General features: G+C 66.3%; 91 protein-coding genes, 1 tRNA gene and 1 pseudogene (1 of these 93 cut by a window edge). 52 read left to right on the plus strand and 41 right to left on the minus strand.

Annotated features, from left to right (window positions below):
• From AB0L82_RS07905 to AB0L82_RS07915, 3 genes are all read right to left on the minus strand, one after another.
• Positions 1 to 489 carry the 5' portion of a hypothetical protein gene (locus AB0L82_RS07905; protein WP_364632523.1) on the minus strand. 138 nt of this gene lie to the left of the window's left edge, so only the first 489 of its 627 coding nucleotides appear in the window; it begins with the start codon at positions 487 to 489; its stop codon lies off the left edge, out of view.
• Between the two features lie 86 nt (positions 490 to 575).
• Positions 576 to 1,364 carry a SigB/SigF/SigG family RNA polymerase sigma factor gene (locus tag AB0L82_RS07910; protein ID WP_364632839.1) on the minus strand — a complete coding sequence of 263 codons (789 nt, stop codon included), beginning with the start codon at positions 1,362 to 1,364 and terminating at the stop codon, positions 576 to 578.
• Between the two features lie 233 nt (positions 1,365 to 1,597).
• Positions 1,598 to 2,020, minus strand: a complete 423-nt coding sequence (locus tag AB0L82_RS07915; protein WP_364632525.1) for an anti-sigma factor — start codon at positions 2,018 to 2,020, stop codon at positions 1,598 to 1,600.
• Positions 2,021 to 2,373: 353 nt separating this feature from the next.
• On the opposite strand from AB0L82_RS07915, the gene rpe reads away from it, so the two are divergent.
• Positions 2,374 to 3,039, plus strand: a complete 666-nt coding sequence (gene rpe / locus AB0L82_RS07920) for a ribulose-phosphate 3-epimerase (protein ID WP_364632841.1) — start codon at positions 2,374 to 2,376, stop codon at positions 3,037 to 3,039.
• On the opposite strand, the gene AB0L82_RS07925 is transcribed toward rpe, so the two are convergent.
• Complete coding sequence (locus AB0L82_RS07925) at positions 3,025 to 3,336, minus strand: hypothetical protein (protein WP_364632527.1); 312 nt, start codon at positions 3,334 to 3,336, stop codon at positions 3,025 to 3,027. The two genes, rpe and AB0L82_RS07925, sit on opposite strands and share 15 nt — an antisense overlap.
• Positions 3,337 to 3,916: 580 nt before the next feature.
• On the opposite strand from AB0L82_RS07925, the gene AB0L82_RS07930 reads away from it, so the two are divergent.
• The 4 genes from AB0L82_RS07930 to AB0L82_RS07945 all read left to right on the plus strand — a co-directional run bounded on the left by AB0L82_RS07930 (position 3,917) and on the right by AB0L82_RS07945 (position 7,059).
• Positions 3,917 to 4,543, plus strand: coding sequence for a riboflavin synthase (locus tag AB0L82_RS07930; protein WP_364632529.1), 627 nt, complete (start codon positions 3,917 to 3,919; stop codon positions 4,541 to 4,543).
• Between the two features lie 85 nt (positions 4,544 to 4,628).
• Positions 4,629 to 5,888, plus strand: coding sequence for a bifunctional 3,4-dihydroxy-2-butanone-4-phosphate synthase/GTP cyclohydrolase II (locus AB0L82_RS07935; RefSeq protein WP_364632531.1), 1,260 nt, complete (start codon positions 4,629 to 4,631; stop codon positions 5,886 to 5,888).
• Positions 5,889 to 5,925: 37 nt separating this feature from the next.
• The gene (gene ribH / locus AB0L82_RS07940; protein ID WP_364632533.1) at positions 5,926 to 6,405 is read left to right on the plus strand and encodes a 6,7-dimethyl-8-ribityllumazine synthase; all 480 of its coding nucleotides are present in this window, start codon (positions 5,926 to 5,928) and stop codon (positions 6,403 to 6,405) included.
• Positions 6,406 to 6,531: 126 nt separating this feature from the next.
• Entirely contained in the window at positions 6,532 to 7,059 is a 528-nt protein-coding gene (locus tag AB0L82_RS07945; protein WP_364632535.1) for a PH domain-containing protein, read from the plus strand.
• Here AB0L82_RS07945 and aztA read toward each other — a convergent pair whose 3' ends face one another.
• Positions 7,060 to 7,752: a zinc ABC transporter ATP-binding protein AztA gene (gene aztA / locus AB0L82_RS07950; RefSeq protein ID WP_364632537.1), complete on the minus strand. Its 693-nt coding sequence runs from the start codon at positions 7,750 to 7,752 to the stop codon at positions 7,060 to 7,062.
• A 51-nt stretch (positions 7,753 to 7,803) separates the two neighbouring features.
• On the opposite strand from aztA, the gene aztB reads away from it, so the two are divergent.
• From aztB to aztD, 3 genes are read left to right on the plus strand one after another with little or no spacing between them, the layout of a single operon-like run.
• On the plus strand, positions 7,804 to 9,837 hold the full coding sequence (gene aztB, locus AB0L82_RS07955) for a zinc ABC transporter permease AztB (RefSeq protein ID WP_364632539.1): 2,034 nt from the start codon (positions 7,804 to 7,806) through the stop codon (positions 9,835 to 9,837).
• Positions 9,834 to 10,748: a metal ABC transporter substrate-binding protein gene (locus AB0L82_RS07960; RefSeq protein ID WP_364632541.1), complete on the plus strand. Its 915-nt coding sequence runs from the start codon at positions 9,834 to 9,836 to the stop codon at positions 10,746 to 10,748. The genes aztB and AB0L82_RS07960 overlap by 4 nt, the downstream gene beginning before the upstream one ends.
• Positions 10,749 to 10,791: 43 nt before the next feature.
• The gene (aztD, locus tag AB0L82_RS07965; protein WP_364632543.1) at positions 10,792 to 11,955 is read left to right on the plus strand and encodes a zinc metallochaperone AztD; all 1,164 of its coding nucleotides are present in this window, start codon (positions 10,792 to 10,794) and stop codon (positions 11,953 to 11,955) included.
• 64 nt (positions 11,956 to 12,019) lie between these two features.
• On the opposite strand, the gene AB0L82_RS07970 is transcribed toward aztD, so the two are convergent.
• Entirely contained in the window at positions 12,020 to 13,984 is a 1,965-nt protein-coding gene (locus AB0L82_RS07970; RefSeq protein WP_364632545.1) for a gamma-glutamyltransferase family protein, read from the minus strand.
• Positions 13,985 to 14,213: 229 nt separating this feature from the next.
• Here AB0L82_RS07970 and AB0L82_RS07975 point away from each other — a divergent pair, with 229 nt between their 5' ends.
• Both AB0L82_RS07975 and AB0L82_RS07980 read left to right on the plus strand, forming a co-directional pair.
• Positions 14,214 to 15,683 (plus strand): amino acid permease, encoded by a 1,470-nt coding sequence (locus AB0L82_RS07975; RefSeq protein WP_364632547.1) that lies wholly within the window; start codon positions 14,214 to 14,216, stop codon positions 15,681 to 15,683.
• Positions 15,684 to 16,095: 412 nt separating this feature from the next.
• A complete protein-coding gene (locus tag AB0L82_RS07980) occupies positions 16,096 to 16,422 on the plus strand; it encodes a hypothetical protein (protein ID WP_364632549.1) in 327 nt (108 codons plus the stop codon).
• Between the two features lie 55 nt (positions 16,423 to 16,477).
• On the opposite strand, the gene AB0L82_RS07985 is transcribed toward AB0L82_RS07980, so the two are convergent.
• Positions 16,478 to 18,142, minus strand: a complete 1,665-nt coding sequence (locus AB0L82_RS07985) for an FAD-binding dehydrogenase (RefSeq protein WP_364632551.1) — start codon at positions 18,140 to 18,142, stop codon at positions 16,478 to 16,480.
• An 80-nt stretch (positions 18,143 to 18,222) separates the two neighbouring features.
• Between AB0L82_RS07985 and AB0L82_RS07990 the strand changes: the two genes are divergently transcribed.
• The gene (locus AB0L82_RS07990) at positions 18,223 to 19,473 is read left to right on the plus strand and encodes a crosslink repair DNA glycosylase YcaQ family protein (protein WP_364632553.1); all 1,251 of its coding nucleotides are present in this window, start codon (positions 18,223 to 18,225) and stop codon (positions 19,471 to 19,473) included.
• A 70-nt stretch (positions 19,474 to 19,543) separates the two neighbouring features.
• Here AB0L82_RS07990 and AB0L82_RS07995 read toward each other — a convergent pair whose 3' ends face one another.
• Entirely contained in the window at positions 19,544 to 19,876 is a 333-nt protein-coding gene (locus AB0L82_RS07995; RefSeq protein ID WP_364632555.1) for a hypothetical protein, read from the minus strand.
• 117 nt (positions 19,877 to 19,993) lie between these two features.
• The gene (locus tag AB0L82_RS08000) at positions 19,994 to 20,203 is read right to left on the minus strand and encodes a hypothetical protein (protein WP_364632557.1); all 210 of its coding nucleotides are present in this window, start codon (positions 20,201 to 20,203) and stop codon (positions 19,994 to 19,996) included.
• A gap of 187 nt (positions 20,204 to 20,390) precedes the next feature.
• Between AB0L82_RS08000 and uvrC the strand changes: the two genes are divergently transcribed.
• The 8 genes from uvrC (at position 20,391) to AB0L82_RS08040 (ending at position 29,566) form a co-directional block, all read left to right on the plus strand.
• The gene (gene uvrC, locus AB0L82_RS08005; protein WP_364632559.1) at positions 20,391 to 22,391 is read left to right on the plus strand and encodes an excinuclease ABC subunit UvrC; all 2,001 of its coding nucleotides are present in this window, start codon (positions 20,391 to 20,393) and stop codon (positions 22,389 to 22,391) included.
• A gap of 171 nt (positions 22,392 to 22,562) precedes the next feature.
• Positions 22,563 to 23,513, plus strand: a complete 951-nt coding sequence (gene rapZ, locus AB0L82_RS08010) for an RNase adapter RapZ (protein WP_364632561.1) — start codon at positions 22,563 to 22,565, stop codon at positions 23,511 to 23,513.
• A complete protein-coding gene (gene yvcK, locus AB0L82_RS08015; RefSeq protein WP_364632563.1) occupies positions 23,510 to 24,580 on the plus strand; it encodes a uridine diphosphate-N-acetylglucosamine-binding protein YvcK in 1,071 nt (356 codons plus the stop codon). Before rapZ ends, yvcK begins: the two co-directional genes overlap by 4 nt.
• Positions 24,571 to 25,554 (plus strand): DNA-binding protein WhiA, encoded by a 984-nt coding sequence (gene whiA / locus AB0L82_RS08020; protein ID WP_364632565.1) that lies wholly within the window; start codon positions 24,571 to 24,573, stop codon positions 25,552 to 25,554. The genes yvcK and whiA overlap by 10 nt, the downstream gene beginning before the upstream one ends.
• Before the next feature lie 227 nt (positions 25,555 to 25,781).
• Positions 25,782 to 26,798 (plus strand): type I glyceraldehyde-3-phosphate dehydrogenase, encoded by a 1,017-nt coding sequence (gap, locus tag AB0L82_RS08025; RefSeq protein ID WP_364632567.1) that lies wholly within the window; start codon positions 25,782 to 25,784, stop codon positions 26,796 to 26,798.
• Positions 26,799 to 26,803: 5 nt separating this feature from the next.
• On the plus strand, positions 26,804 to 28,018 hold the full coding sequence (locus AB0L82_RS08030; RefSeq protein ID WP_364632569.1) for a phosphoglycerate kinase: 1,215 nt from the start codon (positions 26,804 to 26,806) through the stop codon (positions 28,016 to 28,018).
• A gap of 3 nt (positions 28,019 to 28,021) precedes the next feature.
• On the plus strand, positions 28,022 to 28,807 hold the full coding sequence (gene tpiA / locus AB0L82_RS08035; protein ID WP_364632571.1) for a triose-phosphate isomerase: 786 nt from the start codon (positions 28,022 to 28,024) through the stop codon (positions 28,805 to 28,807).
• 495 nt (positions 28,808 to 29,302) lie between these two features.
• Complete coding sequence (locus AB0L82_RS08040) at positions 29,303 to 29,566, plus strand: hypothetical protein (protein WP_364632573.1); 264 nt, start codon at positions 29,303 to 29,305, stop codon at positions 29,564 to 29,566.
• Between the two features lie 3 nt (positions 29,567 to 29,569).
• On the opposite strand, the gene AB0L82_RS08045 is transcribed toward AB0L82_RS08040, so the two are convergent.
• The 4 genes from AB0L82_RS08045 to AB0L82_RS08060 form a co-directional block, all read right to left on the minus strand.
• Positions 29,570 to 30,184, minus strand: coding sequence for an isoprenylcysteine carboxylmethyltransferase family protein (locus tag AB0L82_RS08045; RefSeq protein WP_364632575.1), 615 nt, complete (start codon positions 30,182 to 30,184; stop codon positions 29,570 to 29,572).
• An 85-nt stretch (positions 30,185 to 30,269) separates the two neighbouring features.
• Entirely contained in the window at positions 30,270 to 30,647 is a 378-nt protein-coding gene (locus AB0L82_RS08050) for a hypothetical protein (RefSeq protein WP_364632577.1), read from the minus strand.
• A 141-nt stretch (positions 30,648 to 30,788) separates the two neighbouring features.
• Positions 30,789 to 31,382: a DUF4291 domain-containing protein gene (locus AB0L82_RS08055; protein WP_364632579.1), complete on the minus strand. Its 594-nt coding sequence runs from the start codon at positions 31,380 to 31,382 to the stop codon at positions 30,789 to 30,791.
• A complete protein-coding gene (locus tag AB0L82_RS08060) occupies positions 31,375 to 32,220 on the minus strand; it encodes a TIGR02452 family protein (protein WP_364632581.1) in 846 nt (281 codons plus the stop codon). The genes AB0L82_RS08055 and AB0L82_RS08060 overlap by 8 nt, the downstream gene beginning before the upstream one ends.
• A 133-nt stretch (positions 32,221 to 32,353) precedes the next feature.
• On the opposite strand from AB0L82_RS08060, the gene AB0L82_RS08065 reads away from it, so the two are divergent.
• The 8 genes from AB0L82_RS08065 to AB0L82_RS08100 all read left to right on the plus strand — a co-directional run bounded on the left by AB0L82_RS08065 (position 32,354) and on the right by AB0L82_RS08100 (position 38,894).
• Positions 32,354 to 32,842, plus strand: coding sequence for a hypothetical protein (locus AB0L82_RS08065; RefSeq protein ID WP_364632583.1), 489 nt, complete (start codon positions 32,354 to 32,356; stop codon positions 32,840 to 32,842).
• A gap of 4 nt (positions 32,843 to 32,846) precedes the next feature.
• Positions 32,847 to 34,058: a histidine kinase gene (locus tag AB0L82_RS08070; protein WP_364632585.1), complete on the plus strand. Its 1,212-nt coding sequence runs from the start codon at positions 32,847 to 32,849 to the stop codon at positions 34,056 to 34,058.
• Positions 34,025 to 34,681: a response regulator transcription factor gene (locus AB0L82_RS08075; RefSeq protein ID WP_364632587.1), complete on the plus strand. Its 657-nt coding sequence runs from the start codon at positions 34,025 to 34,027 to the stop codon at positions 34,679 to 34,681. The genes AB0L82_RS08070 and AB0L82_RS08075 overlap by 34 nt, the downstream gene beginning before the upstream one ends.
• 102 nt (positions 34,682 to 34,783) lie before the next feature.
• Positions 34,784 to 35,146 (plus strand): ACT domain-containing protein, encoded by a 363-nt coding sequence (locus AB0L82_RS08080; RefSeq protein ID WP_364632589.1) that lies wholly within the window; start codon positions 34,784 to 34,786, stop codon positions 35,144 to 35,146.
• A 253-nt stretch (positions 35,147 to 35,399) separates the two neighbouring features.
• Positions 35,400 to 35,771, plus strand: a complete 372-nt coding sequence (locus AB0L82_RS08085; RefSeq protein WP_364632591.1) for a BlaI/MecI/CopY family transcriptional regulator — start codon at positions 35,400 to 35,402, stop codon at positions 35,769 to 35,771.
• A 175-nt stretch (positions 35,772 to 35,946) separates the two neighbouring features.
• The gene (locus AB0L82_RS08090) at positions 35,947 to 36,372 is read left to right on the plus strand and encodes a hypothetical protein (RefSeq protein WP_364632593.1); all 426 of its coding nucleotides are present in this window, start codon (positions 35,947 to 35,949) and stop codon (positions 36,370 to 36,372) included.
• Positions 36,373 to 36,471: 99 nt separating this feature from the next.
• A complete protein-coding gene (locus tag AB0L82_RS08095) occupies positions 36,472 to 37,596 on the plus strand; it encodes a PLP-dependent cysteine synthase family protein (protein ID WP_364632595.1) in 1,125 nt (374 codons plus the stop codon).
• A 47-nt stretch (positions 37,597 to 37,643) separates the two neighbouring features.
• Positions 37,644 to 38,894: an MFS transporter gene (locus AB0L82_RS08100; RefSeq protein WP_364632842.1), complete on the plus strand. Its 1,251-nt coding sequence runs from the start codon at positions 37,644 to 37,646 to the stop codon at positions 38,892 to 38,894.
• Here the strand turns inward: AB0L82_RS08100 and AB0L82_RS08105 are convergent.
• The 5 genes from AB0L82_RS08105 to AB0L82_RS08125 form a co-directional block, all read right to left on the minus strand.
• Positions 38,803 to 39,765: a M56 family metallopeptidase gene (locus AB0L82_RS08105; RefSeq protein WP_364632597.1), complete on the minus strand. Its 963-nt coding sequence runs from the start codon at positions 39,763 to 39,765 to the stop codon at positions 38,803 to 38,805. The two genes, AB0L82_RS08100 and AB0L82_RS08105, sit on opposite strands and share 92 nt — an antisense overlap.
• A gap of 288 nt (positions 39,766 to 40,053) precedes the next feature.
• The gene (locus AB0L82_RS08110; RefSeq protein ID WP_364632599.1) at positions 40,054 to 42,267 is read right to left on the minus strand and encodes a thiamine pyrophosphate-dependent enzyme; all 2,214 of its coding nucleotides are present in this window, start codon (positions 42,265 to 42,267) and stop codon (positions 40,054 to 40,056) included.
• Between the two features lie 139 nt (positions 42,268 to 42,406).
• Positions 42,407 to 42,961: a 3'-5' exonuclease gene (locus AB0L82_RS08115; RefSeq protein ID WP_364632601.1), complete on the minus strand. Its 555-nt coding sequence runs from the start codon at positions 42,959 to 42,961 to the stop codon at positions 42,407 to 42,409.
• Positions 42,962 to 43,019: 58 nt separating this feature from the next.
• Entirely contained in the window at positions 43,020 to 43,802 is a 783-nt protein-coding gene (locus AB0L82_RS08120) for an META domain-containing protein (RefSeq protein WP_364632603.1), read from the minus strand.
• Between the two features lie 18 nt (positions 43,803 to 43,820).
• The gene (locus AB0L82_RS08125; protein WP_364632605.1) at positions 43,821 to 45,227 is read right to left on the minus strand and encodes a lipase family protein; all 1,407 of its coding nucleotides are present in this window, start codon (positions 45,225 to 45,227) and stop codon (positions 43,821 to 43,823) included.
• 167 nt (positions 45,228 to 45,394) lie between these two features.
• On the opposite strand from AB0L82_RS08125, the gene AB0L82_RS08130 reads away from it, so the two are divergent.
• The 3 genes from AB0L82_RS08130 to AB0L82_RS08140 all read left to right on the plus strand — a co-directional run bounded on the left by AB0L82_RS08130 (position 45,395) and on the right by AB0L82_RS08140 (position 47,999).
• Entirely contained in the window at positions 45,395 to 46,027 is a 633-nt protein-coding gene (locus tag AB0L82_RS08130; protein ID WP_364632607.1) for a TetR/AcrR family transcriptional regulator, read from the plus strand.
• A gap of 85 nt (positions 46,028 to 46,112) precedes the next feature.
• Complete coding sequence (locus AB0L82_RS08135) at positions 46,113 to 47,732, plus strand: MFS transporter (protein ID WP_364632609.1); 1,620 nt, start codon at positions 46,113 to 46,115, stop codon at positions 47,730 to 47,732.
• Between the two features lie 193 nt (positions 47,733 to 47,925).
• Positions 47,926 to 47,999, plus strand: a tRNA-Met gene (locus tag AB0L82_RS08140).
• A 22-nt stretch (positions 48,000 to 48,021) separates the two neighbouring features.
• Here the strand turns inward: AB0L82_RS08140 and AB0L82_RS08145 are convergent.
• Positions 48,022 to 48,630 (minus strand): NAD(P)H-binding protein, encoded by a 609-nt coding sequence (locus AB0L82_RS08145; RefSeq protein WP_364632611.1) that lies wholly within the window; start codon positions 48,628 to 48,630, stop codon positions 48,022 to 48,024.
• 386 nt (positions 48,631 to 49,016) lie between these two features.
• Between AB0L82_RS08145 and AB0L82_RS08150 the strand changes: the two genes are divergently transcribed.
• The 10 genes from AB0L82_RS08150 to AB0L82_RS08195 all read left to right on the plus strand — a co-directional run bounded on the left by AB0L82_RS08150 (position 49,017) and on the right by AB0L82_RS08195 (position 55,794).
• Positions 49,017 to 49,403 carry a hypothetical protein gene (locus tag AB0L82_RS08150; protein ID WP_364632613.1) on the plus strand — a complete coding sequence of 129 codons (387 nt, stop codon included), beginning with the start codon at positions 49,017 to 49,019 and terminating at the stop codon, positions 49,401 to 49,403.
• A gap of 55 nt (positions 49,404 to 49,458) precedes the next feature.
• Entirely contained in the window at positions 49,459 to 49,692 is a 234-nt protein-coding gene (secG, locus tag AB0L82_RS08155) for a preprotein translocase subunit SecG (protein ID WP_067564549.1), read from the plus strand.
• Between the two features lie 79 nt (positions 49,693 to 49,771).
• Positions 49,772 to 50,458 carry a DUF1361 domain-containing protein gene (locus AB0L82_RS08160; protein ID WP_364632616.1) on the plus strand — a complete coding sequence of 229 codons (687 nt, stop codon included), beginning with the start codon at positions 49,772 to 49,774 and terminating at the stop codon, positions 50,456 to 50,458.
• Positions 50,459 to 50,581: 123 nt separating this feature from the next.
• Positions 50,582 to 51,307, plus strand: coding sequence for a response regulator transcription factor (locus AB0L82_RS08165; protein ID WP_364632618.1), 726 nt, complete (start codon positions 50,582 to 50,584; stop codon positions 51,305 to 51,307).
• On the plus strand, positions 51,307 to 52,095 hold the full coding sequence (locus tag AB0L82_RS08170; RefSeq protein ID WP_364632620.1) for an ATP-binding protein: 789 nt from the start codon (positions 51,307 to 51,309) through the stop codon (positions 52,093 to 52,095). Before AB0L82_RS08165 ends, AB0L82_RS08170 begins: the two co-directional genes overlap by 1 nt.
• 148 nt (positions 52,096 to 52,243) lie before the next feature.
• Positions 52,244 to 52,753 carry a diaminobutyrate acetyltransferase gene (ectA, locus tag AB0L82_RS08175; RefSeq protein WP_364632844.1) on the plus strand — a complete coding sequence of 170 codons (510 nt, stop codon included), beginning with the start codon at positions 52,244 to 52,246 and terminating at the stop codon, positions 52,751 to 52,753.
• Positions 52,753 to 54,024: a diaminobutyrate--2-oxoglutarate transaminase gene (gene ectB, locus AB0L82_RS08180; RefSeq protein ID WP_364632846.1), complete on the plus strand. Its 1,272-nt coding sequence runs from the start codon at positions 52,753 to 52,755 to the stop codon at positions 54,022 to 54,024. Before ectA ends, ectB begins: the two co-directional genes overlap by 1 nt.
• Position 54,025: 1 nt before the next feature.
• Positions 54,026 to 54,415 (plus strand): ectoine synthase, encoded by a 390-nt coding sequence (locus AB0L82_RS08185; protein ID WP_364632622.1) that lies wholly within the window; start codon positions 54,026 to 54,028, stop codon positions 54,413 to 54,415.
• Positions 54,416 to 54,438: 23 nt separating this feature from the next.
• Positions 54,439 to 55,317: an ectoine hydroxylase gene (gene thpD, locus AB0L82_RS08190; protein ID WP_364632624.1), complete on the plus strand. Its 879-nt coding sequence runs from the start codon at positions 54,439 to 54,441 to the stop codon at positions 55,315 to 55,317.
• A 96-nt stretch (positions 55,318 to 55,413) separates the two neighbouring features.
• A complete protein-coding gene (locus AB0L82_RS08195; RefSeq protein ID WP_364632626.1) occupies positions 55,414 to 55,794 on the plus strand; it encodes a hypothetical protein in 381 nt (126 codons plus the stop codon).
• 156 nt (positions 55,795 to 55,950) lie between these two features.
• On the opposite strand, the gene fadD8 is transcribed toward AB0L82_RS08195, so the two are convergent.
• Genes fadD8 through AB0L82_RS08210 form a run of 3 tightly spaced genes read right to left on the minus strand, consistent with a single transcriptional unit; the run spans position 55,951 to position 59,668 of the window.
• Positions 55,951 to 57,558: a fatty-acid--CoA ligase FadD8 gene (fadD8, locus tag AB0L82_RS08200; protein ID WP_364632628.1), complete on the minus strand. Its 1,608-nt coding sequence runs from the start codon at positions 57,556 to 57,558 to the stop codon at positions 55,951 to 55,953.
• A 23-nt stretch (positions 57,559 to 57,581) separates the two neighbouring features.
• Complete coding sequence (locus tag AB0L82_RS08205) at positions 57,582 to 58,775, minus strand: beta-ketoacyl synthase N-terminal-like domain-containing protein (protein WP_364632630.1); 1,194 nt, start codon at positions 58,773 to 58,775, stop codon at positions 57,582 to 57,584.
• A gap of 44 nt (positions 58,776 to 58,819) precedes the next feature.
• Positions 58,820 to 59,668 (minus strand): SDR family NAD(P)-dependent oxidoreductase, encoded by an 849-nt coding sequence (locus AB0L82_RS08210; protein WP_364632632.1) that lies wholly within the window; start codon positions 59,666 to 59,668, stop codon positions 58,820 to 58,822.
• A 54-nt stretch (positions 59,669 to 59,722) separates the two neighbouring features.
• On the opposite strand from AB0L82_RS08210, the gene AB0L82_RS08215 reads away from it, so the two are divergent.
• The gene (locus tag AB0L82_RS08215; RefSeq protein ID WP_364632634.1) at positions 59,723 to 60,706 is read left to right on the plus strand and encodes an alpha/beta hydrolase; all 984 of its coding nucleotides are present in this window, start codon (positions 59,723 to 59,725) and stop codon (positions 60,704 to 60,706) included.
• Positions 60,707 to 60,847: 141 nt separating this feature from the next.
• Entirely contained in the window at positions 60,848 to 61,396 is a 549-nt protein-coding gene (locus tag AB0L82_RS08220; protein ID WP_364632636.1) for an HD domain-containing protein, read from the plus strand.
• 47 nt (positions 61,397 to 61,443) lie between these two features.
• Here the strand turns inward: AB0L82_RS08220 and AB0L82_RS08225 are convergent, their stop codons facing one another.
• Entirely contained in the window at positions 61,444 to 62,115 is a 672-nt protein-coding gene (locus AB0L82_RS08225) for a class I SAM-dependent methyltransferase (protein WP_364632638.1), read from the minus strand.
• A gap of 73 nt (positions 62,116 to 62,188) precedes the next feature.
• Between AB0L82_RS08225 and AB0L82_RS08230 the strand changes: the two genes are divergently transcribed.
• Complete coding sequence (locus AB0L82_RS08230; RefSeq protein ID WP_364632640.1) at positions 62,189 to 63,091, plus strand: AraC family transcriptional regulator; 903 nt, start codon at positions 62,189 to 62,191, stop codon at positions 63,089 to 63,091.
• A gap of 3 nt (positions 63,092 to 63,094) precedes the next feature.
• Here the strand turns inward: AB0L82_RS08230 and AB0L82_RS08235 are convergent, their stop codons facing one another.
• Positions 63,095 to 64,240 carry a VCBS repeat-containing protein gene (locus AB0L82_RS08235; protein ID WP_364632642.1) on the minus strand — a complete coding sequence of 382 codons (1,146 nt, stop codon included), beginning with the start codon at positions 64,238 to 64,240 and terminating at the stop codon, positions 63,095 to 63,097.
• Positions 64,241 to 64,394: 154 nt separating this feature from the next.
• Positions 64,395 to 65,555 carry an alpha-hydroxy-acid oxidizing protein gene (locus AB0L82_RS08240; RefSeq protein ID WP_364632644.1) on the minus strand — a complete coding sequence of 387 codons (1,161 nt, stop codon included), beginning with the start codon at positions 65,553 to 65,555 and terminating at the stop codon, positions 64,395 to 64,397.
• A gap of 125 nt (positions 65,556 to 65,680) precedes the next feature.
• Between AB0L82_RS08240 and AB0L82_RS08245 the strand changes: the two genes are divergently transcribed.
• The 3 genes from AB0L82_RS08245 (at position 65,681) to AB0L82_RS08255 (ending at position 68,129) form a co-directional block, all read left to right on the plus strand.
• Positions 65,681 to 66,691 (plus strand): Lrp/AsnC family transcriptional regulator, encoded by a 1,011-nt coding sequence (locus AB0L82_RS08245; protein ID WP_364632646.1) that lies wholly within the window; start codon positions 65,681 to 65,683, stop codon positions 66,689 to 66,691.
• A gap of 235 nt (positions 66,692 to 66,926) precedes the next feature.
• On the plus strand, positions 66,927 to 67,586 hold the full coding sequence (locus AB0L82_RS08250) for an RraA family protein (protein WP_364632648.1): 660 nt from the start codon (positions 66,927 to 66,929) through the stop codon (positions 67,584 to 67,586).
• Between the two features lie 99 nt (positions 67,587 to 67,685).
• The gene (locus AB0L82_RS08255; protein WP_364632650.1) at positions 67,686 to 68,129 is read left to right on the plus strand and encodes a hypothetical protein; all 444 of its coding nucleotides are present in this window, start codon (positions 67,686 to 67,688) and stop codon (positions 68,127 to 68,129) included.
• A gap of 49 nt (positions 68,130 to 68,178) precedes the next feature.
• On the opposite strand, the gene AB0L82_RS08260 is transcribed toward AB0L82_RS08255, so the two are convergent.
• From AB0L82_RS08260 to AB0L82_RS08270, 3 genes are read right to left on the minus strand one after another with little or no spacing between them, the layout of a single operon-like run.
• Entirely contained in the window at positions 68,179 to 68,832 is a 654-nt protein-coding gene (locus AB0L82_RS08260) for a L,D-transpeptidase family protein (RefSeq protein WP_364632652.1), read from the minus strand.
• A 31-nt stretch (positions 68,833 to 68,863) separates the two neighbouring features.
• Positions 68,864 to 69,337 carry an NUDIX domain-containing protein gene (locus tag AB0L82_RS08265; protein ID WP_364632654.1) on the minus strand — a complete coding sequence of 158 codons (474 nt, stop codon included), beginning with the start codon at positions 69,335 to 69,337 and terminating at the stop codon, positions 68,864 to 68,866.
• Between the two features lie 13 nt (positions 69,338 to 69,350).
• The gene (locus AB0L82_RS08270; protein WP_364632656.1) at positions 69,351 to 70,520 is read right to left on the minus strand and encodes a glycosyltransferase; all 1,170 of its coding nucleotides are present in this window, start codon (positions 70,518 to 70,520) and stop codon (positions 69,351 to 69,353) included.
• Between the two features lie 61 nt (positions 70,521 to 70,581).
• On the opposite strand from AB0L82_RS08270, the gene AB0L82_RS08275 reads away from it, so the two are divergent.
• The gene (locus AB0L82_RS08275) at positions 70,582 to 71,220 is read left to right on the plus strand and encodes a helix-turn-helix domain-containing protein (protein WP_364632658.1); all 639 of its coding nucleotides are present in this window, start codon (positions 70,582 to 70,584) and stop codon (positions 71,218 to 71,220) included.
• On the opposite strand, the gene AB0L82_RS08280 is transcribed toward AB0L82_RS08275, so the two are convergent.
• Both AB0L82_RS08280 and AB0L82_RS08285 read right to left on the minus strand, forming a co-directional pair.
• On the minus strand, positions 71,214 to 71,633 hold the full coding sequence (locus AB0L82_RS08280; protein WP_364632660.1) for a tautomerase family protein: 420 nt from the start codon (positions 71,631 to 71,633) through the stop codon (positions 71,214 to 71,216). The two genes, AB0L82_RS08275 and AB0L82_RS08280, sit on opposite strands and share 7 nt — an antisense overlap.
• A gap of 28 nt (positions 71,634 to 71,661) precedes the next feature.
• Positions 71,662 to 72,363, minus strand: a complete 702-nt coding sequence (locus tag AB0L82_RS08285) for an SDR family oxidoreductase (RefSeq protein WP_364632662.1) — start codon at positions 72,361 to 72,363, stop codon at positions 71,662 to 71,664.
• 375 nt (positions 72,364 to 72,738) lie between these two features.
• On the opposite strand from AB0L82_RS08285, the gene AB0L82_RS08290 reads away from it, so the two are divergent.
• On the plus strand, positions 72,739 to 73,419 hold the full coding sequence (locus tag AB0L82_RS08290) for a PadR family transcriptional regulator (protein ID WP_364632664.1): 681 nt from the start codon (positions 72,739 to 72,741) through the stop codon (positions 73,417 to 73,419).
• A gap of 273 nt (positions 73,420 to 73,692) precedes the next feature.
• Here AB0L82_RS08290 and AB0L82_RS08295 read toward each other — a convergent pair whose 3' ends face one another.
• The 6 genes from AB0L82_RS08295 to tkt all read right to left on the minus strand — a co-directional run bounded on the left by AB0L82_RS08295 (position 73,693) and on the right by tkt (position 81,193).
• Positions 73,693 to 74,505, minus strand: coding sequence for a type II CAAX endopeptidase family protein (locus AB0L82_RS08295; protein WP_364632666.1), 813 nt, complete (start codon positions 74,503 to 74,505; stop codon positions 73,693 to 73,695).
• A 203-nt stretch (positions 74,506 to 74,708) separates the two neighbouring features.
• Positions 74,709 to 75,443, minus strand: a complete 735-nt coding sequence (pgl, locus tag AB0L82_RS08300; protein ID WP_364632668.1) for a 6-phosphogluconolactonase — start codon at positions 75,441 to 75,443, stop codon at positions 74,709 to 74,711.
• Entirely contained in the window at positions 75,436 to 76,344 is a 909-nt protein-coding gene (gene opcA, locus AB0L82_RS08305) for a glucose-6-phosphate dehydrogenase assembly protein OpcA (protein ID WP_364632848.1), read from the minus strand. Before opcA ends, pgl begins: the two co-directional genes overlap by 8 nt.
• A complete protein-coding gene (zwf, locus tag AB0L82_RS08310) occupies positions 76,341 to 77,912 on the minus strand; it encodes a glucose-6-phosphate dehydrogenase (protein WP_364632850.1) in 1,572 nt (523 codons plus the stop codon). Before zwf ends, opcA begins: the two co-directional genes overlap by 4 nt.
• Positions 77,909 to 79,042, minus strand: coding sequence for a transaldolase (tal, locus tag AB0L82_RS08315; protein WP_364632670.1), 1,134 nt, complete (start codon positions 79,040 to 79,042; stop codon positions 77,909 to 77,911). The genes zwf and tal overlap by 4 nt, the downstream gene beginning before the upstream one ends.
• 6 nt (positions 79,043 to 79,048) lie before the next feature.
• The gene (gene tkt / locus AB0L82_RS08320; RefSeq protein ID WP_364632672.1) at positions 79,049 to 81,193 is read right to left on the minus strand and encodes a transketolase; all 2,145 of its coding nucleotides are present in this window, start codon (positions 81,191 to 81,193) and stop codon (positions 79,049 to 79,051) included.
• Between the two features lie 440 nt (positions 81,194 to 81,633).
• On the opposite strand from tkt, the gene AB0L82_RS08325 reads away from it, so the two are divergent.
• Complete coding sequence (locus AB0L82_RS08325; protein WP_364632852.1) at positions 81,634 to 82,572, plus strand: heme o synthase; 939 nt, start codon at positions 81,634 to 81,636, stop codon at positions 82,570 to 82,572.
• Positions 82,573 to 82,629: 57 nt separating this feature from the next.
• Here the strand turns inward: AB0L82_RS08325 and AB0L82_RS08330 are convergent, their stop codons facing one another.
• Positions 82,630 to 83,199 (minus strand): hypothetical protein, encoded by a 570-nt coding sequence (locus tag AB0L82_RS08330; RefSeq protein WP_364632674.1) that lies wholly within the window; start codon positions 83,197 to 83,199, stop codon positions 82,630 to 82,632.
• 131 nt (positions 83,200 to 83,330) lie between these two features.
• The gene (locus AB0L82_RS08335) at positions 83,331 to 84,023 is read right to left on the minus strand and encodes an LppP/LprE family lipoprotein (RefSeq protein ID WP_364632675.1); all 693 of its coding nucleotides are present in this window, start codon (positions 84,021 to 84,023) and stop codon (positions 83,331 to 83,333) included.
• 399 nt (positions 84,024 to 84,422) lie between these two features.
• Between AB0L82_RS08335 and AB0L82_RS08340 the strand changes: the two genes are divergently transcribed.
• Entirely contained in the window at positions 84,423 to 84,725 is a 303-nt protein-coding gene (locus AB0L82_RS08340) for a hypothetical protein (protein WP_364632677.1), read from the plus strand.
• Here AB0L82_RS08340 and AB0L82_RS08345 read toward each other — a convergent pair whose 3' ends face one another.
• Entirely contained in the window at positions 84,726 to 85,436 is a 711-nt protein-coding gene (locus AB0L82_RS08345) for a MerR family transcriptional regulator (protein WP_364632679.1), read from the minus strand.
• A 62-nt stretch (positions 85,437 to 85,498) separates the two neighbouring features.
• Here AB0L82_RS08345 and AB0L82_RS08350 point away from each other — a divergent pair, with 62 nt between their 5' ends.
• Both AB0L82_RS08350 and AB0L82_RS08355 read left to right on the plus strand, forming a co-directional pair.
• Positions 85,499 to 85,963 carry a DUF6194 family protein gene (locus AB0L82_RS08350; RefSeq protein WP_364632681.1) on the plus strand — a complete coding sequence of 155 codons (465 nt, stop codon included), beginning with the start codon at positions 85,499 to 85,501 and terminating at the stop codon, positions 85,961 to 85,963.
• A gap of 82 nt (positions 85,964 to 86,045) precedes the next feature.
• Positions 86,046 to 86,555 (plus strand): HD domain-containing protein, encoded by a 510-nt coding sequence (locus tag AB0L82_RS08355; RefSeq protein ID WP_364632683.1) that lies wholly within the window; start codon positions 86,046 to 86,048, stop codon positions 86,553 to 86,555.
• Between the two features lie 35 nt (positions 86,556 to 86,590).
• On the opposite strand, the gene AB0L82_RS08360 is transcribed toward AB0L82_RS08355, so the two are convergent.
• Both AB0L82_RS08360 and AB0L82_RS08365 read right to left on the minus strand, forming a co-directional pair.
• Entirely contained in the window at positions 86,591 to 87,043 is a 453-nt protein-coding gene (locus tag AB0L82_RS08360; protein ID WP_364632684.1) for a flavodoxin domain-containing protein, read from the minus strand.
• Between the two features lie 62 nt (positions 87,044 to 87,105).
• Positions 87,106 to 87,657: pseudogene (locus AB0L82_RS08365) on the minus strand (hypothetical protein); the annotation flags it as partial.

Here is an 87,657-nt window from a genome sequence, read left to right on the forward strand (position 1 = left end):
ATCGGAATCCGGTATCAGCTCGATGGTTTCGCCATTCACCTCGAGGAATCGCTGCGGCCGCCCACTGCCGTACCGAACCACCGAGTTGATGGTCAGATCCGCGATATGGAAGCAGCACCACCATTGCGGCTGGGTGCGGGTGCGCCGGGTGATGGTGCGCGCCGCCGACACCGTATGCCGCAGTTCGGCCAGCGCCCGGAACCGATCGGCGGGTGTGAAATCGCCCGGATCATCGGATCCGGGGCACAGCACCGGCGACTGATCATCGGGATATCGGTATCCGGGATCCACCTCACCGCGCCACCGCATTTCGGCCATGCGCGTGGTGATCGGCAGCCCATGCCATTCCTCATCGCACCAGGGGTGCGGGCAGCGCGGGAAATCCGGATCGCCGTAGTCGTAGCCGGTGCGTGGTTCGCCGTCGGCCAGCTGTTCGTTCACGAGCTGGTCGATCTGATTCACGATGTGCTGATCGCGGTACTGCGTCATGGTCCCGCCAGGTTGCGGTGCGTGCCGAGTGGCCTCGATCGTTCCACCGGCGGCGGGCGCAGGCAAGCCCATTGCTTGCCCGGCACTCACTCGCGGGCGGACTGCTCCCGCAGGCGCGCAAGGGTTTTCGCGAGGATTCGGGACACATGCATTTGTGAGATCCCCATCTGCTGGGCGATCTGGGTCTGGGTCATGGATTCGAAGAACCGCATGGTGAGGATGCGCCGCTCGCGTTCGGGCAGTCCGGCGAGCAGCGGCCGGATGGCCACGTACTCCTCGACCCGATCGAATTGGGATTCCTCCTCGCCGAGGGTGTCCAGCAGTGATGCCTCGGTATCGCGACCGACCGAGACCGCGTCGATGGAGCTGGGCTGGTAGGCGTTTCCGGCGATGACGGCCTGGGTCACCTCATCCGGATCGATGCCGAGTTGGGCGGCGATCTCCTTGGCGGTGGGGGAGCGGCCGAGCTGCTGGGAGAGCGCGTCGATGGCCGCGCCGATGCGCAGGTGAGTTTCCTTGACCCGCCGTGGAACTCGCATGGCCCAGGTGTTGTCACGGAAGTATCTGCGGACCTCGCCCATGATGGTGGGCACCGCGAAGGACAGGAAGTTGGAGCCGCGCCCGATATCGAATCGGTCCACCGCGTGCACCAGGCCGACCCGGGCGACCTGGGTGAGATCGTCGAAGGGTTCACCGCGTCCGCTGAATTTGCGGGCGATGTGATCGGCGAGCGGTATGCACCGGTTGATCAGCTGGCCGCGTAGTGCGGCGCGGCGCGCGGAATCCGGTTCGGTGGCGGCCAATTGCTCGAACAGCGCTGCCACATCGTCGTATCCGGAGCCGCTGCGCGCGACTTCCTCGGCGACCTCTTCGATTTCCTCGGCGTCGACCGCGTCATCGCTCTCGGCCGCTTCGTTGTTCTCGGCGTCGTCCTCGGTGCCGGTCGACGCGTCCTGCGCGGCGGCGGCAGCCGAGGCAGCGTCCGCGGCCGTGGTGTCCTGCGGGGATTTCGTTGCGGCGGCAGCGGTTTCGGCGGCGCTGTGCTCGGAATCGGGCGAATCGGGCTGCGACGCGTCTGGCGAGGCGAACACCATGTCCTCGTCGGTCACTACGCCTTCCCTCGGACCCGCCGGAACTCCACCGTCGTCGGGTATCCGGAGATTGCCGGATCGTATGCGCCCTGGCTGGCCGTCACCTCATCGGCCAGGGTGCGCAGTACGTGCCAGCCGAAGCTGTGCTGATTCGGCAACCCTTCCGAGCCTGCGATTCCGCTGACCCGAATCACCAAATCGCTGTCACCCACGGTGAACACGCACTGCAGTGTCGACCCGGGTACGGCCAGTGCGATGACCGTGGAGGCGGCCTCGTCCACGGCGAGCCGGATGTCGGCTACCTCGTCCAGGGTGAATTCACTGAGTAGCACCAGGGTTTCGGCGAGTCCGCGCACGATGGGCAACTGGGAGACGGACGCGGCGACACCGATCTCGACCGGTGTGGCGCGGACCCCTTTTTCCGCCGAAATGTTGATCACCTGCACTAGGCTACCCATTTCCGCGCCCCGCAATCAGCGCAATGGCCGCGATCCACCACCCGGATCCGTGCTCACCCCGCTCGATCGAGTTCGCCGGCGGGCTGCCACGGGTAGCCGCTCGGTGCTGACGAACGGTCTGGTCACCCTCAGCCGCGATCGGCGGCCGGGTTCGCTGGGCGAGTGCCGATCTCCGCCGGTGCGATAGCTGGGCGGCCGGGCGAGTCGAACGGCGTCGAGAGGTGGTCGGGGTCGCGGCTCAGCGGGGTCCGCGGTGTCGTGGTTTCGGGTGTGCGGCGACCGTTAGACTGCCGCGTGTGTGCACCCCTTCCTCTCCTTTCACGCGGCCCGCGCCCATGATCGCGCCGTCCATCCTGTCCGCCGATTTCGCGCGCCTCGGGGATGAGGTGAAGGCCATCGCGGGAGCCGATTGGGTGCACGTGGATGTGATGGACAACCACTTCGTGCCGAACCTGACGCTGGGTCTGCCGGTGGTGCAGAGTCTGTTGAAGGCCACCGACATTCCGCTGGACTGCCATTTGATGATCGAGGATCCGGAGCGCTGGGCGCCGGGCTATGCGGAGGCGGGCGCGTACAACGTCACCTTCCACGCCGAGGCGACCGATAATCCGATCGCCGTTGCCCGCGATATCCGCGCGGCCGGTGCGAAGGCCGGGCTGTCGGTGAAGCCCGGCACCCCGATCGAGCCGTATCTGGAGATCCTGCGCGATTTCGACACCCTGCTGGTGATGAGCGTCGAACCCGGCTTCGGAGGTCAGTCCTTCATCGCCGAGGTGCTGGAGAAGGCTCGCATCGTGCGCCGCCTGGTCGATTCCGGTGAGCTGCGCCTGGTGGTGGAGATCGACGGCGGCATCAATATGGACACCATCGAGCAGGCGGCCGAAGCCGGAATCGACTGTTTCGTAGCGGGTTCGGCCGTCTACAACACCGCCGATCCGGCCGCGACGGTGGAAGCCTTGCGGCAGAAGGTGATTGCGGTGGAGGCGTCAGCGGCCCAGTAGGGCCTCGACCACCGCTTCCAGCGGCGGCACCGAGCTGACCGTCTCGGGCGGCTGAATCCAGGTGCGATAGCCCGTCCGCTCGTCGTCGGCGGACGGCAGCACCACCTGGGCTCCGGCACACGCGACGGTGGCGTACATCCGGAACAGTGCCGCGCCGACCGGGGTGCTCAGCGTCTCCGGCCGGGCCGGACCGGTGATGAAGGTCCAGCGCCGCGCGCGGGGATGATGCACGACCGGCCCGGCCAGTTCGGCCTGGGTGAGTCGTGCGAGCACGCGTTCGCCTAGTTCGGCGGGCATGGTGACGGCGCCGTAACGGCTGCCTATCTCCAGAAGAATGTGTCGTGACGTGGGATCTATCGATGCCGGGAGATGAAATTCGCGCCGGTACTGCACGCAACGAACTTCGAGGGTGGTATCGAGAAGCGTGGTCACGCTGCACTCCCAATTGTGTTGTAGTCCACCTGGATCCGACCCGCGCGGGGTCCAACCTTCCTTCGGTTCGACGTGGCGAAGATTCACCCGCGCCGGACACCGGCGGCGGATGCGGGACTGTTCTGCGCTGAACTGCTCGCGAGATGTAAAACTGAGCGAAGTTGAACTGTAGGAATCAGCTGCATAACAATCTTGCGACCATTTCTTCGGATGCGCAAGATTCTGGTGTAAGCGAGTCGGAATTGGGTACGACGCGCCGACGATCTCGGGACGCGGCTGTCTGAAGTGTGATGTTCCCGCGAGTGAGGCGCTCTGCCTCCTACGACCGCCTGTCGTTAGGCTGGTGTCGAACGCCCGCTCATCGGGGAATATCACCGATGGTCCGGGCTGTTGGCGCAAGCGAAGGGCCGGATGCACGGTCCGAGGCGACTGGGAGAGGTTGGGCATGTTCACAGGCATCGTTGAGGAGCTGGGCGAGATCGTCGCCACCGAGCAGCTGGCCGATGCGGCCCGGCTCACCATTCGGGGCCCGCTGGTGACCTCCGATGCCGGACACGGTGATTCGATCGCGGTCAACGGCGTCTGCCTCACGGTGGTGGACCAGCAGGTCGAGGGCGACACCTTCACCGTCGACGTGATGGCCGAGACCCTCAATCGCTCCAGCATCGGCGGCCTCGCCAACGGCGCTCGGGTCAATCTGGAACGCGCCGCCGCGGTGAACAGCCGCCTCGGCGGACATATCGTGCAGGGCCATGTCGACGGCACCGGCACCGTGCTCTCCCGCACCCCGTCCGAGAACTGGGAGGTGGTGCGAATCTCGTTGCCCGACAGCATCGCTCGCTATGTCGTGGAGAAGGGCTCCATCACCGTCGACGGCATCTCGCTCACCGTGTCGGGCCTCGGCCTGGCCGATGAGGTCGCCGCGGACGGCAGCAAGGACTGGTTCGAGGTCTCGCTCATCCCGACCACCCGCGAACTCACCACGCTCGGCACCGCTCCGGTGGGCGCCACGGTGAACCTGGAGGTGGACATCATCGCTAAGTACGTGGAGAGGCTCGTTCAGCGCGGCTAGCGCAAGACGAAGCCGGAGGCGGCGCAAAACGGACGCTGGCCTACTGTAGGTAGCGGCACCTAATTCGAGATGGAGCACAACAGACGTGACCAGGTTCGACACCATCGAGCGCGCAGTCGCCGACATCGCAGCCGGTAAGGCCGTTGTCGTCGTCGACGACGAGGGCCGGGAGAACGAGGGCGACCTCATCTTCGCGGCGGAGAAGGCGACACCCGAGCTCGTGGCCTTCATGATCCGCTACACCTCCGGTTACATCTGTGTACCTCTCACGGGTGAAGACTGCGACCGCTTGGGCCTGCCGCCCATGTACGCGGTCAATCAAGACAAGCACGGCACCGCGTACACCGTGTCCGTGGATGCCCGCGAAGGCATCAGCACCGGTATCTCCGCCGCCGATCGTGCGGCGACCATGCGGGTGCTGGCCGATCCGCTGGCCAAGTCCGACGACCTGACCCGCCCGGGCCACGTGGTTCCCTTGCGCGCCAAGGACGGTGGCGTGCTGCGCCGCGCCGGCCACACCGAGGCCGCGGTCGACCTATCCCGGATGGCCGGGCTCAGCCCCGCCGGCGTCATCTGCGAGATCGTCAGCCAGAAGAACGAAGGCGATATGGCGCGCACCGAGGAGCTGCGCGTCTTCGCCGACGAACACGATCTGGCGCTCATCTGCATCGCCGACATGATCGCCTGGCGACGCAAGAACGAGAAGCACGTCCGGCGTGTCGCCGAGGCCCGCATCCCCACCTCGTTCGGTGACTTCAAGGCCATCGGCTACGAGAGCGAATACGACGAGTCCGAGCATGTCGCCCTGGTCATGGGCGATATCGCCGGCGCGGACGGCAAGGGTGAGGACGTGCTGGTGCGCGTGCACTCCGAATGCCTCACCGGCGATGTCTTCGGTTCGCTGCGCTGCGACTGCGGTCCACAGCTGAACGCGGCACTGCAGCTGGTGGCCGATGAGGGCCGCGGGGTGGTGCTGTACATGCGCGGGCACGAGGGCCGCGGTATCGGCCTCATGCACAAGTTGCAGGCGTACCAGGTGCAGGATGAGCAGCAGCTGGACACCTATGACGCCAATATCGCCATCGGCCAGCCCGCCGACGCCCGCGATTACGGTACGGGCGCACAGATTCTGGTGGATCTGGGCATCACCTCGATGCGGCTGCTCACCAATAATCCGGATAAGCGCGCCGGGATCGAGGGCTACGGCCTGAGCATCACCGAACGCGTGCAGATGCCGGTGCGAGCCAATTCGCACAATCTGCACTACCTGCGCACCAAGCGGGATCGCATGGGCCACGACCTGGTCGGCCTGGACGATCTCGACCTGGGCGAAACCGCGAACTGACCGACTGTTCCCGAGCACTGAGAAGGGCGGAAAACCGATGAGCGGCACGGGCGTACCCACGTTCGAGCTCGCCGATGCCAAGGATCTCAAACTTGGCATCGTGGCGTCGCGCTGGCACACCACCATCTGCGATGCGCTGGTCGCCAACGCGGAGCAGACCGCGCGGGACGCGGGGGTCTCCGATATCACCGTGGTCCGCGTCGCGGGCGCGATGGAACTGCCGGTGGTGGCGCAGGCGCTGGCCCGCAGCCATGACGCCGTGGTCGCTCTGGGCGTGGTAATCCGTGGTGAGACACCGCATTTCGAGTACGTATGCGATTCGGTCACCGCCGGGCTGACCCGGGTCTCGCTCGATGAGAGCGTCCCGGTCACCAATGGCGTGCTGACGGTGAACACCGAACAGCAGGCCCTGGATCGCGCCGGGCTGCCCGGTTCGTTCGAGAACAAGGGTGAGCAGGCGTCCGCCGCCGCCCTGGATGCCGCGCTCACCCTGCGCGAACTCTCGCAGACAGTCTGAGTCATGCCAGTCGTCCGGATCTGGAAGCGGGACGGCGGAGCGGAAGAACCGCCCCGCCGGACCGAACCGTCCGCGACACCGGCGACTCCACCGTCGGCACCCGAATCGAAGGCCGGTGAAACCGAAGTGTCTGGCACCGAAACCGCTGGCGCGCAGTCGAAATCGACCGCGGACGCCGAGGAGACCGAGAACCCCGCGCCATCGGGCGGCGAATGGGATCTCGAGGTGCGCCCGCAGCACGCCATCATGACCGCGCGCATCGTCGCGGCGGTGCTGGCGCTCATCTTCATCGTCGCGGGCATTCTGCTGCGCCGGGGATCGACGGGCGTGAATTTCCGCCTCGCCGATCAATTGGGCCTCGCGGTCTTCGGTCTGCTGCTGGGCGGTGCGGTCCTGCTGCTCACCCGGCCCCGCGTGCGAGTCGGCAAGCGCGGCGTCTCGGTGCGGAATATCCTGGGCGACAATGAGTTCGGCTGGCAGGATATTCGCGGCATCTCCTTCGCGGATAAGAAGTCCTGGGCCCGGCTGGAATTGGTGCACGACGAATACGTGCCCATGATGGCCATTCGCACCAATGACAAACTGCGCGCGGCCGGTGCGATGGATCGTTTCCGTGAACTGGGCGCGAAATACACTGCCGCGAACACCAACTGACTAATTCCGCCCGGTGGCGCGGGCATTCAGGACAGCACGCGGCAGGCCGATATCGGCCACCGTGCCGTCGCGAAGCAGTACGCAGTGATCGGCGTCGAGTGCCTCGGCTCGGTCGTGCGTGGCGTGCACGACCGTGACACCGGCGGCCGCCGTCTCCCGTAGCGTCCGCGAGATCTCCTGCTGCGCTTCGATATCCAATCCCGTCGTGGGTTCATCGAGCAGCAGCAGGTCCGACTCCTGAGCCAGAGCCCGGGCGAGCAGCGCGCGCTGCCGCTGCCCGCCGGAGAGATCGGTCAGGCGGCGATCCGCGAGACCGGCGATCCCCATGCGATCCATACAGTCGCGCACCACCGCTCGATCATCGCGCGTGAGTCGCCGCCACGGACCCCGATGCGCCCAGCGGCCCATGGCGACCGTGTCGCGCACGGTGATCGGCAGCGTCGCGGGGATGCCGCTGTGCTGGACGACCAGTGCGGGCCGCCGTGCGCCGGTGCGCGCGATAGTGCCTGCGGCCGGGCTGATTACGCCCGCCAGCACGCCGAGCAGGGTCGACTTGCCCGACCCGTTCGGGCCCACCAGCGCCGTCACCCGCCCCGCCGGAATCTCGGCGGTGATCTCGCGCAGCACCGTGCGCGATCGGTATCCGGCGGTCAGCGTGTCGAGCCGCACGGCCGGGGTGGATGAACTGTGCACTGCGTCACCTAACTTGTATTGAAAATCGTTTTCATAATAGCGTGCCGTCCCATGGAGTGGCTGATCGCCCCGTTGGAGGTTTCATTCGTACAGCGCGCGCTGTGGGGTGGACTGCTCGTCTCGGCTGTCTGCGCGGTGGCGGGGACCTGGGTTGTGGTGCGCGGCATGGCCTTTCTGGGCGAGGCGATGGCGCACGGGCTGCTGCCCGGCGTGGCCGTCGCCTCACTGCTGGGCGGAAATCTGGTGCTGGGCGCGGCTTTCAGCGCCGGAGCCATGGCGGCGGGGGTGACCGCGCTGGGGCGGAGTCCGCGATTCGCCGCGGATACCGCGATCGGGCTGTTGTTCGCGGGCATGCTCTCGATCGGGGTGCTCATCGTTTCGCGGTCGCAGTCCTTCGCCGTGGATGTGACCGGGCTGCTGTTCGGTGATGTGCTCGCGATCCGTGCTCGAGATATCGCATATCTGGCTGTGGCACTCGGTGTTTCGCTGACCGTCGCGGTACTCGGTCACCGCGCGTTCGTGGCCCTGGCCTTCGATCCGCGCACCGCGCATACGCTCGGGCTGCGACCCCGCTGGGCGCAGGCGGCGTTGCTCGGACTGCTGACGCTCGCGATCGTCGCGTCTTTTCACGTCGTGGGAACGCTGCTGGTTTTCGGACTGCTCATCGCACCGCCCGCGGCGGCCACCTATTGGTCGCATCGCATTCCGGTGATCATGGTGCTGGCCGCTCTCTTCGGCGGATTCGCCACCGTCGCCGGACTATTGGTCTCCTGGCATGCGGGGACCGCGGCCGGGGCGACCATCTCCGCGCTCGCGGTCGCGCTCTTCTTCGGCTCGGCGGTCGCGGCGCGATTGCGTGCGCCGGTAGTGGCACGGATGACGCGACTTCGGGGGAGGGTGCCCGTTCCGAGCGCGAATTTCGTTGTGCTGCTCACGGTTCTGGCCGCGGTGCTGCCTTTGGCCGGATGTGGTGCGGATGCCGAGGAACCTGCGCCTGCCGAGCCGCCACACGGGTATGTGGCGGGGGCCGAGGAAACCGATTCGCCTCAGTCGCGATTGGTGGTGGCCGACGCCGAGGGTGCGATTCGGGTGGTCGATCTGATCACCGGGCAGATCTCCGACGCAGGGCGGGTACCCGGCACGGTGCGGCTGGCCGGTGACGATCGCTTCGGCTATCCGGTCACCGCCGATGCCACCCGGGTGGTGGACGGCGGCGGCTGGACCGTCGATCACGGTGACCATATGCACTACTACCGCACCACGATTCGCGATATCGGCGGCGTGGCACACGGCGGCGTGACCGGCGTGAACAGCGACAAGATGGTCACCGCCATGGTCCTGGGTTCCGGGATGGCGGCGCGGACGCTGCTACTGGACCGGGCGGCACTGGATACCGGCACCGTCACCGAGCGCGGAATCGTCGACGGCGTCGCGGTCCCGTACGCGGAGCACCTCGTCGCGGTAACCGGCTCAGGGAGTCCGGAAGTTCGCGCACGCGACGGCGGCGTTGTCACTCCGCTCACCGAACAGTGCCTCGAACCGCGCTCACCGGTCGTGACCCGTCGCGGCGTCGTATTCGGTTGTGCGGATGGGGCTTTGCTCATCGCGGCGGACGACGGCCGGTTCGCCGCGACCAAGATCGCCTATCCGACCCCGGTGCCCGCGGCCGAACGCGCGACCGAATTCACCCATCGCGCGACCAGCACCACGCTCGCCGCGCGGGCCGGTGATCGCGGTGCCTGGGTGCTCGATATCGATGCCCGCGGTTGGCGATTCGTCGAGACGGGTCCGCTGCTCGCCGTCACCACGGCGGGGTCGGGCAGCTCACTGCTCGCCCTGACTCGTGACGGTGTCCTGCATGCCCACGACATCGCGACGGGTGCGGAAACCGCACGGGCGCAGGTACTCACCGAACCCGTCTCCGGTGCTGTCCGCCCGGTGATCGAGATCGATACCAACCGCGCCTACCTCAACGACGCGACCGGACGCGCGGTCCATGAGATCGACTACCGCGACAATCTGCGCCGCGCCCGCACCTTCCCCCTCGATATCGCCCCCGCGCACATGGTGGAGACCGGCCGATGAGATCCCTGTTCCGCCTCTGCGCCGTCAGCCTGGCCGCCCTCGCGGCGCTACTGCTGGTCTCCGGTTGCTCGTCCTCCGATACCGCCAAGGTTCAAATCGTCGTCACCACAAACATTCTCGGCGATATGACCAAGGCCATCGCCGGTGCTGCCGCCGAGGTCCTGGTGCTCATGCCCGCCGGTGCGGATCCCCACCAGTTCGCCATCTCCGCCCAGCAGGCGGCTCGAATCGAGCGGGCCACACTCCTGGTCCACAACGGGCTCGGGCTGGAGACCGGCGTACAGCGTCAGGTGACCGCGGCCCAAGACTCCGGTGTCCCAACACTTTCCGTGGGCGAACGGGTCGACCCGATCACCTACCGCAACAGCGACCGGCCCGATCCGCACTTCTGGACCGATCCGGCCCGCGCTCGCCGCGCCGCCGAGGTGATCAGCGCCCGCATGCTAGCGATTCCCGGCATCGACGTCGAGGCGGTGCGCGGTAACAGCGCCCGCTACCTGACCGAGCTCTCGGCTCTCGACACCTGGATGACCGAGCGCTTCGCCACCCTGGCACCGGAGCAGCGCCGACTGGTCACCAATCACCATGTATTCGGCTATCTGGCACAGCGTTTCGACTTCCGGGTGATCGGCGCGATCGTCCCCAGCGGTACCGCGCTGGCTTCCCCGAGCGCCTCGGACCTGGCCGAACTTGCCACCGCGGTACGCGATTCCGGGGTACCCACGATATTCGCCGACTCCTCCCAGCCGGACCGTCTGGCTCGGGTCCTGGCCGAACAGGCGGGCGTACACGTGAAAGTCGCCGCCCTGCACACCGAATCGCTGACCGCGCCGGGCGGGGGAGCGGCGACCTACCTGGAAATGATGCGCGCCAATACCGAGTCCATTGTCACCGGACTGACCCCGCGGTGACCCCTATGCGTTGCGCAACAACCGAAGATGATGAGGAGCAATAATGTCGACCCGCACCAGAGTCGCCTCCGCGACCGCGCTCACCGGCCTCTTGGCATCGGTGGTCGCCCTGAGCGGCTGTAGCGCCGACAGCAAGGACGATCGGCTCGTGATCGCCGAACCGCTCGCGGTGACGTATGACGGCGGTATCTACCTGTTGAACGGCCGAACCCTCACGGTGGCAAAGGATCTCCCGCTGGCGGGGTTCAACCGTGTCAATCCGGCCGGTAATGACACCCACATCATGGTGTCCACCAAGGAGGGCTTCCAGGCACTCGATGCGGTGCGCGGCGAGTTCACCGATATCAAGTTCCCCGGGGCCAAACCCGGCCACGTGGTGCGGCACGCCGATCGCACCGTGCTGTTCACCGACGGCACCGGCGAGGTCACCATCTTCGATCCGCGCGAGCTCGACCACGGTCAGCCCGAGGCCGAGGTCTACAAGACCGCGGCGCCGCATCACGGCGTCGCCGTCGAACTCGCGAACGGGCAGCTGATCACCACCCTCGGCACCGAGGAAAAGCGCACCGGGATAGTGGTTCTCGACAAGGAGCGCCGGGAGATCGCGCGCAATGAGGACTGCCCCGGTGTGCACGGCGAATCCACCGTCGCGGGCGAAGCGGTCGTCATCGGCTGCCAGACCGGCGCACTGGTCTACCGCGACGGCGTCATCACCAAGGTCACCAGCCCGACGCCGTACGGCCGCATCGGCAATCAGGCGGGCAGCGCCGCCTCACCGATCGCCCTCGGCGACTACAAGCAGGACAAGAACGCCGAACTGGAACGCCCACAACAGATTTCCCTGATCGACTCGCGTAACGGAAGCATCCGCCTGGTCCCGATCGGCACCAGCTACACCTTCCGCTCATTGGCCCGGGGCGCACAGGGCGAGGCCCTGATCCTGGGCACCGACGGCCGCATCCACGTCGTGGACCCGGTGGCGGGCACCGAAACCCGCAGCTTCCCGGTCCTGCGGGCCTGGGAGGAGCCCCTGGAATGGCAGCAGGCCCGCCCGTCGATCTTCGTGCGCGGCGCGAATGTCTTCGTCAGCGATCCCGCCACCAAACAGATTCACCGCATCGACCTGGCAGCGGGCACCATCGCCGCCTCGGTAACCCTGGACCACGCGCCCAACGAACTGAGCGGCGTGGTGGCCCAAGCACACTGATCGCCAGCCGCCGTACCGTGGCGTTGTGCCGCGGTGGCGATCGAGTGTCGACGCGGGGCGTGGATCAGTTGGGGTCGCCCAGCACCGCGCCTTCACGGCGCGGGTCCGCACCTCCCACCCAGCCGTTCCCATCGCGCACCAATGCGGACAGGCCGCTGGACTGCGGCAGCACCGAAACCTGGTGTCCCAGTTGGCGTAATTGCTGCACGAGCGCGTCGTGGTCACCATTGTCGGCGGCATTGACGGCCGGATGTTCACCGCCCACATTGGTGGTGGGGGAGTTGGCCGCGCCGAATGCCACCATGGACACCGCTTGCTGGGGGTTCAGGCCCCAATCCAGCATGGCCACCAGGGTTTTCACGACGAACTGAATGATGACCGCACCGCCGGGGGATCCGGTGACGTACGTCAGTTGGCCACGGGATCCGTCGGCGGCGCGGTCGAAGACCAGCGTCGGGGCCATGGAACTGCGCGGCCGCTTCCCCGCGTCGATCCGATTCGCTACGGGCAGGCCATCTTTGCCGAGCGGTTCGGCGGCGAAATCGGTGAGCTGATTGTTCAGCACGAACCCGTCCACGATATGGAAGGAGCCGAACGCCGATTCCACCGTCGTGGTCATGGATGCGGCATTGCCGTACTCGTCCACGATGGAGATGTGGCTGGTGCCGTGTTCGGGCTGCGGTGCGGCGGTGCCCAGCGGCACCGGCCCGAAATCACCGGGCTGTGCGGTGCCCATGCTGTGAGTGCGGTCGATGAGCCCGGCGCGCTGCTTGAGATAGTCCGGATTCAACAGCGCCTGCGGTGAATTGCCCGGCATCGGAATGAAATCCGAGTCCGCGATGTACTTGTCGCGATCGGCGTAGGCGAGCCGCTCCGCCTCGGAGATGATGTGCACCGCCTCGGCGGTGGGCTTGCCGCCATTGCGGGCGGTGTCATTGTCGCCGGTGGTGTCCGTCGGCTTCATGGACGCCAGATCGAAGTTCGACAGAATGCCCAGCGTCGCCTCGACGGTGATCCCGCCCGAGGAGGGATTGGGCATACCGCAGACCTCGTGCGTGCGATACGGCGCGCATACCACGGTGCGCTTCTTCGGCTGGTACGCGGCCAGATCGGCGAGCGTGGTCAGACCCGGCGTGCGTCCGCCGGAGGTGGTGTTGATGGCGTCGACGATGTCCTTGGCGATGGCCCCGGTGTACAGCGCGTCCGCGCCGTCGGTGGCAATCGCGTTGAGCGTCTTGGACATCGCGGGATTGGTGAGCGTCGTCCCGGCGGTCTTCGGGCTGCCGTCGGGCTGCAGGAAGTACGCGCTCGCGTTCGCATCGCGCTTGAGATCCGCTGCGCTGTCGGCGATTTGGCCTGCCATGCGCGGACTGATCTGGAAACCCTGATCCGCCAGGGCGATCGCCGGGGCGAACAGATCACGCCAGGTTTGCTTACCGTGTTCGCGCTGCGCCAGCTCCAGCATGCGCAGTGCGCCCGGGGTGCCGATGGAGCGGCCGCTGGCCCGCGCATTGGGTTGCGGTGTGGTGCGGTCGGTATCGCTTATCCAGCGCAAATAGTCCTGTGTCGCGCCCGCCGGCGCGGTTTCCCGGCCGTCGTAGGCGTCTATCTGCTTACTCGCGGCGTCGTAGTAGAGCAGGAACGCGCCGCCGCCGAGTCCGGACGCCTGCGGTTCCACCAGTCCGAGCACGGTCTGCGCCACGATGAGCGCGTCCGCGGCCGTTCCGCCGTCGTGCAGCACCTTGCAGGCCGCCGCGGTGGCGATGGGATTGGCGGTGGAGACCGCGAAGGTCTTGGTGTGCACCGGTTTCATACCGGTGCGATACCCGGTGGCGATCTCCGGGTGCAGGCTCAGATTCGTGCTGGTGGGGCCGCTACCCGCACTGGCACTGATGGGTGTGCCGTTGGGGGAGGTCTCACACACACCCAGTTTCGAGTCCGAATCGGACGAACAGGCCGTGGCCGCTCCGAGTAGCAGCAGCAGGGCGGCCGCGGCGCCGCTCCAGGTATGCCGTCGCATGCGCCTCATGGTCGGACTCTAGCGCCGGGGCGCGATGTCGACAGGATTTTGCGTTGCTCGGGCGATATGCCGACTATCGGCGTCGCGCTGGTTATCAGCACTGGGAAGCCGGTCATATCGGCTGAAGTGCCCTGACCATGAGTAACTCACCCAGCTCGGAGCGGCGATGTGGTTCTCAGTTATTTGCAAGGTACTGTCGGACCGCCTCAACACACGATTGCGGAGGGTTAACCGGCATATGACCGAGATCCGGACACAGGCCACAAATCTGACTGCCGAGGACAGCGGCTATCACAAGGCGCTCAAACCTCGTCAGTTGCAGATGATCGCCATCGGCGGCGCCATCGGCACCGGCCTGTTCCTCGGTGCGGGCGGTCGCCTGCACAGCGCGGGCCCGTCGCTGTTCGTGGTGTACCTGGTCTGCGGAGTTTTCGTCTTCTTCATCCTGCGCGCCCTGGGCGAGCTGGTCCTGCATCGCCCCTCCTCGGGATCATTCGTCTCCTACGCCCGCGAATTCTTCGGTGAGCGAGCCGCGTTCGTCGCGGGCTGGATGTACTTCCTGAACTGGTCCATGACCGGCATCGTCGACACCACCGCGGTGGCCACCTATCTGCACTACTGGGGCCCGTTCGAGCCTGTGGCGCAATGGATTCTGGCCCTGGGCGCACTGATCATCGTGCTCGGCATCAACCTCGCCTCGGTGAAGTGGTTCGGCGAGATGGAGTTCTGGGCCGCCATGATCAAGGTGCTGGCCCTGGTCACCTTCCTGGTGGTGGGCACCGTCTTCCTGGCCGGGCGCTTCGATGTCGACGGCGCGGCCACCGGATTCCGGATGGTCAGCGATGCGGGCGGCTGGTTCCCGACCGGCGTGCTGCCGCTCATCACCGTCACTTCGGGTGTCGTATTCGCCTACGCCGCAGTCGAAATGGTCGGCATCGCGGCGGGCGAGACGGAGAATCCGGCCAAGATCATGCCGCGCGCCATCAACTCGGTGATCGTGCGTATCGCGGTGTTCTACTGCGGTTCGGTCATCCTGCTGGCACTGCTGCTGCCGTACACCGCCTACAAGGCCGGCGAGAGCCCGTTCGTCACCTTCTTCAGCAAAGTCGGTGTGGCGCATATGGGTTCGATCATGAACTTCGTGGTGCTCACCGCGGCGCTGTCCTCGCTGAACGCCGGTCTCTACTCGACCGGGCGCATTCTGCGATCGATGGCCATGAACGGCAGCGCGCCCAAGTTCACCGCGCGCATGTCCAGTGCCGGTGTGCCCTACGGCGGCATCCTGCTCACCAGCACCATCGCACTGTTCGGCATCTGGCTGAACTACATCGTCCCCGAGGACGCCTTCGAGATCGTGCTGAATGTCGCCTCGCTGGGCATTCTGGCCTCCTGGGCCACCATCGTGCTGTGCCAGCTCAAGCTCTGGTACTGGTCGCGCGACGGCCGCGCCGAGCGTCCCGCCTTCCGTATGATCGGCGCGCCCTACACCGGTATCGCCACGCTGGTGTTCCTGTTCGCGGTGCTGGTGCTGATGGCCTTCGACCGGCCGGTGGGCACCTGGACCGTGGCCAGCCTGGTGATCATCGTGCCCGCCTTGATGATCGGGTGGAAGTTCGCCGCACCTCGGGTGCTGGCCATCGCGCAGGAGCGGGCCGGATACACCGGGGAATTCCCGGTGATTCCGCCGATTCCGATGGACGACAAGTAGTTTCCGGCTTCCGGCGCTATACTGGAAAATCGCTGGGGGACCTGCGCTTACAACGGCCGCACACATAATTCGTGTGCGGCCGTTATGTGTTCGATATCACTGTTCGCCGTGCGTGCTATGCGCTGTGGCCATGGTCATAACTTCCCGAACTCGATTGTCTCGCAGCAAAACATTTGGTTAGCGTCAGGTTCTGCGCGTTCGCAGGGGGCGCGCAACCAGGGGTTACTCGATGAGGAGTGCTGTGAGTTCGACTTCGGCTGTGGTCGACGAGGTGGACATCTCGCCGACGGGTGCCGGGAACAGTGTTCCTGCCACGATTTTCGAGCGATTGACACAGGTTCTACGAATTATTCGCCGTAATAGTTCCGAGATCGAGTTGCCCGCACAGGTGCGGGAAACTCGGAACGCGGCTTTGTTCGCAGCGGGATTCGCTTTTCTGCACGTGCTGCTGGCGGCGACCGATGGATTCGGCGAGATGCTCGGCAGCGCCGGGCACTTCTGCGCCGCCTGGATAACCGGCGGTGTGGCACTGTTTTTCGGCCTGCGCTCGCAATGGGTCTGGATCGCCGCGCTGGGAGTGGCCAGCCTGCAGGCGTTCTTCGGGGTCTTCACCCTGGTATCGGCCGAAATGCCCACGGGGGTCGGGCCTTTCACCGTGCTGTTCGGCGTGATGGCGTCCGGTGTGGTACTGGCGCTGCTGCTGCGCCGGGACTGCTATCGGTGGTTCGTGGCGGCCTGAGACGGAATTGCCGCCCACGCATCAGCATGGGCGGCAAGGACTTCCGGTCGGTGCGCTATTTCAGGCTGCGGCCCAGGGCTTGTCCGGCGGCGCGGCCGGAGAAGATGCAGCCGCCCAGGAAGGTGCCTTCCAGAGCGTTGTACCCGTGTACGCCACCGCCACCGAATCCGGCGACCTCACCCGCGGCGTAGAGCCCCGGGAAAGCCGTGCCGTCCGGCCGCATGACCTGTGAGTCGAGGTTTGTCTGCAAGCCGCCCAGCGTCTTTCGGGTCAGGATGTTCAGCCGCACCGCGATGAGCGGGCCGTGCGCGGGATCGAGGATCTTGTGCGGGGTGGCGACGCGGCCCAGTTTGTCGCCGAGGTAGCGGCGGGCATTGCCGATGGCCATGAGCTGGCCGTCCTTGCTGAACTTGTGCTCGGCGTCGCGATCGCGGGCCACGATCTGGCGTTCGATATCGGCCGCGTCCAGATGCGGTCCGCGGGCGATCTTGTTCATGCCCGCGATGAGCTCCGAGAGAGTATCGGCGACAACGAAGTCCACGCCGTGCTGCTTGAAGGCTTCCACCGGACCGGGCGCGCCTTTGGCCACCCGGCTCTTGAGCGTGAGCTTGAGATCCTTACCGGTGATATCGGGATTCTGCTCCGAACCCGAGAGCGCGAACTCCTTCTCGATGATCGACTGATCCAGGATGAACCAGGAGTAGTCGTAGCCGGTCGAGAGGATCTGCTTCATGGTGGCATTGGTGTCGAAACCCGGGAAACACGGTGCGGGCATACGCTTTCCATTGGCATCGAACCACAGCGACGACGGACCCGGGATGATGCGAATGGCGTGATCGGGCCAGATCGGATCCCAGTTGTGAATGCCTTCGGTGTAGTGCCACATGCGATCCCGGTTCACGATGCGCCCGCCCGCGGCCTCGGTGATGCCGAGCATGCGCCCGTCCACATGCGCCGGCACACCCGAGATCATGTGCTCGGGGCAGGGGCCCAGGCGATCCACCGGCCAGTTGGCGCGAATCAGATCGTGATTGTGGCCGATACCGCCGGAGGTGACGATCACGGCCTTGGCGGCGAGTTCGAAGTCGCCCACCACATTTCGCGATGAGGCCACACCGCGCGCTTCGTCCGAGGGCTCCAGCACACTGCCGCGAATGCCGGTGACCGCGTCATCGGCGACCACCAATTCGTCCACGCGATGGCGGAAGGCGAAGCCGACCTGTCCGCGCTGTTCGGCGGCCAGCACCGGTTCCAGGAATACCCGCACCACCTCCGGCCCGGTACCCCAGGTGAGATGGAAGCGCGGTACGGAATTGCCGTGCCCGTCGGCGAATTCGCCGCCGCGCTCGGCCCAGCCGACCAGCGGCGTCACCCGGAGTCCGAGATCGTGCAGGTACTGCCGCTTCTCACCGGCCGCGAATTCCACGTAGGCGCGCGCCCACTGGCGGCCCCAGTGATCCTCGTCCTCGCGGTCGAAGCCCGCCGAGCCCAGCCAGTCCTGCATGGCCAGCTCGAGGGAGTCCTTCACGCCCAGGCGGCGCTGCTCCGGACTGTCCACGAAGAACAGGCCGCCCAGCGACCAGAACGCCTGCCCGCCCAGGTTGGCGCGGTTCTCCTGATCCACCACCAGCACCCGGCGTCCCGCCTTGACCAGTTCGTGGGTCGCGACGAGACCGGCCAGACCGGCGCCGACGACGATGACATCCGGGTTCTCGATCATGCCCAATTCCTAGGGTTGTAGAAGTTCGATACACGAGTGTATCGAACTGATCTGTCGGTGCGGCGTGGCATTGTTCTACTGTGCCGATTTCCTCCAATGGATCTGCTGCTCTGACCGTCGCGGCGGCGCGTCGCATCGCCTTGGGCGCACAGGGCTTCGCCGCCGCCCGCCCGAGCGGTCCGCCCACCCGCCGCACGCTGGCCAAGGTGCTGGACACCACCAAACTGCTACAGATCGATTCGGTCTCGGCGGTGGTGCGCGCGCACTATGCGCCGGTGTTCAGTCGCATCGGCGCGTATGACCGGGCGCTCTTGGACGAGATGGCCTGGAGCGATACCGTGCGGCGGCCGCGCGAACTGGTCGAGTACTGGGCGCACGAGGCCGCGCTGCTCCCGGTCGAGGATTGGCCGCTCATGCGCTGGCGCATGATCAAATACCGGCACGGCCGCTGGGCGGGTCTGGGCCGCCACCGCGATGAGAAGCTGGCCGACGAGGTGCAGAGCGTGCTGCGCGAATTCGGCCCCAGCACCGCCGGTGAGATCGAGAAGCATCTGGAGCTGGATCGTCCACGCGCCAAGGACAATTGGGGCTGGAACTACAGCGAGACCAAGGTGGTGTGCGAGCAGCTCTTCGCCTCCGGTGAACTATCGGTCCCCAAACGCGTTGCCTTCCAACGCCATTACGACCTGACCGAACGCGTCCTGCCCGCCGAGGTCTGTGCCCGCGAGATCGACGAGCCCGACGCCGTCCGCGAACTCGTCCGCCGCTCGTCCGCCGCGCACGGTATCGCCACCGAAACCGACCTGCGCGACTACTACCGCCTCAAGCGCACTCAGACCGAGCCCGCCATCGCCGACCTCATCGACGCGGGTGAACTCGAACAGGTCGCCGTCGAAGGCTGGGACAAGCCCGCGTACCTGCACACCGCGGCCCGCATTCCGCGCCGGATCACCGGCTCGGCCCTACTGTGCCCCTTCGACCCGCTGATCTTCTTCCGCGCCCGCACCGAACGGCTCTTCGACTTCCACTACCGCATCGAGATCTACACCCCCGAACACAAACGCGTGCACGGCTACTACGTCTTTCCATTCCTCCTGGACGGCGAAATAGTCGCCCGCGTGGACCTGCGCGCCGACCGCACCACCGGAATCCTCCGCGTCCCAGGCGCATTCCTCGAACCGGGTCACGACCGGACCCGGGTAGCGGTGGAACTCGCTGTGGCACTTCGCGAAATGGCCGACTGGCTCGAACTCGGCACCCTGGAAATAGGCACCCGCGGCGACCTCGCCACCGCCCTGTCCAAGGCAGCCCGCATCCGCGTCAGCGCCTGACGGGTGCGGATCCACACCCTCTGCGCCGCAACATGTTTCGGCGCAGAGGGGTGCGGCGCCTAACCGGGCGTCAGAACGGCCCGTCCGTATAGGCGTTCAACACGATGCCCTGCTTGCCCTCGCCATTGCATTCGATGGTCATGGGAATCATGGGGCGCGGTGAGTCGCCGACGATGTACGTCGGGGACTGGAAACCGTGGCCGACCTGGCGGGTGCCGAGGCATTCGACGACGGCGGCGTACCACATGCCCTCGGGGCAGGTGTAGGTCGCGGTGTCGAGGGTGCGGTCGATCCGGCAGGGCGCGTCGGCCTGCGTGGCCGGTGCGCCCAGGGTGACCAGGGCCGCCGCGCCCAGGCTCAGGGCCGAGCCGGTGGCGAGCGAACGGAGGTGGGGACGGTTCATCTTCAATACTCTCCCGTTGTTGCGTGGACAGCTGGTCCGATGACAGTGCGCACCCATACTGGCCTCAGTCGGCGGCGGTACGTGGGAGTACGCGCGCGAGCGGTCGGCGTGGCGCGGTTATGCGACGAGCAAGGGCGCGGGCGCGGTGAGTACCGGACCGCCGCAGACCACGACGGTCGATTCGTGAATCAGGTAGTCGCCGTACACGAATATGGTGCCGTCCGCGGACTCGGCGGCCGCCGGTACGGAGACCCCGACCAGCGCGGCGGCCAGGGTCAATGCGGCCCCTATCGCGAGCGACCGGCGCCGGCGGCGAAGGCGAATCATGGTTCTGCTCTCCTCTGGGTTCGCTGATCAGGCAGTTCGGTGATCTTGCCCGTACCTTCGGAGCCGTCGTGCCCGCGGATGAGTCTTCCGGCGTGGCGCGTCCTACATGAGTGTCGTGTCGCGTTCGCCGGATTGGTCGTGTGATGGGCGCGGGGGAGCTGTCGGAGGGGCTCGTTAATCTGGGTGCGTGCCAGATCCCGCGACGTACCGGCCCGCGCCGGGGACCATTCCTGTTGAGCCCGGCGTCTACAAGTTCCGGGATGTCCACAAGCGGGTCATCTACGTCGGTAAGGCGAAAAGCCTGCGTAGCAGGCTGAACTCGTACTTCGCCGATATCTCCGGATTGCATCCGCGCACCCGCCAGATGGTCACCACCGCCGCCAGCGTGGAGTGGACCGTCGTCTCCACCGAGGTCGAAGCGCTACAGCTGGAGTACAACTGGATCAAGGAATTCGATCCGCGCTTCAATGTGCGCTACCGGGACGACAAGTCGTATCCGGTGCTCGCGGTCAGCCTCAACGAGGAGTATCCGCGGGTGTTCGTCTATCGCGGCGCGCGCAAGAAGGGCGTGCGGTACTTCGGCCCGTACGCGCACGCGTGGGCGATTCGCGAAACCCTGGATCTGCTGCTGCGGGTCTTCCCGGTGCGCACCTGTTCGGCCGGAGTCTTCAAGCGGCACAACCAGATCGGCCGTCCCTGCCTGCTCGGCTACATCGACAAATGCTCCGCGCCGTGCGTCGGCCGGGTGAGCGCCGATGAGCATCGGCAGATCGTCGAGGACTTCTGCGACTTCCTCTCCGGTAAGACCGACCGATTGGTCAAGGAGCTGGAGAAGCGGATGCACGCCGCCTCCGAGGAGCTCGATTTCGAGACCGCCGCACGCCTGCGCGATGACGTCCAGGCACTGCGCCGCGCGTTGGAGAAGCAAGCCGTGGTGCTCGGCACCGGCACCGATGCGGACGTAATCGATTTCGCCATAGACGAATTGGAAGTCGCCGTGCAGATCTTCCACGTCCGCAACGGCCGCGTGCGCGGTCAGCGCGGCTGGGTGGTCGACAAATCCGGCGATGCCATCGACGAGGTCGAATCGGGCGGTGAACTGCCCGCCCTGGTCGAACAGTTCCTCACCCAGTTCTACGGTGAGCAGTCCACCCTGGCCGAGCAGACCGGCGAGGAACAGCCCGGCAATGTGGTGCCGCGCGAGGTCCTGGTCCCCGCCCTGCCCCGGGACGCCGAACAGGTGCAGCAGTGGCTCTCCACCCTGCGCGGTTCGGCCGTGCAGCTCCGCATCCCGCAGCGCGGCGATAAGAAGGCTCTCGCCGAGACCGTGCAGCGCAACGCGCAGGAGGCGCTGCAGCAGCACAAGCTAAGGCGCGCAGGCGATCTCACCGCCCGCTCGGCCGCGCTCCAGGAGATTCAGGACGCCCTGGATCTGGACAGCGCACCGTTGCGCATCGAATGCGTCGACATCAGCCATGTGCAGGGCACCGATGTGGTGGCCTCGCTGGTCGTCTTCGAGGACGGCCTGGCCCGCAAGTCCGAGTATCGGCACTACGCCATCAAGGAGGCCGCCGGTGACGGCCGCTCCGACGATGTGGCCAGTATCGCCGAGGTCACGCGCCGCCGTTTCGCCAAACTGCGCCGCGACCTGGACGCCGCCGAAGCCGCCGAGCTCGCCGAATCCGATTCGGACGCAATGGAACCCGGCCTACCCGGTATCGACCCGAAGACCGGTAAACCGCGCCGCTTCGCCTATCCGCCCAACCTGTACGTGGTCGACGGCGGCGCGCCGCAGGTGAACGCCGCCGCCGAGATCCTGGACGAACTGGGCATCACCGATGTCGCGGTCATCGGCCTGGCCAAGCGCCTGGAAGAGGTCTGGGTGCCGAACGAACCCGATCCGGTCATCATGCCGCGCACCAGTGAGGCGCTCTATCTGCTGCAGCGCGTGCGCGATGAGGCGCACCGTTTCGCCATCACCTTTCATCGCAGCAAACGTTCGCGCCGGATGACCGCCTCGGTGCTCGATACCGTGCCGGGCCTGGGGGAAACCCGGAAAACGGCGCTGGTGACGCACTTCGGATCGGTCGCGAAGCTGAAGGAGGCTACGGTGGAGCAGATCACCGAGGTCCCGGGCATCGGGATGGCTACGGCCAAGGCAGTGCTCGCTGCTTTGCATACCGACTAGTTCATCCCCGGTCAGTAGCGCGACACGCCGAGAGTGAGTCGCGCGACACGCCGACTGTGCAGGTCGGGATGGAGAATTACATCTGTGTCTCTCCTCGAGCGTGCGCCTGCGCGGCAATCGGGTATCGGTGCAGGATGATCGAGGGACCCTCAGAGACGAACCCGGTAGGACATGACGCGCGTCGAAGCCAGCAGCAATGCGGTCGCAGAATCCAGCAGTACGACCGACATCGGTGAGCAACCGGTGGAGGTGGTCATCGTCACCGGATTATCCGGAGCGGGGCGTGGTACCGCTGCGAAGGTGCTCGAGGATTTGGGCTACTACGTGGCCGATAATCTGCCGCCCGAGTTGATCGGCCGCCTGGTCGAACTCGGCGAGAGCGCCGATCCGCCGATTCGCAAGCTCGCCATGGTCATGGATGTGCGCAGCAGGTTCTTCACCGGAAATCTCTCGGCGGTCACCGAACAATTGCGCGCCGCGGGCGTGCCCACCCGCATTCTCTTCCTGGAGGCCTCCGACGATGTCCTGATCCGTCGTTACGGGTTCGCCCGGCGGCGCCATCCGCTGCAGAGCGAGAGCGCCGACGGCACGCTGACCGCGGGCATCGCGGCCGAGCGGGCGCGGCTTTCCTCGGTGAAGACCGCGGCCGACCTGGTTATCGACACCACCGCGCTATCGATTCATCAGCTGCACCGAAAGCTGGAAGAGGCCTACGGCGGGGCCACCCCCACCGCCCTCCAATTAACAATCCAATCGTTCGGTTTCAAGTACGGAGTACCACTGGACGCCGATATGGTGTTGGATTTGCGTTTCCTGCCCAATCCGCATTGGGTCCCGGAACTCCGCGAACAGACCGGACAGGATGCCCCGGTCAGTGAGTACGTGCTGTCACGTCCGGGTGCCCAGGATTATCTGGGTACCGGCCGCCACCTCATCGATCTCACCACCGAGGGCTACCGCCAAGAGGGGAAGCGATACATGACCGTGGCAGTGGGCTGCACCGGCGGTAAGCACCGCAGTGTGGCAATAGCGGAGGCCCTGGGTGAACTACTCGGCGCCGGCGCGAACAACGGATCGGGGGACGTTGTTCGCGTGGTTCATCGGGATTTGGGGCGGGAATGAGTGCGCGCGACACCGACACCGCGGCGAGCCGGGGCGCCAACCCCGCGATCGTCGCGCTGGGTGGCGGACACGGTCTGTACGCGACGCTGACGGCGGTGCGGCGGCTGACCCGCAAGATCACGGCGGTGGTGACGGTCGCCGATGACGGCGGGTCCTCCGGACGGCTACGGGCGGAACTCGGCATGCTACCGCCGGGTGATCTGCGAATGGCGTTGGCAGCCTTGGCCGAAGAGTCCGACGGGGTCTGGGCGCGGACGCTCCAGCATCGCTTCGGCGGCTCCGGCGCGCTGGCCGGGCATTCGGTCGGCAACCTGATCCTGGCGGGCCTCACCGAGGAGCTCGGGGATCCCGTTGCGGCCCTTGACGAAGCGGGCAGAATCCTGCGGATCACCGGTCGCGTGCTACCCATGTCGCCGATCGCGCTGACCATCGAAGCCGATGTCGCGGGCCTGGAGGGCGACCCCCGGGTGAGCCGTTGCATTCGAGGTCAGGTGGCCGTGGCGACCACGCCGGGCAAGGTGCGGCGGGTGCGGCTGATTCCGTCGGATCCGCCCGCGTGCACCGAGGCTACCTCGGCAATCGAGCATGCCGACGTGGTGGTGCTGGGCCCCGGCAGCTGGTTCACGAGCGTGATTCCACACGTACTCGTGCCCGATTTGCACGAAGCTCTACTGCACACTCGGGCGCGGAAAGTGTTGGTGCTCAACCTAGCTGCGGAACCGGGCGAAACGGCCGGATTCTCCGCGGAACGGCATCTCCATGTATTGTCCCAGCACGCACCGGATTTCACGGTCGACCATGTTTTGGTGGATTCCGGATCCGTACCCGAGGGTAGGGAGCGCGAACATGTGGCAAGAGCTGCCGAACAGCTGCGAGCACGAGTAACCTTCGCTGATGTCGCCGAGGCCGGGACAGACCGGCACCACCCCGGAAAGCTTGCCGCCGCACTGGATCAGGTGATCCGGCAACCTCGGCCGGAAACAGCAGGGCTTCGAGTCGAAGGACGGCATATGGGCCAACATGTGCGCACCGGGTTGGGTGGAAAGGAGCGCGTCTCGTGGCGATGACAGCGGAAGTGAAGGACGAGCTGAGCCGGCTCACCATTTCTCAGGTGAGCTCGCGCAAGGCGGAACTGTCCGCGCTACTGCGGTTCGCCGGTGGATTGCACATCGTCGGTGGTCGCGTGATCGTTGAGGCAGAGGTGGACATGGGTTCCATCGCACGCCGACTGCGACGCGAGATCTTCGAGCTGTATGGATACGGCTCCGATGTGCACGTCCTGGGTGCGGGCGGACTCCGGAAAACCTCCCGGTACGTGGTACGGGTTTCCAAGGAAGGCGAGGCGCTGGCGCGTCAGACCGGCCTACTCGATGTGCGCGGTCGCCCGGTGCGGGGTCTACCCGCCCAGGTGGTCGGCGGCAGCATCGGTGATGCCGAAGCCGCCTGGCGTGGAGCGTTTCTCGCGCACGGTTCGCTCACCGAACCGGGTCGCTCCTCCGCGCTGGAGGTCAGCTGCCCCGGACCGGAGGCCGCGCTGGCCCTGGTCGGTGCGGCTCGCCGCATGGGCATTTCGGCCAAAGCGCGCGAAGTGCGCGGCACCGATCGCGTCGTGGTGCGCGACGGCGAGGCCATCGGCGCCCTGCTCACCCGGATGGGCGCGCAGGACACCCGGCTCACCTGGGAGGAACGGCGCATGCGCCGCGAGGTCCGGGCGACGGCCAACCGGCTCGCGAATTTCGACGATGCGAACCTGCGTCGTTCGGCCCGGGCCGCGGTTGCCGCCGCCGCCCGCGTGGAACGCGCGCTGGAGATATTGGCCGACGATGTGCCGGATCACTTGGCCGCCGCGGGCAAACTGCGCGTGCTGCACCGGCAGGCGTCGCTGGAGGAGCTCGGCCAGCTGGCCGATCCGCCGATGACGAAAGACGCTGTGGCAGGCCGTATTCGACGCTTGCTGTCGATGGCTGACCGGCGCGCCAAGGAACTTGGCATACCGGACACCGAATCCGCTGTTACCGCGGAGTTGTTGGAAGAGGCGTGATCATGTCCTGAAATCGGACATAATGATCCGATGGCGCTGCACCTCGAAAAGGGTGCGGTGCCATCGGTGTTTCAGTGCACCCTCGCAGACCGTTCCGTATGGACTGTGCCACCTGCTCACACCGGGCCCTACGGCCGTGAGAGGGGCCTGTCCGTTACATCCGCGTGACGGTCTAGGGTGAGGGGTGCAACAGAATAAGTTCCGCGACACAACTGAGGAGCGATAACGTGACTGTCCGGGTAGGTATCAACGGCTTCGGCCGCATCGGACGTAACTTCTTCCGGGCCGTAGAGGCGCTGAAGGCCCTCGGCACCACCGACATCGAGATTGTCGCGGTGAACGACCTGACCGACATCCAGACCCTGGCGACGCTGCTGAAGTACGACTCCATCCTGGGTCGCCTGCCGCAGGACGTCTCGGTCGACGGTGACTTCATCGTCGTCGGTGAGCAGCGCATCAAGGCGCTCGCCATCAAGGAGGGCCCGTCCGCCCTGCCGTGGGCCGAACTGGGTGTCGACGTGGTCGTCGAGTCCACCGGTATCTTCACCGACTCCGCCAAGGCGAAGGGTCACCTGTCCGCCGGCGCCAAGAAGGTCATCATCTCCGCCCCCGCCTCGGGCGAGGACATCACCATCGTGATGGGCGTGAACGATGACAAGTACGACGGTTCGCAGAACATCATCTCCAACGCGTCGTGCACCACCAACTGCCTGGGTCCGATTGCCAAGGTGCTCAACGATTCCTTCGGTATCGAGCACGGCCTCATGACCACCGTGCACGCGTACACCCAGGACCAGAACCTGCAGGACGCCCCGCACAAGGATCTGCGTCGCGCCCGCGCCGCCGCGCTGAACATCGTGCCCACCGGCACCGGCGCCGCCAAGGCCATCGGCCTCGTGCTCCCCGAACTGCAGGGCAAGCTCAACGGTTACGCGCTGCGCGTGCCGGTTCCGACCGGTTCGCTCACCGATCTGACCGTCGTGCTGAAGAAGGCCGCGACCGTCGACGAGATCAACGCCGCCATGAAGGCCGCCGCCGACGGGCCGCTCAAGGGCATCCTGAAGTACAACACCGATCCGATCGTCTCCACCGACATCGTGACCGACCCGCACTCCTCCATCTACGACGCGCCGCTGACCCAGGTCATCGACAACCAGGTCAAGGTCGCCTCGTGGTACGACAACGAGTGGGGCTACTCCAACCGCCTGGCCGACCTCATCGGTCTCGTCGGCAAGTCCCTGTAAGCGCGATGGCGATCAAGACACTCCAGGATCTGCTGAGCGAGGGTGTCGAGGGCCGGGGCGTACTCGTGCGCTCCGACCTGAACGTTCCCCTCGACGACAACGGTGTAATCACCGATCCGGGTCGCATCATCGCGTCGGCTCCGACCATCAAGGCGCTCGCCGAGGCGGGCGCGAAAGTGGTTGTGACCGCGCATCTGGGCCGCCCGAAGGGTGAGCCGGATCCGAAGCTCTCGCTCGCTCCCGTGGCGGCGCGTCTGGCCGAAGAGCTGGGCCGCAACGTGCAGCTCGCCGGTGACGTGGTGGGGCAGGACGCGCTCGCGCGGTCCGAGGGCCTCACCGACGGTGATGTGTTGTTGCTGGAGAACATTCGCTTCGACGCGCGTGAGACCAGCAAGGACGATGCGCAGCGGGCCAAGCTGGCCGCGGCGCTGTTCGAGCTGGTCGGCGATGACGGCGCGTTCGTCTCCGACGGTTTCGGTGTCGTGCACCGCAAGCAGGCGTCGGTTTTCGATGTGGCCAAGCTGCTTCCGCATTACGCGGGCGGACTGGTCGCGGCCGAGACCGAAGTGCTGCGCAAGCTCACCGAGAACGCGGAGCGCCCGTACGCGGTCGTGCTCGGCGGTTCCAAGGTCTCCGACAAGCTGGCTGTCATCGAGGCGCTCGCGCCGAAGGTCGACACGCTGGTCATCGGCGGCGGCATGTGCTTCACCTTCCTTGCGGCGCAAGGACTTCCGGTCGGCGGTTCGCTGCTGCAGGAAGAGATGATCGACACCTGCAAGGGTCTGCTCGACAAGTACGCCGATGTGATCCACCTGCCGCGCGACATCGTGGTGGCGGATAAGTTCGCCGCCGACGCGGAGTCGAAGGTGGTGCCCGCCAACGAGATTCCCGAAGGCTGGATGGGTCTGGACATCGGTCCGGAGTCCACCGATCGGTTCGGCGCACTGCTGACCGAGGCCAAGACGGTGTTCTGGAACGGGCCCATGGGCGTGTTCGAGTTCGAGAAGTTCGCGGCCGGTACCCGCGGCGTTGCCGAGGCGATCGTGGTCGCCACCGGTAAGGGTGCGTTCACCGTGGTCGGCGGCGGCGATTCGGCCGCGGCCGTGCGCACCCTCGGCCTGCCCGATGCGGGTTTCTCGCATATCTCCACCGGTGGCGGCGCGTCGCTGGAGTACCTGGAGGGCAAGGAACTCCCCGGCATCGCGGTACTGGAGGACTGATTCATGGCGCGTAAGCCTCTTATCGCGGGCAACTGGAAGATGAATCTGAACCACCTGGAGTCCATCGCTCTGGTGCAGAAGATCGCTTTCGCCCTGCCCGAGAAATACTTCGCGAAGGTCGATGTCACGGTGATCCCGCCGTTCACCGATCTGCGCAGCGTGCAAACCCTCATCGAGGGCGATCGCCTGCTGCTCACCTATGGCGCGCAGGATGTTTCGACCCATGACGAGGGTGCCTACACCGGCGAGATCAGCGGTTCCATGCTGGCCAAACTGGGTTGCACCTACGTGGTCGTCGGTCACTCGGAGCGTCGCCAGTACCACCTGGAAGATGACGCGACGGTGCTGGCCAAGGCCAAGCAGGCGCTCAAATACGGCATCACCCCGATCGTCTGCATCGGTGAGGGCCTGGGCGTCCGCGAATCCAAGACCCACGTCGAGTACAACCTCGAACAGCTCCGCGGTTCTCTCAAGGGCCTGACCGCCGAGGAAATCTCCAAGGTCGTCATCGCCTACGAGCCCGTCTGGGCCATCGGCACCGGCAAGGTAGCCACCCCCGCCGACGCCCAAGAGGTCTGCGGCGCCATCCGCAAGGAACTCGCCGACCTGGCGAATCCCGAAGTGGCAGCCGGAGTCCGAGTCCTCTACGGCGGCTCGGTCAACGCCAAGAACGTAGGCGAACTGATCAGCCAAACCGATATCGACGGAGCCCTCGTAGGCGGCGCCTCCCTGAAGGGCGACGAATTCGCCACCCTCTCAGCCATCGCCGCCGGCGGCCCCCTCCCATAACGGTCGCTACACCCCCGATGGGGCCGGACATCACCAGATGTCCGGCCCCATCGGCATTTCCACCTCATGCACCAGCCTGTGCGGTCATTCATCGTCCTCGAGCAACCGAAAACTCCGCACCCGATGGGATTCCATGTACGACTCATATTCTTTCGGGCGATCCGCCTTGAACCTGCGGCTGTCGAACAACGTCGAATACCGCTGGTAGAGTTCGGGATCCGCCGTCCGGAGTAGATCGGGTTCGAAAGCCCGGAAGCCCCTTCCGAGTGCACGTCGCCACTGGCTTCCTACGATGGTAGGTCCGGGGTATGACAGGTGGGCGGGGTTCCGTCGTTAGTTGTCGGTTAGTGGTTGAGGAGTGGTGGCGCCGAGTATCGCGGTATGAGAAATATGTACTTGGCAGGGGCGGTACTGGCTGTCGCGGGGGCTTCGGTCGCTGTCCTTCCGGTGGGCGTCGCGTCCGCGCAGCATTTGTGTCCGGCGGACCGGCCCTGTGTGACCGAGCTTTATCAGAGTGGGTCGACCATTCAGATCGGATGGGATGGGCATCAGAACTTCGATGCCTATAACGTGCGGTGGAGTCGGCCGGGGCGGGCGGAATCGCAGTTCGAGGTTTCCGGTGGGAGTCGCGGGCACACGCAGATCACCAACGCGCACTCGCACACCACCTACACCGTCAAGGTGCAGGGGTGCACGACCCACTTCCTGGCGTCGTCGACCTGTACGCCGTGGGCGGAGGAGACCATCACGACCAAGTAGGGCTCACTGGTGAACCATGCGGTGGGGCAGGGGGATCAGGGCGTTGACGTGTTGTTGGTAGGTGCGGTAGTCGTTGCCGAAGGTGTTGATCAGGATGCGGTCTTCCTCGTGGACTCGGTGGATCAGCCAGGCCAGGACGAAGGCGAAGGTCACCATGGAGGGGCCGAATCCGGCCATGAGGGTGAGACCGAACATGACGCCGAGGATGCCGGTGTAGATCGGGTGTCGTACGAGCTGGTAGGGGCCGCCGGTGCGTAATTCGTGTTCCTGCTGGATCATCGGGCGTCCGGCCCACATATTGCCCAGGGCCAGTCGTGCCCAGATCATGAGGGCGGACGAGGCGATTACCAGGAGCGATCCGAATTCGGTCAGGGCGGGGTTGTGCCAGCTGATCGGGTGCCAGATCGAGGCGGGGAGCAGGTTCAGGATGATGATCAGGGCGGCCAGGCCGAGGATCATCCAGGGTTCGGGGAGCAGGGTGCGGGCGAAATGCCAGAGTTTGCCGCGTACCGTGTCCCGGCGTTGCGCCGCGAACCAGACGGCGGTGACGAGCCAGACGATCCCGACCGCCCGCAGGCTCCAGCCCGCGATATTCGGCAGTAGATGAATGATGACCATGCGTTTCAGCGTGCTCCCGGACCGCTGCCGCGACCACCACCTCGGGGCCGGACCGTGTCCACCCGGGGGTGGACACGGCGGGAGCCTAGGACGAGCCGGTGCCGGATCCGCTGCCCCCGGAGCCGGTCGAGATATTGGTGGTGGTCTGCAACTTCCAGGTGCCGCAACCGGTGGTGAAGAACGCGATATCGCCGGATTTGATCTCGACGGTCATCTTGCCGTTGATCGCGCCGCCGCTCTCCAGCACCGCGCTGAGATCATCGGTGATGGCCGAGAGCCGCGCCCAGGCGCAGATGGTGGCGGCGGTGGTCGTGGTGTAGACGCCGGGCTTGATATCGACGCCGACCTTGAAAGTGGAGTCGTAGCCCATGGTGTCGGACACGGTGGCCGAGGCGGGTCCGGCGGCGCTCATGAGCGCGGCGGCGGTGAGGGCAATGCCATTGACCCACAAGGATTTACGCATGCAGCAGGGTCCTTCCGGCGGATCCGCCAGCACGAAACCTGACGACTGTCGCGACCCACATCGAAACTGAAATGAAAGCGTTTCGCAGGGTAATCGGCGCGCGCCCGCGCGGTGGCGCTTTCGCCGGATCTCACGCGGCGGTCAGCGCACTCCGATTCGGTGTGCCAGCTCGGCGTCCAGCGGATACGGCCGTTCCGGCGGCAGCAGCGCCTTGGCGCGATCGACGTTGCCCGCGCGCAGATGAGCCGACATCTTGTGCACCAGCGGCGTCAGATCGCGGATCTCCACGGTCCACTCATCGACATAGCGATCGATAATGTGCCGAGACAGCCCGACCTGAATGCTGCGATGGTCGAGCTTGGCGGCCCGCAAGGAGTACTCCGGATCCCACTGCACGTGAACCACCGTGTGCGAGAACGCTTTTCGCCAAGCCGTCGAGTCGGCGTACACGCGCCGGTCATGACCGGTGAGCACCGCCTGCCCCAACGCCTCCTCCCAACCCGCCCGCGAAATCCGCACCGCGAGAATGCATTCCTGCCCGGGCTTGCGCGCCCAGTTGCTCCGATGCATCAGCCATCGGAAGGACGGTTTGATCCAGGTCATGCGATTGGTGGAGAACGGCGGCACGAACCGCTGCGCCGCTACGGCGGGCGCGGCGATCTGTTCCCGGAATGCCTGATAGACGACGACGCTGTCGCGGTCGTAATCGGCCCTGATCTCGAAGTTGTCAGTCATTGTCCTGCTGTCCCGATTGTCTTGTGGGGGAGAGGAATCTGTCCTCGAAGGCGGTGCGATTGGCGGAGACGGCGGCCCGATCCCAGACGGCGAACACCACCCGGTCGAAGGCCGCGCCATGGATATCGAGCGCATGGGCGAATGCGGCGGCGACCTCGGCGGGATCATTGCGGAAGACCCCGCAACCCCACGCGCCGAGCACCAGATCCCGGATGCCATGCCGCGCCGCGACCGCAAGGACCTTGTCCGCGCGCGTGTTCAGCACCTCGCGTACCGAAACGGGTTGTTCCGAAAGCAGATTCAGCTGACCGGCATTCGGTGCGGGCGAGGTAAGGAACGAAACCGGATACGGATCCGTGCGCAACTCACCACTCCGATCGCGAACAACCGGCACACCGGGCGAGAAGATCACCCGATCGCTGTACCGCAGATCCGTCGAATCACGATGCGCCGCATAATAATCCGGTGCCTCCAGCAGGCATCGGTACAGCAGCGCACTGCGGCACAGATCCTCCTCCTGTGCCCGCGCCCCACGCAGATACCCACCGCCGGGATTCCGCGCCGACGCGAAATTCAGCACCCCGACCGATCGCCCGCCACTCTCGAACAACCTCCGGGCCGCATCGATACTGCCCTCATCGGTGACTTCGGGCCGCCCGGCGAAACCTCCGCGCTCGCCCCCGGTGACGACGTCTTCCGGTGCGTACGAAACGGTTCCGGCCCGCGCCGCCGCCAGTGCCGCGCGAATATCGACCTCGACGCCGCCGACTGTCCGATAACCGCCCGCGTCCGCGATCTCCTCGTTCCGCGCCGCCATTTCCCTGGGACTACTACTCATGTTCCAAGACCGTACGGCGCGCGCCGCACCCCGTCACCCGAATTTTGGTCACCACTACTAAATCCCCGGATTTCCACCCGCACTCCACCCCGGGGTGGTGGGACGCGACCCGCTTCTGACCGACGCTCGAATCATGAACTTGCAGAACGCGGTAGTCGAGGGCGCGATCATCGTGCTGGTGGTCGGCTGGATCATGCTCCGCCAGACCCGCTGGCAGGACCTGGACCCGATGCGTATGTGGCGCGGCCCGATCATCGTGGGCGTCGTCGGATTCGTACAACTGAAATCCGCGATCCCCGCGGCGGGCATCAGCGCTGTCGCGGTCGCCCTGCTGGCGGTGTCGGCCGTACTGAGCAGCGCGGTCGGACTCGCCATGGGCGCGCTGTCCCAGGTGCGCCGGACCGGTGCGGGATGGCAGGCGCGCACCGGCTGGCTCGGCTCCGCCCTGTGGCTGGTACTGCTGGCGGTCCGCATCGGCGTCGATATCGGTGCCAAACAGCTCGGCGCGGATGTCGTGGCCTCGGTGGGCGCGATCCTGATCATGCTCGCCTTGAATCGAGCGGGCCGCGGCGTCGTGCTGGCCCGTCGCGCCGCACACCCGCACCTGGTTACGGCAGACTGACCCAATGCTGCTCGGAACGCCCCCGACTCGCCTGACCAGGCTCTTCCGCCTGATCGGGCTGGTCGCGGTGATCGCGACCTCCTGGCATGATGCGAGCCTGCACCAACCGTGGGTCGCGGTAGCCGCGATCGTGTCCTGGCTCGGCTGGGCGGGCTGGCTGCTCACCCCGTTCGATGCTCGGCGCACGGAGCGAATCTTCCTGTGCGCCATGGCCATCGGCGGCGGACTGACCGCCGTGCAGCTGACCGGATCGATGATCACGGCCTTGGTGCTGGTGGTCCTGTCGGTGGCGGTGCTGACCGATCCCCTGTGGTTCGGTATCACCATGGCGGCGGTGACCGTCACCGCCATGTGCGTGTCCGCGGTGCTGGCCGGATCCAGCGCGACCGGTTTCCTGGGTATCGCCATCTCCGTCGTCGTCCTGACCCTGGCGGGCTGGAACCGGCGGCAGACTCGCATCACCAATGAGCAGAATCGACTGCTGCTGGAGCAGAGCCGGGTGATTCGCGCCGAACGCGATCGCGCCGCCGCCCTGGCCGAGCGCGGTCGCATCGCCCGCGATATCCACGATGTCCTCGCGCATACCCTGGGCGGCTTGGTGTTACAGCTCGACGCCGCCGACGCCCTGCTCGAGGCGGGACAGGCCGATCAGGCCGCGGAACGGGTGAAAGCCTCACACGCACTGGCGGTTTCGGGCCTGGCCGATGCTCGCCGGGTGGTCGGCACACTCCGATCGGAGGGTATCGACCTGAGCGCCGAACTGCACCGGCTTGCGGTCGAGCACCGCGCGGCGGGCGGTTCGATCGAAATACGCACCACGACAGTGTCTTCCGATGCGAGCATGCGCCCGCCGCGGGAGCGGATCGCGGCGGTGGACCCCGATCTGCCGGGCGCGGGTGAAGGTGCGGCGGGCGATATCGTCGTCCTGAGCGAACAGGCGGCCGTCGCGCTCGCCCGGGCGGTACAGGAAGCGCTGACGAACGCACGCAAACACGCTCCGAGCCAACCGGTTACGCTCGTGCGGCGCAATGGTCCGGCGGAGATCGAGTTCACGGTGTCGAATCCGATGGCATCCCAGCTCGGCCCGCTCGCGCGCTCCGGTTCGGGTGCGGGCCTGCTCGGTATGCGCGAGCGCATCGCGGCGGTGGGCGGCACGGTGACGGCGGGGAAGGAGGACGGTCGATGGACGGTGCGAATCCTGGTGCCGCGCAGGTGATCACGGTGGTGGTCGCCGATGATCAGACCACGGTGCGCGACGGTCTCAGCACGGTGCTGTCACTGCTCCCGGATGTCGAGGTGGTCGGCGAGGCCCGCGACGGCGCGGAAGCCGTCGAGCTGGTGCGCCGCCTGTCACCCCGTGTGGTGCTGATGGATCTGCGCATGCCCGGTATCGACGGCGTATCCGCGACCGCGACCATTACCGCCACCCATCCCGAGACCGCGGTGCTGGTGCTGACCACCTACGCCGACGACGCCTCCATCGCGGGCGCACTGCGCGCCGGTGCGCGCGGCTATCTCACCAAGGATGCGGGCCGCGCCGAGATCGCCGCCGCGATTCGCTCGGTCGCCAGCGGTCACACCACCCTCGCCGCCGATGTGGGCGCGCGCCTGGTCGCGGCCCTCGAAGCACCCGCGGCCCCCGCCGCCGATCTCACCGATCGCGAACTCGATGTGCTGCGCCTGATGGCGAAGGGCCGCAACAACACCGAGATCGCCCGCGAATTGTTCATCGGCGTGAGCACCGTCAAGAGCCATATCAATTCGCTCTTCGGCAAGCTCGGGGTGAGAGATCGAGGACAGGCCATCGCCTACGCGCACCGCGCCGGTCTGGCTCGCTGAGCCCGCCCGCCGTCATGGGCTGTCCGGGCGACACGCCAACCGGCGCCCGGTCGGTCCGCGACCGCCCGGTATTCAGTCGGTGGTCGCCTCTACGATGCAGCTATGTCAGCCCGCCAGCGTCTGCGCATAGTCCCGTCCCAGTTCGTGGTCGAGCATCTGCCGAATTCGACCTTCCCCGAGGATGACGACTGGATCGCGCTGGTGCGAGCGCCGGAGGGCCTCACCGCGATTCGCGAGGCGCCGGGCTGGGTCGAGGGTGAGCGCTGGAAGGGTTTCTACGGCGACGGCCCGCACGCCCTGGACAAACCCGGCATGCTGGCCGCGCTGGTCGGCCCGCTGGCCGATGCCGCCATCCCGGTATTCGTGGTCTCGACCTATCACGCGGATCTGGTGCTGGTCCCGGATCATCGGCTGGTGGAAGCGTCCGAGGTGCTGCGCGAGGCCGGGCACCGCATAGCCGACTAGACACTCCCGCCGGGGTGTTCGCTGTCCACTCGGTGAACCACGGGTGTACATTTCCCGCCCAGTTGCGTGGAATCCCGCACGGGTGCACGATACTACTGTCTACGTACGTAGAACGTATGTGAGGGCATACGCTGCGGACCAGTGGACACCGGCTCGAGCAGGTACGGGCGTCCCCCCTATTCCAAGTACCACGCACCAGGACTTCGAGCCCAGGCACGACGTATGAGGCGTCGTGAGATGAGGAGTGACACGCATGGGTGCGCGAGGTTTCGGCGACCTGGAAGCGGTCGTGATCGAACGGATCTGGGATCGCGATGAGAAGACAACCGTCCGTGAGGTGTTCGAGGGCCTGGCCGCCGAACGCGATATCGCCTATACCACCGTCATGTCGACCATGGACAACCTGCATCGCAAAGGCTGGCTGGAGCGCGAACGCGCCGGTAAGGCCTACCGGTACTGGCCGACCCTGAGCCGCGAGGAATACAGCGCCCGGCTCATGCGCGAGGCGCTGGGCAGCGGCGGCCGATCCGATTTGGTACTCGCCCATTTCGTCGAGCAGATGAGCGCGGAGGAGTCCGAGGGCCTGCGCGCCGCGCTGCGCAAACTGACCCGCGGTAAGCGCTAGACCCGCCCCGCCGATTCATGGCGCGCCGCCGCCACCGTCTGCTAGCTCACACCGTTCCGACTAAGTACGTACGGAGATAGTAGATTGTTTCCGGACGGTGTCGATCATGTCGCCATGGCGTACGTGATCCCTCGGAACCAGCATCCGGTCAACCGGATTCGAGTCGGGAGGTGGTGTGCGGCGAGCCCGGTTGCGGCCCTCGGTGGTGCTGACGGCACTGCTGGCCGCCGTACTGCTGCTGGTGGCGGTGGCCGCCGACTGCACGCTCTCGCATCGCGACGGACATCACCACGGCAGCACGCCGCTCGCTGAGGAAGCGATCGCACCGGCGGCCTTCGTTCACCTCCCGGGCGAATTCCGGAGTCCCGCCGCGCAAGTCGTGGATTGCGGACCGCACCAGGAGCACTGTCTCAAGGTCTCGCTGCCCGCCACCCCGGAGATCTCGCATTCGCAGCTGATGCTGCTCATCGCGGCCGCGCTGGCGGTGCTCGGCGCGGCGCGTTCCTCCGGCGCGGATTCCGGGCGCGGCCCGCCGAATCCGGTCTTCTCCGTCGTCAGCGGCCGAATGCTGTTGACGCGCCTGTGTATCGCCCGGCGCTGATCGGTCAGCGTCAGGCCGGTGTGTGTTCGCCATCGGCCGGTGTCCGCTGCCCGCGTCCTTCGGCCGCCCCCGGCGGCTCGATACCGAAAGCGATACGCAATGGACAAGATCATGCTCGGCAAGATCGCTGCCCTGGTCGATGAGCAGGTGATCGCCGCACCCGGTGCGGCGCGCCGCCCGCGCGGCCTGGTCGGCAATACCCCGGTGCTGTGGGTGGGGGAACCGTTCGCCCCCGGCGGCCTCGGCTTCTGGGCGAAACTCGAGGGCTTCAATCCCGGCGGTATGAAGGACCGACCGGCCCTGCACATGGTGCGGCGCGCCGAATTGCGCGGTGATCTCGCGCCCGGTGCGCGGATCATCGAATCCACCAGCGGGACTTTGGGTCTCGGACTGGCACTGGCCGGACTGGTGTACCGGCACCCGGTGACCCTGGTGACCGATCCGGGTCTGGAACCGATCGTCGCGCGCATGCTCACCGCCTACGGCGCGCGGGTGGAAGTGGTTGCCGCCCCGCATCCGGACGGCGGCTGGCAGCAGGCGCGCCGCGATCGGGTCGCCGAACTGCTTGCGGCCGAACCGGATTCGTGGTGCCCGGATCAGTACAGCAATCCCGATAATGTCGACGGCTACGAATCCCTGGCCCTGGAACTCGTCGAACAGCTCGGCACCGTCGATGTGCTGGTGTGCGCGGTCGGCACCGGCGGGCATTCGGCCGGGGTGGCGCGCGTACTGCGCCGGAGCAATCCCGCACTGAAGCTCATAGGAGTGGATACGGTGTCCTCCACCATCTTCGGGCAGCGGGCCGGGACCCGGCTCATGCGCGGACTCGGTTCGAGCATCTATCCGCGCAATGTCGATTACGCCGCCTTCGCCGAAATCCATTGGGTCGCACCGGCCGAAGCCGTCTGGGCCTGCCGCACCCTAGCCGCCACCCATCTCGCCAGCGGCGGCTGGAGCGTCGGCGCGGTCGCGCTGGTGGCGGGCTGGGCGGCCCGCACGTACGGTCCGAACGCCACGGTCGCGGCGGTGTTCCCCGATGGGCCGCACCGATATTTCGACACCGTCTACAACGACGACTACTGCATCGAACACGGCTTGCTGGATGTCACCCCGCCCACCGAGCCCGATGTCCTGACCCATCCGGCGCAGCGTCAGGTCGAGTCCTGGACCCGCTGTGACACCGTGCTGGATCCGAGCGCGTTCACCGTGGAGCGCGTCCGGTGAGCGTGCTCACCAAGTTCCGCGGTTTCGATCGCGCGGCGCAACTGCTCATGGTCAACCAGTTCGGCATCAACCTCGGCTTCTACATGCTGATGCCGTACCTGGCCGGATACCTCGCCGGGCCGCTGGGTCTGGCGGCGTGGGCGGTCGGATTGGTGCTCGGGGTGCGCAATTTCTCCCAGCAGGGCATGTTCCTGCTGGGCGGCACGCTCGCGGACCGGCTCGGCTACAAACCCCTCATCGTGGCCGGATGTCTGCTGCGCACAGGTGGTTTCGCGCTGCTGGCCTTCGCCTCATCGCTGCCCGGTCTGCTGATCGCCTCGGCCGCGACGGGATTCGCCGGTGCGCTGTTCAATCCGGCGGTGCGCGCGTATCTGGCCGCGGAGGCGGGGGAGCGGCGCGTGGAGGCGTTCGCGGTCTTCAACGTCTTCTACCAGGCGGGCATACTCGCGGGACCGCTGGTGGGACTCGCCCTGCTGGCCTTCGATTTTCGCGTCACGGCGGCCGCGGCGGCGGTGGTCTTCGCGGCGCTGACGGTGGCGCAGCTCTTCGCCCTGCCCACGCGCGAGGCGGCGGCTTCGACCGGTGCGTCGGTACTCCAGGATTGGCGCACCATCATCGGCAATCGCCGCTTCCTGGCCTTCTCCGTGGCCATGATCGGCTCGTATGTGCTGTCGTTCCAGGTGTATCTGGCGCTCCCGTTGCAGGCGGGCTATATCGCCGGTGCGAGTGCGCAGACGGTGACCTCGGCACTGTTCGTCGTCTCCGGCGTGGTCGCCGTCGCGGGGCAGTTGCGCATCACCGCCTGGTTGCGTGCCCGCTGGGGTTCGGGCCGCAGTCTGGTGGCCGGTATGGCAATGCTGTCGGTGGCCTTCGTGCCGCTCGTAATCGTGCCCGGCACAAAGCCTTTCGGTTCGGTGGCCGCCATTCTCGCGTTGCTGGTCGCGGCGGCGCTGCTGGCGGTCGGTACGGCGGCCGTCTTCCCCTTCGAGATGGATACCGTGGTCTCGCTGTCCGGAGACCGCCTGGTGGCCACCCACTACGGCTTCTACAACACCATCGTGGGCGTCGGCATCCTGATCGGCAATCTGGCCACCGGCGTCATCGTGGGCGCGGCCCGGTCCGCGGGTATGGATCGCGCGGTGTGGATCGGCCTGATCGTCATCGGCGGTATCGCCGCGACGGCGCTCTATCGGCTCGACCGGACCATCACCCCACCGGCGGGCAGATCACCAGACCGATTACCCCCACACCCACCGCTGCGAGCGGAATCAGCACCGCCGCTCCCGCCGCGGCGGTGAGCGTCACCCGCGCCCGGGTGCGCTGGGCCGGGGCGGCTGGCTCGGCCAGTCGTTCCACCCGCACCGCCAGCCCGACCTCGGCGACGCCGAGCGCGCCCGCCGGTCCGTCGGCGATGCCGGAGAGGGTGAGCAGCGCCTGAAGTACGGTGCCGCGGCCGTGAATTCGCGCCGCGGCATCATCGGCGATCATCTCCAGCAGACGCGCCACCTCGGCCGCACCGTGGGTGAACAATTCGATGCGCGGCATGACGGTGGCCAGGCCGCGGGTGAGTGCCAGCACCAGGTGATGCCTGCCCTCCAGATGCGCGCGCTCATGAGTGAGCACCGCTTCGAGATGATCGTCCTCGAGCGCGCTGAGCACGCCGCGACTGACCACGACCGTATGTGGTTTGCCCGCAACGCAATACGCGGCGGGCTGATCGACCTCGAGGATGACCGCGTCCAGTCCGGCATGGTGCCGGCCCGCCAGGCGCGCCATGCGCGCGTGTTCATGCGTGGTGCGCCGTGCTTTCAGCAGCGTCCGCACCAGTCGGGCCGCCACCAGCCCGGCGGCCAGGGCGGCGAATCCGGAGAGCAGCAGCAGTCCGGTCTGCACGGGCAGGCCGTAATCGCCGAGCACCGCATCGTGCAGGTGCACCAGGCAGCTGTCCATGAAGCGGTGTGGCGCACTCGAAACCCGGTGTGTGGCAAGGTCGAGAATGAGAATCGCGAGCGCCACCGACCACGCCAGGACGGTCGACGCCATCGCGGAGAGCCAGGCGGCCAGGGCCACCCGGGGTGTGGCACCCCCGTGTTCCACCAGGCGCAGTAGTCGCGGCGCGAGCACCGCGACGGCGAATCCGTAGAGCGCCAGGCACGCGGCGACGCTCACCGGACCGACCACCGTCCATCCGCCCGCATCGAACTCCTCCCGTTGGTCGGCCCGAGTGTACGGACGAAACCTGAGGGAACCCTTACTGTCACACCCGGGTATTGCCATGTAGGACCCTCGTACGGTAATACTATCTACGTACGGAGATAGTAGATAAAGCTTGTGCCGCCCCCTCATCGGCACAGGGGCGCCGACCGGACCGGCGCCGGCAACGAGCGGACGGGGGACCACCCCTCATCGGGCTCGCTCCGCTCGTTGCCACCCTCCGTATCCGAGGAATTCCGGCCGTCAGAGCGCCGCGAGCAGTTTGTCCGCCGCCGCCTCGATACGGTCCTCATCCAGCAGTACGACATTCGCCGCGGGACCCAGTGGAATGAAACTGTCCTCGCTGGTGACCCGCGCGATACGGCCGTCGAATCCCGCATCGAGCAACGCCGTGCACACCGCCTCGGAAACGCCTCCGCCGCGCCTGGTTTCATCGGCGACCAATACTCGCCCGGTGGCGCGGGCATTATCGAGCAGATCCTCGACCGGCAGCGGCGAGAGCCAGCGCAGATCCAGCACCCGCGCGTGCACGCCGCGCTCGGCCAGCCGCCGCGCGACCCGCAGGCTCATGGGCACGCCATTGGCGAAGCTCACAATCGTGAGATGCGTCCCGGTGCCGTGCACCCGCGCCCGGCCGATCTCGGCGTGACGCACCGCCGTGGCGGGGGCGAGCCAGCCGCCGTCACCGCTGCGATGCAGATCACGGGTGTGATAGAGCGCGATCGGCTCCAGATACACGCAGACCCGACCGTCCACCCGCGCCGCCGACACACAGGTGCGCAGCATGGCCGCCGCGTCATCGGCGCGAGCCGGCGCGGCGATCACCACGCCGGGGATATCCCGCAGTGCCGCAATGGAATTGTCATTGTGGAAGTGGCCGCCGAAGCCCTTCTGATAGGCCAATCCGGCGATGCGCACCACCAGCGGATTGCGGTACTGCCCATTGGAGAAGAACGACAGCGTCGACGCCTCACCGCGTAGTTGATCCAGGGCGTTGTGCACGTACGCCAGATACTGGATCTCCGGAATCGGCACGAACCCCGCCACCCCCGCGCCCAGGGCGGTGCCGAGCACGCTCTGCTCATCGAGCAGGGTGTCGAAAACCCTTCGCACGCCGAAGGTCTGCTGCAACCCCTTGGTGACGCCGTACACCCCGCCCTTGCGGCCGACGTCCTCGCCGAAGACCAGGACATCGGAATCGCGGGCGAGCAGCTGTCCGAGGGTGTGATTCACGGCCTGCGCCAATGTCATCGGGGTACCGGCGTCGGTATCCGCGGTCGACGGGGCCGCCGGACCCGCGCTGCCGCGCAGCGCGTCGGTGCGGACCACCGTCGGCCGCGCGGGCGCGAGCGGGGCCATGATCGCGGCGGCGGAGGTGAGTTGTGCTTCGCCCCTGATGCTTTCGGCGGTGGCCGTGACCCGCAGACCGATATCGGAGTACCTGCGCAGCATTTCTCCCGGCGTGGCGAAACCCGCGCCGATGATCAGTCGCGCGGTGCGCGTCACCGGATCGCCGCGCAGATCGGCCGCGATGTCGGCGGGCCGCCGGTACGCCGATTCGACATCGGAGCCCGCGTGTCCGAGCAGGCGCACGGTACGCAATCGCAGGAATGCCGGTTTACGGTGTGCGCGAACCCAATTCGCGGCTTCCCGGGCGGTGGCGAACGCATCGGTCAGTTCGGCCCCGTCGGCCTCGAAATACCGCAGCCCCGGGCGCGCGCCGTAGGCCTGTTCGATCCAGGTGCGCGAGGTGGGCACGCTGATGCCGATCCCGTTGTCCTCGCAGACGAACAGGATGGGCGCGGGGACGCCCAATTGCGCGGTGTGCACGGCGGTATTGATCGCCCCGGTGGCGGTGGAGTGATTGGCCGACGCGTCACCGAAACTGCACACCACCACCGCGTCCGACGGCCACGGGCAGGCCACCTTCATTTGCGCGGCTCGCTCGAGCGCGAACGCCAGCCCGACCGCGCGCGGCAGATGTGAGGCGATGGTGGAGGTCTGCGGAATGATGTGCGCGGCCTTACTGCCGAAAACCTTGTGCCGCCCACCGGAAATCGGATCCGCGATCGCCGAGGTGATGCCCAGCAGCACGTCGCGTATCGGATCGATGCCGCCCACCTGCCGGGTGCGCTGGACGAAGAACCCGCCGGAGCGATAGTGCAGCAGTGCGGGATCGTTCACACGCAATGCCGCGGCTACCGCCGCATTGCCCTCATGCCCGGAGGATCCGATGCTGTAGTACCCGACCCCGTCGCGGGCGAGCTGTCGCGCCGCCAGATCCAGGTGCCGCGAGGTGGCCTGCGCCTCGAATAATTCGAGCGCCCGCGCACCGGTGAGCTCGCTGCCCGGTTCGAGCGATTCCTGTTGTGGCCGTGTGGGTCCCGGTCGCGTCGCCGCGACTTCCGCCCGGAACCAGCCGTCGAGTTCGGCCTCCCGCTCGTTGATGCGACCCACCCTCTCCCGTATGTCCGATATGTCGCGTACGCCGGGTCATCAGAGTAGAGGTGGAATGCGCGGGTCCGGCGCAATTCCGGTGGCCTCGGCTGGTCGCGAACCCCCTTCGATTGTGCCGCGTCGGCGAACTTCCGGCGGGCTATTCGGGCCAGCGGTCGCGGCGCATCATGTCGAGGATCAGCGCGGCGATATTCCAGGCGTCATCGCCGCCTCGATGGTGGGTGCCCTCCAGCGGGATATCCGCCGCCTGCAGCGCACCCGCCATGCCGAAGCGGTGCCCGGTATCGCGGGACTCGGAGAACGCGATCTTGGCATTGGTGTGCTTCGATCCGAACGGATAGCGCACTTGGGTTGCGGCGCACTGGCGTTCGAACTGCTGCCGGTCGTACGCGCCCCAACTGGCCCACGGCCGGGAATCGGCATGGAATTCCGTGCGCAGCAGCTCGCAGGCTTCGGCGAAGGACACGCCGGTCGCCACCATTTCGGGCGTGAGGGTGGTCAGCCGGGTGCAGAACTCGCTCACGGTGGACCGATCCGGGCGCACCAGAATGTTGTGCTTGGACACTCGCTCCCGGGCCTCGAGGTCCAGCACGCACAGGCCGATCTCGATGATCTCCATCGGCTGTCCGGGTGGATTCGGGCCCTGCCAGCAGGTGGCCTCCACATCCACCACATTGAGGTATCTCGTATGCATAGCGCCGGACGGTACCGCTCCGATACCGTCCGGCGACAACGAATTTCGGCGTGTGCGCCTACTCCGCGCGCAGATTCAGGCCGGTGCCGTTACCCGCGTTGCGCAGCGTCAGGGTGTTGGAATCGACTGTGGCGGTGACGTTTCCGTCCAGTGCCTGGAGTACCGCCCGTTCCACGTCCATCACCTGCGGATCGCACATCATCTTGGTGGTGGCGATATGGAAGCTGATATCGGAACCGGTGATCTCGGCCCGGCCGGTCATGCTGTTGCAGCCCGCGCTGCCGGAGACGTTGCCATCGGGTGCGATGGTCAGGGTCGGGCGCACCTCGTCGAGGGTCTGGGAGCGTTCCACGCCGTTATTGCGCATGAGCGCGTCGACGATCCACGGGGTGCCGGTCAGCGATTTATCCGGATGCGCGACCTTGCGGTCGAGCATGGTCACCGTATTGCCGTTTCCGGTGAGGGTGAGATCCGACCCGTCGAGTTTCCAGGTGGGGGAGGAGTGCAGCAGCCCGGCCACCCAGCCATCCGCCCCGGCGACATCGCCCGGGCAGCCCATCATGGTGGTCGCGAGTTCGCCGACCTTCAGGGTGTTCCCGTCCAGGGTGACCGGTCCGGTGGCGGTATTGCAGCCCGCGTTCGCGGTCACCCGCCCGTCCTGGAAGCGCAGGGTCAAAGGCCCGCCGCCGGGAATGGCGGTGCCTTTGACCTCGGCCGATACGAACGCTCGTCCCATCGGCGTCACCGTCGGCTGATCACTGGCCTGCTGGGAATTCGTGCATCCGGCCATCGCGCCCGCCGTCAAGACGAGCAGCGCACACCACCTGCGAGTTGCTGACATGTAGCCGATCGTACGGATTCAGACGGGCATACCGAGTGCGGCCGCGAGCGTGCCGCCGATCGCGTTGGCGAACGCCGCGAACGCGCCCGGATCGGTGATCTCGCTCGGGACATCGCGCTGATGGCATCCGGTCGGGACGGGGACGCCGTTCAAACGGTCGTCGAGCCAGAGCACCGCGCTGGCCGTTCCGGCGACGGCCGCAATGCCGTGCTCGCTGAGCAGGTCCCGGGTGTAGGCGACGCGGGCGTTGGGATCCTGGCAGTAGTTGTCGTAGAGATTGTTGACGGCGTTGATCGGCATGACCTCATCGAGCGGCGCCTCGTAGATGTAAATGGGCGCGGTGGGCGTGCCGCGACGGCCGAGGCTGAGTTCGTCCAGCACCGGCTGCATTTCGGGCGAGCGCATGGGATCGCCCGGATAGTCGAACAGGCCCTTGATGTTGATGAACGGGAATCCGGCGAATTGCAGTGCGACGCACTGGCCTTCGTGCACCAGGCGCACGGCCTTGCCGAGCGGGTTCATATGCTGGTCGATGAATTGGGCGACCTGCGGATACTCGCGGGCGACGCCGAACAGGCCGCCCAGCACCGCGCCGCCGAAGGTGGAGGTGCCGTTGTTGTAGTCGACGGCCATGCGGATATCGGCCATCAGGCCGCCCGCGGCGGAACCGGTGAGGTTCAGTTCCGGTGCGTACTCCGGCTGGAGTTCGGCCGCGTGCGCGGTGGGGATCGCCCCGCCCGAATAGCCCCACAGCGCAACGCGAGTCGCGGTACCGGGCAGTCCGGCGGGTTCGAAATTCTCCGCCGCCCGAATGCCGTCCAGGGTGATGCGCCCGCCGAGCGGTCCGACCGCGTATGCCGCGTTCGGACCCTGGTGATCCGGGATCACCACCGCGTGGCCGCGCTGCAGCATGGCCTGCACTTCGATGAATTCGGCCGAGATGACCGGGTTCAGCGGATTGGGCAGTGAACCCATCTGGAGGGTGTACGAGGGTGCGCAGTTCTGGGACAGCGAATCCTCGGCGAACTGGAAGGAGAGCAGTCCGCGCGCACCGCTGGGTGCGGGGCGGTGCGGCACGATGACGGTGGCGACGGCGGCGATCGCCTCGCCGCGGGTATTGGTGCTGCGGTAGGACAGCTGCCAGGCATTGGTATTGAGCGGCAGCAGCCAGAAATTGGCCAGGTTCACCTGCCGCGCGGCGAGGATCTCGCCCGGCTGCGCCGCCGCCACCCGGGCCGAATCGGGTTGGTAGAAGCCCGGATCCAGATACGGCGGTGCGGGCGGCACCGGGAACGGCAGTGCGGGTTCCACCGTAACCGGTTCCGCCGCAGCCGTATTGGTTACCACCGGGCAGATGGTCACCGTCAGTCCCGCCGCCAGGGCCAGGGTGGCCCGGGCGATCGTGGTTCGAGTCCCCGCTGTCATTTCGAACTCCTTCATGCCGCCCCTGACGGCAGAGCGCTCACCATAGATAGAGAGTGCTTAGTTTCTAAGTTGCGATGCAGACCATATGATGCGGAAATGGAATGTGTCAACGGTCACCCCGGGGCACTGCTTCGCCCGGGGTCACCCGCACGGCAGGATGGTGCGACGTGAGTGAAGTTTCGCGCCCGCGCCGCACCCAACAGGAGCGCCGGGCCACGACGGTGGCCAAGCTGGTCGACGCGACCATTGCCGCGATCGGTGAGGTCGGCTATCAGCGGGCCACCGTGCAGGAGATCTGCGGCCGGGCCGGATTGTCCGCGGGGGCCATGTTCCGGCAGTTCGACACGCGTCTGGATCTGATCGTGCGCACGGCGCAGGAGGCGTTCTCCCGGCAGCTCGAAGCCTATCGCGCGACCATGGAACACCTTGGGGCGCAGGAGAATGCGCTCGATGCCGCGCTACGGTTCCTGCGGGCGGCGCAATCGTCGAATCTGATCCACGCGCTGCGCGAGATCTTCCTCGCGGCGCGATCGGACACCGAGCTCCGCGAGCGCATCGCGCCCATCGCGGAGGGGTACTACGGCGATATCGTCGCCACGCTCAATCAGACCGGGCTGCTCGATGATTTTCCCGCTGAGCTGCGTGAACCCATCTTCTTCATGATGCTGCACCTGTTCTCCGGCGAGGCGGTGGTGCGGGGGGTGTACCCGCGGCCCGATCTTGATGTGGCGATTCTCGGGTTGGTCGAGGACATGCTGGCCACGTACGCGGCGCGGGTGCGGACCGCGGCGGAATCGTGACGGGCGTTTCGGGTGGTTGGCGACATGTGGTGGGGAGGCGGCCCGCGTAGACCGACCGGTTGGTTGCTGAGACTAAGCTGATCCGGTGGCAGCCGTACGCACCGAGACGCCCGGATCGCCGTGGGCACCGCTGGCGTCCAAGGTCTTCCGCGCGCTGTGGATCGCGCAGCTGGTGTCCAATCTCGGCACCTGGATGCAAACCGTTGGCGCGCAATGGATTCTGGTCGATCAGCCGAATGCCGCGACGCTGGTCTCGCTGGTGCAGACCGCGACCACGCTGCCGGTCATGCTGCTGTCCATCCCGTCCGGGGTGCTGGCCGATCTGGTGGATCGCCGCCGGCTGCTGATCGTGGCGCAGACCGCCATGGCGATCCTGGCGACGCTGCTGACGGTGTTCACCGCGACCGGCCACACCACCCCGGTGCTGCTGCTCACGCTGTTGTTCCTGCTCGGCTGCGGGCAGGCACTGACCGCGCCCGCGTGGCAGGCGGTGCAACCGGATCTGGTGCCGCGCAGTCAGATTCCCGCCGCCGCCGCGCTGGGCAGTATGAGCAACAATATCGGCCGCGCGGTCGGTCCCGCGATTGCCGGTGTGCTGGTATCGCTTTCGGGTCCGACGCTGGTGTTCGCGTTGAACGCGGTGTCCTTCACCGGGATTCTGCTCGTGCTGTTGCGCTGGAAGCGTCCGCGACTGGATGACGATCTCCCCGTCGAACGGCCCATCGCCGCCCTGCTGGCGGGCCTGCGCTTCATCCGCGCCGCCCCCGCTGTGCGCCGAGTGCTGTTGCGCTGCCTGCTCTTTCTCGCCCCCGGCAGTGCGCTGTGGGCGCTGCTGCCCTTGGTCGCCCACAGCCGACTCCAGCTCTCGTCCTCGGGCTACGGTCTGCTGCTGGCCGCTCTCGGTGCGGGTGCGGTTTTCGGCGCGACCCAACTCAGCCGGGTGCGCCGGTTTCTTGCCCCGACCGGCATGCTGGCGGTCGCCGCCCTGGCCTTCGCCGCCGCCACCTTGGGCGCGGCCCTGGTGCCGAATATGCCGGTGGTGCTGGCTCTCCTGGTGGTCGGCGGTTTCGGCTGGATGATCGCCATGTCCACCATGAACTCGACAATGCAGCTGCTGCTCCCCGGCTGGGTGCGAGCGCGGGGTCTGTCGGTCTACCAACTGGTCTTCATGGGCGGCCAGGCCATCGGCTCGCTGGCCTGGGGTCTGGTGGCCGAACGCCACGGCACCGTCACCGCCCTCGTCGCCGCGACCGTCCTACTCGTGGTGTGCGCCATCAGCACTCGCTGGTGGCCGGTCCGCGTCTCCTCGCTCGACACCACCCCGTCGACCCACTGGCAGGACCCCGTCCTCGATTTCGAACCGGCCCCCGCCGACGGTCCCGTCCTGGTCCTCGAGACCTATCACGTCCCCGAGGAACTGACCGCCGACTTCACCGCCGCCATGACCCGCGTCGGCCGCTCCCGCCAGCGCACCGGCGCCACCGAATGGCGCCTCTACCGCGATGTCGGGCACGCCGACCGCTTCATCGAAGCCTTTACTGTCCGCTCCTGGTCCGAACACATGCGCCAGCACCAACTCCGCCTCACCGCCACCGACGCCGCTGCCGAGGCCCGGGTAGCCGAATTCACCATCGGCGAAGGCCGCACCCTGCACCTCATCGCCGTAACCCCGCCGGACCCGGCCCGCTCCTGGTGGCGCACCTGACTGCCCACCGAATAATCGGTTGCGCCCGCCACTCCGATTTGCGAATGTACTTCTACGGTAAGCCCGATTCGGGCAAGCGAAATGAATTGCACACCAACGCAATTCATCATGGAGGATATACCGGCCAGGGGCCGGGACTCGTTGCTAGCGAGATCGAGGCGCTGCCTTGGGATTCGATTTCTCTGTCCTCCGCGGCGGTGTAGCGCAGCCCGGCAGCGCAGCGGACTCATAAGCCGTAGGTCGTCGGTTCGAATCCGACCACCGCCACAACTGTTCCCCGGTCGCTGCCTTATTCGGTCGGGCTCACCGCAGAGGTTGATCCGTCGGTGACTTCGTAGATACCCGATGCGAGATCGAGGGCCTGAGCGGTGCGCGCCGCTGCTTCATCGACGGCGATACGGGGCGCTGGCGGAAGGTTGTCTGGGTAGTACGTTGCGGGACCGTACAACTGCCCGTATCGAAGCACCACGCCATTCGCGGCGAGCACAGACTGTTCGAGAAAATCCTTGGCGGCCAAGCCTTCTCCGGTCATTTCCCAGGCCACGCTCTGAGCGATGAACCGTTTCGCGCCCGCGGCATCGGCGGCCGTCAGCAGATTCGCCGTGCCCTCGCGGCGAATGCGGGCATTGGCCGCCCGGCCTTCGGCGAGGCGAGCCGGATCGTCGGGCAGATCGGTGAGCTGATGCATGACCAGGTCGGGGGCATACGCGGTGACAGCCTTGATGAGCCCGTCCGGGTCGAAGGCATCGCAGACGACCGGTTCGGCTCCCGCCGCGGCGAGCAGCTCCGCCTTCTCCGGGGAGCGGGTCATGCCCGCCACCTCATGACCCGCCGCGATGAGCAGCGGGATGAGTCGTATACCGAGGACGCCGCTGGCGCCCGCCAGAAAGATCCGCATAGTTTTCCAGGCTAAGGGATCGAAAATGGGGACATGCCTCCCCACGGAAGAACCCCGCCCACCCTCGATGCGGATTGCCCGTTCTGCGATCGCGCTGAATGAGGATCTACGGATGCGGGAGCGTCTCGGGCTGTGCGAGCCGCCTTACGGTTCAGTCGGGTTGGTCTCGCTGCGTCGAAGACAGCATTGAAGTAGGCGAGCAGGTAGGCACGTTGCAGGTGGACCGAGCGGGTTGTGCGAGATCGCCCCGGGTATGTAGAGCCTCCGAAATCGGTTGACGCTGCGGGGTCGGACACGCTGCCATTGGATCTGCCGCACTGTCTCGCAGGAACTTTCGTGGATCTGCGACAGGTACGAGCAATTCATCACCCGTGAGAGAAGCCCCGATGAAAAAGTTCATCATCGCAGTTGTCGCCGGTTCGGCTGTCCTGGCAGCCGCGCTGACAGCGTGCTCGTCCGATGCCGATGTCGCCGCGGACAACATTTCGAAGAAGGCCGACAACTTCGAGATCAATCGCCGAATCGTCTTCTACAACGGCATCACCGACAAGTACATGCTGCTGATCGAAGGCTTCTGCTCCATCAACCCGGACAATCGCAAGATCACAGTGACCTGCAAGGTCGGCTCGGATGAGTACAAGAAGCACTACCTCGGCCTCAGCGACAACGTGACATACGTGGTCGAGCAGATCGACAGTGCGAACGTCTCTCCCGACCACTACATCGTCAACTTCAAGCCGGAATCCCTGCTGCCGAACGTGGAGCGCCGGTGAAGACCCCGTGGGGCTGATGCGGGGGGATTGAATCCGACCGCATAGGATGTCCGGCATGCGGATGTTCCTCGATATCCTCCTGATCATCACCAGCGTGCTGCTGGTGCTGCTGGTGCTGTTGCACCGCGCCAAGGGCGGAGGTTTGTCGAGCCTGTTCGGTGGTGGCGTGCAGTCGAGCCTTTCCGGGTCGACGGTTGTGGAGAAGAACCTTGATCGGATCACCATCTTTCTCGGGGTGATCTGGCTGATCTCGATTCTGGGAATCGGGCTCGAGATCAAGTTCAGCTAGTTCGGTCAGCGCAAAACGCCCGGGTCTCGCTTTCAGCGACGCCCGGGCGACTTGTGCTGTCTACGTGCATCATGGATCCATGGACGTGGTGAACGCGGTCACACCGAGTCTGGCGGGGCTGTTGCGGCGGGATCTGTTGTGGATGACCTGGAATACGGTATTGGCTTGGGTGCCTGTTGCGCTGGCACTGCTGGTGTTTCGGTCGAACCCGCAGGTGGGGAAACGATTGCCGGTATCGCCGGTGTGGTGGGCGGGGGTGGTGCTGCTCATGCTGTTCCTGCCCAACGCGCCCTACGTGGTGACCGATCTGGTGCATTTGCGCGATGACATCAAGGCCATCGGCAATGGGCCGGTGGTGAGTACGGTGCTGCCGGTGTACGGCGTTTTCATCGTCTCCGGATTCGTCGCCTACTACCTGGTTCTCGCCGAGCTACGCGCTTTCCTGGAGCGGTCCGGGCTGGCGTTCTGGCGCGTGCCGGTCATTCTCACCATCCATTTCCTTTGCGCCATAGGCGTTTTCCTGGGCCGCTGGGTGCGGTTGAACAGCTGGGAACCCATGGTCGAGCCCCGGGGCGCGTTCGAGCGCATGGTGCTGGCGCTGACCTGGGAGTGGGCTCCCATCCTGATCGCCGCGGTTTTCGTGGCGACCGCACTCGGGCATTTCGTCACCCGCGCCGTGGTCGAGGCGAGCGTGGCCAGCGCCCGCCGCGGTGTCCGGGTGGTGCGCGCGGTCCGGCTGACGCCACCGAGCGCTGACCAGGTCTGAATCGCTCGCCTGTTTGGGTTCCGCACATCCGGGTAATCGCGGGGGTGTTCGTGCGCGCCCGCTCGGGCGCGCGTTGGAGAGGATGCGGTTCGCCGCATTCGCGCGCAGGTGAGGGATGTGGGTATGGGTGCGAACCTGATGATCGTGGAGGACGACGACCGGGTTCGCGGGGCGCTGCGACTCGCCATGGAGGACGAGGGTTACGACGTCGCCGAGGCCGAGGCCGCGGAGACCGCGCTCGAGCATCTACGTGATCACGGCGTGCCCGATGTCATGATCGTGGACCTCATGCTCGGCGAAATGGACGGCTTCACCTGTATCCGCGAGGTGCGCCGGGACCATGATGTGCCGATCATCGTGGTGAGCGCCCGCGATGACACCCACGATGTGGTGGCGGCACTGGAGGCGGGCGCGGACGATTTCGTCACCAAACCCTTCGAGATCAAGGAGATCACCGCCCGCATGCGGGCGCTGCGCCGCCGCGCGCGATTGGCGAACGCACAGGACGAACCCGCTCCGGAACAGCCGGAGGAATTGGTGCTGGACGCGGACCCCGATGCCCCGCTGATGCTTTCGCCGGACGGCGGCACGGTGCGGCGCGGCGATGAGGAATTGCACCTGACCATCACCGAATTCCGGGTGCTGTGTGAACTCGCCGCCAGCCCCGGCCGCGTGCTCAGTCGCACGGCATTGCTCGAACGTATCTGGGACCGTGGTTTTTTCGGCGATGAGCGCATTGTCGACGTGCATGTGCGCCGTCTGCGCACCAAGATCGAGCATGATCCCTCGGATCCGCAACTCGTGGTCACCGTGCGCGGTCTGGGCTACCGGCTCGACACCCAGCGGTGATGCTCACCCTGCTGGTCGGGGTCATCGCGGCCATTCTCGGTGTGGCGGTAGGAGTCTGGGTGACGCGGCGACGGCTGTCGACCACCGTCGAAGAGTTCAACACCATGGTCGATTCGCTACAGCGTCGCGTCGATCGGGAGCGTCGCCTGGTCGGTGATGTCAGCCATGAACTTCGCACTCCGCTGACCACGTTGATCACCAGTGTCGGTGTGCTGAACCGGCATTCGGGTGAGTTGCCCGAACGATCGCGTCGCGCCCTCGAATTCGTCAGCGTCGAACTCGAACATCTGCGCCATATCCTCGACGATATGCTCGAACTGGCCAGGGTCGAGGCCGGAGTGCATCGCGGTGATACCGAACCGCTCTGTGCCACAGAACTTCTCACCCATATGCTGGCCGATCGCGGCTACGCCCCGGATCTGCTGACCGCGCGCGAGGAGATCATCATCTCGGGCCGGAAACTGGAGTTGGAGCGCGCGATCGGCAATCTGCTCGACAATGCCGACCGGCACGGCGGCGGCGTGGTCGCCGTAACCGCCGTGCGCGCGGGCGCGGAGGTGGTGATCACCGTCGATGACGCCGGACCCGGTGTCCCCGTTGCCGAACGTGAACGCATCTTCGAACGCTTCGCCACCGTGCGCAATGCCCGCCGCGCCGCCAGCGGCACCGGCATCGGCCTGGCGCTTGTCGCGGAAACCGTTGCGGCCCATCGTGGTCGGGTGGAGTGTGACGAAACTCCCAGTGGCGGTGCGCGATTCACCATCAGATTGCCGAGCGCCACCCGATGACACCGGATCGTCACACGATCGTAACGAAGCGACAAGAAGACCTCAAAGTTCGTTCGGCAATCTGAATTAGGTCATGCAAACCCAATTCATGAAATTCGACGCCCTAGTTCAGCAAATCACTCCGGAACCCCCTACCGCGCTGATTCCCCTGCACTCGGTACGCGGCGAGAATGCGGCGCTCCTTCGAACTCCGACCCTGGAAGACGGAGCCCGATTGTGGCAGATCGCCGCGAATTCGGGAGTGCTCGACACCAATTCGAGTTACGCCTATCTGCTGTGGTGCCGTGATTTCGCGGCCACCTCGGCGGTCGTCGAAGTCGACGGTGAAGTGGGCGGATTCGTCATCGGCTATGTCCGCCCGGAACAACCCGGCACCTTCTTCGTCTGGCAGGTCGCGGTGGAGCGCAAACACCGCGGTCAGGGCCTGGGTGTGGCCATGCTCGACTTCCTGCTGGAGAACCTTTCCCAGCACGGTGTCGAGGAACTGGAAACCACCATCTCGCCGGATAACACCGCGTCACGGGCCATGTTCGCCTCGCTCGCCGTGCGGCGCGACTGCCGGCTCAGCCATCACGCGCTCTTCGATCCCAGCCATTTCCCCGACGGCCACGAACCCGAGCATCTGTTCCGCATAACCCCTCATCAGGAGGTTGGATGATGACTACCCTCGATATGAACATTTTCGACGAGATCGAATCGAATGTGCGTGGTTACTGCCGTGCCTGGCCGACGGTTTTCGATACCGCGTCGGGCTCCTGGCTGCGCGATGAGGACGGCCGGGACTACCTGGATTTCTTCGCCGGTGCAGGTGCACTGAATTACGGGCACAACAATCCGGTGCTCAAGCAGGCGCTGGTGGATTATGTGATGCGCGACGGCATTACGCACGGGCTGGATATGTCGACCGTCGCCAAGCGGCGGCTGCTGGAGACGATTCAGACCACACTGCTGGAACCGCGTGACCTCGATTACAAAGTGCAGTTCCCCGGGCCGACCGGAGCGAACGCGGTCGAGGCCGCACTGAAACTGGCGCGCAAGGTGACCGGGCGCACCACGATTCTGAACTTCACCAACGCTTTTCACGGTATGACGCTCGGCGCGCTGGCCGTCACGGGCAACGCTGCCAAGCGGGCCGGTGCGGGTGTGCCGCTGCTGCACGCCACCCCGATGCCGTTCGACGGTTATCTGCCCGAGGGCGGGGACGACCCGTTCGTGTGGATGGAGACCATCCTCGACGACGCGTCCTCGGGCGTGGACAAGCCCGCCGCGGTGATCGTGGAAACCGTGCAGGGCGAGGGCGGCGTGAATATCGCCAGCGTGGAATGGCTGCGCAGTCTGGCGCAATTGTGCGCCGACCGCGAGATTCTGCTCATCGTCGACGATGTGCAGATGGGTTGCGGCCGCACCGGGCCGTTCTTCTCCTTCGAGGCCGCGGACATCACCCCCGATATCGTCACCCTGTCGAAATCCATTGGCGGCTATGGGCTGCCGATGGCGTTGGTGCTGATGAAGCCCGAGCTCGATCAGTGGGCTCCGGGTGAGCACAATGGCACCTTCCGAGGCAACAACCCGGCCTTCGTGACTGCGCAGGTGGCGCTGGAGCACTACTGGTCCGACACCCTGCTCAGCACCGGGACACTCGCCAAAGGTGAACTGGTGCACCGCAATCTGAGCCAGCTGACCGAATCGTTCCAGGGCCTGTCCACCCGCGGGCGCGGTCTGGTGCACGGCCTGGTCTTCGATGAACCGTCCCAGGCGGGCAAGGTATGCCAGGCGGCGTTCGAGCGCGGACTGCTCACGGAAACCTCCGGCGCGTCCGATGAGGTGGTGAAATTGCTTCCGCCGCTGACGATCACGAGTGCGGAACTGGAGCACGGTCTGGGCATTCTCGCCGAATCGGTGGGTGTGGTCTGCGAAGGAGCGCACTGACATGATCGTTCGTACCACCTCGGAGATCACCGGCACCGATCGTGATGTGGCCGAAGCGGGTTGGCGCAGCAAGCGCATCGTGCTCGGCGGTGACGGTGTGGGTTTCTCGTTCCACGAGACCACCATCGAAGCCGGGACCGAGCACGAATTCCACTACCGCAACCATGTGGAGGCGGTGTGGCTCGTCGAAGGCGACGGGACGCTGGAAGATCTCGACAACGGCGTCACCTACGACCTGGGCCCGGGTTCGATGTACCTGCTCAATGGCCATGAGAAGCATCGACTGCGCACCCGCACCCGGATGCGCATGCTGTGCGTGTTCAATCCGCCGGTCACCGGCAAGGAAGTGCATGACGAGAACGGGGTGTACCCGCTCGTCGCCGTCGACTAGCCGAAGATGGGAGCTCGCAAGGAATGTCGTCGCACGCGTTGATCGATCGATACCCCACCCGCACCGCCGGACCGGCACCGCATCTGGAGCGCATCGATCCCACCGTCTGGGGTGAGATCGGGACTCCGGCGCTGTCGAATTTCGAGTCGGATGGCTTCGCGATCCTCGATGATCTGCTCGAGCGGGAGGAGGTCGCCGATGTGGCGGCCGAGCTCGGGCGCATGACCCGCGATCCCGAACTCATGCTCGATGAGCGTGTTGTCATCGAGAAGGGTTCGAATCGGGTCCGCTCCATTTTCGAGGTGCACAAACTCAGTGCCGTCATCTCGAATCTGGTGCGGGAGAGCCGAATCGCCGGTTTGGCGCGGCAGGTGCTCGGCTCGGAGGTCTACATCCATCAGAGCCGCATCAACTACATGCCCGGCCTGCGCGGTGCGGGGTTCTACTGGCACTCCGACTTCGAGACCTGGCATGCCGAAGACGGAATGCCCGCGCCCCGCGCGGTGAGCCTGTCCATCGCGCTCACCGACAATTACCCGTTCAATGGCAGTCTGATGGTGATGCCCGGCTCGCACCGGACGTTCGTCCCCTGCCAGGGTGAGACTCCCGACGCCAACTACCGGAACTCCTTGCGGGAGCAGGAGATCGGCGTACCATCGGAAGCCGACATCACCGAACTGGCCAATAAACACGGCATCACCCAGTTCACCGGCCGCGCGGGTTCGGCGCTGCTGTTCGATTCGAACATCATGCACGGCTCCTCCAACAACATCACCCCGTTCCCGCGCTCCAATCTGTTCATCGTCTTCAACAGCGTCGAGAACACCCTCACCGCACCGTTCGCGGCTCCCGCACCCCGCCCGACCCATATCGGAAACCGCGACTTCCGCCCGATCGCATAGGTTCCCGGATTTGGGGCACATGACCGATGCGGCTGGGAGTGCTCGACCGGCAGCATGGTTCGGGTCCAATAGAGCAACTAGAGGAGTCGGTATTCGATGCGAAATCTTCGGAACGCCCTGCCCGTCACCATCGCCCTGGCCGCCGCCGGCCTCGCCCTGACCGCCCCACAGGCCTCGGCCGAGATCGGTTCCCAGGTCATCATCGCGGGCGGTGGCCTCAGCAACGGCTACGGCACCGGCTGCACCTACTCGGTAACCGCCAACAGCGCGTCCCCCGCGGGCATGGACTTCTACGACAACGGCGTCTGGTTCGCCGCCACCCAGGGCAGCCCCACCCCGAAGACCCACGTAGCCAACTGGACCCCCGCCACCCCCGGCACCCACGTCCTCCAGATCGTCCAGAACGGCGACACCAAATCCATCCCCCTCACCGTAGGCACCGGCATCAACGGCGGCAGCTCCTGCCTCGTGATCTAGCCACCGCCACATCGCTTTCCCGCGCGGCCCGCAGACCCGAAGTGGTCTGCGGGCCGCACACCTGTCCGGGGCGTCATGGGGAGTATCGGTGCAGCGCCTCACACAGAGCGCCCCGCCGTCCATGGGTATGGTCGGCGGGGCGTTCGGGGGTTGGTGTCAGGCCAGGCCGAGGCGTTCGGCGGCGAGGATGCGGATGTTTTTCTTGTCGGGCTTGCCGAGGCCGGTGAGGGGGAGTTCCTCGATGATGATGACGTGCTTGGGGACCTGGACGGAGCCCTTGCGCTGCTTCACGGCGGCCTGGATTTCGGCGGTGACCACTTCGATGGCGGCGGGGTCGGCGGCGGTGGCCGGGTCCAGGACGATTACGGCGGTGACGGCTTCGCCGTAGTAGGCGTCGGGGACGCCGACGACTGCCACGTTGAGGACCTTGGGGTGTTCGGAGACAACGTCTTCGACCTCGCGGGGGAAGACGTTGAAGCCGCCGGTGACGACCATGTCCTTGCTGCGGCCGACGATGAACAAGAAGCCGTCTTCGTCCTGGCGGGCCAGGTCGCCGGTGTGCAGCCAGCCGTTGCTGAAGGTTTCGGCGGTGACCTCGGGGAGGTTGAGGTAGCCGCCGGCCAGCAGTGGGCCGGAGACGCAGATTTCGCCTACCTCGCCCTGGGGGACCTGGTTGCCTTCCTTGTCCAGCAATGCGACTCGGATGGCGGTGGAGGGGCGGCCGCAGGAGGTGAGGCGTTCCTTGTCGTGCTCCTCCTTGCCGAGGTAGCTGATCGCCATGGGGGCCTCGGACTGGCCGAAGTACTGGGCGAAGATCGGGCCGAAGCGATCGATGGCCTCCTGCAACCGATTCGGGTCGATGGCGGCAGCGCCGTAGTAGACCGTCTCCAGTGAGGACAGGTCGCGGGTGTTGGAATCGGGGTGGTCCAGCAGCGCGTAGAGCATGGACGGCACCAGCATGGTGGCGCTGATCTTGTGCTCTTCAATGGCTTTGAGCACCTCACCGGGCTCGAAGCGCGGCACGACCACGCACTGCCCGCCGAGCAGCACCACGGGCAGGAAGAACGCCGCGCCAGCATGCGAAAGAGGCGTGCAGATAAGGAATTTCGGCCGCGTCGGCCATTCCCATTCCGAGAGTTGGATCTGCGTCATGGTGGCCATGGCCTGCGCGGTGCCGATGACGCCCTTGGGCTTACCGGTGGTGCCACCGGTGTACGCGATGGAGATGACGTCATCGGGCAGCAGTTCCACAGCCTCGACCGGCCGCGGCTCGTATTTGTCCGCTGCCGCAAGCAGATCCACGCCCACATCGGCGAGCTCCTCGGGCACGGGCCCGAGCGTCAGCACCCGATTCAGCCCCTCGACGCGATCCACCAGCTCCCGCGCGCGCTTCACGAACGCGGGCACCGGATCCAGGATCAGCGTCGTAATCCCTGCGTCGGCAAGCACATACGCGTGATCGTCCAGCCCGCCGATGGGATGCAGCGCGGTCCGCCGCGAACCCACGATCTGGCCCGCGCCGATGGTGAACAGCACCTCGGGCCGATTCAGCGCCAGCACGCCGACCGGCGTCCCGGTGCCGACGCCGTACTCCTCGAACGCCGCGATATACCGGCTCACGGCATCGAGAACCTCACCGCCGGTGAGGGTATGGTCGCCGAGCGTGAGCACCGGTCGGTTCTTGTGCCGCCGCAGCCCCGCCACCAGGGCGTGCCCATTGTGCACCGGGAGCCGCAGCAGGGTGTCGGGATCGATTGCAGTCATAGGGATCTCACTCCGTCCGGGAATCAGAGGGTGTTGGCGGCGTACAGGGTGACAACCACCGCGCCGCCCAGGCCGAGGTTGTGTGCGAGCGCGGTGCGCGCACCCGGCACCTGCCGTTCGCCCGCGAGTCCGCGCAGATGCCAGGACAATTCGGTGGCCTGCGCCAGACCGGTCGCGCCGAGCGGATGCCCCTTGGAGATCAGCCCGCCCGACGGATTCACCACCCAGGTACCGCCGTAGGTGGTCGCACCGGATTCGATCAACGCGCCGGACTCGCCCTCACCGCACAGTCCGAGCGCCTCATAGGTGATGAGCTCGTTGATGGTGAAGCAGTCGTGCAGCTCGATCACATCGACATCATTCACGCCGATTCCCGCGGTGGCGAACACCTTCGAGGCCGCCGCGCGGGTCATGGGCGCACCCACCACATCGATCATGGACCCGGTCGAGAACGAGGTCCCGTCATCGGTGGCGAGCTCCTGCGCCAGGATCTCGATGGCCTGCGCCTCGAGGCCGTGCGCCCGCACGTACTCCTCGCTGACCACCACCGCGGCCGCCGCGCCATCGGACATGGGCGAACACTGCGAACGCGTCAGCGGCCCGTGTACCGGCTTATCGGTGAGCACCTGCTCCAGGGTGTACGCATCCTGGAACTGCGCCAGCGGATTCCGCGTCGAATGCTCATGGTTCTTGACCGCGACCGCCGCCAGCTGTTCGGGCGTGGTGCCGTACTGCTTCATATGCTCGATGGCGGCATTGCCGAAGAACTGCGTGGTGATCGGCGCCTGGCTGAACTCGTACTGCCCGCGCATCACACCCAGGTGGTGATCGACGGTGGTGGCCTTGGGCCGGGTCGCCGGACCTGCCATGGCCTCCTTGGTCATCTGCTCGAACCCGACCGCGAGGGCCACATCGACGATCCCGCTGCCGACCCATTCGCGCGCCAGCATCAGCGCGGTGGATCCGGTGGCGCAGTTGTTGTTCACGTTCACCACCGGAATCCCGGTCAGCCCCACGTCGTACAGCGCGCGCTGACCGGCGGCGGACGGCTGGAACACATAGCCAACGGCGGCGCGCTGCACCTGGTCATAGGTGACACCCGCATCGCCGAGTGCCCCGCGCACGGCCTCACCGACCATTTCGGGGTAGGTCCACTCGCGGGACCCGATCTTGACGAACGGGGTCATGTTGACACCGACGACGAAAACGCGACGCATAACTTGCTGTACTCCTCTTGTCCGGAAACGTTTTTCGGTGATGACTAGTCCGCGCGCGGTACGCGGCCGTCGATATCGGTGAAGCCGTACGCCTCGGCGAGATCGGCAACCTTCCAGGCTTTTCCGCCGCGCGCCTTGCGGTTCGGATCCGCGGCCAACGCGGCGACGGCGCGACCCGGGAAGCGCGGGGATTCGGCGTCATTGAGATCGAAGCTGCCCTCACCGGGCAGGGTGACGATGCGATTGCCGTCGGCATCGGCCGGAACCATCTGCAGCAGTTCGGTATCCACGATGCCCGGCCACAGCGAGACCGCGGTCGCCCCGGTATCGGCGAGATCGCGCGCCAGATCGACGGTGAGCCGATCGAGCGCGGTCTTGCCGACGCCGTAGACGGCATTGTGCATGTACCGCACCGCGCCCGGCGAGGACACGTTCACGATCAACCCGCCGGATTCGATCAGCAGCGGTGCGGCGAAAACGCTTGCCACATAGTGCGATCGCACGCCGATATCGAAGGTCTCATCCCACGCCTTGGCGGGCACCTCCCAGAATTTGCGGCCCAGCCAGCGTGCGGCGGCGGGGGAGTTGTAGACATTGTTCACCAGCACGTCCAGGCGGCCCTGCTCATCGCGCACCTGCGCGAACAGCTTCTCCACCGCCCCGTCGTCCTTGTGATCGCAGACCACCGGCACACCGACGCCGCCGAGCGCGTCGATCTCGGCGGCGGTGCCCGCCACCGTGCCGGGCAGATGGCCGGGCACGGTGGTGCGCCCGGTGACGTAGACGGTCGCACCGGCCGCGCCCAGCTCCAGGGCGATGCCCTTGCCGATGCCACGGCTGGCTCCGGTCACCACGGCGACCGTTCCGGCGAGAATCTTGGGTATTTCGCTCACGACCTCTGGACACTACCTTGAAATAAGAACGTGTTCTAGAAATTGGAGGCGGTAGTGGAGCTGACGCATCGGACGGTGGATACCGGGGAGATCCGTATGCACGTGGCAGAGCAGGGGCAGGGGTATCCGGTCATCTTCTGCCACGGGTTCCCGCACACCTGGTTCATGTGGCACAACCAGCTGGAAGCGGTGGCCGCGGCCGGGTATCGCGCGATCGCTCCGGACCTGCGCGGGTACGGTCGCACCGACGCGCCCGCCGGGCTGGAGTCGTACACCAATGAGGCCGTCATCGGTGATCTGCTCTTCCTGCTCGACGATATCGGCGCGGACAAGGCCGTCTTCGTCGGTCTGGACTTCGGCGCGCAACTGGTGTGGGAGCTCTCGCTGCGCGCGCCCGAACGGGTCGCGGCGGTGGCGGTGCTGAACAATCCGTTCAGCCCGCGCCCGCCCCGCGCGCCCTCGGCCTTCTGGACTCGGGCGGCCGAGAAGCACTTCCTGCACCTGTCGTACTTCCAGACCCCCGGTATCGCCGATGCCGAACTGGCGGCCGATACGCGCGGCTTCCTGGCCCGGGTCTACTACTCGCTCAGCGGCGAGTACCACTATCTGGACACCTGGAAGAACCCGCCCGGCCTCGGCTATCTGGACGTGTTGCCCGAGGCCCCGCCGCTGCCCTGGCCGTGGCTCGCACAGGAGGAATTCGACACGCTCGTAGCCGATTTCGAGCGCACCGGATTCACCGGCGGCCTGAACTGGTATCGCAATCTGGACCGCAACTGGGAGCTCACCGAGGCGTTCGCGGACGCCAAGGTCTCGGTGCCCGCCTTCTTCCTGTACGGCGAGAAGGATCCGGATATGGAGGGCTTCAGCGGTCGCGATCCGCTGGCGACCATGCGGGCGGGGGTGCCTGATCTGCGCACGGTGGTCGAGGTGCCCGCCGCGGGTCATCTGGTCCAGCTGGAACGACCGGACGCGGTGAACGCCTTCCTGGTCGACACGCTGCAGGCGCTCGGCCTGCCCGCGACCGTCACCTCATAGCGTCGGCAGGTGGCCCGCCCGTGCGCGGGCGGGCCACCTGTTCGCGATCGACCGCGAAATCCGTCCTGTGCCAAGAGAAATCAGCCGCGTCGGGCTCCGATATCGGCCCCCGGCGCGGCGATTCTTCTATCGTCTCCAGGTATGGACAGCACTGCGCTGCGCAAGGAAATCGATCGCCGCCTCGAACCGTGGTCCGCACAATTGGGTCCCGATCGAGTCGCCTACACCAACCACGTTCTACGAGTCATCTCGCTCAGTGACCTGATCGCGAAGGGGACGGGACCGGCGCCGAGCGATCGCTCGGAGTTCCTGGCGGCGGGCGTATTCCACGATCTCGGCATCTGGACCGCGGGCACCTTCGACTACCTCGCGCCCTCGGAGGAGCTCGCCGGGCACTGGCTCGAGGGCAACGGCCAGAGCGAACTCACCCCGCTGGTCACCCGGATGATCGACCAGCACCACAAACTCCGTGCGGCGGGCGACGCCGACGACCCGGTGGAGATCTTCCGCCGGGCCGACGCCGTCGATGTGGAGATGGCGGTGCTGGGGCGCTTCGGTGTTCGGCGAGCCGCCTATCGGGATTTGACCGAGGAATTCCCGGATGCCGGATTCCATCGCCGCCTGCTCCAGCTCGGCGCGGAACGCATTCGCACGCACCCGCTTTCCCCGTTGCCCGTGCTCAAGTGGTGAGCGGTCCGAGAGCGCCGCGCTGAGGTGACGCCGCGCGGATCCGTTGCTCAGGACGGCCGGGTCGCGCGGAAGTAGGTGACGCGGCTGACGTGCCGGTAGACGCGGGAATCCACTTCCTCGCAATCGAATCCGGCCTTGCGCAGCAGGCTCGGGATGCCATCGCCGAGGTTGGCGGCCACATGCGGATTCTTCAGCATGCGGCGGGCACTGAATCCATCGGCGGCGGTGAGGTTTCCGCCGATATCCACCAGGTGCAGTTGCCCGCCCGGGCGCAGCACCCGGAAGACTTCCGCGGCCGTGGCCTCCTTCACCTCCGGGTCGAGGTGGTGCAGCATGAAGGCCGAGAGCACATGGTCGAAGCCGCCGTCGGGGAAGGGCAGCGCCTGACCGTACGCGCGCTCGTAGCGAAGCCCGTTGCGGCCTTTGCTCTTCCGCTCCGCGCGGGCCAGCGCCAGCGGATCCGGGTCGGTGCCGATCACCTGCGCGCCGGGCTGGATGTTCTTGGCGGCGATAGTGAGATTGCCCGTGCCACAGCCGATTTCGAGCACGCGATCACCCGGAGCGAGGCTAGCCTGGCGCAACAGCGCGCCGTGCACCTTGCGTACGCCGAGCGCCCGTGTCATCAGATCGTAGAAGGGCAGCATGCCATCGCGTCCGGCGGCCGGAAGATAGTCGTGCTCATTGCCCATGGCCTGCGAAAGCGGAGTATTTTTCGTCATGTTCTCCATGCTCGCCGGTTCGCGTTCACCATAATTGGGAGATTTTCGGTAGTACTGGGATTATCTTTGGCTCATGTCCGAGCGCGCGCACCCCATCCGATATCAGGCGGGCGTTCCGGTGTACCGCTACTCCGCCGACCCGGCGGTCCCGCCACTGTCGGTCATGCGCTTCACGGCCGAGATGCGGCCCGCGCACGGGGTGCCGCATATACACGACTTCCCGGTCCTGATGTACATCGACGCCGGAGCCGCGGACAATGACCCGCCCGCGGAATCCGGCGACGTGTACGTCGTCGCGCCGGGCGCGGTCATCGACGCGACGAGCCTGCGGCTGGAGAGCGCGGTCGGAGTGCTCTTCGACCCCGCGGCGCTCGGTGACGACGCCCGCACGCCCTGGCCGGTGTGGCGCTCGCATCCGCTGCTGTTCCCCTTCCTGCACGGCATCTCCAGCGGACTGCTCCGCCTGCGGGTTCCGCCGGAGCGACAACCGTTGTGGGAGTACACGATCGCCGCGATCGAGGCCGAGTTGGCCGCACGCCGCCCGGGATACCGCCAAGCCGCCGCCGCGCACCTGACCCTGCTGCTGGTCGATGTCGCCCGCCTGGCCGTCGATGTGGTCGGCGATCTGCGCCGCAGCAATGAGACCGTGCTGGCCGAGGCATTCGAGGTCATCGAAGAGCGGTTCGGCGAGCCGATCTCACTGCGCGATATCGCCCGCTCGGTCGGGCTCACCCCCGCCTACCTCACCACACTGGTTCGCCGCCGCACCGGGCGCACCGTGCAGGATTGGCTGATCGAGCGCCGTATGGCCGAGGCGCGGCGGCTGCTGACCGATTCGGACCTGTCGATAGCCGAGATCGCCAGGCGCGCGGGCATCGCCGATCCGGGCTACTTCACCCGCCTGTTCCGCCGCGAACACGGAATGACCCCGCGGGGCTGGCGCGAACGCCTGGATCCCGCAAGGTCATTCGGATGACGATCAGGAATTGTTGCCCAGGAATGACACCGCGTTCGCCGCACCCGCCACGGCGATATCGGGTTTGCCGTCGCGATTGAAATCGGCGATCACCGGCGTCTGCGGCTGACCGGTCACCGGATAGCTGTTGGCGGTGGTGAGCGTACCGTCACCATTTCCGTTGAATACCACGATCTTCGAACTCAATACCGCCGACATCGCCGCGTCGAGCGTGCCATTGTGATCGAAATCCGCGACCGCGATACTGGTCGGTCCGAGGCCGGACAGATTCACCCGATTCGTCTTCTTGAAACCACCCTGGCCATCGGAGATCAGCACGGTGGTGCTGAACGAGAACGAATCCGCGGTCACCACATCGTCGATGCCGTCACCGTTGAAGTCACCGGCCCGGACATCCTCGGTGATCAATCCGCTGGTGCTGGCACCGCGGCGGGTGAACCCGCCGTCGCCATTACCGGTGAACACCTCCACCTGTTGCAGCAGATCATTGTTCACGGCAATGTCGATCTTATTGTCGCTGTTGAACTTTCCGGTGGTGAACGCCGCCGCCGGTCCGGCGATGATCGCGGACGGACCCGACTTCAAGGTCCCGTCACCCTGCCCCAGCCAGGTCTGCACGCCGGTCGGAATCAGGCTCAGCACATCGGCTTTCCCGTCACCGTTGGCATCGGCGACGATGACCTCCTGCTGGGCGCCCTCCAGGGTGGTGTACTTCTTGCCCACCTTGAAGGTGCCGTCGCCATTGTTGAGGAAGACCGCGATCTGCGTCCACGCCTGCGCGACCACATCGGGCTTACCGTCGCCATTGAGATCGCCCGCCCCGATAGCGCCGTATCCGATGCCCACCGAGCCGACACGTTTTCCGGGCGAGAAACTGCCATCGCCCTTGCCCGCCATGATAATCGGGCCGTCCCCTTGGAAATCGGCGGCGACGATATCGGGCACCCCGTCCCCCGTGAAATCCGCCCCCACCATTCCGATCGGCGACGGTCCCGGCCCCCAGGACGGAAAGGACCCGCCCGAGGGCGAGTCGACTGCCGCCGCGAATTGAATACTGCCCGCCGCCAAGGCCGCTCCCGGTAGTACGAGAACAATGGCCGAGGTGACAGCGGAAATAGAGAGGAAGGCGCGCAAAGTGCGAAGTTGCATAGGTGTTCCTGATTCGCAGTAGCACCACCGTGTGGTGGTGGCCACGGACTTTAGGACAACCGCAACCGGCATTCTGACGGCTTCAACACTTTTCGGCCGATTGCCGCACTCGCGCGCATTCCCTAGTGCACTCCACCAAGGAAGCGCCCCGGCCTCACCGCACGCGGCGCAAAGCCTCCGGCGTCAGATCCGCGAGGGTCGGATACCCGTCCACGGCCATGATGAGGTCGGCCTCGGCGAGCAGCGTGCGCAGCACGTGGACGATGCCTTCCGCACCGCCGAGCGCCAAGCCGTAGGCGTACGGGCGGCCGATGCCGACCGCGGTGGCCCCGAGCGCCAGCGCCTTGATGATGTCCGCGCCCGACCGGATGCCGGAGTCGAACAGCACCGGCAGGCCCTCGGCCGCGGCGACCACATCCGGGAGCAGATCGATGGCCGGAATACCACCATTGGCTTGCCGCCCACCGTGATTGGAGCAGTAGATGCCGTCCACCCCGCCATCGCGGGCACGCCGCGCGTCCTCGGGATGCGAGATGCCCTTCACGATCAGCGGCAGTTTGGTGAGCGACCGCAGCCACGGCAGATCGGCCCAGGTGAGCGGATTCCCGAAGACCTGGATCCAGCGCAGGATCGCGGTCTGCGGATCCTCGGCGGGCGATTTCGCCAGACTCTTCAGGAAGACCGGATCGCTGAAATAGTTCGCCAGGCAGTGCCCGCGCAGCTGCGGGAAATTGCCGGTGGCCAGATCGCGGGGCCGCCAGCCCGTGACCCAGGTGTCCAGGGTGACCACGATGCCCTTGTACCCCGCCTGTTCGGCGCGCTCCACCAGACTGGCCGCGAGATCGCGATCGGTCGGGGTATAGAGCTGGAAGAACCCGGGGGTGTCACCCAATTCGGCCGCGACATCCTCGAGCGGATCGACCATGAGCGTGGAGGCCACCATGGGCACCCCGGTGCGGGCGGCGGCGCGCGCGGTGGCCAGATCCCCGTGCCCGTCCCGGTCGCAGATGCCGATCACACCGATGGGAGCCATGAAAACCGGTGCGGGCAGCGTCATTCCGAACAGATCGACCGATAGATCGCGCTGTGCCGCGCCGACGAACATGCGGGGGATAAGACCCCAGTGGTCGAAGGCGGTGACATTGGCGCGCTGGGTGCGCTCATTGCCCGCGCCGCCGGCGACATAGGACCACACCGATGGCGGCATGGCGGCCTGTGCGCGGGCCTCGAGTTCATCGAAGCTCACCGGGAACGCGGGCACCACGCCGCGCAGGCCGTTGAAGTAGATCTCGTTCTGATAGTCACCGAATGCCATGCCGCAGTCTCCAGCTCTCTCCGCATCGAGGGTCGTATCGATTGTGCGAGACTGAGCGATGCGGACGAGTATTTCGCAGGATGTCGCCAGGAAGACGGGTTCGAATGCAGGATGATGCCAGGCGCTTGAGCGAGGAAGACCTCGCGCTCATTCACGCCCTGCAACTGCGCCCGCGTGCCTCCTGGACCGAACTCGGGGGAGTGCTGGGGGTCGATCCGGTCACCGTGGCGCGGCGCTGGCAGCGGCTGGGCGAGCGCGGCGAAGCCTGGGTGTGCATGTCACCGGGTCCGGCGCTCTACGATCACGTCTGCGCGGCGTACGTCGATATCGATTGCGCCGCAGGGGAAACCGCGACCGTGGTGGCCGCGCTCGCCCGGCACCCGCATATGCTCACCCTGGAGCGCGCCGGTGGCAGCAATCGCATCTTCGCCACGGTCGCGACCCGGGATTTCGATCAGATGGCGCGCTACACCCTGGACCTGCTCCCGGCCGTCCCCCATATCGCCGCCATTCGCACCCAGATCGTCACGCACTGGTTCGCCGAGGGCGGCAGCTGGCGCATCGACGCCCTCGCCCCGGATCAGCGGCAGCGCCTGCGCACACCCGCCATAGCGGCCACCCGCGCGCACGACCGCCGCATCACCGAGGTCGACCGCGCCATGATGGGACAGCTCTCGCTCGATGGCAGGGCCTCGCACCGCGCGGTCGCCGCGGCCCTCGGCACCAGCGGGGCCACCGTGAAGCGGCGCATCGATGAACTCACCCGGCTCGGCATGCTGAAGTTCCGCTGCGATTTCGCGCGCCCGCTGGGCGGCTGGCCGGTGGCGGTCACCTATCGGGCGACCGCGCCCACCGCCGCGCTGCCCGAGATCGGATACGCCCTGATCCGGCTACCGCAGACGCGCAATTGCGCGGCCGTGAGCGGTACCCACAATCTCATTCTGCAGGCGGGACTGCACTCGGTCGCCGAGGTGACGCGATTCGAAAACCAGCTCACCACCGCACATCCCGGCCTGCTCGTCGCCGAACGCACTGTGACGCTGCGACATGAGAAACTGCTCGGCCGAATTCTCGACTCACACGGCCGATCCCGCGATATCGTGCCCCCCGATATCTGGGCCGACACCACTCGGTAGTTCGCGTTCGGATAATCCGCCGCACAGGTGATCACGCCGATCACGATCATCTCCGCTACGGCGAGCCCTTTTGCCGCCGCGACGGCGTTGGAACTGGTCAGTGTGCGAAACGCGAGTAGCGCACGGCTCGAACCCACTCTCACTCGCGCCCGATTCCCGCGACACACCTAATTGCTCGGGCGCTGGTCGGTAGGGTCGAAGGATCCACCAGCATTCGACTCGAAAGGCGTCGCTCATGCTCGCCGACCGATATGCCGCCGCATTCCACTCCGTTGATACGACCGCACTCTGTGACGCCGACAAGTCATTACGGGTGATGGACAGTGCGATTCGACCGCGTTCGGCGGGTATCGGAATCCTGGGACCCGCCTTCACCGTTCGCTGTCAGGACGACTTCTTCGGAGCATTGCGCGCCATCGAGGCGGCCGCGCCCGGCGATGTGGTCATCGTCGACGGCGGCAGCAGCGAAATTGCCCTCGCGGGTGAGCTTTTCGCGCGCGGTGCGCTGGTGCGCGGGCTCGGCGGCATCATCGTCGACGGCGGTTACCGGGATATCGGCTATGTCCGCGAATGCGAACTGCCCATCTACAGCCGCTTCATCACGCCCATGTCCGGTTCCACCACCGAACTCGGTGAACTCCAGGTGCGGGTCACCTGCGGCGGCGTGCCGGTGAGTCCCGGCGATATGGTGCTCGCCGATCAGGAGGGCATCGTGGTGGTCGAACCGGCCGCGCTCGACGGACTGCTGGCCGCCGCGGCGGCGGTGAAACAGGCCGAATCCCGTGTCATCGCGAAACTCGACGCCGGTGCGACCCTGAGCGATTGCCTCAATATCGCCGCGCATACCGAGGCGCTGGAGAACGAGTCCGAATCCGCGCTGACCTTCCTGGTCTGATCGGCCCGCCTACCGGGTCACCGCCCCCGAATCCGGTAGCCTGCCTCCGGTTCGATGATCTGTCCACGATTGGTCCGGAAATCCGAAAGACGGGGCACGATGAGCGGATTGGAAGTTTCGCGCGGCATAGCCGGTACGGCGGTCGCGGCAGCATGTCTGGCGGTGACGGTGGCCGTCATCGCACCGCAGGCGGGTGCGGCGGCGACGCCGAACCTGTCGGTCTCCATGTCGGGGGCGCCGATCGGGCCGGTCAAGGTGGCCTCGGTCGGCTGCGGGCAGACCGCGGTGGCCTCGGTGAAAATGGCGGACGGCACCCCGGTATCGCACGGGTTCGTCGAATTCACCAGCCACCTGCCGAATATGGGCGGCAATGTGGTGGGCACGGTGCCGGTCACCGACGGCACCGCCAGCATCTTCTGGGTTCCGGGTGTCGAGGGCACGCATACGGTGAGCGCGTTCTACTTCGACGATTCGTCGGATATGCGTCCCGCGGTCGGCCAGACCACCATCAACGCCGTGAACCTGAACGGTATGTGCGTCTGATTCGTACGACGGTTGCTCCGGCCCGAGTCACTGTGGGCCGGAGCGCTTTTCAACTCGCGTACAGGCCGATCACCGGTTTCCGGGACGGTTGCAGGGTGGCGAGCAGGGTGCGCACCACATCCTCCGAGACGGCTACGCAACCCGCCGTCGGCCTGCCGACGTCACCGTGTACGAAGAACGCCGAACCCGCGCCGGGCAGCGCCGGAAAACGGTTGTAATCGATGACCAGCGCGTGGTTGTACTGCGGCTCCGTGCGCCCCAGGTTCTCGCTCAGCGAGGTGTCGAACGGGCAGTCCGGGGAGGCGCAGCGGAAGCTCCGGTTGTACAGCGGACTTTCCACATCCGAGACCCACCACCAGGTATTGGATCGGTCGATCGCGATGTAGGGCAGCCGCGCCGCCGGATCCGGAATGCGGCCGAATCCCTCGGTCAATGCGAAAGTGCCCTTCGGAGTGAAGGACCGGCCCTCCGCGGCGAGTTCGGAGATCCCCTCCGCCCCGACCCACGCGGGCGTGGCAAAGCTGCGCTTCCAGTCCCGCAGGCGATTTCGCTGCCACAACTCCAGGGTTCCGCGCGCTGCACCGGCCGGGGCGGTCACCCACACCACCTGGGTGCCGGGGATCGAATCCGGATCGAATGGCGGCTTGTCCGTGGTGACGCGTGGCAAAAGCGCAACGCCGAGTCCAACGACGAATACCGCCATGATCCACCGCCCTGCTGTTCGAACGCCGATATCAGCCAATCGCACTCGAGTCCCCGGCTATATCGGCCGTCGGTGTCCAGCCTGACACGCTGAAATGCTCACCGCGCCGAAACAGATCCAATCCGGCATTTGTATAGGGGACCGTGTCCGGCGGAATCTCATCGAACCCGAACCAGCGCAGATCGGAGCACTTGTCCGGTTCGGCATTGAAGGGTTCACCGGACCAGCGATCGGCGTGAAAGAAGAATCCGACGCGGGCCTGCCCATCGGGCGGGAGATAGTGCACCGCGGCCGCCATGCGAATGTCCTTGCGGCGGAGACCTATACCGATCTCCTCGGCCGCCTCGCGAATCATCCCGGCTTCCAGATCCTCACCGGATTCCAGCTTGCCGGACGGCAGATTCCACAATCCGTCCGAATAGCCGGTATTCGCCCGCCGCGCGAGCAGCACCTCATTGCCGCGCGTCAGAATGAGCAGGACATCGACGTAGCTCGTATACGGCACAGGGCATCTCCGTTCACGGCGCGGCTCGGGGGTCGAGCGCGAAGCGGTGCAGTAGCTCATCGACCGCCGCTGCCGGTGCGGGCATACGGGCAATCTCCGAGCGAATGCGTTCGGCGGCATTACGATACGCGTCCCCGGTAAGCAGCAGGCTAACTTCCTCGGCAACGGCGGCCGGGGTGATCCGGTCCGGCGGCAGTACGCGCGCCGCGCCCGCCTGGCGGACGGCGGCGGCCGTGGGTAATTGGTCCGCGCCGCGCGGGGACAGCAGCAGGGGGATGCCGTGCGTGAGGGCGGCCAGGGTGGTGCCCGCGCCGGCGTGGCAGAGCACCGCATCGCAGCGGGGGAGTAGTGCGGCCAGCGACAACCATTGCGCGACATGAATATTGCCGGGTTGCGGGCCGATCGCAGCGGGGTCCGTATCGCTGCCGAGGGTCACGATGATGTCGGCGTCGAGGTGGGCGAGTCCCGCCAGCAGCGGACCGAAGGCCGCGGGCTGATTGAAGATCGGCACGGTGCCCAGTGATACGTAGACCACCGGCCGATCGCCCAGTCGGGTTGCCCAGTCCGGGAGTTCGTCGTCTTCGTGTCCCGGCACCGCCGGGCGGATCGGCAATGCGATCCGCTGCGCGGGGCCGAGATCGGATTGCAGGCTGGCGGGGACCGGATCGATATAGCCGTGCCGGTACAGGCCCGCGTACTCATCGGGTGTGAGACCGGATGAATGCCACAGCGGGGCAACCCATTCCGCCATCGCGGTGATCAAGTCGGGTTCGAGGAGCAGGCCGGTGCCGTACGTGACCGACGGAATGCCGAGCTCGGCCGCCAGCAGCGGCGCGGCCAGATCCACCGGTGCGTGCACGATCAGATCGGGGGCGAATCCCCGTGCGATCTCGCGTAATTCGGGCAGTTTCGCCGGTGCCATGACGCGGCTGAACATCACCGCGCCGATGCGCCACGGCTGCGTCCCGGCACTGAACTCCGGCAGGGTCACCGCCTGTGCCGCGGCGTCCGGTGCGTTCGGGCCGGCCTGTGCCGCCGGTAATCCGGCCGCTTCGACGCGGGGAATCAATTGCGGTGCGGTCGCCACCAGTACGTCGTGTCCGCGGGCGCGCAATGCGCGCGCCAGCGGGACCACGGGTGCGAAGACGCCTTCCATCGGAGTTGTCGAACAGAGCACTCGCATATCGCCGAACCTCCCTCAGCTATAGTGCACTATATAGTGAACTATAGATAGGATGGCAGGCATGTCAACCGCTCCCGCTCGCGGCGGTCGCCGTGCTCAGACGCGTCGTCGCATTGCCGAGGCCGCCGCCGTGCTCTTCGCCGAGCGCGGATACGGGGCAACCACGCTGCAAGCCATCGCCGATGCCGCGGGCGTACATGTGCAGACCATCTATCAGGCGTTCGGGACCAAGGTCGCGGTGCTCGCCGAGACGGCGGCGGTGCTGGTCGCCGGGCCCGATGAGGAGTCCTCGACGCCGCCGCCCGAGCGCAAATGGGTTCGGGAGCTCTTCGCCGAGCCCGATCCGGTCCGTCAGCTGTTCCTCTATGCCGTGCACATGCGCACTGTTTCCGAGCGGTACATGTCGCTGCTCGATGTCATGCGGGTAACCGCCGCGGTGGATCCCGAGGTGGGGGCCTTCCTGGCCACCGCCGAACGCGGCCGGTATGACGGTCCCGCCCACATCACGCCCGAACTGGCCGCCAAAGGCGCTCTGCGCCAAGATCTCACCGCCGAGCGTGCGGCGGACATCATGTACGCGCTCACCGCCTACGACGTCTACCGCTCGCTCATGGTCGACCGCGGCTGGTCCGCCACCGATACCGAGCGGTGGGTGGCGGCGACCTTGGCGTCGGCGCTGCTGGCTCCCGCCGCTCAGTAGGGAAGTGGCTTATTCGCCTCGACCCAGCCGCGCTCGATATCGGTACCGGGGAGCGGCGGGAACTGGCCCGCGATCATCCAGGTGTCTCTGGGTACTTCCGTGACGTTGAATTCGAGGTGCAGGCCGCGATCGTGGGTGTACGGGGCGATCAGGGCGTGCAGGCGTTCGGTCATTCGCTTGCGCATTTCGGGATCGTCGAGTTGGCGCGCCAGATGATCGATGGTGATGCGCACCGCCGGAATCGCCTGGCCGCCAACGTAGAAGGAGTCGGCCGGGATCTCGTGGAACAGCACCACCGCGTAGAACTCCGGCAGCCCGAAGCGGGCGTAATAGTCGGTGATGTCCTTGGCGAAGCTCTGCTTGTCTTCCGCCGTGAAAGTGTCGGCGGGATGATGGATATGCCACAGCGGCATGATGAATTCCTTTGAACGAAGGGGAATTTCAGCGACTGAACGGCAATGCGAGGCCCTCGACCGGCCCGGTCAGCGAAGCCTTGACGCTCCTGGTGAACTCATCCACCAGCACCTCCGCCGCACCCCGCTCCAGCCCATCGGCCACCGCCCCCGCCACTTCCGCCGGACTGATCTTCGGCGCACTGATCGCCTTCACCATATCGGTATCGGCGAACCCCAAATGCACCCCCAGCACCTGAGTTCCCTGCCCCGCCAACTCGATTCGCAGCGAATTGGTGATCGACCACAGCGCCGCTTTGGACGCCCCATAGGCTCCCGCCCCCGAACTCCACGACAGCACCGAATGAATATCCACCAGCGCCCCACCCCCGTTCGCCGCGAGTATCGGCGCGAACGCCCTGGCGATCAGCAACGGCCCGAAAACGTTCGTCTCGAACGTCTCCAGCACATCCCCCATCTCCCCGCGCAACAGCGATCCCGACCGCAAAACCCCCGCATTGTTCACCACAATCCCCACATCCCCCGCCCGATCCGCCACCGCCGCAACCGAATCCGGATCGGTAACCTCCAACTCCACCGCCACAACCCGCGAATCCTCACTAACCTCCGGCTTCCGAGCGGTCACATACACCTTCGCCGCCCCCCGCTCCAAAAACTCCCGCGCGAACGCCCGCCCCAACCCCCGCTGCCCGCCGGTCACCAATACGGTCGCACCCTCGATCGCCGTCATGTTCGCCTCTCCTACCTCCGGAAGTATCTGACTATACAAAACTATAGCCATCTATGGCGCGTGGCGCACCTGTTTCCTTCCGAGTGGATCAGGAGCGTGGCAGATCCAATGTCCCGAACCGATGCGCGGCCCAGATGCGCCGCGATCGATCCTCGGGCCCGAGCTGCCGAAGATGAGCAGGAAGTCCAGGCAGTGCGAGGCACCTGTTCGGAGTTGAAACTTCACCCCAGTTCGTAGATGTCAACGTCGGCCGAATCCTGACCCGTTCTGTCCGGCTCGGCGCGCCACAGTGCGCTGGCCTCCCCACTTACAGGTGCGAGGTGCGGCTACTGTGGCGAGAGCAGAGTGCGACTATGACGCAAAGCTGGTGATGGAGTGCCGCAGCCCTTTTCGCGTTCGAATCCGCTGAGTCTCGCCGTGCTGACGGTCCTGTGGAACGAGCCGATGCATCCCTATCGGATAATGCAAACCCTCGAACGCCAGCAAAAACACGACGAAGTTGGATTCACGATCGGTTCGCTGTACAACGTCGTGGACTCGCTCACCAAGTGTGGACTGATAGTCGCGGTCGGGGCCGAACAAGCGGGGCAGCGTCCACCCCGAACCGTATACGCCGTAACCGATTCCGGGATCGCGGAAGCGACCGCCTGGGTGCGAGAGCTGCTGGCGCATCCCGTCGCCGAGTACCCCAAGTTCATGGTCGGCCTATCGCTCCTGCCATTCCTGCCACCGGATGAGGCGGCGGATCTGCTGCGAACCCGAACCCGGCGTCTCGAATCGATCATCGACGCCGCGGAAACCTCGGTCCGCGAGTCCCCGGTCCCCGAGATACTGCTGATAGAGAAACAGTACGCAGCGGCGCTGGCCCACGCCGAGATCGATTTCATCCGCTCCCTGATCGACCGAATCGACTCCGGCTCACTGGCAGGCACAACAGCCTTCCGTGCACTCCACGCCCGCCTCGCCGCACGCGTCGACAAGCGCTTATCACCCACCGAAATCACTTTGCTCACAGTCGAACTAGGGCTGAACGGCGACGCTCTAGATGGGAGCTGAGGGGCTGACTGCGGCCCTAGTTGTCGGACCTACCCGGGATGCTGTGTTGCATGGGTGTGGGTGATGGGCGGGCGCAGCCGCCTCGGTTGCCGGGGGAGTTGATTGTGCGGTTGGTGGAGGCTCATTTTCGGGGGTCGGCGCATTTGCCGATGTGTCATGCGGATGATGTGTTGCCGCTGTTGCGGGGAGATGATCGCGAGTATCGGGCCGCGGCGGCGTTGTTGGAGGCTGGGAAGGTGTTCTATCCGTTGGGGTATGAGTCCTGAGGGTGGGTTAGGGGTGGTCGCGGGTTGAGTGGAAGTGGTAGGTGGTTACGGCTGCGGCGGTGATGGCGGCTGCGACCGCGGTGAAGATGACTTGGGGGTGGTCCAGGGTGTTGTCGCCTGCTAGGAGGCAGGAGGCGATGTTGATCAGCCAATGGCCGGTTGCGGCTATGAGGATGCGTTGGGGGATGGTGCCGGTGCTGAGGTAGCCGAGGATGGTGGCGAAGGAGAGGACGCCCAGGAAGAAGCAGAGGGCGGTTATGGGGCCTGCGGTGAAGGCTTGGACGTGCCATAGGGCCCAGGTGGTTCCGGTGGTGAGGATTGCCGCGAATTTGGTCAGGCGGGATTCGAGGAGGGGTTGCATGAGGCCGCGCCAGCCGGTTTCCTCGCCGAATGCGCCGATCAGTTGGAGGGGGATGAAGATCGCGAAAGGTACGCCGCCTACCGGGGCGGGGCCTACCGGGGCGGTGTTCGTGAGCAGCGCGGCTGCGGTGATGAGTAGGTAGAAGAGTGCGCAGGCTGTTACTACCGCCAGGAGGTTTTTGGCCAGTAGGCGGGAGGAGGCCGCCTGGGGGAGAGCGGCGGCGATGGTTTTTCTGAATATGAGCCAGGTTGTCAGCGCGCCCAGGGTGGGGCCGAACTGGACCAGGGACAGGGCGGCTGGGTCGATGCCCGAATGAGGTTGTGCCGCAAGCAGAGCGACCGAGGCGGTGAGGGTCGCGAGGATGTAGACACCCAGGGCGGACCATATCTTTGCGGCCGTTGGTGATCGCGGAACGCGGGCGGGGCCGGGGTTCGCGTTGCTGATACCGGTGGGGCTCACAGGCATCACCCTGGCAGGCGATATCCCATCGGGGGATCACCCTGGAGTACTGGATTTCGGGTGTGAACAGGGGACGCGACGCGAAAGCCGAGTCACCCTAAGGTGACTCGGCTTTCGCGGGGCTATTGATCGACGTCCGCCGTCGGGAGCCGGGTCGTCCGAAGACGACTCGGCTGTGCAGCGCTACCGTTTGACGGCTGCCGTCAGCGAGGGAGATCCGCCGCGGCGGCTTCGTCGAGCAGCCAGGTGGTGGATTCGGTGCCGATGGCACCGGCCGCCGGGATATCCAGGGGGGACGCGCCGTTCAAGGCCGCGGCTACCGCCGCGGCCTTGGCCTCACCCGCCGTGATGATCATGACGTGCCGGGACTTGCGGATGGCGGGGAGCGTCAGGGTGATGCGGGCCGCCGGGGGCTTGGGCGAATGAGTTTCCGCCACAACGAGATCGTGCTCCTCGCGGGTGGCGGCGGTATGCGGGAAGAGCGAGTTGATATGGCCCTCACCGCCCATGCCGAGCAGGTGGAGGTCGAACGCCCCGTGCTCGGCGAGGTGCGCGTGCACGGTGGCCGAGTACTCGCCGGTGGCTTCGAGAATGTCAGGATAGTCGCCACTGGAGGTCTCGGTGGGGTGCACGCGGGACGGATCCACGGGGACATGGTCAAGGAGCGCCTCGCGGGCCTGCAGGTCATTGCGCTCGGGATCGCCGGTGGGGACGAAACGCTCATCCCCCCAGAAGATGTCGAGCTTGGACCAGTCGATATCGCCCGGTGCCTTACGGACCCATTCGAGCAGCCCGATACCGGTACCGCCGCCGGTGAGGATCACCGAGGCGGACCCGCGCAGCCGCTGCGCCTCGACAACCTGAACCACGAAGCGCGCGGCGGCAGCCTGAACGAGTTCGTCCGGCCCGCTGAAGGTTTCGACGGTGGGCTTACTCATAGGTCACCTTCTCGATTCCGGTCAGCGCCTCGGCGTAGATCTCATCGGCGTCGAGGTGGCGCAGTTCCTCGGCGAGGCAGTCACGAGTTTCCCTGCGCGCCAAGGCGAATCGCTGATCCGGTTCGCCGGTGCGGGTCAGGGTGGCGGTACGACCGTGCTGCGGGCGGGCGATGGAGATCGACACCGAGGATCGGCGCATCTCCACCTTCAGCTCACCGGTCTTGCGCACCACCGGGCAATCCAGCCGGGCGGCCAGCCAACCCGCCAGCATGTCCAGCGCGGGCTCATCGCGCAGACCCGAAATCGTCACGGACTCAACGGCTTCGAACGGCGCCTCATCGAGCGCCGCAGCCAGCAGGGCCCGCCAGTACGTGATCCGGCTCCACGCCAGATCGGTATCACCGGTCGCGTACGAATCGCGACGCTTCTTGATCGTCTCCTGCGGATCCGCCGCGAACGTCGCATCGGTGATGCGCCGAGTCGCCAAGCGCCCCACCGAATCCTTGGACGGGAACTCCGGAGCCCCACGCGGCCACCACGCCACCACGGGGGTGTCGGGCAGCAGGAACGGCACCACCACACTGCTCTCGTGCGCCACCAGATCACCCTGCAACCGCAGCACGATCACCTCGGCCGCACCGGCATCCCCGCCGACCCGGATCTGAGCGTCCAAGCGCGTGCCCGCATTGCGGTCACCGCGTGCGAGAACTATTACCCGGCAAGGATGTTCACGCGAGGCGTCATTGGCCGCGTCGATCGCGTCCTCGGCCTCGGAGCTGTCCAGGGTGCACACCACCAGGGTCAGCACCCGGCCCACGGTGACCACGCCATTGGCCTCGCGCAGCTGAATCAGCCGCTTGGACACCTCGCGGGTATCGGTATCGGGCATATCGATGATCACGGTCGCCGCCATTCCCGCCCGCTGCGCGCGAGCATCTCGTCAGCGGATTCCGGGCCCCAGGTCCCAGCCTCGTACGGATCCGGTTTCCCGGTCGACGCCCAATGGTCGAGGACGGGATCCAGGATGTTCCACGACAATTCGACTTCCTCATTGACCGGGAAGAGCGACGGAACACCAAGCAGCACATCGAGAATCAGCCGCTCGTACGCCTCGGGGGAGTCCTCGGTGAAGGCTTCGCCGTAGCTGAAGTCCATATTCACATCGCGGACCTCCATGCTGGACCCGGGCACCTTGGACCCGAACCGCATGGTGATGCCCTCATCCGGCTGCACCCGAATAACGAGCGCGTTCTGCCCGAGCTCCTCGGTCATGGTCTGATCGAACGGCAGATGCGGTGCGCGCTTGAACACCACCGCGATCTCGGTGACGCGGCGGCCCAGGCGTTTTCCGGTGCGCAGATAGAACGGCACCCCCGCCCAGCGCCGCGTCTCCACGGCCAGGGTGATCGCCGCATAGGTCTCGGTGCGCGAATTCGGGTCGAAACCCTCCTCCTGCAATAGCCCCACCACCGGCTCACTGCCTTGCCACCCGGAGGTGTACTGCCCGCGCGCGGTCGTCTCGTCAAGCGGCTCAGCGAGTTTCGTCGCCGAGAGCACCTTGATCTTCTCGATCTGCAATTGCTTGGGCTGGAAGGACACCGGCTCTTCCATCGCAGTCAGCGCCAGCAGTTGCAGCAGATGGTTCTGGATCACATCGCGGGCCGCGCCGATGCCGTCGTAATAGCCTGCGCGCCCGCCCAATCCGATGTCCTCGGCCATGGTGATCTGCACATGGTCGACGTAATTGGCATTCCAGATCGGATCCCACAGCTGGTTCGCGAAGCGCAGCGCCAGAATATTCTGCACCGTCTCCTTGCCCAGGTAGTGGTCGATGCGGAAGACCGACGACTCCGGGAACACCCGATTGACCAGCGCGTTGAGATCGCGCGCACTCTCCAGATCGTGCCCGAACGGCTTCTCGATCACCACGCGCCGCCAGGCCGGAGCCTGTTCGGCCTGCGCCGGATTCGGTTGCGCCAGACCGTTCTTGGAGAGCCCGTCCAGCACGATCGGGAACTCGGTCGGCGGAATCGCCAGGTAGAAGGCGTGATTGCCGCCCGTCCCGCGATCGCGATCGAGATCCTTGAGCGTGGTGGCCAGCCGATGGAAGGCGGCGTCATCCTCGAAAGTGCCTTGGACGAACCGCAATCCCTCGCGCAGCTGCTCCCACACTTCCTCGCGGAAGGGGGTGCGCGCCGACGAGCTGACCGAATCCTTCACCAGGGTCGCGAATTCCTCATCGGAGAAATCGCGCCGGGCGAACCCGACCAGGGCGAAACCGGGAGGCAGCAGCCCCCGGTTCGCCAGGTCATAGATGGCCGGCAGCAGTTTGCGCCGCGACAGGTCACCGGTCACCCCGAAAATCACCATGCTGCACGGTCCGGCGATGCGGGGAACCCGGCTGTCCCGCCCATCGCGGAGCGGGTTCCCCTTCGTGACCGTTGTCGCCGCGCGGGCTGTCACCGTCAGTTTCCTCCGGCTACCTGGAGCTGCTCGGTCGTGGCGACCAGCAGTTCCTCCCAGGACTTCACGAATTTGTCGACGCCCTCGACCTCGAGCACACCGAAGACCTCGTCCAGGTTGACGCCGGCGGCGGCCACCTGATCGAAGATCTCCTGCGCGGCCGGACCGGTACCGGACAGCGTGTCCCCGGTGATCTCGGCATGATCGGCGGCGGCCTGCAGCGTCTTCTCCGGCAGCGTGTTCACCGTGTTCGGACCCACCAGCTCGGTCACGTACATGGTGTCCGGGTAGTCCGGATTCTTCACACCGGTCGAGGCCCACAGCGCCCGCTGCGCGTTCGCGCCACCGGAGGCCCGCAGCCGCGCGTACACCGAAGTGTGTGCGCCACCGTCGAAGACATCCTGGTAGGCGGCATAGGCCAAGCGCGCGTTGGCGATTCCGGCCTTACCGCGCAGCGCCAGCGCTTCCTCGGTGCCGATGGCCTCGAGGCGCTTGTCGATCTCGGAGTCCACCCGGGACACGAAGAACGAAGCGACGGAATGGATCTTGGCCAGATCGTGCCCGGCGGTCAGCGCGTTGGTCAGACCGTCCAGGTACGCGCCCATGACCGCGCGGTACCGCTCGACCGAGAAGATCAGCGTCACATTCACGCTGATGCCCTCGGAGATCACCCGCGTGATGGCCGGAATACCGGCCTCGGTCGCCGGAATCTTGATGAGCAGATTCGGCCGGTCGACGATCTTCCACAGCTCGATGGCCTGCGCCACCGTGCCGTCGGTATCGAACGCCAGGCGCGGATCGACCTCGATGGAGACGCGGCCGTCCTTACCGCCCGAAGCCGTGAACACGTCGGCGAAGATATCGCAGGCCGCGCGCACGTCATCGGTGGTGATGGTGCGAATCGCCGAATCCACATCGGCGCCGCGGGCGGCGAGCTCGCGCACCTGGGCGTCGTAATCGTGGCCCTGCGACAGCGCGCCCTGGAAAATGGTCGGGTTCGTGGTGACACCGACGACACTGCGGGTATCGATCAGATCCTGGAGGTTCCCGGACTTGATGCGATCACGCGAGAGATCGTCGAGCCACACCGAGACCCCGGCGGCCGACAGGGCCGCGAGGTTGGTGTTCTGCGTCATGGTGGCTTATCCCTTCACCTTGGTGAGCGAGCGGTTGGCGGCGTCGACCACAGCTTCGGTGGTGATGCCGAACTCGCGGAACAGCGTCTTGTAATCGGCGGAGGCGCCGAAGTGCTCGATGGACACGTTCTCACCGGCGTCACCGGTGAATCGGTGCCACGGCATCGCGATCCCGGCCTCGACCGTGACCCGCGCGCGCACCGACGGCGGCAGCACCTGATCCCGGTAGGCCTGATCCTGCGCGTCGAACCACTCCACACACGGCATGGACACCACGCGGGTGCCGACACCCTGTGCCTCGAGCGTAGCGCGGGCTTCGACCGCGAGCTGCAGTTCCGAACCGGTGGCGATCAGGATCACCTGCGGTGTGGCGGTGGATGATTCGGCCAGCACGTAACCGCCCTTGGCGACACCCTCGTACGAGGTGCCCTCCTGGATCGGCAGATCCTGACGGGTCAGCGCCAGCGCGGACGGGCCGTCCTGATGCGGGGCGTCGGCGGGCACGAAATGCGAATGCCGTTCGGAGGAGTCACGTTCCAGGATGGTGCGCCAGGCGTACGCGGTCTCATTGGCGTCACCCGGGCGCACCACGTTCAGGCCCGGGATGGCGCGCAGCGCGGCCAGATGCTCGATCGGCTGATGCGTGGGACCGTCCTCGCCCAGGCCGATGGAGTCGTGCGTCCACACGTAGGTGACCGGGGTGCGCATGAGCGCGCCCAGGCGCACCGCGGGGCGCATGTAATCGGAGAACACCAGGAAGGTGCCACCGTACGGACGCGTCGGACCGTGCAGCGCAATGCCATTGAGGATGGAGCCCATGGCGTGCTCGCGGACACCGAAGTGCAGCGTGCGGCCGTACGGGTTGGCCTTCCACATACCGGTGGAGATGTCCTCCGGGCCGAAGCTCGGGGTGTTCGGCATGGTGGTGTTGTTGGACTCGGCGAGGTCGGCCGAACCGCCCCACAGTTCCGGCAGCACCGGCGCGAGTGCGGCGAGCACCGCACCGGACGCCTTACGGGTGGCCATACCCTTCGGATCGGCGGGCCACGACGGCAGCGTCTCGGCCCAGCCCTGCGGCAGTGCACGGGTCTGCAGGCGATCGAAGAGCGCCTTGTTCTCCGGGTTGGCCGCGGCCCACGCGTCGAACTGATCCTGCCAAGCGGCCTTGGCGGCCTTGGCGCGATCGGCGACCTGGCTGCGGGTGTGCGCGATGACCGACTCGTCGACCTCGAAGTTCTTTTCCGGGTCGAAACCCAGGACCTTCTTGGTGGCGGCGACCTCGTCCTTGCCCAGCGCCGCGCCGTGCGCGCCACCGGTGTTCATCTTGGTCGGAGCCGGGAAGCCGATGATGGTGCGCAGCACGATGATCGACGGCTTATCGGTCACCGCCTGCGCGGCGGTGACGGCCTCTTCGATACCGATCACATTCTCGCCGCCCTCGACGACCTGCACATGCCAGTCGTACGCGCGGTAGCGCGCGGCCACGTCCTCGGTGAACGCGATGCGGGTGTCATCCTCGATGGAGATGCGGTTGTCGTCGTAGAAGACGATCAGATTGCCCAGCTGCTGGGTGCCCGCGAGCGAGGACGCCTCGGAGGTGACGCCCTCTTCCAGATCGCCGTCGGAGGCGATGACGTAGATGAAGTGATCGAACGCGCTCTCGCCCTGTGCCGCAGCCGGATCGAACAGGCCGCGCTCACGCCGCGACGCCATCGACATGCCGACCGCCGATGCCAGACCCTGACCCAGCGGACCGGTGGTGATCTCCACACCGTTGGTGTGCCGGTACTCGGGGTGGCCCGGGGTCAGCGAACCCCACTTGCGCAGGTTCACCAGGTCATCGAGCTCGAGACCGAAACCGGCGAGGTACAGCTGGATGTACTGGGTGAGGCTGGAGTGGCCGCAGGACAGCACGAAACGGTCGCGACCCACCCACTCCGGATCACTCGGATCGATGCGCATCACACGCTGAAACAGCGTGTACGCCAACGGCGCCAGGCTCATTGCGGTACCGGGATGGCCGTTTCCGGCGTTCTGCACCGCATCGGCGGCGAGGACACGGGCCGTGTCAACGGCCCTGGTGTCCATTTCGGACCAGTCGGTGGGGTGGTGCGGCTGCGTGAGGGCGCGGATGTCGTCTGTGACTGACACGACCGAGGTTCTCCTGACCTTCTCGTGAACACTGAGGTTGTCGGCGGGCTCGCTGGCGGGGGCGTGCGCGATGCGCCGACTCAATCATCCGACAGCGCACCGGACTAGCCACCACCCTAGAGGTGGCGGTTTCCGCTCCACGCGGGAACCCGCGTTCACCGGCCCACGTGTCGACGTTCGTGTCCTCGCGCGGACCCTTTCGTGATGCCCCGTAGACCCGATTTCGAACCGGTTTCGGTGCGTCCGGGCCGGACCTGGGCGAGAGCACGGTCGGCGTGGGTCTACCATGCTCTGTAGTAGTAGCCGCGCCGGCACAGTCATGTCTCCAAGGGGGATAGCAGAGCGCGCTGCTTTCCAGACCGGATCAAGTGCACGGCGTGCGAGGAGAAACAGTGCGGATTGGGCAACAGCCGGGTGGCGCTCACGGCTCCTCCGGGACGGTGCTGGCCGACCGCGTCACGGGTAGTGGACCGCTCGCCGCGGGCACCCGGCGGGTGCTGGCGTATATCGCGCTCACCAAGCCCCGGGTGATCGAGTTGTTGCTGGTGGCAACGATTCCCACCATGCTGCTGGCCGACCGCGGGCATGCGGATCTGCGGCTCATCCTGGCCACGCTGTTCGGCGGGTGGATGGGCGCGGCCTCGGCCAACACGCTGAACTGCGTGGCGGACGCCGATATCGACAAGGTGATGAAGCGGACCTCCAAGCGTCCGCTGGCACGCGAGGCCGTGCCGACGCGCAATGCCGCGGTCTTCGGCATCGTGCTCGGGCTCGGCTCGTTCGCGTGGCTGTGGTGGCAGGCGAACCTGCTCAGCGGTGTGTTGGTGGTGGCGACGATTCTGTTCTACGTCTTCGTCTACACCCTGGGTCTCAAGCGGCGCACCTCACAGAACGTGATCTGGGGCGGCGCGGCCGGATGTATGCCCGCGCTCGTGGGCTGGTCCGCGGTCACCGGCAATATCGGCTGGCCCGCCATCGTGCTGTTCCTGATCATCTTCTTCTGGACGCCGCCGCACACCTGGGCGCTCGCCATGCGCTACAAGGAGGATTACAAGGCGGCCGGCGTGCCGATGCTGCCGGTGGTCGCCACCGAGCAGGTCGTCACCAAGCAGATCGTCATCTACACCTGGTTGACCGTGCTGGCGACGCTGGCACTGGTTCCGGCGGCCGGAGCTATCTACGCGGCCGTGGCCATCGCGGCGGGCGCGTGGTTCCTGCTGATGGCGCACCAGCTCTACTCCGGGGTGCGCCGCGGCGAGCCGGTGAAGCCGCTGCGCCTGTTCCTCCAGTCGAACAACTACCTCGCCGTGGTCTTCTGCGGCTTGGCGGTCGACTCGGTCATGGGCTGGAACACCCTGGGCCACATCGCCTTCGGCTGACCCGCGACACCTCGAAACATCACCGCCGCCGGACCCCGTGTCCGGCGGCGGTTTTCGTTATTCGACGGCCTGACGCTCGGCAACCGAATTGAGGTATTTCAGTTCGGCTTTGAGTTCGGCGACTTCGGCGGCGCGCTCATCGCGGACCTCCTCCTGCTCGCGCAGACTGATCCGCAGGCTTTCGATCACATCGTTCACCGTGCTCAGCTTGCGATCGGCGCCCGCCAGCAGCCATTCCACGACATCGCGCCGATCGACCTCGCCACTGACATCCGACACCCACCGCACCGCGTACTCCACCCACTCCTGCGGCTTGGGCATCTTCTCCTCATCCCACCCCTTGCGCAGCGCGGTCTTGGTCGACAGGATCTTCTCCCCGTCCCCACCCTTGACCAGCGAATTCACATGCACCAGGCTAATTTTCCCCGCACTGGTCACCACCACCAGCAGCCGATACTTCCCAGCCAGATGCATCCGTAATTCCGCGGCCCCCCGCCCATCGGCGTCCATGGCCCCCAGCCACGGCCCCTCCGCCGCCTCGATAATCGACTCCAGAATCCCCAATTGCCCGATACCCCTGCGCAACCGCGTCGCCCGCTTGCGCAAATCCTCGGGCGTATCTCTCATCTGATCCCAGTGCATCGAACCCGCTCTCTCCTCACCAGCCCCAAAACCTGCACCAATGAAGATATATGCGGATTGCCTCTCAACCCGACAGCGACGGCTGCCGGGTGCCGGAGATCAGCGGCTCGGGCGCGCTACTTGGGCGGGAACTGGCCGTTGGCCTGAACCGTGGTGCCGCTGAGGGTGAAGGTCACCGTGCTGGGGCCGCCTTCGGGGCAGCAGAGGGCTTCATTGCCTTTGAGCCAGCGGTAGTCGACGGAGACGGCGGTGCGGGTTTTGCCGGTGACGCTGGTGTAGCCGTAGGGCTGGGAGGTGGCGGTGCCGAGGTAGGTGCCGTTGGTGAAGAAGAGGATGTGGGTGTAGGGGTGGATATTGCCTGACGTGGCTACCAGGTAGGACAGGACGCCGGCGCAACCGTCCGCTATCGCGTCGTTGCTGCCCGACTCGACCTGCCAGGGGCCGGAAGCGGTTGCGGCGAGGCGGTTCAGGGATGTGTTGGCGAGTGCGGAGTTGACGTCGAAGCAGAGGCCGTGGCCGCTGCCGTTCGGGGCGGCGACGGTGGTCGCGGGCGGGTTGTTCGGTGCGGGGCTTTCGGTGATGGCGGTGCCGGGCGCGGTTTCGGTGCTGGCGGGGGTCTGCTGACCGGGTTGCGTGCCGGGCTGTTGGGACTGGTCGGCCGGTTGTGTCGCCTTGGTGGGCTGGGTCGCGGCGGAGGTGGATACCGAACGGGAGGTGGAGCTCGCACCGCCGGAGTCCGTTGTGGTGGAACCGCATCCGCTCAGCAGCAACGCCAGTCCAGCGGCGAGTACGGCCGTGGTGGTTTTCATGTGATCCCCTCGAAGTTGGTCCGGCAATCATCCGGAGAACAGCGTCCTCGCCGCATATGCCAACCCTGCCGGTGGCATTCGGATCGTGATCTCGATTATCGGGAGAACTACTTGGTCATCGGACCGGCTACTTGTCCTGTTATCCGCAGGACCCCGGCGGGTCTGCCCAAAGATCCTGTGCCCCAAGAAATATGGGCATAGAGAGGAGTTTTGGCGACCATCCGGCAACGCCAGCTGAACGCTTGGTTGAGAACCGCCTGGTCTGCGATTCCCTTCCGCTGGAACCCGACTCGCCGCATCAGGAGTACACCCGTAGCAAACACTATGAGGGACAATGCGTTATCCAGCGGCGTGACCGATACCAGTGACCGATGAGGGTTGGGGACCGAAACCTTGGGCGTGACGTACGAACAGGCGCGGCAGACCATTCGGGCGTTCTTCGAGTCCGATTGGCGTTGGGGCACATTCTGTCTCGACGACCGGACCATCACCGAAAACGATGAGATGTACGTGTTCAACGTGGGAGCGCGCGAATACCTGGTCGAACGGGACCGCGCCTACGCCATCCTCGCCGGTATGCCCGTGGTCTACAAGGCGGACGGCCGCCTGGGCGCATGTGCGTCCGCGCAGGTGGCCACCGACGCCACGGTCCGCTCCCGCCCCAATCCCAATCCGACCCTGACGATCACCGCCGAACCCTGATCAGGAGGCCGTGAGCAGGGCGTGGAGTTCCGCCGCGCTCGCCAGCAGGGCCCTGGACCGCGCCCGGATGGTCGCCTCCCGGGCATCCAGACCCGTGAGCACATCATCACGGCGGCGCGCCGCGCGCAGCTCCGGCATCAACCCCCGCACCAGCGTGATCCCGTATCCGGCCAGTCGCAGCTGATGCACGATCCGGGCCGCACGCACATCCTCCGGGGAGTAGGTGCGCGCCCCGGTGCTGCCCCGCCCCGGACGCACCAATCCCATTGCGTCCCAATGCCGCAGCGTCGACGGCCGAATCCCCAGCGCGTCGGCCAACTCGGAGACCGTCATCGCATCCGAGTCGTGCACCTGCGCGACCGGCTCCGCGCTGATGAACCGGACGGCCGCCTTGGCGGCGGCAAGATCCCGCCGCTCCCGATCGAGCCCGGCATGCGCCGCATCCAGCAGCTCAAGCAACGTCACCTCGGGATCCGCATGCGCCGCCCGCATGATCCGCTTCGCCTCTACCGGCCCGGTCCCTGCCGCGAGAGCTCGATACGCTCGCGCCGAAAGCACATGCGACCGGTCATAAACCCGATACCCGGCCGCGGTTCGCCCGGCGGGCGGCAACACACCGTCACGTTCGAGATTCCGCACCTGCTGTACGGAATACCCCGCCAGCCGCCCCACCTCCGCGGTGCGCAACACCCCCGAGTGGAGACCTGTCACACAGTCACCTGCCCATTCTCGGCGAAACCCTCCACAAGCAATTGAATGTAACGCTAGAACCCATGACCATCGACGAACTCATCACCCTCCTGGATTCCCTACCCGGCACCCTGCGCCTGTCACCCGCCCCCGGCGACCCCGCCTACCCCGAAATCTCCTGGGGCGACTCCTTCGTCTACTACGCCCCCAACGCCGAAATCCCCACCGCAACCCAACCCTTCGCAACCATCGTCACCAAGGACTACCCCGACGACAATTCCTCGAACCTGAACCGCCCCAACACCTTCCGCCTCAACATCCACGCGGGCCGAGAATCCTTCACCACCCACCTGGGCTACCCGCCCCGCGACTCCTCCGCCCACCCCACCGACCCGAGCACCCTCGACTCCCTGATCCCACACCCCACCTACGCCAGCGCGGGCTGGCTCTCGGTCCTCAACCCCGGCCCCCGAACCGACCCCGTGATCGCCGACCTGCTGCGAACGGCATACGACCGAGCCCGCGCCCGATACGGCCGGAATCGCTGATCTCCGCACGCGCGAGTTCGGGTGCACCTCAGTTGTTTTCGTCGCCAGTGCCGCGTTGATCGTGGTGTGGCACGGTGGGCCCATGAAGAATGATTCGAGATCTGACGCCCAGGCGTTCGCGGCGAAGGCGCATGACGGGCAGTTGTATGGGGCGCGGCCGTATACCTATCACCTGGCTGCTGTCGGGGCGGTGCTGCGTGAATTCGGGGTCACCGATCCGGAGTTCGGGGCGGCGGCGTGGCTGCATGACGTGGTGGAGGATACCGGGGTCGGGATCGAGGAGATCGAGAGCGAATTCGGGGCGCGGGTGGCGGGGCTGGTGTGGGCGGTTACTGGGGTCGGGGAGACGCGTAAGGAGCGGAATGTCAACGCTTACGGGAAGATTCGGGCTACGCCGGAGGCGGTGAAGCTGAAGTTGGCTGATCGGATTTCTAATGTGCGGGCGTCGGTCGCGAGTGAGCCGCGGTTGTTGGAGATGTACAGCGGTGAGTACGCCGGATTCCGGGAGCAGTTGCATGGACTGCTCCCGGAGGATCCGGTGGTGCGGGAGATGTGGGCGCGGTTGGACGAATTGCTCGGCTGGACAGACTGATTCGAGTCGAGCGTGACCGGACGATCCCGTAGGGCTCAGGTGTTCAGCAGGGCGGGGATCGGGAGGGTGTTGGCCCAGTCGCGGGCCATGTCCCTGGGGCGGATATCGGTGGAGGAGTCGTGGCGGGCGTGTTCGCCGATCTGGATCGCGCCCAGGGCGGTGAGCTTTTCGGCGGCTATTTCGCCGCCGCGGTTGAAGGTGTCGCCGTAGATGATGTCGCCGAGACCGAAGACGGCGAAGCGCAGGCCGGTCAGGTCGGGGACGGTGGCGTCGAGGGTGTTGAAGAAGGGTTCGGCGCCGGTGGGGAGTTCACCGTCGCCGTACGTGGAGCAGACGATGATGTGGAAGTCGGCGACGTCGAGATCGGCCGGGTCGAAATCGGTCATATCGTAGACCGAGACGTCGTGGGCGGTGAGTTCATCCGCGATGGCTTCCGCGGCGTTCTCGGCCGTGCCCATTTCGGATCCGAACAGAATGACTACGCGCACGCAAAGACTCCCTTCAATGTATGTAAGCCAAGCCTAACCTACATTGAAGGGCGGGAGAGTTGTCAGCAACCCGGCTGCATCGGGAAGCACGGGGGAGCGATGGTGGTCTTGGGGATGGTCGGGTCGGTGGTGGTGGTCGCGCCGCTGCTGCTCGACGGGCGATGCACCGCGGAGGTCTGCTGGCCGGGGGCGGGCTTCTCATCGGTGTGGGTGGTGCGGCCGGTGCACATGGCGGCCACCGCCAGCACCAGCACCACCAGGATCAACCCGAGCAACACCGGGAGATCCTTGCGGCGGCGCGGACGCTGCGCCACCTGACCCTGGTTCTGCTGATTCGGCCAGAGCGGGAAGCCGGGGGCCGCCGGTTGTGAGGGTGCGGCGGAATAGCTTGCCTGCGGATGGGATTCGACCGGGGGCGGGCCCTGCTGAACCTGTTGCTGACGCGGCGGTGGATTGCCTTGCGGGCCGACGGGCTGCGGCGGCCGGGGCTGTTGCGGCGGCGGACCCTGCGGTGCGCCCTGCGGGACATTGGGGCGCGGTTCGTGGGGTTCGGAGGATCCCGTGACGGCGCGGTAGGCGGCGGCCGCCGCGGCGGCTCCCGCGACACCCGCGCC

The sequence above is a fragment of the Nocardia sp. NPDC052001 genome, from assembly GCF_040680615.1.
Taxonomy (GTDB): domain Bacteria; phylum Actinomycetota; class Actinomycetes; order Mycobacteriales; family Mycobacteriaceae; genus Nocardia.

Bases quoted from the DNA above. Each gene is read 5' to 3' on its own strand.
- rpe (WP_364632841.1), top strand. From the start codon at position 2,374: ATGATCGCGCCGTCCATCCTGTCCGCCGATTTCGCGCGCCTCGGGGAT.
- AB0L82_RS07925 (WP_364632527.1), bottom strand. From the start codon at position 3,336: ATGCCCGCCGAACTAGGCGAACGCGTGCTCGCACGACTCACCCAGGCC.
- AB0L82_RS07930 (WP_364632529.1), top strand. From the start codon at position 3,917: ATGTTCACAGGCATCGTTGAGGAGCTGGGCGAGATCGTCGCCACCGAG.
- ribH (WP_364632533.1), top strand. From the start codon at position 5,926: ATGAGCGGCACGGGCGTACCCACGTTCGAGCTCGCCGATGCCAAGGAT.
- aztB (WP_364632539.1), top strand. From the start codon at position 7,804: ATGGAGTGGCTGATCGCCCCGTTGGAGGTTTCATTCGTACAGCGCGCG.
- AB0L82_RS07960 (WP_364632541.1), top strand. From the start codon at position 9,834: ATGAGATCCCTGTTCCGCCTCTGCGCCGTCAGCCTGGCCGCCCTCGCG.
- aztD (WP_364632543.1), top strand. From the start codon at position 10,792: ATGTCGACCCGCACCAGAGTCGCCTCCGCGACCGCGCTCACCGGCCTC.
- AB0L82_RS07970 (WP_364632545.1), bottom strand. From the start codon at position 13,984: ATGAGGCGCATGCGACGGCATACCTGGAGCGGCGCCGCGGCCGCCCTG.
- AB0L82_RS07975 (WP_364632547.1), top strand. From the start codon at position 14,214: ATGACCGAGATCCGGACACAGGCCACAAATCTGACTGCCGAGGACAGC.
- AB0L82_RS07985 (WP_364632551.1), bottom strand. From the start codon at position 18,142: ATGATCGAGAACCCGGATGTCATCGTCGTCGGCGCCGGTCTGGCCGGT.
- AB0L82_RS07995 (WP_364632555.1), bottom strand. From the start codon at position 19,876: ATGAACCGTCCCCACCTCCGTTCGCTCGCCACCGGCTCGGCCCTGAGC.
- AB0L82_RS08000 (WP_364632557.1), bottom strand. From the start codon at position 20,203: ATGATTCGCCTTCGCCGCCGGCGCCGGTCGCTCGCGATAGGGGCCGCA.
- rapZ (WP_364632561.1), top strand. From the start codon at position 22,563: ATGACGCGCGTCGAAGCCAGCAGCAATGCGGTCGCAGAATCCAGCAGT.
- yvcK (WP_364632563.1), top strand. From the start codon at position 23,510: ATGAGTGCGCGCGACACCGACACCGCGGCGAGCCGGGGCGCCAACCCC.
- AB0L82_RS08030 (WP_364632569.1), top strand. From the start codon at position 26,804: ATGGCGATCAAGACACTCCAGGATCTGCTGAGCGAGGGTGTCGAGGGC.
- tpiA (WP_364632571.1), top strand. From the start codon at position 28,022: ATGGCGCGTAAGCCTCTTATCGCGGGCAACTGGAAGATGAATCTGAAC.
- AB0L82_RS08045 (WP_364632575.1), bottom strand. From the start codon at position 30,184: ATGGTCATCATTCATCTACTGCCGAATATCGCGGGCTGGAGCCTGCGG.
- AB0L82_RS08050 (WP_364632577.1), bottom strand. From the start codon at position 30,647: ATGCGTAAATCCTTGTGGGTCAATGGCATTGCCCTCACCGCCGCCGCG.
- AB0L82_RS08055 (WP_364632579.1), bottom strand. From the start codon at position 31,382: ATGACTGACAACTTCGAGATCAGGGCCGATTACGACCGCGACAGCGTC.
- AB0L82_RS08060 (WP_364632581.1), bottom strand. From the start codon at position 32,220: ATGAGTAGTAGTCCCAGGGAAATGGCGGCGCGGAACGAGGAGATCGCG.
- AB0L82_RS08065 (WP_364632583.1), top strand. From the start codon at position 32,354: ATGAACTTGCAGAACGCGGTAGTCGAGGGCGCGATCATCGTGCTGGTG.
- AB0L82_RS08070 (WP_364632585.1), top strand. From the start codon at position 32,847: ATGCTGCTCGGAACGCCCCCGACTCGCCTGACCAGGCTCTTCCGCCTG.
- AB0L82_RS08075 (WP_364632587.1), top strand. From the start codon at position 34,025: ATGGACGGTGCGAATCCTGGTGCCGCGCAGGTGATCACGGTGGTGGTC.
- AB0L82_RS08080 (WP_364632589.1), top strand. From the start codon at position 34,784: ATGTCAGCCCGCCAGCGTCTGCGCATAGTCCCGTCCCAGTTCGTGGTC.
- AB0L82_RS08085 (WP_364632591.1), top strand. From the start codon at position 35,400: ATGGGTGCGCGAGGTTTCGGCGACCTGGAAGCGGTCGTGATCGAACGG.
- AB0L82_RS08095 (WP_364632595.1), top strand. From the start codon at position 36,472: ATGGACAAGATCATGCTCGGCAAGATCGCTGCCCTGGTCGATGAGCAG.
- AB0L82_RS08100 (WP_364632842.1), top strand. From the start codon at position 37,644: ATGGTCAACCAGTTCGGCATCAACCTCGGCTTCTACATGCTGATGCCG.
- AB0L82_RS08115 (WP_364632601.1), bottom strand. From the start codon at position 42,961: ATGCATACGAGATACCTCAATGTGGTGGATGTGGAGGCCACCTGCTGG.
- AB0L82_RS08120 (WP_364632603.1), bottom strand. From the start codon at position 43,802: ATGTCAGCAACTCGCAGGTGGTGTGCGCTGCTCGTCTTGACGGCGGGC.
- AB0L82_RS08125 (WP_364632605.1), bottom strand. From the start codon at position 45,227: ATGACAGCGGGGACTCGAACCACGATCGCCCGGGCCACCCTGGCCCTG.
- AB0L82_RS08145 (WP_364632611.1), bottom strand. From the start codon at position 48,630: ATGCGGATCTTTCTGGCGGGCGCCAGCGGCGTCCTCGGTATACGACTC.
- AB0L82_RS08150 (WP_364632613.1), top strand. From the start codon at position 49,017: ATGAAAAAGTTCATCATCGCAGTTGTCGCCGGTTCGGCTGTCCTGGCA.
- secG (WP_067564549.1), top strand. From the start codon at position 49,459: ATGCGGATGTTCCTCGATATCCTCCTGATCATCACCAGCGTGCTGCTG.
- AB0L82_RS08160 (WP_364632616.1), top strand. From the start codon at position 49,772: ATGGACGTGGTGAACGCGGTCACACCGAGTCTGGCGGGGCTGTTGCGG.
- AB0L82_RS08165 (WP_364632618.1), top strand. From the start codon at position 50,582: ATGGGTGCGAACCTGATGATCGTGGAGGACGACGACCGGGTTCGCGGG.
- AB0L82_RS08170 (WP_364632620.1), top strand. From the start codon at position 51,307: ATGCTCACCCTGCTGGTCGGGGTCATCGCGGCCATTCTCGGTGTGGCG.
- ectB (WP_364632846.1), top strand. From the start codon at position 52,753: ATGACTACCCTCGATATGAACATTTTCGACGAGATCGAATCGAATGTG.
- AB0L82_RS08185 (WP_364632622.1), top strand. From the start codon at position 54,026: ATGATCGTTCGTACCACCTCGGAGATCACCGGCACCGATCGTGATGTG.
- thpD (WP_364632624.1), top strand. From the start codon at position 54,439: ATGTCGTCGCACGCGTTGATCGATCGATACCCCACCCGCACCGCCGGA.
- AB0L82_RS08195 (WP_364632626.1), top strand. From the start codon at position 55,414: ATGCGAAATCTTCGGAACGCCCTGCCCGTCACCATCGCCCTGGCCGCC.
- fadD8 (WP_364632628.1), bottom strand. From the start codon at position 57,558: ATGACTGCAATCGATCCCGACACCCTGCTGCGGCTCCCGGTGCACAAT.
- AB0L82_RS08205 (WP_364632630.1), bottom strand. From the start codon at position 58,775: ATGCGTCGCGTTTTCGTCGTCGGTGTCAACATGACCCCGTTCGTCAAG.
- AB0L82_RS08220 (WP_364632636.1), top strand. From the start codon at position 60,848: ATGGACAGCACTGCGCTGCGCAAGGAAATCGATCGCCGCCTCGAACCG.
- AB0L82_RS08225 (WP_364632638.1), bottom strand. From the start codon at position 62,115: ATGACGAAAAATACTCCGCTTTCGCAGGCCATGGGCAATGAGCACGAC.
- AB0L82_RS08230 (WP_364632640.1), top strand. From the start codon at position 62,189: ATGTCCGAGCGCGCGCACCCCATCCGATATCAGGCGGGCGTTCCGGTG.
- AB0L82_RS08235 (WP_364632642.1), bottom strand. From the start codon at position 64,240: ATGCAACTTCGCACTTTGCGCGCCTTCCTCTCTATTTCCGCTGTCACC.
- AB0L82_RS08240 (WP_364632644.1), bottom strand. From the start codon at position 65,555: ATGGCATTCGGTGACTATCAGAACGAGATCTACTTCAACGGCCTGCGC.
- AB0L82_RS08250 (WP_364632648.1), top strand. From the start codon at position 66,927: ATGCTCGCCGACCGATATGCCGCCGCATTCCACTCCGTTGATACGACC.
- AB0L82_RS08255 (WP_364632650.1), top strand. From the start codon at position 67,686: ATGAGCGGATTGGAAGTTTCGCGCGGCATAGCCGGTACGGCGGTCGCG.
- AB0L82_RS08260 (WP_364632652.1), bottom strand. From the start codon at position 68,832: ATGGCGGTATTCGTCGTTGGACTCGGCGTTGCGCTTTTGCCACGCGTC.
- AB0L82_RS08270 (WP_364632656.1), bottom strand. From the start codon at position 70,520: ATGCGAGTGCTCTGTTCGACAACTCCGATGGAAGGCGTCTTCGCACCC.
- AB0L82_RS08275 (WP_364632658.1), top strand. From the start codon at position 70,582: ATGTCAACCGCTCCCGCTCGCGGCGGTCGCCGTGCTCAGACGCGTCGT.
- AB0L82_RS08280 (WP_364632660.1), bottom strand. From the start codon at position 71,633: ATGCCGCTGTGGCATATCCATCATCCCGCCGACACTTTCACGGCGGAA.
- AB0L82_RS08285 (WP_364632662.1), bottom strand. From the start codon at position 72,363: ATGACGGCGATCGAGGGTGCGACCGTATTGGTGACCGGCGGGCAGCGG.
- pgl (WP_364632668.1), bottom strand. From the start codon at position 75,443: ATGAGTAAGCCCACCGTCGAAACCTTCAGCGGGCCGGACGAACTCGTT.
- tal (WP_364632670.1), bottom strand. From the start codon at position 79,042: ATGACGCAGAACACCAACCTCGCGGCCCTGTCGGCCGCCGGGGTCTCG.
- AB0L82_RS08330 (WP_364632674.1), bottom strand. From the start codon at position 83,199: ATGAGAGATACGCCCGAGGATTTGCGCAAGCGGGCGACGCGGTTGCGC.
- AB0L82_RS08335 (WP_364632675.1), bottom strand. From the start codon at position 84,023: ATGAAAACCACCACGGCCGTACTCGCCGCTGGACTGGCGTTGCTGCTG.
- AB0L82_RS08350 (WP_364632681.1), top strand. From the start codon at position 85,499: ATGACCATCGACGAACTCATCACCCTCCTGGATTCCCTACCCGGCACC.
- AB0L82_RS08355 (WP_364632683.1), top strand. From the start codon at position 86,046: ATGAAGAATGATTCGAGATCTGACGCCCAGGCGTTCGCGGCGAAGGCG.